At 75.1% G+C, this 114,131-nt stretch carries 99 protein-coding genes and 1 pseudogene (2 of these 100 only partly in view); 47 read left to right on the forward strand and 53 right to left on the reverse strand.

Annotated elements, in window-relative coordinates:
* Positions 1-568, reverse strand: the beginning of a protein-coding gene (locus tag OG553_RS31635) for a DEAD/DEAH box helicase (protein WP_405982263.1). The gene continues 941 nt to the left of window position 1, outside the view; the window shows 568 of its 1,509 coding nt (coding positions 1-568); the start codon lies at positions 566-568; its stop codon lies beyond the left edge, outside the window.
* A 163-nt stretch (positions 569-731) separates the two neighbouring features.
* Positions 732-1,229 (reverse strand): MarR family winged helix-turn-helix transcriptional regulator, encoded by a 498-nt coding sequence (locus tag OG553_RS31640; RefSeq protein WP_405982264.1) that lies wholly within the window; start codon positions 1,227-1,229, stop codon positions 732-734.
* Positions 1,230-1,319: 90 nt separating this feature from the next.
* Between OG553_RS31640 and OG553_RS31645 the strand changes: the two genes are divergently transcribed.
* Both OG553_RS31645 and OG553_RS31650 read left to right on the forward strand, forming a co-directional pair.
* Complete coding sequence (locus OG553_RS31645; RefSeq protein ID WP_405982265.1) at positions 1,320-1,697, forward strand: HGxxPAAW family protein; 378 nt, start codon at positions 1,320-1,322, stop codon at positions 1,695-1,697.
* A 123-nt stretch (positions 1,698-1,820) separates the two neighbouring features.
* Entirely contained in the window at positions 1,821-2,024 is a 204-nt protein-coding gene (locus tag OG553_RS31650; protein WP_405982266.1) for a cold-shock protein, read from the forward strand.
* Between the two features lie 85 nt (positions 2,025-2,109).
* On the opposite strand, the gene OG553_RS31655 is transcribed toward OG553_RS31650, so the two are convergent.
* From OG553_RS31655 to OG553_RS31665, 3 genes are all read right to left on the reverse strand, one after another.
* Entirely contained in the window at positions 2,110-2,322 is a 213-nt protein-coding gene (locus OG553_RS31655) for a ferredoxin (RefSeq protein WP_405982267.1), read from the reverse strand.
* Between the two features lie 5 nt (positions 2,323-2,327).
* Entirely contained in the window at positions 2,328-3,515 is a 1,188-nt protein-coding gene (locus OG553_RS31660) for a cytochrome P450 (protein WP_405982268.1), read from the reverse strand.
* A 135-nt stretch (positions 3,516-3,650) separates the two neighbouring features.
* Positions 3,651-3,995, reverse strand: a complete 345-nt coding sequence (locus tag OG553_RS31665) for a thioredoxin family protein (protein ID WP_405982269.1) — start codon at positions 3,993-3,995, stop codon at positions 3,651-3,653.
* A gap of 100 nt (positions 3,996-4,095) precedes the next feature.
* Here OG553_RS31665 and OG553_RS31670 point away from each other — a divergent pair, with 100 nt between their 5' ends.
* The 4 genes from OG553_RS31670 (at position 4,096) to OG553_RS31685 (ending at position 8,106) form a co-directional block, all read left to right on the forward strand.
* Complete coding sequence (locus OG553_RS31670; RefSeq protein ID WP_405982270.1) at positions 4,096-4,365, forward strand: hypothetical protein; 270 nt, start codon at positions 4,096-4,098, stop codon at positions 4,363-4,365.
* Positions 4,366-4,668: 303 nt separating this feature from the next.
* Complete coding sequence (locus tag OG553_RS31675) at positions 4,669-5,028, forward strand: YciI family protein (protein ID WP_405982271.1); 360 nt, start codon at positions 4,669-4,671, stop codon at positions 5,026-5,028.
* A gap of 76 nt (positions 5,029-5,104) precedes the next feature.
* Positions 5,105-6,352: an RNA polymerase sigma factor gene (locus OG553_RS31680; RefSeq protein ID WP_405983196.1), complete on the forward strand. Its 1,248-nt coding sequence runs from the start codon at positions 5,105-5,107 to the stop codon at positions 6,350-6,352.
* Positions 6,353-6,381: 29 nt separating this feature from the next.
* Complete coding sequence (locus OG553_RS31685; protein ID WP_405982272.1) at positions 6,382-8,106, forward strand: serine/threonine-protein kinase; 1,725 nt, start codon at positions 6,382-6,384, stop codon at positions 8,104-8,106.
* 12 nt (positions 8,107-8,118) lie between these two features.
* On the opposite strand, the gene OG553_RS31690 is transcribed toward OG553_RS31685, so the two are convergent.
* From OG553_RS31690 to OG553_RS31705, 4 genes are all read right to left on the reverse strand, one after another.
* A complete protein-coding gene (locus OG553_RS31690; protein ID WP_405982273.1) occupies positions 8,119-9,588 on the reverse strand; it encodes a condensation domain-containing protein in 1,470 nt (489 codons plus the stop codon).
* Positions 9,589-9,698: 110 nt separating this feature from the next.
* Complete coding sequence (locus tag OG553_RS31695) at positions 9,699-10,694, reverse strand: ABC transporter ATP-binding protein (RefSeq protein WP_405982274.1); 996 nt, start codon at positions 10,692-10,694, stop codon at positions 9,699-9,701.
* Complete coding sequence (locus OG553_RS31700) at positions 10,691-13,447, reverse strand: hypothetical protein (protein WP_405982275.1); 2,757 nt, start codon at positions 13,445-13,447, stop codon at positions 10,691-10,693. Before OG553_RS31700 ends, OG553_RS31695 begins: the two co-directional genes overlap by 4 nt.
* Positions 13,444-16,680, reverse strand: coding sequence for an FtsX-like permease family protein (locus tag OG553_RS31705; RefSeq protein WP_405982276.1), 3,237 nt, complete (start codon positions 16,678-16,680; stop codon positions 13,444-13,446). Before OG553_RS31705 ends, OG553_RS31700 begins: the two co-directional genes overlap by 4 nt.
* Before the next feature lie 226 nt (positions 16,681-16,906).
* Here OG553_RS31705 and OG553_RS31710 point away from each other — a divergent pair, with 226 nt between their 5' ends.
* Positions 16,907-17,590 (forward strand): ABC transporter ATP-binding protein, encoded by a 684-nt coding sequence (locus OG553_RS31710; RefSeq protein WP_405983197.1) that lies wholly within the window; start codon positions 16,907-16,909, stop codon positions 17,588-17,590.
* On the opposite strand, the gene OG553_RS31715 is transcribed toward OG553_RS31710, so the two are convergent.
* Complete coding sequence (locus OG553_RS31715) at positions 17,484-17,897, reverse strand: STAS domain-containing protein (protein ID WP_405982277.1); 414 nt, start codon at positions 17,895-17,897, stop codon at positions 17,484-17,486. The two genes, OG553_RS31710 and OG553_RS31715, sit on opposite strands and share 107 nt — an antisense overlap.
* 113 nt (positions 17,898-18,010) lie before the next feature.
* Between OG553_RS31715 and OG553_RS31720 the strand changes: the two genes are divergently transcribed.
* Complete coding sequence (locus OG553_RS31720; RefSeq protein WP_405982278.1) at positions 18,011-19,291, forward strand: hypothetical protein; 1,281 nt, start codon at positions 18,011-18,013, stop codon at positions 19,289-19,291.
* Between the two features lie 225 nt (positions 19,292-19,516).
* Here OG553_RS31720 and OG553_RS31725 read toward each other — a convergent pair whose 3' ends face one another.
* The 4 genes from OG553_RS31725 to OG553_RS31740 all read right to left on the reverse strand — a co-directional run bounded on the left by OG553_RS31725 (position 19,517) and on the right by OG553_RS31740 (position 23,143).
* Positions 19,517-20,155 carry an HAD family hydrolase gene (locus OG553_RS31725; protein WP_405982279.1) on the reverse strand — a complete coding sequence of 213 codons (639 nt, stop codon included), beginning with the start codon at positions 20,153-20,155 and terminating at the stop codon, positions 19,517-19,519.
* Entirely contained in the window at positions 20,152-21,207 is a 1,056-nt protein-coding gene (locus tag OG553_RS31730) for a hypothetical protein (RefSeq protein WP_405982280.1), read from the reverse strand. Before OG553_RS31730 ends, OG553_RS31725 begins: the two co-directional genes overlap by 4 nt.
* A 44-nt stretch (positions 21,208-21,251) precedes the next feature.
* Positions 21,252-22,274, reverse strand: coding sequence for a hypothetical protein (locus tag OG553_RS31735; RefSeq protein ID WP_405982281.1), 1,023 nt, complete (start codon positions 22,272-22,274; stop codon positions 21,252-21,254).
* A 119-nt stretch (positions 22,275-22,393) separates the two neighbouring features.
* Entirely contained in the window at positions 22,394-23,143 is a 750-nt protein-coding gene (locus OG553_RS31740; protein ID WP_405982282.1) for a GntR family transcriptional regulator, read from the reverse strand.
* A 221-nt stretch (positions 23,144-23,364) separates the two neighbouring features.
* Between OG553_RS31740 and OG553_RS31745 the strand changes: the two genes are divergently transcribed.
* The 5 genes from OG553_RS31745 to OG553_RS31765 are packed head-to-tail and all read left to right on the forward strand — an operon-like array spanning position 23,365 to position 28,103.
* Positions 23,365-24,534, forward strand: a complete 1,170-nt coding sequence (locus OG553_RS31745; RefSeq protein WP_405982283.1) for an ABC transporter substrate-binding protein — start codon at positions 23,365-23,367, stop codon at positions 24,532-24,534.
* The gene (locus OG553_RS31750) at positions 24,534-25,439 is read left to right on the forward strand and encodes an ABC transporter permease (protein ID WP_405982284.1); all 906 of its coding nucleotides are present in this window, start codon (positions 24,534-24,536) and stop codon (positions 25,437-25,439) included. Before OG553_RS31745 ends, OG553_RS31750 begins: the two co-directional genes overlap by 1 nt.
* Entirely contained in the window at positions 25,436-26,320 is an 885-nt protein-coding gene (locus tag OG553_RS31755) for an ABC transporter permease (RefSeq protein WP_405983198.1), read from the forward strand. Before OG553_RS31750 ends, OG553_RS31755 begins: the two co-directional genes overlap by 4 nt.
* Before the next feature lie 5 nt (positions 26,321-26,325).
* Positions 26,326-27,441 carry an ABC transporter ATP-binding protein gene (locus OG553_RS31760; RefSeq protein WP_405982285.1) on the forward strand — a complete coding sequence of 372 codons (1,116 nt, stop codon included), beginning with the start codon at positions 26,326-26,328 and terminating at the stop codon, positions 27,439-27,441.
* A complete protein-coding gene (locus tag OG553_RS31765; RefSeq protein WP_405982286.1) occupies positions 27,438-28,103 on the forward strand; it encodes an HAD family hydrolase in 666 nt (221 codons plus the stop codon). The genes OG553_RS31760 and OG553_RS31765 overlap by 4 nt, the downstream gene beginning before the upstream one ends.
* Here the strand turns inward: OG553_RS31765 and OG553_RS31770 are convergent.
* Entirely contained in the window at positions 28,084-28,566 is a 483-nt protein-coding gene (locus OG553_RS31770) for a hypothetical protein (RefSeq protein WP_405982287.1), read from the reverse strand. The two genes, OG553_RS31765 and OG553_RS31770, sit on opposite strands and share 20 nt — an antisense overlap.
* 122 nt (positions 28,567-28,688) lie before the next feature.
* On the opposite strand from OG553_RS31770, the gene OG553_RS31775 reads away from it, so the two are divergent.
* Positions 28,689-29,795 (forward strand): DUF2330 domain-containing protein, encoded by a 1,107-nt coding sequence (locus OG553_RS31775; RefSeq protein ID WP_405982288.1) that lies wholly within the window; start codon positions 28,689-28,691, stop codon positions 29,793-29,795.
* 13 nt (positions 29,796-29,808) lie between these two features.
* Positions 29,809-30,653, forward strand: a pseudogene (locus OG553_RS31780) (alpha/beta fold hydrolase).
* On the opposite strand, the gene OG553_RS31785 reads toward OG553_RS31780, so the two are convergent.
* The 3 genes from OG553_RS31785 to OG553_RS31795 all read right to left on the reverse strand — a co-directional run bounded on the left by OG553_RS31785 (position 30,650) and on the right by OG553_RS31795 (position 33,173).
* Positions 30,650-31,387 carry a hypothetical protein gene (locus tag OG553_RS31785; protein ID WP_405982289.1) on the reverse strand — a complete coding sequence of 246 codons (738 nt, stop codon included), beginning with the start codon at positions 31,385-31,387 and terminating at the stop codon, positions 30,650-30,652. The pseudogene OG553_RS31780 and the gene OG553_RS31785 sit on opposite strands and share 4 nt — an antisense overlap.
* Positions 31,388-31,467: 80 nt before the next feature.
* A complete protein-coding gene (locus tag OG553_RS31790) occupies positions 31,468-32,265 on the reverse strand; it encodes a RimK family alpha-L-glutamate ligase (RefSeq protein ID WP_405982290.1) in 798 nt (265 codons plus the stop codon).
* Positions 32,262-33,173, reverse strand: a complete 912-nt coding sequence (locus OG553_RS31795) for a RimK family alpha-L-glutamate ligase (protein WP_405982291.1) — start codon at positions 33,171-33,173, stop codon at positions 32,262-32,264. The genes OG553_RS31790 and OG553_RS31795 overlap by 4 nt, the downstream gene beginning before the upstream one ends.
* A gap of 229 nt (positions 33,174-33,402) precedes the next feature.
* Here OG553_RS31795 and OG553_RS31800 point away from each other — a divergent pair, with 229 nt between their 5' ends.
* The 7 genes from OG553_RS31800 to OG553_RS31830 all read left to right on the forward strand — a co-directional run bounded on the left by OG553_RS31800 (position 33,403) and on the right by OG553_RS31830 (position 40,120).
* The gene (locus OG553_RS31800) at positions 33,403-34,953 is read left to right on the forward strand and encodes a sensor histidine kinase (protein WP_405982292.1); all 1,551 of its coding nucleotides are present in this window, start codon (positions 33,403-33,405) and stop codon (positions 34,951-34,953) included.
* A complete protein-coding gene (locus OG553_RS31805; RefSeq protein WP_125820074.1) occupies positions 34,950-35,351 on the forward strand; it encodes a roadblock/LC7 domain-containing protein in 402 nt (133 codons plus the stop codon). Before OG553_RS31800 ends, OG553_RS31805 begins: the two co-directional genes overlap by 4 nt.
* A complete protein-coding gene (locus OG553_RS31810; protein ID WP_125817928.1) occupies positions 35,348-35,704 on the forward strand; it encodes a DUF742 domain-containing protein in 357 nt (118 codons plus the stop codon). The genes OG553_RS31805 and OG553_RS31810 overlap by 4 nt, the downstream gene beginning before the upstream one ends.
* On the forward strand, positions 35,685-36,341 hold the full coding sequence (locus OG553_RS31815; protein ID WP_405982293.1) for a GTP-binding protein: 657 nt from the start codon (positions 35,685-35,687) through the stop codon (positions 36,339-36,341). The genes OG553_RS31810 and OG553_RS31815 overlap by 20 nt, the downstream gene beginning before the upstream one ends.
* The gene (locus OG553_RS31820) at positions 36,338-37,567 is read left to right on the forward strand and encodes a cytochrome P450 (RefSeq protein WP_405982294.1); all 1,230 of its coding nucleotides are present in this window, start codon (positions 36,338-36,340) and stop codon (positions 37,565-37,567) included. The genes OG553_RS31815 and OG553_RS31820 overlap by 4 nt, the downstream gene beginning before the upstream one ends.
* A complete protein-coding gene (locus tag OG553_RS31825; protein WP_405982295.1) occupies positions 37,564-38,802 on the forward strand; it encodes a cytochrome P450 in 1,239 nt (412 codons plus the stop codon). The genes OG553_RS31820 and OG553_RS31825 overlap by 4 nt, the downstream gene beginning before the upstream one ends.
* Before the next feature lie 166 nt (positions 38,803-38,968).
* Positions 38,969-40,120 (forward strand): alpha/beta hydrolase family protein, encoded by a 1,152-nt coding sequence (locus OG553_RS31830; RefSeq protein WP_405982296.1) that lies wholly within the window; start codon positions 38,969-38,971, stop codon positions 40,118-40,120.
* Between the two features lie 45 nt (positions 40,121-40,165).
* Here OG553_RS31830 and OG553_RS31835 read toward each other — a convergent pair whose 3' ends face one another.
* From OG553_RS31835 to OG553_RS31845, 3 genes are all read right to left on the reverse strand, one after another.
* A complete protein-coding gene (locus tag OG553_RS31835; RefSeq protein ID WP_405982297.1) occupies positions 40,166-40,897 on the reverse strand; it encodes an anti-sigma factor family protein in 732 nt (243 codons plus the stop codon).
* Positions 40,894-41,496, reverse strand: coding sequence for a sigma-70 family RNA polymerase sigma factor (locus OG553_RS31840; protein WP_405982298.1), 603 nt, complete (start codon positions 41,494-41,496; stop codon positions 40,894-40,896). Before OG553_RS31840 ends, OG553_RS31835 begins: the two co-directional genes overlap by 4 nt.
* Before the next feature lie 83 nt (positions 41,497-41,579).
* Positions 41,580-42,560, reverse strand: coding sequence for a DUF1996 domain-containing protein (locus OG553_RS31845; RefSeq protein ID WP_405982299.1), 981 nt, complete (start codon positions 42,558-42,560; stop codon positions 41,580-41,582).
* A gap of 365 nt (positions 42,561-42,925) precedes the next feature.
* Between OG553_RS31845 and OG553_RS31850 the strand changes: the two genes are divergently transcribed.
* The 3 genes from OG553_RS31850 (at position 42,926) to OG553_RS31860 (ending at position 48,836) form a co-directional block, all read left to right on the forward strand.
* Positions 42,926-43,660, forward strand: a complete 735-nt coding sequence (locus OG553_RS31850; protein WP_405982300.1) for a DUF1838 family protein — start codon at positions 42,926-42,928, stop codon at positions 43,658-43,660.
* Positions 43,661-44,068: 408 nt separating this feature from the next.
* Positions 44,069-45,844, forward strand: a complete 1,776-nt coding sequence (locus OG553_RS31855) for a S8 family peptidase (RefSeq protein WP_405983199.1) — start codon at positions 44,069-44,071, stop codon at positions 45,842-45,844.
* 238 nt (positions 45,845-46,082) lie between these two features.
* A complete protein-coding gene (locus OG553_RS31860; RefSeq protein ID WP_405982301.1) occupies positions 46,083-48,836 on the forward strand; it encodes an AAA family ATPase in 2,754 nt (917 codons plus the stop codon).
* Positions 48,837-48,878: 42 nt separating this feature from the next.
* Here the strand turns inward: OG553_RS31860 and OG553_RS31865 are convergent, their stop codons facing one another.
* From OG553_RS31865 to OG553_RS31910, 10 genes are all read right to left on the reverse strand, one after another.
* Positions 48,879-49,799 carry a glycoside hydrolase family 19 protein gene (locus OG553_RS31865; RefSeq protein WP_405982302.1) on the reverse strand — a complete coding sequence of 307 codons (921 nt, stop codon included), beginning with the start codon at positions 49,797-49,799 and terminating at the stop codon, positions 48,879-48,881.
* Positions 49,800-50,027: 228 nt separating this feature from the next.
* A complete protein-coding gene (locus OG553_RS31870; protein WP_405982303.1) occupies positions 50,028-50,438 on the reverse strand; it encodes a rodlin in 411 nt (136 codons plus the stop codon).
* A gap of 71 nt (positions 50,439-50,509) precedes the next feature.
* Complete coding sequence (locus tag OG553_RS31875) at positions 50,510-50,818, reverse strand: hypothetical protein (protein WP_405982304.1); 309 nt, start codon at positions 50,816-50,818, stop codon at positions 50,510-50,512.
* Positions 50,815-51,576: an HNH endonuclease family protein gene (locus OG553_RS31880; RefSeq protein ID WP_405982305.1), complete on the reverse strand. Its 762-nt coding sequence runs from the start codon at positions 51,574-51,576 to the stop codon at positions 50,815-50,817. The genes OG553_RS31875 and OG553_RS31880 overlap by 4 nt, the downstream gene beginning before the upstream one ends.
* Before the next feature lie 152 nt (positions 51,577-51,728).
* Positions 51,729-53,639, reverse strand: a complete 1,911-nt coding sequence (locus OG553_RS31885) for a hypothetical protein (RefSeq protein ID WP_405982306.1) — start codon at positions 53,637-53,639, stop codon at positions 51,729-51,731.
* Positions 53,636-57,625 (reverse strand): DUF5682 family protein, encoded by a 3,990-nt coding sequence (locus OG553_RS31890; protein ID WP_405982307.1) that lies wholly within the window; start codon positions 57,623-57,625, stop codon positions 53,636-53,638. Before OG553_RS31890 ends, OG553_RS31885 begins: the two co-directional genes overlap by 4 nt.
* Positions 57,622-58,776 (reverse strand): AAA family ATPase, encoded by a 1,155-nt coding sequence (locus OG553_RS31895; RefSeq protein ID WP_405982308.1) that lies wholly within the window; start codon positions 58,774-58,776, stop codon positions 57,622-57,624. The genes OG553_RS31890 and OG553_RS31895 overlap by 4 nt, the downstream gene beginning before the upstream one ends.
* Before the next feature lie 113 nt (positions 58,777-58,889).
* Positions 58,890-63,851, reverse strand: coding sequence for a DNA-binding protein (locus OG553_RS31900; RefSeq protein WP_405982309.1), 4,962 nt, complete (start codon positions 63,849-63,851; stop codon positions 58,890-58,892).
* Positions 63,848-64,708, reverse strand: coding sequence for a DUF4132 domain-containing protein (locus tag OG553_RS31905; RefSeq protein WP_405982310.1), 861 nt, complete (start codon positions 64,706-64,708; stop codon positions 63,848-63,850). Before OG553_RS31905 ends, OG553_RS31900 begins: the two co-directional genes overlap by 4 nt.
* A gap of 204 nt (positions 64,709-64,912) precedes the next feature.
* Complete coding sequence (locus OG553_RS31910; RefSeq protein WP_405982311.1) at positions 64,913-66,415, reverse strand: MFS transporter; 1,503 nt, start codon at positions 66,413-66,415, stop codon at positions 64,913-64,915.
* A 137-nt stretch (positions 66,416-66,552) separates the two neighbouring features.
* Between OG553_RS31910 and OG553_RS31915 the strand changes: the two genes are divergently transcribed.
* A complete protein-coding gene (locus OG553_RS31915) occupies positions 66,553-66,999 on the forward strand; it encodes a MarR family winged helix-turn-helix transcriptional regulator (RefSeq protein WP_405982312.1) in 447 nt (148 codons plus the stop codon).
* A gap of 56 nt (positions 67,000-67,055) precedes the next feature.
* Here the strand turns inward: OG553_RS31915 and OG553_RS31920 are convergent, their stop codons facing one another.
* Complete coding sequence (locus OG553_RS31920) at positions 67,056-67,559, reverse strand: MarR family winged helix-turn-helix transcriptional regulator (protein ID WP_405982313.1); 504 nt, start codon at positions 67,557-67,559, stop codon at positions 67,056-67,058.
* A gap of 120 nt (positions 67,560-67,679) precedes the next feature.
* Between OG553_RS31920 and OG553_RS31925 the strand changes: the two genes are divergently transcribed.
* Positions 67,680-68,090: an organic hydroperoxide resistance protein gene (locus OG553_RS31925; protein ID WP_405982314.1), complete on the forward strand. Its 411-nt coding sequence runs from the start codon at positions 67,680-67,682 to the stop codon at positions 68,088-68,090.
* A 25-nt stretch (positions 68,091-68,115) separates the two neighbouring features.
* Here the strand turns inward: OG553_RS31925 and OG553_RS31930 are convergent, their stop codons facing one another.
* Positions 68,116-68,535 carry an LPXTG cell wall anchor domain-containing protein gene (locus tag OG553_RS31930; RefSeq protein ID WP_405982315.1) on the reverse strand — a complete coding sequence of 140 codons (420 nt, stop codon included), beginning with the start codon at positions 68,533-68,535 and terminating at the stop codon, positions 68,116-68,118.
* 177 nt (positions 68,536-68,712) lie between these two features.
* Between OG553_RS31930 and OG553_RS31935 the strand changes: the two genes are divergently transcribed.
* From OG553_RS31935 to OG553_RS31945, 3 genes are read left to right on the forward strand one after another with little or no spacing between them, the layout of a single operon-like run.
* The gene (locus tag OG553_RS31935; protein ID WP_405982316.1) at positions 68,713-69,978 is read left to right on the forward strand and encodes a histidine kinase; all 1,266 of its coding nucleotides are present in this window, start codon (positions 68,713-68,715) and stop codon (positions 69,976-69,978) included.
* The gene (locus OG553_RS31940; protein ID WP_405982317.1) at positions 69,966-70,619 is read left to right on the forward strand and encodes a response regulator; all 654 of its coding nucleotides are present in this window, start codon (positions 69,966-69,968) and stop codon (positions 70,617-70,619) included. The genes OG553_RS31935 and OG553_RS31940 overlap by 13 nt, the downstream gene beginning before the upstream one ends.
* Positions 70,616-71,431 (forward strand): hypothetical protein, encoded by an 816-nt coding sequence (locus OG553_RS31945; protein ID WP_405982318.1) that lies wholly within the window; start codon positions 70,616-70,618, stop codon positions 71,429-71,431. Before OG553_RS31940 ends, OG553_RS31945 begins: the two co-directional genes overlap by 4 nt.
* Before the next feature lies 1 nt (position 71,432).
* On the opposite strand, the gene OG553_RS31950 is transcribed toward OG553_RS31945, so the two are convergent.
* The 10 genes from OG553_RS31950 to OG553_RS31995 form a co-directional block, all read right to left on the reverse strand.
* On the reverse strand, positions 71,433-71,942 hold the full coding sequence (locus OG553_RS31950; RefSeq protein WP_405982319.1) for a DUF664 domain-containing protein: 510 nt from the start codon (positions 71,940-71,942) through the stop codon (positions 71,433-71,435).
* A gap of 97 nt (positions 71,943-72,039) precedes the next feature.
* Complete coding sequence (locus OG553_RS31955; RefSeq protein ID WP_405982320.1) at positions 72,040-72,663, reverse strand: hypothetical protein; 624 nt, start codon at positions 72,661-72,663, stop codon at positions 72,040-72,042.
* Between the two features lie 121 nt (positions 72,664-72,784).
* Positions 72,785-74,863, reverse strand: coding sequence for an RICIN domain-containing protein (locus OG553_RS31960; protein WP_405982321.1), 2,079 nt, complete (start codon positions 74,861-74,863; stop codon positions 72,785-72,787).
* A 382-nt stretch (positions 74,864-75,245) separates the two neighbouring features.
* Positions 75,246-75,578: a TcmI family type II polyketide cyclase gene (locus tag OG553_RS31965; protein WP_405982322.1), complete on the reverse strand. Its 333-nt coding sequence runs from the start codon at positions 75,576-75,578 to the stop codon at positions 75,246-75,248.
* A gap of 65 nt (positions 75,579-75,643) precedes the next feature.
* Entirely contained in the window at positions 75,644-76,117 is a 474-nt protein-coding gene (locus OG553_RS31970; protein WP_405982323.1) for an SRPBCC family protein, read from the reverse strand.
* Position 76,118: 1 nt separating this feature from the next.
* Complete coding sequence (locus OG553_RS31975) at positions 76,119-76,373, reverse strand: acyl carrier protein (protein WP_405982324.1); 255 nt, start codon at positions 76,371-76,373, stop codon at positions 76,119-76,121.
* 74 nt (positions 76,374-76,447) lie between these two features.
* Complete coding sequence (locus OG553_RS31980; RefSeq protein WP_405982325.1) at positions 76,448-77,704, reverse strand: beta-ketoacyl synthase N-terminal-like domain-containing protein; 1,257 nt, start codon at positions 77,702-77,704, stop codon at positions 76,448-76,450.
* On the reverse strand, positions 77,701-78,972 hold the full coding sequence (locus OG553_RS31985) for a beta-ketoacyl-[acyl-carrier-protein] synthase family protein (RefSeq protein WP_405982326.1): 1,272 nt from the start codon (positions 78,970-78,972) through the stop codon (positions 77,701-77,703). Before OG553_RS31985 ends, OG553_RS31980 begins: the two co-directional genes overlap by 4 nt.
* A complete protein-coding gene (locus OG553_RS31990) occupies positions 78,969-79,415 on the reverse strand; it encodes a cupin domain-containing protein (protein ID WP_007262350.1) in 447 nt (148 codons plus the stop codon). The genes OG553_RS31985 and OG553_RS31990 overlap by 4 nt, the downstream gene beginning before the upstream one ends.
* A gap of 109 nt (positions 79,416-79,524) precedes the next feature.
* Positions 79,525-80,622 (reverse strand): SchA/CurD-like domain-containing protein, encoded by a 1,098-nt coding sequence (locus OG553_RS31995; RefSeq protein WP_405982327.1) that lies wholly within the window; start codon positions 80,620-80,622, stop codon positions 79,525-79,527.
* Between the two features lie 291 nt (positions 80,623-80,913).
* Between OG553_RS31995 and OG553_RS32000 the strand changes: the two genes are divergently transcribed.
* Positions 80,914-82,548, forward strand: coding sequence for an FAD-dependent oxidoreductase (locus tag OG553_RS32000; protein ID WP_405982328.1), 1,635 nt, complete (start codon positions 80,914-80,916; stop codon positions 82,546-82,548).
* Positions 82,549-82,560: 12 nt separating this feature from the next.
* On the opposite strand, the gene OG553_RS32005 is transcribed toward OG553_RS32000, so the two are convergent.
* A complete protein-coding gene (locus OG553_RS32005) occupies positions 82,561-82,770 on the reverse strand; it encodes an acyl-CoA carboxylase subunit epsilon (protein WP_405982329.1) in 210 nt (69 codons plus the stop codon).
* A 146-nt stretch (positions 82,771-82,916) separates the two neighbouring features.
* Positions 82,917-84,740, reverse strand: a complete 1,824-nt coding sequence (locus OG553_RS32010; protein WP_405982330.1) for a galactose oxidase-like domain-containing protein — start codon at positions 84,738-84,740, stop codon at positions 82,917-82,919.
* A gap of 457 nt (positions 84,741-85,197) precedes the next feature.
* Here OG553_RS32010 and OG553_RS32015 point away from each other — a divergent pair, with 457 nt between their 5' ends.
* The 7 genes from OG553_RS32015 to OG553_RS32045 all read left to right on the forward strand — a co-directional run bounded on the left by OG553_RS32015 (position 85,198) and on the right by OG553_RS32045 (position 93,432).
* On the forward strand, positions 85,198-85,674 hold the full coding sequence (locus OG553_RS32015; RefSeq protein WP_405982331.1) for a hypothetical protein: 477 nt from the start codon (positions 85,198-85,200) through the stop codon (positions 85,672-85,674).
* 138 nt (positions 85,675-85,812) lie between these two features.
* Positions 85,813-88,074, forward strand: coding sequence for a HelD family protein (locus OG553_RS32020; RefSeq protein ID WP_405982332.1), 2,262 nt, complete (start codon positions 85,813-85,815; stop codon positions 88,072-88,074).
* Positions 88,075-88,160: 86 nt separating this feature from the next.
* Positions 88,161-89,354, forward strand: a complete 1,194-nt coding sequence (locus tag OG553_RS32025; RefSeq protein ID WP_405982333.1) for a cytochrome P450 — start codon at positions 88,161-88,163, stop codon at positions 89,352-89,354.
* Positions 89,355-89,430: 76 nt separating this feature from the next.
* A complete protein-coding gene (locus OG553_RS32030) occupies positions 89,431-90,696 on the forward strand; it encodes a VWA domain-containing protein (protein ID WP_405982334.1) in 1,266 nt (421 codons plus the stop codon).
* Complete coding sequence (locus tag OG553_RS32035) at positions 90,696-91,496, forward strand: hypothetical protein (protein ID WP_405982335.1); 801 nt, start codon at positions 90,696-90,698, stop codon at positions 91,494-91,496. Before OG553_RS32030 ends, OG553_RS32035 begins: the two co-directional genes overlap by 1 nt.
* A gap of 293 nt (positions 91,497-91,789) precedes the next feature.
* Complete coding sequence (locus tag OG553_RS32040; RefSeq protein ID WP_362462243.1) at positions 91,790-92,707, forward strand: MurR/RpiR family transcriptional regulator; 918 nt, start codon at positions 91,790-91,792, stop codon at positions 92,705-92,707.
* Between the two features lie 335 nt (positions 92,708-93,042).
* Positions 93,043-93,432, forward strand: coding sequence for a hypothetical protein (locus OG553_RS32045; RefSeq protein WP_362462246.1), 390 nt, complete (start codon positions 93,043-93,045; stop codon positions 93,430-93,432).
* Positions 93,433-93,451: 19 nt separating this feature from the next.
* On the opposite strand, the gene OG553_RS32050 is transcribed toward OG553_RS32045, so the two are convergent.
* Positions 93,452-95,038, reverse strand: coding sequence for a phospholipase (locus OG553_RS32050; protein WP_405982336.1), 1,587 nt, complete (start codon positions 95,036-95,038; stop codon positions 93,452-93,454).
* A gap of 312 nt (positions 95,039-95,350) precedes the next feature.
* Here OG553_RS32050 and OG553_RS32055 point away from each other — a divergent pair, with 312 nt between their 5' ends.
* Complete coding sequence (locus tag OG553_RS32055; RefSeq protein WP_405982337.1) at positions 95,351-96,076, forward strand: hypothetical protein; 726 nt, start codon at positions 95,351-95,353, stop codon at positions 96,074-96,076.
* Between the two features lie 24 nt (positions 96,077-96,100).
* On the opposite strand, the gene OG553_RS32060 is transcribed toward OG553_RS32055, so the two are convergent.
* The 4 genes from OG553_RS32060 to OG553_RS32075 form a co-directional block, all read right to left on the reverse strand.
* Complete coding sequence (locus OG553_RS32060) at positions 96,101-97,210, reverse strand: aryl-sulfate sulfotransferase (RefSeq protein ID WP_405982338.1); 1,110 nt, start codon at positions 97,208-97,210, stop codon at positions 96,101-96,103.
* A 28-nt stretch (positions 97,211-97,238) separates the two neighbouring features.
* Positions 97,239-98,240: an ABC transporter substrate-binding protein gene (locus OG553_RS32065; protein WP_405982339.1), complete on the reverse strand. Its 1,002-nt coding sequence runs from the start codon at positions 98,238-98,240 to the stop codon at positions 97,239-97,241.
* Between the two features lie 236 nt (positions 98,241-98,476).
* On the reverse strand, positions 98,477-99,193 hold the full coding sequence (locus OG553_RS32070) for an ABC transporter ATP-binding protein (RefSeq protein WP_405982340.1): 717 nt from the start codon (positions 99,191-99,193) through the stop codon (positions 98,477-98,479).
* Entirely contained in the window at positions 99,190-99,969 is a 780-nt protein-coding gene (locus OG553_RS32075) for an ABC transporter permease (protein WP_405982341.1), read from the reverse strand. Before OG553_RS32075 ends, OG553_RS32070 begins: the two co-directional genes overlap by 4 nt.
* Positions 99,970-100,122: 153 nt before the next feature.
* Between OG553_RS32075 and OG553_RS32080 the strand changes: the two genes are divergently transcribed.
* The 3 genes from OG553_RS32080 to OG553_RS32090 all read left to right on the forward strand — a co-directional run bounded on the left by OG553_RS32080 (position 100,123) and on the right by OG553_RS32090 (position 102,351).
* Entirely contained in the window at positions 100,123-100,698 is a 576-nt protein-coding gene (locus OG553_RS32080; protein ID WP_405982342.1) for a helix-turn-helix domain-containing protein, read from the forward strand.
* A gap of 213 nt (positions 100,699-100,911) precedes the next feature.
* Complete coding sequence (locus OG553_RS32085; RefSeq protein WP_405982343.1) at positions 100,912-102,015, forward strand: alpha/beta fold hydrolase; 1,104 nt, start codon at positions 100,912-100,914, stop codon at positions 102,013-102,015.
* Positions 102,016-102,060: 45 nt separating this feature from the next.
* Positions 102,061-102,351 (forward strand): alpha/beta hydrolase, encoded by a 291-nt coding sequence (locus tag OG553_RS32090; protein ID WP_405982344.1) that lies wholly within the window; start codon positions 102,061-102,063, stop codon positions 102,349-102,351.
* A 37-nt stretch (positions 102,352-102,388) separates the two neighbouring features.
* On the opposite strand, the gene OG553_RS32095 is transcribed toward OG553_RS32090, so the two are convergent.
* Positions 102,389-102,898, reverse strand: coding sequence for a GNAT family N-acetyltransferase (locus OG553_RS32095; RefSeq protein ID WP_405982345.1), 510 nt, complete (start codon positions 102,896-102,898; stop codon positions 102,389-102,391).
* 29 nt (positions 102,899-102,927) lie between these two features.
* Entirely contained in the window at positions 102,928-106,083 is a 3,156-nt protein-coding gene (locus OG553_RS32100; RefSeq protein WP_405982346.1) for a D-alanyl-D-alanine carboxypeptidase, read from the reverse strand.
* A gap of 215 nt (positions 106,084-106,298) precedes the next feature.
* Here OG553_RS32100 and OG553_RS32105 point away from each other — a divergent pair, with 215 nt between their 5' ends.
* From OG553_RS32105 to OG553_RS32125, 5 genes are all read left to right on the forward strand, one after another.
* Positions 106,299-106,721, forward strand: a complete 423-nt coding sequence (locus OG553_RS32105) for a GntR family transcriptional regulator (RefSeq protein ID WP_362462279.1) — start codon at positions 106,299-106,301, stop codon at positions 106,719-106,721.
* On the forward strand, positions 106,718-107,629 hold the full coding sequence (locus OG553_RS32110; RefSeq protein WP_405982347.1) for an ABC transporter ATP-binding protein: 912 nt from the start codon (positions 106,718-106,720) through the stop codon (positions 107,627-107,629). Before OG553_RS32105 ends, OG553_RS32110 begins: the two co-directional genes overlap by 4 nt.
* Positions 107,626-108,579 (forward strand): transporter, encoded by a 954-nt coding sequence (locus OG553_RS32115; protein WP_405982348.1) that lies wholly within the window; start codon positions 107,626-107,628, stop codon positions 108,577-108,579. The genes OG553_RS32110 and OG553_RS32115 overlap by 4 nt, the downstream gene beginning before the upstream one ends.
* A gap of 89 nt (positions 108,580-108,668) precedes the next feature.
* Positions 108,669-109,445, forward strand: a complete 777-nt coding sequence (locus OG553_RS32120; RefSeq protein ID WP_405982349.1) for a class I SAM-dependent methyltransferase — start codon at positions 108,669-108,671, stop codon at positions 109,443-109,445.
* 187 nt (positions 109,446-109,632) lie between these two features.
* Positions 109,633-112,869, forward strand: coding sequence for a TIM-barrel domain-containing protein (locus OG553_RS32125; protein WP_405982350.1), 3,237 nt, complete (start codon positions 109,633-109,635; stop codon positions 112,867-112,869).
* Between the two features lie 231 nt (positions 112,870-113,100).
* Here OG553_RS32125 and OG553_RS32130 read toward each other — a convergent pair whose 3' ends face one another.
* Positions 113,101-114,131, reverse strand: partial view of an MFS transporter gene (locus OG553_RS32130; protein WP_405982351.1) — the 3' portion only. Its footprint extends 310 nt past the window's final position; only the last 1,031 of its 1,341 coding nucleotides appear in the window; its start codon lies off the right edge, out of view; the stop codon is at positions 113,101-113,103.

The following is a 114,131-nucleotide window of genomic DNA, read 5'->3' on the forward strand; positions in this document are numbered from 1 at the left end:
TCAGGCGGCCGGGCGTGGCGACGACGACCTCCGCGCCGGTGCGCAGGGCGCTGGTCTGGCGGCCGATGGAGAGCCCGCCGACGACGGTGGCCATGCGCAGCTTCAGGGCCTGCGCGTAGGGGGTCAGCGCCTCGCTCACCTGCTGCGCCAGTTCGCGCGTGGGTACGAGGACCAGGGCGAGCGGCCGCTTGGGGTCGGCCTTCTGCCCGGCCGTGCGGGCCAGCAGGGCCAGGCCGAAGGCGAGGGTCTTGCCGGAACCGGTACGGCCGCGGCCGAGGATGTCCCGTCCCGCGAGGGAGTTGGGCAGGGTGGCCGCCTGGATCGGGAAGGGCTCCCGCACCTCCTGCTCGGCCAGGGTCCTCACCAGCTCGGCGGGCAGCCCGAGTTCGTCGAACGAGGCCACCGGGGGCAGTGCCGGGGTGCTGGTCCGCGGCATGGCGAACTCACCCTGCGGACCGAGGGTCCGGGGGGCCTTGCCGGCTCCCTTGGCGCCCTTGGCCCCCGGCTTGGAGCCTGCCTTCGCCCCGGCCTTGATCCCGAAACGCCCGTGAGCCGACGGGTTCTTCATGCAGAACCTTCCATGAGGAGAGTGAGGCGGGCGGGGCCGTGGCCGGCGGAACGGCGACGAGCCGGGGTCCGCACCCTTCGGTACGGTCCCCGGCTCGTCGTACGCGTCCGCACCGGGCGCCAGCGCCCCGCGCCTCAAGTTTCCCGGCCATTTTACCAGCCGGTCACCGGCCGGGCCTGGGGTCGAGTTCCCCGGAGCGCACCTGGGCGAGGTGGGCCCGCATCTCGACCGCCGCCCGGCCGAACCAGTCGGCGATCACGGCGATCTCGTCGGGGGTGTACTCGGCGAAAACCCTGCCGAGCCGGTCGTAGAAGGGCTGGTAGGTGGCGATGACCCGGGCGGCGGCCTCGGGGTCGGCGACCACCCGCACCCGTCGGCGGTCGGCCGGATCGGGCTGCCGGCGGGCGTACCCGGCCTTCTCCAGCCGGTTGAGCACACCGGTCACGGCGCCGGTGGTGAGGTTCACCAGCCCGGCGAGGTCGCCGGCGGAGAGGGGGTTGTCGCAGGCGGCCAGGATGTGGGCGAGGCAGGTCAGGTCGGTGACGTTGATCCCCAGGAGCTGGGCCACCTCCTGCTGGCCGACGAGGCCGAGCGCCACGTACTGGTCCATGCGTGCGATCGCCTCCGCGGCCGTCGCCGCTGGGCGGTGCTTGCCGTGCACCCACACTCTCCTTAGTATCTAAGTTACTTAGCTCGTGAGATAAATGATCCTGCTCCGAGCGTACTGCCGCCTGCCCATCGAGGGGGAATCATGAGTGCCCACGGAGACGTCGACCTCGGCCACACCGTGGCCGGCTGGACCGGAACCGCCCTGGCCCTGCTGGGCTGCACCGGAGCGGGGGCCGCCCTGTGCGCGGCCTGGACACCGGGCATCTGGCTGGGCCTCGGCCTGGTCGTGGCGGCGGGACTCGTCACCTGGCTGCTCCACCTCGCCGGCTGGGGCAAGCCGAGCGGGCCCCGCCCGCGCGGGCAGTGGGACTGGCGCGTCCGGGACACCGCGGCCCGGACGGGACACGCCGACTGCCTGGGCTGCCGGGCGAGCGGCCCGCGCCGCGCGGCGGCGTCCGCGGCCCGCCCGGCCGTCGCCGCCCGTACCACCGACCCGCTGCCCGCCGTCGACGCCTCCTAGGCCCGGGCCCTCTTCCACCCCGGTTGGCCGCGTCCGGCGTGTGGCGGGCGGGACGGGTGGGCAGTATCGAGACGGCCGCGCGCGCGTGCGGCCCGAGCGGAACGTTGAGAAGGATCGGCAGCAATGGCAACTGGCACCGTGAAGTGGTTCAACTCGGAGAAGGGGTTCGGCTTCATCGCGCAGGACAACGGCGGCCCCGACGTGTTCGTGCACTTCTCCGCCATCCAGGGGACCGGCTTCAAGTCCCTGGAGGAGAACGACCAGGTCTCCTACGACGTCACCCAGGGGCCCAAGGGTCCGCAGGCGGAGAACGTGGTCCGTCAGTAGCGCCGGCCGCCCCGCGGTGCCCGTCGCCGGGAGCCCCCGCCGGACGCCGGTGGGGGCTCCCGCACGACCGGGCCGGGGAACCCGCTCAGTCGGCCGGGCCCTCGCCGGCCTCCCGTACGGTGATCGCCGAGACCGGACAGGCGCGCGCCGCCTCCCGGACCAGCGGGCTGCCGTGGCCGTCCTCGCGGCCCGCGAGCACCTCGCTGAAGCCGTCGTCGTCCTGGGTGAAGATCCGCGGCGCGGTCAGCACGCACTGGCCGGCGCCGATGCAGACGTCCCGGTCCACGGAGATCCGCACGCCGCTCACCACGTCACGGGCAGTTCGAGCATGCCCTGGATGGTGTCGCCGGGCTTGAACGGGATCCGGTCCGGGTCGGCCGCCAGGCGCAGGCCCGGCAGCCGCTCGAACAGGGTCCCGAGGGCGATCTCCATCTCGGCGCGCGCCAGGTTCTGGCCCAGGCACTGGTGGATGCCGAAACCGAACGCCAGGTGGTGGCGGGTCGGCCGGTGCCAGTCGAGCGCGTCCGGCTCGGCGAAGACCGACCCGTCGCGGTTGATGACCGAGGTGGAGAAGACCACCCCGTCGTCAGGCCGGATGGTCACCCCGCCGACCTCGATCTCCCGGGTGGCCACCCGCAGCATCCCGTCCGCGATGGACAGGTACCGCATCAGCTCCTCCACCGCCTCCGGCATCAGGGCGGGATCGGACCGCAGCTCGGCCAGCTGCTCCGGGTGCCGCAGCAGGGTGAAGGTGCCCAGCGAGATCATGTTCGCCGTCGTCTCGTGCCCCGCGATCAGCAGGATCCCGGCCAGCGACACCAGTTCCTCGACGTCGGTCTCGCCCGCCTCCAGCCGGGTCGACACCAGCTCGTCCAGCAGCCCGTCACCCGGCTCGGCGCGCTTGCGCCGGATCAGGTCCTCCAGATAGGCGTCCAGCCGATCCCGCGCCTCCTCCACGTCGGCGACCGAGGGGCCGCGCAGCAGCCGCCGCGACTGCTCCTCGAAGAAGTCGTGGTCCTCGTACGGGACCCCGAGCAGGGCGCAGATCACCATGGACGGCACCGGCAGCGCGAAGTCGCCCACCAGCTCGGCCCCCGGCCCGCGGGCCTCCATCGCGTCGATCAGCCGGTCCACGGTCTCCTGGATCCGGGGGCGCAGGGCGGCCGTCCGCTTGACCGAGAAGCTCGGGATCAGCATCCGCCGCTGCGTGTTGTGCTCGGGGTCGTCCACCCCCAGCAGGGCCGTGCGCCGGTTCTGCAGCCCCTTGAACCGGGCGGTGGGGGCGGGGAAGGCCTCGTTGGTGCGGTCGGTCGACAGCCGCCCGTCGGAGAGCAGCGCCCGCGCCTCGGCGTGGCCGGTCACCACCCATACGGAGCGGCCGTCGAAGAGGGTGACCCGGGAGAGCGGCCGGCCCTCCCGGAGTGGCTGGTAGGCGGCCGGCGGGTGGTAGGGGCAGGTTCGGTCCTGCGGGAAGGCAACGGCATCGGACATGGAAAGCAACACCTCGCAAGCGATGGTTCCGTCTCGCCGGACTCCATTACATGCCTGAGGCACCTATCTCACCTATGCCACTTTCGGCCAGCCTGCCCGGGTTCACCCACCGGGCCGCACGGGGTCGTCCCCCGCCTACAGGTGCGCGTCCAGGAAGGCGCGCAGCTCGGCCCGCCCCAGCGGCCCCGCGTGCGTCGCCACGGCCTCGCCGGACCGCAGCAGCACCACCGTCGGGGCACCCGTCACCCCGTAGCGCCGCACCGGCCCGGGACAGCGGGTGATGTCGGCGCGCACCGCGGTGAACCGCGCGCCGTACCCGGGGTCCCGGGCCAGCTCCGCCACGAGCAGGTCCAGCTCCCGGCAGGCGTCGAGGGCCTTGGGCCAGGTGCCGGTGAAGTAGGCCAGGACCGGCCCCGGCGCCATCCCGGCGATGAAGTCGAATTCCTGGTCCTCCAGCGGCCGGTGTACCCGACTGGCCATGGGTGGTGCTCCTCGGTTCGCGTACGACGTGGCCGCCAGCCTATGCGGTGCCCGGTGGACCGCCGGGCCCGTTGTCAGTGCCGGCTGTGAAGCTGGGCGCATGGACGACAGGATGCCGCGCCGCCGTGTCTACGGCGCCGACCACGAAGACCCCGACCCGGGCCCGCGCCCCGGCCACGCGTACGGCGAGCTCGTGGGCGGCCCCCTCGACGGCCTCCTCCTGGACGTCACCGGATGGAGCACCGACCGGCTGGCCGAAGAGGCGCGCCTGCCGACCGAGATAGGACGCTACGGGGCGGGCGGCCGCGCCCACTACCGCCGCAGGACCTCGGACCCCGGCCGCTGGGACTGGGCGGGGGACAGCCGCTAGGGGGTGTCCTTCGGACCGGGCCGGATCAGCCGCCGTCGGCCGGCACGGTCCGAGGGACACGGCCCGGGCCGCCGCACTGGGGCGGACGGCCGGCGAGCCCCCGGACCGCCGACGTGTGACCGGGGGCTCTGCCCCTCTCTTCGGCCGAGGGGGCCGGACCGGATGCACCCGGGAGGTGCCCGGTGGCCGGCTCCTCGGAATCTCCGAAGAATTTTCCGCAGAGCTGTCGATCCGGGCGTCTCCCGTTCGACGCACAGGTGAGAGGCAGGGGAAAGGCCCCGCCCTCACGACCGAGGAGTCACCATGCCGCGCTTCCTGACGCTCATCCGCATCGACGAGCAGAACCTGACCCCCGAAACCCCCTTCCCGGCCGACTTCGAGGAGCGCATGGGCGCCCTGATGGAGGAGATCACCAAGGCGGGGGTGATGCTCGACACCGCCGGACTGCTCCCCACCTCCGAAGGCACCCGCGTCACCTGGTCGGGCGGGAAGACCAGCTTCACCGACGGCCCCTTCACCGAGACCAAGGAGGTCGTCGGCGGATACGCCTTCCTCCAGTGCAAGGACAAGGCCGAGGCGCTGGAATGGACCCGGCGGTTCCTGGAGACCCACCCGGCGGAGTGGACCGTCGGCGCCGAGGTCCGCCAGGTCCAGGAGATGTGACCCGGCCGCGGCCCGCGCCACCCGCCGCGTTTGCCCCGCCCCGTCACGGCTGCTCTGATGGGTGGCCGTGACGGCAGTGAGCGCGGCCCGGGCGGTCGAAGCGGTGTTCAGGATCGAGTCCCCGCGGATCATCGCCGGCGTCACCCGCATCGTGCGGGACGTCGGGATCGCCGAGGAGATCGCCCAGGACGCCCTCGTCGCCGCCCTGGAACAGTGGCCGCGGGACGGGATCCCCGACCGGCCCGGTGCCTGGCTCATGGCCACCGCCAAGCACCGGGCCGTCGACCTCGTCCGCCGCGAGGAGACCTACGCGCGCAAGCTCGCCGAGGTCGGCCGCACCCTGGAGGACGTACCGCCGCCGCCCGAACCCGCCGAACCCGACGACATCGACGACGACCTGCTGCGCCTGGTGTTCACCGCCTGCCACCCCGTGCTGGGCACCGACGCGCGCATCGCGCTCACCCTGCGCCTGGTGGCCGGGCTCACCACCCAGGAGATCGCCCGCGCCTTCCTCACCTCCGAACCCACCGTCGCCCAGCGCCTGGTCCGGGCCAAGCGGACCCTCGCCAAGGCCCGGGTGCCCTTCGAGGTCCCCCGCGGGGCCGACCGCGAACAGCGGCTGGCCTCCGTACTGGAGGTCATCTACCTCGTCTTCAACGAGGGCTACTCGGCCACCGCCGGCGACGACCTGCTGCGCCCCGCCCTCTGCGAGGACGGGCTGCGCCTGGCCCGCGTACTGGCCGCGCTGATGCCGGGCGAGCCCGAGGCCCACGGACTCGCCGCGCTGCTGGAGTTCCAGGCCTCCCGCACGGCCACCCGTACCGGCCCCGACGGCGAGCCCGTACTCCTCGCCGACCAGAACCGGGCCAGGTGGAACCGGCTGCTCATCCGGCGCGGGGTGGCCGCCCTGCACCGGGCCGGCAGCGGCCCCTACGCCCTCCAGGCCGCCATCGCCGGCTGCCACGCGGCCGCCGTGCGCTACGAGGACACCGACTGGCGGACCATCGCCGCCCTCTACGGCCGGCTCGCCGAGCTGCTGCCCTCCCCGGTGGTCGAGCTGAACCGGGCGGTGGCGGTCTCCATGGCCGACGGCCCCGCGGCGGCCCTGCCGCTCGTCGACGCCCTCGCCCGGGAGCCCGCCCTGGGCTCCTACCACCTGCTGCCGAGCGTACGCGGCGACCTGCTGGAGCGGCTCGGGCGCCGCCCCGAGGCCCGCGCCGAGTTCGAGAGGGCGGCCGCCCTCACCCGCAACACCCGCGAACGGGACCTGCTGCTGGCCCGCGCCGCCGCCCTCGGCAAGAAGGGGCCTGCCCAAGGTGATTGACGGCACGTCATACCGCTTAGGCTGACGCGGTGATCAACGGCAATGACGACATACTCACCCCGCTCGGCCCCCTCGACCCGCGGGAGACGGCCGGCTACCGGCTGCTGGCCCGGATCGGCGAGGGGGGCATGGGAACCGTGTACCTCTCGCACACGCGCGGCGGTCAGCCCGTGGCCTTCAAGGTGATCCGCCGCGAGTACGGACAGGACCCGGACTTCCGGCGCCGCTTCGACCAGGAGGTCCGCGCGGCCCGCCGGGTACAGGGCTACCACCTGGTGCCGGTCGTCGACCACGACACGACCGGGCCGCTCCCCTGGATCGCCTCGGAGTTCGTGCCCGGGCTCTCGCTCGCCGACGCGCTCACCGAGCACGGGCCGCTCCCCCCGGCCGCCGTCCACCAGCTGGTCGGCTGCACCGCCCGGGCCCTGGGCGCCATCCACGCGGCGGAGGTCGTCCACCGCGACCTCAAGCCCGCCAACATCCTGCTCGGCTCGACCGGTCCGTACGTCATCGACTTCGGCATCGCGCGGGCGGCCGACACCACCCAGCTGACCCGCAGCGGCGGCGTGGTCGGCACCCCGCAGTACATGTCGCCCGAACAGGCCCTGGGCGAGCCCGTCAACGCGGCCGCCGACGTGTTCTCACTCGGCCTGATCGCGGCCGTCGCGGCGACCGGGCGACACCCCTACGGCGAGGGCGGCGCCACCACCCTCGCCGTGCGGATCGCCAACACCGAGCGGGCGGCGCCCGATCTGAGCGGCTACCCGGAGCCACTGCGGAGCCTGCTGGAACGCACCCTGACCGCCGACCCGGCGCAGCGCATCACCACCGCCGAACTGACGGAGCTGTGCGAGCGGGCCGCGGGCCGGCCGCTGCGCGCGTTCGACGGCTGGCTGCCGGCACCGCTCATGGACCGGATCGCCCGCCGGGAGGCGGCCGCCGCACACCCCCCGGAGCCCGTTCGGATCCCGGGCGCCACCCCCACGGAACCCGACGCCGGCGCGTACCGGTCCGCGCAGCCCACGGTGACGGCCCCGCCGAGGCCCTCCACGCCGCCTCCCGGCCCCGCCCACCCGCCGCGGCCCACCGCACCGCCCCCGGCGCCGCCCGCACGGTCCGTCCGTCCCGCGCTGCTGGTCGGCGGGGGAGTCCTCGCCGTGGCCCTCACCGCGCTCGTGACCTGGGCGTTCGTACGCCCCGACGGCGGTACGGCCGCCACCGGCGGCTCCCCGTCGGGCGGCGGGCGGACGGGCGCAGCCGCCCCGGCCTCCCCTCAGGCAACGGCCACCGCCACGGCCACCGCCACGTCGAAGCAGCCCGCGTACACCCTCCTCTTCGAGGACAAGCCCTTCACCCTGCGCGGACCCGCCTCCAGCACGGGCACGCACGTCGACCTGGACGCACCGAAGCTGTTCCCCGGCGGCAAGATCGGCCAGGTCGCCGGCATGGAACTCACCTACCAGGCCTGGGGAGACGCGGACCTGCGCTTCCTCACACCCATGGGCAGGAGCAGCGGCACCACTCCCGAGGCGTGCAAGGCCGGGGTCGACACCGACACCTTGCCGGTCTCGCTCCCCGAGAAGGAGCTGAAGACGGGCGGGACGCTCGCCAAGGGCACGGTCCTGTGCACCGTCACCAGCGAACGCAACCTGGCGATGCTGCGGATCACCGACGTCCAGCCCCACTCGGGAGGCGGCCTCTCCCCGGGCATGCCCGACTACGTCACCACGCTGACCCTCTGGAAGATCACCTGACGAGGGCGGTCATCAGGACCTCCTGACGCGCGCCACCGCCGGCTCGGGCCGGCGGGGCGCCGTGAGCGCCACGGGCCTGCGGAACCCGCCGGTGCGCGCCACGCTCTGCACGGTCAGCCGCAGCGCCTCCTGGAAGTCGCCCATCGTGCGGCGCGCGGCCGGGGTGTCCACGTACAGCGAGTTCATGTGCAGCCCGTCCGAGTCCCGCTGGAACCACGAACAGGTCCCGTTCGCCCGCGCCGACCACACGTGCGTGGCGGGCCGCCACTCGTCGTGCCGGTCGGCGCCCCGGCAGCGGCGCATGTCGATGTACGAGAAGAAGTTCACCGGATACGGCCAGGAGCGGCCGGCGAACTCCTCGGGCGCCAGCAGCTGCCAGGCCCGCACGAACGGCACGTCGAGGTGGCGCATCATCTCCGTGAACCCCGCCCGGACCTCACCCATGACCTGGGCGAAGTCCTTGCCCGGCGAGGCGTCGAACTCGATCGGCAGGGTGTTGACGAACCAGCCCACCGAGTTGTTCCAGTCCTCGCGGCCGCGCTCGCTGACGGGCATGAACCCCCGGTACACCCCGGGCCCGCCCGCCTCCCGCAGACACACGCCCACCGAGCCGAGCACCCCCATGAACGGCTTCCCGCCGGCCTGCCCGCACACCTTCTCGAAGACCTCGGTCTCGGCGGCGTCCAGCAGCGTGGAGGCCTCGTTGACGATCGGGTACATCCGGTCCGGCTCCACGCCCAGGTCCAGCGGGAAACGGGGGAAGAACTCCCCGCCGCGCTCCCTGAACGACTTCCAGTAGCCGAGGCGTTCGTCGTCCGCCCCGATCGACAGGTAGCGGCGGCGCTGCGCGTCCGCGAAGTCCAGGTAGCTGGGCGCGGGAGGCAGCACGGGCTCCTCCCCGCGCCGCAGCGCCTCGTAGCAGGTCAGCACGTCGTGGACGACGACCGGCATCGACATGCCGTCGCAGACGATGTGGTCGAAGGCGAGGTACACCGTCGCGGAGTCCGGGCGCACCACGGCGCCCATCGTGAACAGCGGCCACGACAGGGTGTCGATGCTGCGGGTGAACCGCTCCGCGAGGAACTCGCGCTGCCGCTCCACGTCGTCGAACTCGGCGACGTGGCGGGCCTCCAGGGAGAGGACCCCGGGCGCGAGCGGCTCGCAGGACAGCTCCCCGGCCAGCCGGCGGAACTCGCAGCGCAGCACCTCGTGCCGGCGTACGAACTCCAGCAGCGCCGCGGCCAGGGCGCCTTCGTCGAGGACCCCGTCGATCTCGAAGGTGACGGCCACGTAGGACGCCATGGGGTCGTCGTCCGCGCGGCTCTCCTCGGCGACGGTGAAGTGCTTGTCCTGGTTGAAGGACGCCTTCTTGCCCTCCTCGTCACCCCGGTCCGGTGCCTGCGGGCCGGTGGCGGCCCGCAACCGCCACTCGACCAGGCGCCCCGGCTCCATGTGGTGCATCTGCAGAGGAAACTGCCGCATTACGTCATCCCTTCGCCCCCCGGTTCAGCCCCGAGCCCCTAACGACACCCGGGCCGCGGAAGTGACGCCCGAACCCCCGGCGCCGGTCGGGACGGTGAACGCGGCCGGGGCTAGGAGGCCTCCCCGGGCGTGGCGTCGGTGGCGTCGGCGGTGTCGTCGGCGTCGTCGCGGCGGACCTCGATGCGGTCCGGGGCCAGGTCGACCGCGACGCGGTGCTCCATGCCCAGCGCCTCCAGGAACTTCTGCGGCAACTGCACCCGGCCGGTGCGGTCCAGCATCACGTACTCGCGCTCGCTGACCGACTCCGTGCCGTGCTCGTCGGTCACCGTGCGGCGCAGCACCTCGCTGCTGGTGCGGCCGTCGCGGATCGCCACCGTACGGCGGACCTCGCCCGCCACCATCGGGTCGTGGGTCACGATGACCACGGTGGCGCCCAGCTCCCGGTTCACGGTGCGGAAGGCCTCGAAGACGGCCGCAGCGGTCTCGGAGTCCAGCTCGCCGGTCGGTTCGTCGGCGAGCAGCACCGCCGGATCGTTGGCCATGGCCACGGCGATGGCCACCCGCTGCTGCTGCCCGCCGGACAGCTCGGCGGGGCGGCGGCCGCCGAGGTCGCCGATCTCCAGCGCCTCCAGCAGCTCCGCGACCCGGGCCGAGCGACGGGCCCGGGCGCCGCGTCCGCCGCCCTTCAACTGCATCGGCAGTGCGACGTTCTGAGTGGCCGTCAGGAACGGCAGCAGGTTGCGCGCGGTCTGCTGCCAGACGAAGCCGACCGTCTCGCGCCGGTACCGCAGCCGGTCCCGCGACGACATCTCCAGCAGGTCGTAGCCGCCGACGGTGGCCGTGCCGGCCGTGGGCACGTCCAGCCCCGCGAGGATGTTCAGCAGGGTGGACTTGCCGCTGCCGGAGGCCCCGACCAGCGCCACCAGGTCGCCCTGCGCCACCGTCAGCTCCAGCCCCTGCAGGGCCTGCACCTCGACGCCGTCGCTGGTGAAGATGCGCACCAGGCGGTCGCAGACGATCGCCGTGCCGGCGGCGTGCCGGCGCGGTGCGGCGGCCTCCAGGGCCTGGCGCCGCAGTTCCTCGTACGTGGGCGCTTCGGTGTTCAACGTCGGTCTCCCGCTCTCAACTCGGTGGTGATCTGACGCCGGCCGTTCACCGCCGCCTCCGCGAGCACGGCCGCGGCCACCAGCCCGGCCAGGCCCAGGGCCTGCCCGAGCACCTGCCGCAGGCCCAGCCCCAGCCCGGCCGGGACGGTGGTGCCGACCAGCGTCGACAGGTCGACCGAAGGGCCCAGCAGGGCGATCGCGGCGACCGCCGTCAGGGCGCCGCCCACCGGAGCCGCCACCACCTGCGGCAGCGACTCCGTGAGGATCAGCACCACGCCCTGCCGGGGCCGCAGGCCCATGGTCCGCAGCCTGGCCAGCAGCGCGGCCCGCTCCGGGGCCGCCCGGACCAGGGTCAGCAGCACCGACAGCAGCGCGAAGCCGGCCGCCGCGGCCAGCGAGGTCCAGAACAGCCGCCCGGCCGCGTGCTGGAGGGGGTCGCCGGCGAGCTTCGCGGAGACTCCGGCACTGGTGTGCACGAAGGTCCGCTCGGCGACGGAGGCCGACGCGTGGGCGCGGACCAGCCCCCGCAGCCGGTCCTCGTCGACCGGGCCCAGGGCGAACCAGTGGTTGGGGTGCGCCGCCTGGGGCACCCGGGCGGTGACGGCCCAGGCCGGCACCACCACGACCGCCGCCTCCACGGACGGTTCGGCCGGGGTCCCCTCGACCAGGCCGACCGGCCGCGCCCGCAGCTCGACGCCGCCGACGACGCGCAGCCGGAACTCGCCCCCGGCGTCCTTCCCGGAGAGGTTCTTGCTGATCAGCACCGGTACGGCGGCGTCGGCGGCGCCCCGGGCGAGCAGGGCCGGATCGAACCGGCCCCGGTCGGCGGCCCCGGACAGCTCGGCGTAGGCGGCCGGATCGGCGGCCACCGCCCGGACGTGGGTGCCGGTCGGGTCGTCCGCCGTCAGGAGGGCGTCCCGGTCGGTCCACACCCCCAGGGAGCGGCGTACGCCCGGCAGTTCGCCCGCCGCCCGCAGGAACTCCGGCGACAGCGCCTCCCCGAGCGGGGTCGACACGTGGGCGTCGCCCCCGACCTCGCCCCGCGCCGCCTGCAGCCGGGCCCCGTCCACGGAGGCCAGTACGGCCGAACCGAACCCGCCCGTGGTCACCGCCAGCAGCAGTGCGATCAGGGGCAGTACGGAGGGACGCGCGCCCCCCGCGTTCCCCCGGGCGGCGCGCGCCAGCCCGAGGAAGCCGGTGAGGCCGCGCCCGCGTCCCGCCGCGCGGGCCGCCAGCCGGGCCAGCGGGGGCTGGATCCGGGCCAGCAGCAGCCCCCCGGACAGCGCGATCAGCAGCGGGGCCGCGACCAGCAGCGGGTCCAGCCCGGTGCCCGCCGGGGCCACACCGCGCCGGCGGACCTCGGCGACGGCGGCCGCGGTGGCGGCGAGGACCAGCAGCTCCGCCACCAGCCTGCGCCGGGGCCGGGCCGCGCGCCGGCCGGACAGCAGCACGAAGGCCCGTACCGGGAAGGCCAGCAGGGCCACGAGGGCGACGGCACCGCCCGCGAGCAGGGACGGCGCCGGCCGGGGGGCCGGCAGCAGCAGGACGCCCAGGGCGGCCGCGAGCACGGCGGCGGGCAGTACGGTGACGGCCCCCTCGCCCAGCACCCGGCGCAGGATGCCCGCGCGGGAGCCGCCCCGGGCCAGCAGCAGCGCCAGCTCGGGCTCCCGTCGGTCACCGGTGAGCCCGGCCGCCAGGCAGAACACCACGAGGGCGACGCCCGCCACCCCGGCGGGCCCGATGGCGGCGAGCGGCGCGGCGGCCTGCCGGCGGGCCTCGGCGGTGGCGAACAGCTTCGGCAGCTCGGAGGTGATCCGGATGTCGGCGCGACCGGTCTCGGTGAGCAGCCGGTTGGCCGTCGGGCCGGCCACGTACGAGGAGATCTGCTCGGTGACCCCGGGCAGCCGGTCGGTGCGCAGGGCGCCGATGTCCACCGGCAGCCGCCAGAAGTCCGTGGCGCGCGTCCCCCAGCCCGCCAGCCGCTCGATCCCCTCGGGGCCGACCAGGGCGGCCGCGTCCCACCAGGACTTCTCGTGCTTCGAGTCCCACTTGAGGCAGGCCTGCAGGAGGCAGCTGGTGGAGCTGTCGCTCCAGTAGGCGTCGGCGGGGTCGAACGGGGCGAACAGGCCGACGACCTCGATGTCCATCGGCTCGGCCAGGTCCGAGGCCCCCTTCAGGACCGAGCCCACCTTGGCGCCGATGGTGTCGGCGGTGTCCTTGGCCAGGACGACCGGGACGGTTCCCCCGCCGGCGCCGCCGGACGGCCAGCGGCCCTCGACCAGCCGGCTGTGGGAGGCGACCTGGGGCAGGTGCAGCAGCCCCAGATTGGGTGCGATGTCCGACGGGCGGACGAGCCCGGGCCCGTGCAGGGGGCGCTGGTTCTTCGCCCGGACGCCGTACACGGGACCGGAGTCGGCCAGCCGGTAGCCCGGTCCGACGGCGGCCCGAAGGGCGGCCAGCGCATGATCCAGGGAGCCAGGGAGGTCCCTGCCCGGCGCACCCCTCCCGGTCTCGGCGGTCGCGACCAGGCTGGTCGGGGCCGGGCCCTGCTCGGCCAGGTAGGCGCGCAGCGCCCGGTCGGCGTCCCGGTCGAGGACGCGCGGCAGCGCGGTGGCCAGCAGGACGGAGACGAAGACCAGCACGGCCGACAGGAGCGTGGCCAGGGGAGCGGCGCGCAGGCGCGTCCGCACCCAGCCGGCCCCGCCGCGGCCCCTGGGCGCGGTGGTACGGGGGTCGGTGGTCGGGCCGGTCATATCTCCTCCACGTGGCGCAGACGGGCGGCGGCGCCCCGGGACGTGCGGTCGCCGCGGCCGCCGAGCACCGCCGCCAGCAGCGGTACGGCGGCGATGGCGGCGGCCAGCAGCAGGGTCCGTACGCCCGGCAGGTCCACGAGGACCTCCGGCACCGGGCGCTGCGCGGCCGGGGTGAGGACCATCAGCGGCACCGTCAGGTGCACGATGGCCGCGCCCACCGCGAGGCCGACCGCGGTGCCGAGCGCGACCAGGACCAGGCCCTCGGCGGCCGCGGCCCGGGCCAGGCCCCGCCGGGGCGCTCCGAGCGCCCGCAGGATCGCGGACTCCCGGGCCCGCTGGCGCGCGGCCGCCGCGGAGGACGCGGCGAAGCCGATGGCGGCCAGGACCGCGCTGGACAGGGCGAGGGCGGCCAGCGCGATGCGGGGGCCGGCGCTCAGCGGGTCGTCCAGCAGCCCGGCGGCCACCTCCTCGCGCAGCAGCATCCGGTGGGACCCGGCGCCCGCGCGCAGTTCGGCGGCGGCCCGGGCGGGCGCGGGGTCCGCGGCGGAGGCCGCGGGCAGCCACCACTCGTCGGCGGGCGGCAGGGGCTGCCCGTCCATGCCCGCGAGCAGCCGCCCCGTGGTGGCGAGGTCCACGGCCACCGCGCGTTCGCCGGACGCGGGCAGCGCCGCGACGGCGGCGGTGATCCGCACCGGCACGGTGGCGGAGCCGAGCGGCACCGGGACCCGGTCGCCGACCTCGGCGCCGACGGCGGTCAGATAGGCGCGGGTGGCGATGCCCGGGACCTCGGCGGCGGCCGGGGCGGTGGTGAGGCCGAGGGCGTAACTCCCCACCGGGGCGCCCGCGTACCGCAGCCGCATCAGCGCCCCGTCGGCCGGCAGCAGCCGGGCGGCCGGGACGTTGCCGTCGAGGACGGGGGCCACCAGGTTCCAGGCGGGCCCGTCGGTCTGCACGGGGACGGCCGGGCCGTCCGGCGTCTGCGCGGCCGACACCTTGCGCAGCGCCACCTCCGCGTCGACCGCGGGCTTCCCTTCCTGCCGGTACCAGCCGGTGTCGGACCCGTACGACAGGGCGAGCCCGGTGACGGACAGGGGTTCGGCGGCCGCTCCGAGCGGGGCCCCGGCGAGCTTCGCGAGGTCCACGGAGAAGGTGTGCTCGCCGTTCTCCGGCAGCGTCTCGACCGGCGCCCGGTAGGTCAGCCCGAAGCGGTCGCGCAGCAGTACGCCCAGCCGGGCGCTGCCGCTCGCGCCGAAGGCCCGTACCGACACGTCGAGGTCGATCCGCTGCGGCCGGCCCGGCAGCACGATGCCCGCGCTGCCGGGGGCGTCGACGGCGAGCGGGGCGAACAGCTCCGCCATGGGCCGCCCGTCGCGCAGGTCGGCCCGCAGCGGCACCCGCCGGGCGACGGCGGCGGCGTCCAGCGCGACCAGCTCCCCGCCGGCCCCGGCCGGCAGCCCGTGGGACGCGCGCACCACCGGGATCACCCGGTCGCCGCCCGGCAGGGACGCGTACCGCCCGGCCCGGCCCGCGGCGGCGACCTGGCTGCCGGTGACGCGCAGGCCCCCGGCGGTGGCGAACTCCGCCTGGTCGCGCTGCGAGGCGGACCAGGCGGAGTGGTGGCCGAGGGCGAGGACCCCGCTGGCCACCGACAGCACCAGCAGCAGGACCGGGCCGGTGGCCCGCCCCGGGCGCCGGGCGAGCTGCCAGCCCACCAGCGCCGGGCCGAGGCCGCGGCCCCGGGCGGCGATCCGGCCCCCGAGCCGCGCAGCGAACGGCAGCAGCCGCAGGACGAGCAGGGTGCCCGCGCACAGCGCAAGGGTGGGCGCGGCCACCAGCACCGGGTCGACGCCGAGTTCGTCCCCGGTGCCGGGTCCGGCGCCGCTGTAGCGGTCCAGCTGGCGGTAGGCGAGGACGGCCAGCGCCACCACCGCGAGGTCCAGTCCGGAACGCGCCGCCCCCGACACCACGGCCGCCCGGCGCCCGGCCCGCCGCAGTACGGAGGCCGCGGCCCCGCGCAGCACGGAGGGCAGGGAGACCAGCAGGACGCAGGCGAGGGCGCAGCCCGCCGCGGCCGGCCACAGCAGCCACGCCCCGCCGGTCTCGACCGGGGCCTCGGCGAGCGGACCGTAGCGGCCCGCCAGGCGCAGCAGCGGGGGCGTGAGCAGTGGGGCCAGGACCGCCGAGGGCAGGGCGAGCAGCAGGGCCTCGGCCGCCGACAGTGCCCCGAGCCGGCGGCGGGAGGCGCCGCGCGAGGTGAGCAGGACCCGCTCGGGCTCCTGGCGCTCCGTCAGCAGGTGGGCGACCAGCAGCAGGGCGGCCCCGGCCAGGACGGCCAGCTGGAGAGCGCCCACCAGCAGGGTGGAGCGGGCCACCCGCTGTCCCGTCGTCAGCGCCGCGGCGTGGTCCTTGAGTCCGGTGGTGACCGTGAGCCCGGCGGGGCCCTTGGTGTCGCTCTCCGGTGCCAGGGGGCGCAGCCGGTCCAGGTCGGCGGCGCGGGCGGCGCGGAAGTCGGGGGTCAGCAGCGTGGCGCGGCTGTTCTGGACCAGGGCGCCGCCGGTGAAGGCCGAGTCGTGGACGAGCAGGGGCCCGTAGCTGGTGAAGGAGCCGACCTGTACCTCGCGGCCGCCGAGCGGATCGAGGCGCCAGTACGGCGAGTCCGGCTCGGCCGCCCGGTAGGCGCCGGTGACGAGCACCTCCAGCGGGGCCCCGCCGTAACGGTCCTCCAGCCGCACCTCGGCCGGCAGTCCCTGCGGGCTCAGCCCGAGCCGGTTCAGCACGGCTTCGGGCGCGGCCACCGGGACCCGCCCGGGGCGGTCCCCGACGGCCTCGGGCCACCGGCCCGCGAGGAGTCGTACGCGGCCGGGGTCGAGGGCGGCGAGCAGGGTGAGGTCCGGTTCCCGGCCGGGGGTGCGGGGGCCCGGCAGACCGTACGAGCGGCTGCGGGCCACGTTCTCGACGCCGACGGGCACGCTCCCGAACAGGTCCGCCGCGTAGCCCCGTACGGCCGCGTCGTCGGCGGCCCGGGCGGTCAGGGCGTGCTCGCCGGTGAGGACGACGGCGGTGCTCGCCCGGCCGGCGGGGCCGGTCAGCGCCTGGCGCAGGCCGGCTTCCCCGACGCCCCGGGTGAAGGCGAGCAGGGCGGTCAGCGTGGTCGTGGTGATGAGCGCGGTGAGCAACACGGCGGCGGCGAGCGGCAGTCGCCCGCGCAGCCGGCGCACGACGAAGCCGATCATGTGCCTGTTCCTTCCCCCGAACCGGACCTGGGGCACCGGATAGCGGACGATGTTGTCAGATCCGGTCCGGGAGAGGAAGGGACTTGCGTGATTGATGTGACAGATGAGCAAATTCGGTCGCGAAGGTAGCGAACAGCACCCGGCCGAGGGGGAGCCCACCATGACGCAGCAACCGGACCGACAGCCCGCGGCGGAGGGAATCGGCACCGCCGACGCCCCGCCGCCCATGATGGCGGTGCGCGACCTGCGCAGGAGCTTCGGCACCGGCGCGAACGCCGTACACGCCCTGCGCGGGGTCACGTTCGAGGCGCGGCGCGGCGAACTCACCGCGCTCAAGGGCCGGTCGGGCTCCGGCAAGACCACCCTGCTCAACCTGGTCGGCGGCCTCGACACCCCCAGCGGCGGCACCGTCGAACTCGACGGCACCGACCTCTCCACCCTCGACGAGAGCGGCCTGCTCGCGCTGCGCCGCGACCGGATCGGCTTCGTCTTCCAGTCGTTCGGGCTGATCCCGGTCCTCACCGCCGCCGAGAACGTCGGCGTACCGATGCGCATGCGCAAGGTCCCGGCACAGCAGCGCGAGGAACGCGTACGCACCCTGCTGGCCCTTGTCGGCCTCGCCGAGCACGCCGAACAGCGCCCCGGGGAGCTCTCCGGCGGTCAGCAGCAGCGCGTCGCCCTGGCCCGCGCGCTCGCCAACGAACCCGCCCTGATCATCGCCGACGAGCCCACCGGCCAGCTCGACTCCGAGACGGGCCGCTCCATCATGCGGCTGCTGCGCGCCGTCGTGCGCAGCGAGGGCGTCACGGCCCTGGTCGCCACCCACGATCCGCAGCTGATGGAACTCGCCGACCGGGTGGTCGAGTTGCGCGACGGCCGGGTCGTCGAGCCGGCCGGGACGGACCGCTGACGGGCGGCAGCGGAGCCCGTACCCGCTCCCAGAGCTCCAGCAGCAGCCGCACCGGCCGCGACGCGGCGGCCAGCTCCCAGCCGCGGCCGCCGCGCGACCACCGCTCCAGGGCGTCGAGCAGGGCCGAATCGCAGAACTCGACCTCCGCCGCGTCGATGACGAGGCGGCGGGCGCCGAGGGCGGCGGCCCGGTCGAGGAGGACGTGCAGCGGGGCGCAGCTGTAGTGGTCGAACTCCCCGGCCAGGCTGACGGAGAGGACGCCGTCGCGGACCGTGGAGCGGATGCGGGGGAGCGGCGGGCCGTTCACGCCCCTCCAACGGGCCGCGCCCGGGACGGGAACCGGCGGCCCGGCGCCATTCACCCGCGTGGCCGTGGGGCGCGGGCGCCCCGGGCGGCCGGCCATGGCGGACAGTGGGGCGCGTGGATGCCGATGCGGAACTGGATCTGGACGAGATCGTCGACGCGCTGTACCTGCCGCACCCGGCCGGGTTCACGGCGGCGCGGGACGAGGCCGCGGCCCGGGTGAAGGAGGCCGGGGACCCGGCGGCGGCCAGGCGGATCGCGGCCCTGCGGCGGCCGACGCTCGCGGCCTGGGCGTCCAACACGCTGGTCCGGGCGAAGCCCGACGAGACCGAGCAGTTCCTCCAGCTCGGGCAGACCCTGCGGGCGGCGCACCGCTCCCTGGACGGGGAACGGCTGCGGGACCTCTCGCACCAGCAGCACGTGGTGATCGGTGCGCTCGCGCGGGAGGCCGCGCGGCTGGCCGAGGAGGCGGGGACCCCCGTCTCCGAGGCGGTGGTGCGGGAGCTGGAGGGGATCCTGCACGCCGTCCTCGCCGACCCGGACGCGGCCCGGGAGTGGGCCTCGGGCCGGCTCGTACGGGCCCCCGCGCCGGTGTCGGAGTTCCCGGCGGTCGACCCGGACGTGGCACTCCCCGCCCCGACCACCGCGTCCCGTCCCGAACCGGAACCCGGCCCCGAACCGGAACCCGGGCCTGGATCTGGCCCCGGACCCGGCCCCGGGCCCGGCCCCGGAGCGGGACCCGGGCCTGGACCCGGAGCGGGACTCGGGCCTGGACCCGGAGCGGGGCCCGGATCCGGAGCGGGACTCGGAGCGGGACCCGGAGCGGGACTCGGGCCTGGAAGCGGAGCGGGGCCCCGAGCTGGAGCGGGCCCCGGACCCGGACCCGGATCCGGATCCGGAGCGGGACCCGGCCCCGGAGCGGGGCCCGGCCCCGGAGCTGGAGCCGGAGCCGGAGCGGGCCCCGGACCCGGACCCGGAGCGGGACCCGGACCTGGAGCCGGATCCGAACCGGAATCCGGTCCGGAGCCAGGGACGGGCGCCGGGCCGGAGCCGGGCCGTGCGGGGTCGGCGGCGCGCGGGCCCGCCGCCGACCCCGCACGCGCCGCCCGGCTGGCCGCCGCCCGGGCCGCTGCCGAGGACGCGGCGTGGGCCGTCTCCGCCCGCGAGGAGGAGCTGCGGGTGGCGGAGGAGGCCCGGCAGCACGCCGTGGCCCGCGCGGCCGACGCCGACGCCGCCGTCGAGCGCCTGCTGGGCGAGGCCGAACAGGCCCGGGCCGCGCGGGACCTGGCGTACGCGGCGGTGTCCGAGGCGGAAGCCCGCCACCGCGAGGCCGACCGCGCCGCCCGCACGGCCCGCCTCGCGGCCGCCTCGGCCCAGCGCCGCCTGCGCCGGCTGTAGGCCGTCCCTTCCGGATCTTGCTCCCCCGGCTACCGCTGGGAGGTGCCCCCAGGCCCGCGCCGCCCGGCACCGCACCTCGCCGCGTTGGCGGAGCACCCGATTACGTCCAGTACAAGGGCGCCCCGCCAACGCGCCGATGCACGGCACCCGGGGACCCCTCCCAGCAGTAGCCGGGGGAGACGCGGGCTCGACCGGCAAGATCCGAAAGAGACGGCCTGGGCCCCGTCAGGCGGGGCGGCCGGGGAGGGAGCCCGAAGCGAAGGCGAGGACGTCGTCCACGGCTTCGCGCAAGGTGCCGAAGTGGCGGTGCACACCGTCCACCGGCTCGGCGGTGTTGACGCCCCACACCGTCATCCCGGCATCCAGCCCGGCCCGCACCCCGGACGGCGCGTCCTCGATGACGAGGCAGTCCTCCGGGCGGGCGCCGAGCAGCGCGGCCGCCCTCAGGTAGGGCACCGGCGACGGCTTGCCCTCCTCCACGGAGGCCGCGTCCACCACGACCTCCGGGACCGGCAGGCCCGTCCGCGCGAAACGGCCGCGCACCCGGTGCTCGTAGTTCGAGGTCACCAGCGCCCAGGTCCCGGGCCGCAGGGCGCCGAGCAGTTCCGGGCCGCCGTCGAAGGCCCCGTAGCTGCCGGTGCGGACGTCCTCGTCCTCCAGCTCGTGCAGTGCGGCGAGGCACTCCCGGGGGTCCCGGTCCGGAGCGACCTCCGCGAAGGTCTCCAGCGGCCGGGTGCGCAGCGCCACCCGGTGGACCTCGTCGGGGTCCAGGCCGTGGCGCCGCGCCCACGTCCGCCAGACCCGGCGCTGGTTGTCCAGGGCGTCGATCAGCGTGCCGTCGACGTCGAACAGGACGTACCTCACTGCATCACCTCCAGGTGGGCGTGGTCCGGCGAGGCCGGGCAGACGTACAGCTGCTGCTTGTGGCTGCCGCCGATCTGGATCGCGGTCGGCATCCACATGTGGTCGTGGCGCGCGTCGGCGGGGGCCTGGGCCTCCTGGTCCTCGTACGGGATCCAGCTGCGGTTGTCGTCGCTCCACTCGAACGTGTCGACGGTCAGCAGCGGATCCATTCCGGTGCCGCAGTCGGGACAGGTCCGGGCGACGGGGTCGGTGTAGCCCCACTTGGGGTAGCCGCCGGCCTTCCAGCCGGGGGCTGCGCACAGGTTGCTCGAGTAGTAGGAGTCCGGGTGGAGGGCGTAGGAGGGGTCCGCGGCGGATCCGGCCGCCTCCCACCTGCTCCAGTCCTTCAGCTGCTCCAGCAGCTCCTCGTCCAGCTCCCCCGGGTCGGGGTACTCGGTGACCTGCTCCGGCGCGAGCACGCACGGCACGGGCACGTACTCCTCGGACTCCACCCCGGCGGGGGCCGGGGGCGCGGCGAGGACGTCGGTGACGGCGGCCGCGGACCGCCAGACCAGAACGGTCCTGGGCATGTGGAAGTCGTCGTCCGGGTGGTGGAAGGGGCACCACAGCACCTGGAGCAGATCGGTCCCCGACCGCGCGTGCCGGCGCAGCACGGGGACGTCACGCACGTACAGCTGGGACAGGGGCACCAGGGGGAGCGGGCCTTCGGGCCATTCGGCGTCCCAGTCGATCCGTTCCAGGACGGCCTTCTCCTCCGGCGTGTGCTCCGGGACGACGGGTATGCCCGCCAGGTGCATCGCGGTCCGCGCCTGCAGGGCCCGGTCCACCCGCAGAGCCTCCAGCGAGAGGCCCCCGTCCGGATGAGGAGCGGGGCAGTGGGGCCACGGCTCGTCGGCGGGCCACAGCAGCGGCCCGCCGACCGAGCTGTCCCGCGCCGTGGGCTCTCCGGCGCGGGGGTGCAGCCGGGTCGCCGGGCGTGCCAGCGCGGCCAGGCCGGGCACGACGGAGGTGATGTCGACCGGCCGGGGCGGGGTGGTACGGATGATCTTCATGGGGTGATGCTGCCAGCCACCCCCGACAACGGGCACCCCCGTGGCTACGGCACCTGCTGTCCCGTAGGCCCGGGCGGCGCCGTGGCCTGGGCCGGGACGCCGCCGCGCGGGGCCGCGCGGCCCGCGACCGGCATCAGCTGGCCGGTCGCCGCGAGGGCGAGGCGGGAGAACAGGGTGCCCGAGAAGCCGAACAGGAGGGCGATCGCCAGCGCGATCGGCCGGCCGGGCGCGCCCCAGGAGTTGTCCAGGAACACCTGGCCCAGCAGGTTCAGCTCGGGGTCGGCGAGCATCCGCACCAGCAGCAGCCCGCCGGGCGCGGCCAGCGCTCCGCCGACCGGCGCCAGTACGAGGACGCCCCAGGAGGCGGGCCGCTGCGCGCGCATCACACCGATCAGCGGTGACAGGAACCCGCCCAGCCCGCCGAGGAGCAGCGACAGGCGGTGGTCCAGCACGAGCCCCATCAGCAGCACCGCGCCGAGGCCGGTCAGGGCCAGCCACAGGGCGATCCGCTGGAGCTCGTACTCGCGCTCGAACGCTTCGTCCTCCTGCCGGGCCAGCTGCTCGGTGACGGCGAACAGCAGGGCCCGTTCGGCGGCCGGGTCGCCGGAGGCCGCGGCGAGTTCCGCGGCCAGTGAGCGGTGCGCCGGCTCGTGGTCCGAGGCGAGCCGCAGCCGCAGGGCGTGGACGCGCAGGGAGATCTCCTCGGCGCCCTCCAGCCGCAGCAGCTGGCCCTCGGCCTCGTGCAGCACCCGCCAGGCGGGGGCGAGCTTGGACAGCGGGATGGCCACCACCCAGCGCCGGGGGAGCAGGCGCCAGACCACCTGCCCGTTCAGCTCCAGCCGGTCCAGCCGGCCGGTGACCGCCTGGAGCGCGGCCGACCCCTGGGCCGGCCCGGCCGCGCACACGTCGATCCGGGCGCGGCAGTCGTGGACGCGCGCCTGGAGCATCCGGTAGCGGGGAGCGGCGATCAGGCCCCGGCTGGTGATGTACACCACCACCAGGTAGCAGCCGCAGACCAGCCAGAGCGCCCAGCGCCCCTCCCGGACGAGGCACTCCGCCAACGCCATCCCCCTCCCGCCACCCGGCAGTTGCCGGCGGCCATCGGCCATCGGCCCGGGGCCATCCTGCTACGCGCGGCCGCCGCCTGTCAGAGGTTCCGGTCCGGCGGGCGCGCGGAGGAGCAGGCTCAGCGGTCGGTGCCCGGGTGGCGTTCCAACGGGGTTGCTACCGCCGAGTTGCTCACACTGAAGGTGACGCTCCCGGCCCGGTAGCGGTCGTCGGACCACTCGATCGGGCGGCCCGTGCGGGTGGCCGAGACGTGTCGTTGGCGCAGCAGGGGGCTCCCGCGGCGGATCTCCAGCAGGCGGGCGTCCTCGCTGCCCGCGGGGAGGGCGTCGATGAGGTGCTCGCCGTAGTGGGCGGTGATCCCGGAGTCCGCCGCCAGGCTGTCCATCACCGAACGGCAGTCGGCCGGGAGGGCCTCGACCGCCGCCGCGACCCAGTCGGCGTAGGCGGTGCGCTCCACCATCGTGGGCTCCCCGTCCAGCAGTCGCAGCCGCAGTACGGCCAGGACCTCCGTGCCCGGCGCCACTGCGAGCCGCTCGGCCTCCTCCGCCGTCGCCGGCCGCCGCGTCCGGGACAGGAACCGGCCGCGGGCCTCGTGCCCGACCCCCTCGGCCCACTGCGCGAAGCTGTTCAGCTCGCCGAAGCTGTGCCGGCGCTCGTGGCGCAGGACGATGCGCCGGGCCCCCTGGCTGGAGCCGATCAGCCCCTCGGCGGCGAGGGTGGCGACGGCCTGGCGGACCGTGCCGCGCGAGACGGACCAGCGGGCCGCGAGGTCGCTCTCGGAGGGCAGCCTGGCGCCCACCGGGTACTCGCCGGAAAGGATCGCGGCCCGCAAGGCCTCCGCGATCTCCAGATATCGGACCGTTCCCATGCCGTTCGCCCCCTGATCGCGCGTTCCCCTGATCGACTCATGATCATTCCAGCAGGCTCTGTCACGACTTCTTCCGGCCATTCTCGTGTCTTCGTCGAGCCGTGCTCCGCGGTCCAGCCGCCGTTCACCGCCCGTACAGGCGGCCCGGGCGAACTGGAGCCAACTTGTTCAGACAAGTGATGCCTGGCAAGTGAAACCCCCCTTAGTCTCCGGGAGAGACCGTGTTCAGTTCCTCCGCCCGTCGCGGTGCGGCCGTTCTGCTCGGCGCCGCCGTCCTCACCACGCTCAGCGCGTGCGGCGCCGCTCCTGACCAGCCCGCCGCGGGCACCGCGGCCGACGGCAAGGCCAAGGCCCAGCCGGCCACCGCCGCCTCGGTCGCCGACCTCGGCGGCATGGAGGCCCTCGTCGCCGCCGCCGAGAAGGAGGGCAAGCTCAACGTCATCGCGCTGCCCCCGGACTGGGCGAACTACGGCGAGATGGTCAAGGCCTTCCAGGCCAAGTACCCGAAGGTCAAGATCTCCAGCGAGAACCCGGACGCCTCCAGCTCCGACGAGATAGCCGCCGTCAAGACCCGCAAGGGCCAGGACCGCGCCCCCGACGTCCTCGACCTCGGCATCGCCTTCGCCCGCAGCGGAGCCGCCGAGAACCTCTTCGCCCCCTACAAGGTCACCGCCTGGGACAAGATCCCCGCCTCCCAGAAGGACGCCGACGGCCGCTGGTACAACGACTACGGCGGCTACGTCTCCATCGGCTGCGACGCCGCGAAGATCCCCAACTGCCCGCAGACCTTCGCCGACCTCCTCAAGCCCGAGTACAAGGGCAAGGTCGCCCTCAACGGCAACCCGACCAAGTCCGGCTCCGCCTTCGGCGGCGTCTACGCGGCCGCCCTCGCCAACAAGGGCTCCTTCGCCGACATCCAGCCCGGCATCGACTTCTTCGGACAGCTGCGCAGGAGCGGCAACTTCATCCCCGTCGAGTCCACCCCGGCCACCGTCGAGAAGGGCGAGACGCCCATCTCCATCGACTGGGACTACCTCAACGCCGGCTACGCCGAGCAGTTCAAGGGCAAGGGCGTCGACTGGAAGACCGTCGTCCCCACCGACGGCGTCTACGCCCAGTACTACTCGCAGGCCATCAACAAGGACGCCCCCCACCCGGCGGCCGCCCGCCTGTGGATGGAGTTCCTCTACAGCACCGAGGGCCAGAACATCTGGCTCAAGGGGCACGCCCGCCCGGTCCTGCTCCCCGGCATGACCCAGGACGGCACCGCCGACAAGGACGCCGTGACCAAGCTCCCGCAGGTCCAGGGCACCCCCTCCTTCCCGGCCTCCGCCGAACTCGACAAGGCCAAGGCCACCCTCGCCGAGAAGTGGGACAAGGCCCTCAGCTGATGTCCGCCCCCACCACCCCCCTCACGACGGGGACCGCCGGCGGCACCACCCCCCGCCGCCGGCGGCGCGGCCCGCGCACCTGGCTCGCCGCCCTCCCCCTCCTCGCCTTCACCGGCCTCTGCTTCGGCATCCCCCTCGGCGCCATCGCCTTCGGCGCGGTCACCCGCACCGACCCCGCCACCGGCGCCACCCGGGTCACCGGCGAGCACCTCGCACGCTCCCTCCAGGGCCCCTACCTCGGCTCCCTCACCGGAAGCGTCCAGCTCTCCGCCCTCACCGCCCTCCTCGGCGCGGTGCTAGGCGTGCTGGTCGCCCACGCGCTGGCCACCTCCCGTTCCACGGCCCTGCGCTCCGCGGCGCTGACCGCCTCCGGCGTCCTGGCCAACTTCGGCGGAGTGCCGCTCGCCTTCGCCTTCATCGCCACCGCCGGGATCTCCGGGGTCGTCACGCAGCTCGCCGACCTCACCGGCCTCGGCTGGGACCTGTACTCCTTCACCGGCCTCACCGTGGTCTACCTGTACTTCCTCATCCCCCTGATGGTGATCGTGACCGTCCCCGCACTGGACGGACTGCGCCCCCAGTGGCGCGAGGCCGCCCGCAACAACGGGGCGAGCACCTGGCAGTTCTGGCGCCACGTCGGCCTGCCCGTCCTCGCACCCTCCCTGCTCGGCGGGTTCGTCCTGCTCTTCGGCACCGCCTTCGCCGCCCACGCCACCGCGGCCGCCCTCGTCGGCGGCTCCGTGCCCCTGGTGACGCTGAAGATCGCCGACGCCCTCTCCGGCAACGTGCTCACCGGCCAGGAGAACGTGGCGCTCGCCCTCGGACTCGACATGATCCTGATCGCCGGCCTGGTCATGGCGGTCTACCTGCCCCTCCAGCGACGGAGCGCCCGATGGCTGCGATGACCGAGACCGCCCCGCGGACGTACGCGGCCCAGGGCGCGGGTGCCCGCCGGCGCCCCCGGCCGCGCGTGTGGCGCGGAGCCGTGCTCGCCCTCGCCGGCGCGTACTTCCTGCTCCCGCTCGTCGCCTCCTTCGTCTTCACCGTCCACGTCCCCGGCCAGGGCGTCACCTTCGAGGCGTACACCCGGCTGCTCGGCGCCGAGGGCTTCACCGAGAGCCTGCTGCTCTCCCTCGGCCTCGCCGCCGCCACCATCGCCCTGTGCCTGCTCCTCGCCGTGCCCGCGCTGATCGCCGTACGGATCGGCTCGCCGAGGCTGCGGCCCGTCGTCGAGGTGATGTGCACGCTGCCCCTGGTGGTGCCGCCCATCGCCCTGGTCACCGGCATCACCACCGTGCTGCGCTGGGGGCCCGAGCACCTGTCGCGGACCCCGCTGTACCAGACCTTCCTGGCCGTGCAGAACGAGAAGTTCCCCGTCGTACTGGTCCTCGCCTACACCGTGCTGGCGCTGCCCTTCGTACACCGCTCCCTCGACGCGGGCCTGCGCGCCGTCGACGTCCCCACCCTGGTCGAGGCCGCCCGCAGCTGCGGCGCGAGCTGGCCCCACGTGGTCCTGCGGGTGCTGCTGCCCAACCTGCGGGCCTCGCTCGCCGGAGCCTCCTTCCTCACCCTCGCGCTGGTCCTCGGCGAGTTCACCATCGCCTCGCTGCTCGGCTTCAGGCCCTTCGCCGTGTGGATCGTGTCCATCTCCGGGGCCCAGGCCCGGATGTCGGTGGCCGTCTCCATCCTCAGCCTCCTCATCACCTGGCTGCTGCTGCTCGCCCTCTCGCGGGCCGGAACCACCCCGTCCACCACGGCCCCCGCCCCCTCCCGCAAGGAGCCCTGACCCACATGTCCACCACCCTTCCCGCGGCCGGGAAGCCGGCCGGAACCGAAGCCGCCGGAGCCACGGCCGGCGGGGGCGCCCGCGTCGAATTCCGCGGACTGCGCCGGGCCTTCGGCAGCACCGTCGCCCTCGACGGACTCGACCTCACCGTCGAACCCGGCGAACTCCTCGCCCTGCTCGGCCCCTCGGGCTGCGGCAAGACCACCGCCCTGCGCGTGCTCGCCGGCTTCGAACAGCCCGACTCCGGCGAGGTCCTCGTCGACGGGGAGGACATCACCCGGGTCCCGGCCAACCGCCGCGACGCCGGAATGGTCTTCCAGTCGTACAGCCTCTTCCCCAACCTCAACGCCCGCGAGAACGTCGCCTTCGGCCTGCGCGTCCGCAAGGTCCCCGCGGCCCGCCGCCGCGAACGCGCCGCCGAACTCCTCGACCTCGTCGGCCTCCCCGAGCACGGCGACCGCTACCCCCACCAGATGTCCGGCGGCCAGCAGCAGCGCGTCGCCCTCGCCCGCGCCCTCGCGCTGCGCCCGCGCGTGCTGCTGCTCGACGAACCGCTCTCCGCCCTGGACGCCAAGGTACGGGCCAACCTGCGCGAGGAGATCCGCAGGCTCCAGCTCTCCCTCGGGATCACCACCGTGTTCGTCACCCACGACCAGGAGGAGGCCCTGTCCATGGCCGACCGGGTCGCCGTGCTCAACGCCGGGAAGCTGGAGCAGTGCGCCGCCCCCGCCGAGCTGTACGAACGGCCCGCGACGCCCTTCGTCGCCGATTTCGTCGGCACCATGAACCGGATCCCCGGCCGGCTCACCGGCGCCGGCGAGGTCGAGGCGGCCGGCGTCCGCCTGCCCGTCGACGGCCCCGCCCCCGCCGCGGGCACCTCCGGGGTGCGGGTGCTGGTCCGCCCCGAGAACCTCGACGTCGCCGCCGACCCCGAGGGCGCGGACACCGTGGTGTCGGCCTCCTTCTTCGGCGCCGTCACCCGCCTGCACCTGGACCTCGCCGACGGCACCCGGGTCAAGGCCGACCTGCCGTCCCGGGAGGCCGCGGAGCTGGCGCCCGGCGCACGGGCCCGCGTACGCCCGGCCCGGCGGCCCGTGCTCGTCGAGGCGGGCACCCCGTGAGGGCACCGGCCGCCGTCCTCTTCGACATGGACGGGACCCTCGTCGACACCGAGGTGCTGTGGTGGCGGACCACCGAGGAGACCGCCGCCCGGCTCGGCCACGCGCTCGGACCGGCCGACGCCCCCGAGGTCGTCGGCCGGGCCGTCGCGGACACCGCCGCGCACCTGGTACGGGTCACCGGAGCCGGCGCCGAAGCGTCCGACGCCGTGGCCGCCGAACTCACCGAGGGGTTCTTCCGCCGGGTCGCCGCCGGGGCCCCCGTACGCCCCGGCGCGCGGCGGCTGCTGGCCGCGCTGGAGGCCGAGGGCGTGCCCTTCGCCCTGGTCAGCGCCTCCCCCCGGGTGGTGGTCGACCAGGTCGTGACGGGCGCGCTGGCCGAGGTCCCCTTCGCCTTCACCCTCTCGGCCGACGACACCGCCCGCACCAAGCCGCACCCCGACCCCTACGCGGCGGCCGCGGCGCGCCTGGGACTGGAGCCGGGGGAGTGCGTGGCGGTGGAGGACTCCCCGGACGGTGCCGCCTCGGCCGAGGCGGCGGGCTGCCCGGTCCTGGTCGTGCCCTCGCTGCTCGGGGTGCCGGCCTCGCCGGCCCGGACCTTCGCGGCCTCCCTGGAGGAGGTCACCACGGGCCTGCTGGGCGGCCTCACGCGCACAGCGCGATGAGGTCGACGATCCCCTCCGCGTAGGCCGCCGACACCGAACCGGGCCGGCCCGCCAGACCGCCGCTCAGCAGCGGCAGGCCGGCCCGGACGTGGGCGGCGCACTGGCCGTAGAGCCCCGCCTCGTACGGAGTCCCGTCGTCCTCGGAGTTCAGCAGCGCGAGCAGCGTCCACAGCAGGGCCTCGCGGGTCGCCAGCCGGGGCGGGCCCGCCGTCCAGACGGCCATCAGCACCGCGCAGGCCGCCGGGGCCGGGGGCCACAGCCGCGACCGGGCGAACACGTGCCCCTCCAGCGCGTGGTAGGCCGACGGATGACCCTCGGCCGCGTCCCACAGGATGCCCTCCAGGTGCCCGGCCGAGCGGCCGCAGCCGCAGACGACGGACTCCCAGTCGTACCGCGCGATGGTCTCCAGCACGGCCGCGGGCACCAGCGGGCTGGTGCGCGGCGGCTGTTCCTTCCCTCTCATGGGGCCCAAGTATGGGAGCGGGGCCCGGCCCCGGTCGAGGAGGCCGTCCGCAGGCCGGACGGCCCGGCCGCGACCGCGGGCGGAACCGGGCGCCGGGCGGCCACGTCTGAGACCCCGTGTGGATGAAGAGAAGGATCCTGGCACTGCTGTTCGCCCTGCTCGCGACCCAGATCGGGTCCCTGATCAGCCCCGCCTACGCGTGCGGCTGCGGGGCGATGATCCCCGAGGAGGCCTACCGGATCGGGGTCGACCGCGAGAGCTCCGTCGTGCGCTGGGACGGGCGCACGGAGGAGATCGTGATGCGGTTCACCGTGGGCGGCGACGCCCGCCGCGCCGCCTGGATCATGCCGGTCCCGGGCCGGGCCACCGTGGAGCTCGGCAACCCCGCGCTCTTCCCGGAACTGACCGACCTGACCCGGCCCGAGCGCAGGACCCGTACGTACTTCTGGCCGCGCGAGCGCGACTGGCCCTTCTCCTCCTGGTCGGACGACCGAGCGGTCGGCGCCGCGCCCGGCGCGGGCGAACCGGTGGGCGTGGTCGGCCACGAGCGGCTCGGCGACTTCGACGTGGCCCGGCTGACGGCCACCGACCCCGAAGCGCTGCGCACCTGGCTGGAGGCCAACGGCTTCAAGCTGCCCGACCGGCTCGCCACCGAGCTGAAGCCGTACGTGGACCAGAAGTGGGAGTACGTCGCCGTCCGCCTCGTCCCCCGGGACCGGGACCGGAGCCTGCGCGGCGAACTCGACCCGCTGCGCATCCGTTTCGACAGCGCCCGCCTCGTCTACCCGATGCGGCTGTCACGGCTGGCCCGGACCCCGCAGTCCCTCGGCCTCTACATCCTCGCCGACCACCGGATGGAGCCCGGCTCCGCGATCGGCGGTGCCGCACCCGAGGTGACCTTCGCCGGGACCGTCACACCGGAGGGCGCCCTGGGCGAGCTGACCGGCGGCAAGCCGGTGTTCCTGACCGCGATCGACCAGCGGTTCCCGGACCCGTCCCGCATCGACGGGGACCACGAACTGCGCGCCACCGCCGAGGACGCCCCCTACCGGCGGGCCGTCTACCACGACGAGATCCTCACGGCGGGCGGCATCCCGGTCTGGCTGGCGACGGTGGGCGGAGCACTGGCGGCCGGGGCGGGCGGCGCCGTGTTCCTGGCGGCGCGCGGGCGCCGGACGGCCGACTCGCGAGGCCGGGAGAATCCGCTTGACCTGCCCGAACGCGGCTGACGGGGTCCGGCCCGTGATCACTTTCTCCGCATACGACGGAACCCGCCTCGCCTGCCACGACAGGGGGGGGAGGGGACCCCGCTGGTCTGCCTGCCCGGGGGCCCCATGCAGGACTCCGCCTACCTCGCGGGCCTCGACGGCCTCTTCCCGCACCGCCGCCTGATCCGCCTCGACCTGCGCGGCACCGGAGGATCCGCCGTCCCCGCGGACCCGGCGGGCTACCGCTGCGACCGGCTCGTCGGCGACGTCGAGGCCCTGCGCGAACACCTCGGCCTGGAGACGGTCGACCTGCTGGCGCACTCGGCCGGAGCGAACCTCGCCGCCCTGTACGCGGCCCGCCACCCCGGGCACGTCGGCCGGCTGCTGCTGGTCACGCCCAGCGTCTTCGCCGTCGGCGTCCCGGTCGCCGGAGACGACCGCCTGGACGCCGCCCGGCTGCGTGCCGGCGAGCCCTGGTTCGCCGAGGCGTACACGGCCCTGGAGGAACTCGTCGCGGGCCGCGGCACGGCCGCCACCACGGGGGCCGTCGCCCCGTTCTGGTACGGCCGCTGGGACGGGGCGGCCCGCGCCCACCGGGCCGCGGAGGCCGGGCAGAGGAACCAGGAGGCCGCGGCCGCGTACGGGGCCGAGGGCGCCTTCGACCCGGACGCCACCCGCAGGGCCCTCGCCGGTCTGGCGGCGCCGGTGCTGCTGCTGGCCGGCGAGGCCGACGTGGCGGCCCCGCCGCGTGCGATGGCCGAGTACGCCGCCCTCTTCCCGGACGCGGCGCTCACCGTCCAGGCGGGCGCGGGCCACTTCCCGTGGCTCGACGACCCGGAGGCCTTCACCGGCGCGGTCGAGGGGTTCCTCGCTGCCTAGGGGGTTTCGGACGGTTCCCAGGACGAGGTCAGCCCGTCCAGCCAGGAGGGCGGCAGCTCGGCGGCGTCCCACTCCTCGCGGAGCGCCGACGGCGACGCGGCGAGCCGTTCCAGTACGGCGAGGCTGGTGGGGGAGTGCAGCAGGGAGTAGCGGCCGTGGAGGGCGATGGCGCTGCCCGGGCCGTACTGCTCGTACAGCCGGGTCAGGTGGGGGCGGTGGGCGGCGGCGAACTGCGCGAGGCGGCCCGCGTAACCGGCCCGCTGCCGGGGGCCCATCGTTCCGAGGACGGCTGTGAGCACCTGCTCGGAGACCTCCGGGTCGAGGTCGGAGACGGTGCTGAAGGACAGGTAGAGGGGGGTCACCGCCACCCTCGCCCGCTCCACCTCCATCCGGCGTACGGGCGGCCGGTCCCCGGGGGAGTCCTCCGCCGGACCGGCGGCGACGGCCCGGCCCAGGGCCCGTTCGGCGATCCCGCCGAGTTCGTCGGCGAGGGCGCGGGCGCCGTCGAGCCAGCCCGACTCGTAGGGTTCGCCCTTGCCGGCGGGTGCGGTCCGCGAGGCGTCCTCGGTCTCCCGGTGGGCGGCGGCGAGGACCCCGGCCTCGACGAGCCCGATCAGCTCCTCGGCGGAGCCGGCGGGAACCCCCGCCCGGCCGAGGAGCTGGACGATCGTCGTCCTCGCGTTGTGGAGGCTGGCCGGGTCCAGCCGCTGCGGGTCTTCGTCGGCGGGGTGCATGGAATCCTCGTCGTCATGGGTCGCGCCGATGCGAGTCTACGCACACCGTCCCCCGGACCGGCGGCCCTGTGCCCCGACGGCTATACCGGTCGTCCGGCGCGGCTCAGGGCCAGGGCCGCGAGGGCTTCCGGGGCGCCGGCCTGGCCGCGGATGCCGGGGAAGGCGTTGACGTCGACGATCAGCGGCCCGCCGTCCTGCGTGGCGATGACGTCCACGCCGTACACGTCCAGGGCGAAGGCGGCCCCCACGGCCAGGGCCAGTTCGGCCCAGCCGTCGGGCAGCGGCCCGAGCGGACGGGCCGGCTCCTTCTGCCCGGCGGCGAGTTCGGAACGGCGCAGGCCGGCGAAGACCCGGTCGCCGATCACCCACAGTTTGTGGTCCCAGCCGTCGTTGGGGGCGAACGGCTGGACCACGACCGGCTCCCGTTCCCAGCCCGCGGCGGCCAGCGCGCGCAGCTCCTGCGGGCCGTCCAAGCGGGCGACCAGGTCGTGCTTGCGGCTGAGCCTGCTCTTGACCACCACCGGCCGGCCGGGCCGCACCTGCGCCCCCAGCCCGGCGAGCGAGTCGTAGGTCCGGGTCGCGGCGAAGGGGAGCCCGGCCCGCAGCGCGAGCTCGGCCATGCCGGCGCGGTCCTGGCAGCGCTCGGTGGCCGCCGCCGAGTTCACCACGGTCGCCCCGCGCCGTTCCAGCTCCCGGGCGAGGGCCAGGGCCGAGGGGGTCCGCGCCTTCAACAGGTACACGTCGGCCGGTTCCGCGGCCGCCGCGGCGGCGCCGGCCGCCGGGTCCAGCACCCGTACCTCGTGCCCGGGCGCGAGCAGCGCGGCGGTGGCCGCCAGCAGCGGGTGCCCGGCGTCCGGGGTGATCAGGCCGACCTTCACGCGCCGTCCCCCGCCCCGGCCGCCGCCTGCGCGGGAACGGCCAGCGGCCGGGCGTACGGGCGCGCGGGCGGCAGGGGCGCGGCGGCCGGGCCCCCGCCACCCGAGCGGGCCAGGTCCAGTACGGCGCGCGCGACCCGCGCGGCCGCGTCCGGCACCTGGCGGAAGCTCGGGAAGTCGTTCACGTCGACCACGACGGGCCCGTCGGGACCCAGCAGGACGTCGACCCCGTACAGGTCCAGCCCGTACACCTCGCCCACCCGGGCGGCGATCCGCGCCACCTCGGCGGGCAGCCGCACCCGGCGTTCGCGGACGGGGGAGTCCGGGTGCAGGGGGGAGCGGCGCTCGGTGGCGTACAGCTCCCCGCCCACGCAGTACACCTTGAGGTCGGTGCCGGAGTTCGGGACGTAGGGCTGCGCGATGAGCATGCCCTCGCCGGAGAGTTCGGGCAGCAGCGCGGCGAGCCGGTCGGGCGAGGGCACCAGGTGCACGCCCCGCCCGGAGCTGCCGTCGGCGGGCTTGACCACGAGCGGGTACGCGCTGTCCGGCAGGCCCGCCAGGAGTTCGGGCCGGGCGAGGGCGTAGGTGGGCGGCAGCGGCAGCCCCCGGGCGCTGCCCAGGGCGGCGGCCAGCGCCTTGTCCCGCACCCCGCGGATGGACCGGGCGTCGTTGACGGTGGTCGTGCCCGCGGCGGCCGCGGCTTCCAGCAGGGTGAGCCCGGGACCGCCGGACACCGTCTTGAGCACCCAGGCGTCGTGCGCGCCGGCCCGGACCAGGCCGTCCATGCGCAGCAGCGAGCCGCCCGGGCGGACCACGTCCACCTGGTGGCCCCAGGCGGTCAGTTGCCGGACGACTTCGTTGGGCATGCCGTCGTGGCGGTAGTGCTCCTCCACCAGGAAGCAGAGCCTCATGGACCTTCCCCGTTTTCCCCGGACGTCCGCCGATTCCGTCCGGCGAGTTGTGACGTCACAGGATGCCATGGCATAGCCCCGAAACCGCTCCAGAAGGAGCCTAAGTGGGCACTACTCAACGTAATGTTTATCAAGACCTTTCCAAAACGATCAACAATCCTCTTATAGTTGTGCCCCGTTGCCACAGGAACCTTCTCTTCCATTTACGCCCGGTTTGAGGCCTTGATTGATGACGGCGTCGCCCTCCCCCCTCCGCCCCTCCGCGCTCGCCCTGCTGGTCACCGCAGCGGCCGCGGGTGCTCTGTCCACGGCGGCGGTGGCCGCGGCCCCGTCGGCCGTCCAAACCCCCCTCGCCTGGTTCTCCTTCTCCGGCTCACTGCTGCTCGCGGTCTCCGCCGCCGCCGTCACCTGGTGGGCCCGCACCGCCCGGGAACTGCGCGGCCGCCTCTCCCACCTGGCCGGCGAACTCTCCGCCCGTGACGCCTACATCGCCCGGCTGACGGCCGACGGCGCCCGCGACGCGGCGGCCCGCACCGCCGACCACACCCGGCTCACCACGGACCACGCCGCAGAGGTACAGCACCTGACGACGGCCCACGCCGCCGAACTCCACCACCTCGTCACCTCGCACACCGCCGAACTGGACCGGCTCACCGCCGCCCAGCAGGCCACCCGCGAGCGCCTGGGCGAGGAGCTGCGCCGCGCCCAGTCGGGCCGGGCCGCCGCCATGGCCGCCGCCGCCAACGCGGCCGGCCGGATGCAGGCCCTCGCCACCGGAATGCTGGCCGACCTGCGGGAGATGGAGCACAAGCACGCCGACGAGGAGGTCCTCGGCGACCTCCTCCACCTCGACCACCGCACCGCCCAGGCCGGCCGCCTCGCCGACTCCATCGCCGTCCTCACCGGAGCCCGCTCCGGCCGCCGCTGGGCCAAGCCCATCGTCATGGAGTCCATCCTGCGCGGCGCCATGGGCCGCATCGGCGGCTACCAGCGCGTCCGTCTCCACTCCACCAGCGAGGCCGCCGTCGCCGGGCACGCCGCCGAGGGCGTCATGCACGCCCTCGCCGAACTCCTCGACAACGCCGCCAACTTCTCGCCGCCCACCGCAGAGGTCCACGTCTACGTGGAAGAGGTGCCGGCCGGGATCGTCATCACCGTCGAGGACAGCGGCCTCGTCATGAGCGAGGTCCAGCTGCGCCGCGCCGAACAGGCCGTCACCGCCGAGTCCCTGGACCTCGCCGGGCTCTCCGGCACCCGCCTCGGACTCGCCGTCGTCGGCCGGCTCGCCCGCAAGCACGCCCTGACCGTCTCCTTCCGCCCCTCCGCGCGCGGCGGCACCGGCGCGCTGATGATGATCCCGGAAGAGCTGATCAGCCACGCCCCGGCCGAACCCGTCCCCGCCCCGGCCCTCCTGACGGTCCCCGAGCCCGCCCCGGCCCCCGCCTCCCCGGCCGTACCGGCACGGCGGACCGAGGCCGAGCCCGTCCACGACACCCCCGTAGACTCCGGGGAGTCCGAGACCACCGGCCGGAACCCGGTGCTCGGCGAGAGCGGACTGCCCCAGCGGCGGCGCGGCCGGACCCTGGCAGCCGCCCAGTCCCAGCACGGGCCCGCGGCCGACGCCGCGGGCGCGGCGGCCCGTACCCAGGCCGCCCCCGGCGGCGCGTCCCGGTCCGCCGCCCGCTTCGGCAGCTTCCGCCAAGCCGTACGCGGCAACACGGCCCCGGAGCCGCAGCAGCCCACGAACCCCCCGCACCCGGAAGGCAACGACACCCCATGACCGGCCCCACCACCGACGAGACGCTCAGCTGGCTCCTGGAAGGACTCCTGGAGCGCACCCCCGGCGCCCGGCACGCCCTCGTGCTCTCCCGCGACGGCCTCAAGCTGTGCCGCACCCCCGAGCTGTCCGTCGACCAGGCCGACCAGCTCGCCGCGATCTCCGCCGGCATCCAGAGCCTGTCCCACGGGGCGTCCATCGAGTTCGGCGACGGCACCGGCGGGGTCCGCTCCGCCATGGCCGAGTTCTACGGCGGGATCCTCTTCATCGTCGAGGCCGGCGAGGGCGCGCACCTCGCGCTCGTCGCCGCCGAGGACGCCGACGCGGGCCTCGTCGGCCACAACATGTCCGAGCTGGTCGAGCAGCTGAGCGAGCATCTGATCGCCAGGCCCCGGGGTTGAGCCGCGTCAGGCCGGGCCGGGACGACTCCCCGGACCGGCTGTACACCCTCACCGGCGGCCGCAGCAGCTCCGGGAGCGACGCCTTCGACCTGGTGACCCTGATCGTCGCCGAGTGCGACCCGGTCCCCGGCATCCAGTCCGAGCACGCGGCGATCCTGCGGATGTGCCGCTACCCGACCGCTGTCGTGGAGGTCGCGGCCGAACTGGGCCTGCCCGTCTCGATCGTACGGATCCTCCTGGCCGACCTCCTCGCAGCCGGGCGCATCAGCGCCCGGCACCCGCGCGTGACGACGTACCGCCTTCCCGACCCCGACATCCTGGAGCAGGTGCTCGTTGGACTCCGCAACCTCTGACCCGGGCGAGCCCCGGCAGAACCTCAGCAGCACCGCCGACAACGGCCTCAAGATCGTGATCGTGGGCGGCTTCGGCGTCGGCAAGACCACCATGGTCCGCTCGGTCAGCGAGATCCGCCCGCTGAACACCGAGGAGACGATGACCAAGGCGGGCGAGGCCGTCGACGACACCGACGGCATCGGTGCCAAGACCGCCACCACCGTCGCCTTCGACTTCGGCCGGATCACCCTCGACGCCCACAACGTGCTCTACCTGTTCGGCGCCCCCGGCCAGGAGCGGTTCTGGTTCCTGTGGGACCGGCTCTTCTCCGGCACCCTGGGCGCGGTCGTCCTCGTCGACACCCGCCGCCTCGCGGATTCCTGGTACGCCATCGACCGCCTCGAACACCACGGCACGCCCTTCGTCGTCGCCTGCAACGACTTCGGCGGGCCCGCCCACACCCCCGAGCAGGTCCGCACCGCCCTCGACCTCCCCGCCGAGGTGCCCCTGCTGTTCTGCGACGCCCGCTCGCGCGCGTCCAGCAAGCAGGTGCTCATCTCGCTCGTCGAGCACCTCCAGAACCTCCAGCAACTCCACGGCCACCGGCCCGGCCGGCCGGCCGCCGTCCCCCACCCCATCCCGGAGCCCACCCCGTGACCACCCCCGAGCCGCAGCCCGTCTACCTCGGCGGCCCCCGCTTCCAGAGCGACCCCGCCGCGCTGTACCGGGAGATGCGCCGCGACCACGGCCCCGTCGCCCCGGTCGTCCTCGACGGGGACGTGCCGGCCTGGCTGGTCCTCGGCTACCGCGAACTCCACCAGGTCACCAGCGACCCCCAGCTCTTCTCCCGCGACTCCGACCTGTGGAACCAGTGGGACCGCATCCCGGCCGACTGGCCGCTGCTCCCGATGATCGGCCGCAAGCAGCCGTCCATCCTCTACACCGTCGGCGAACGCCACCGCGAGCGCGCCGCCGTCATCTCCGACGCGCTGGAATCCGTCGACCCCTTCGAACTCAAGGGCCACGCCGAACGCTTCGCCGACGAACTCATCGACGGGCTCTGCGGCAAGGGCAGCTGCGACATCGTCGGCGAGTACGCCATGCTCCTGCCCCTGCGCGTCCTCGCCCGCATCTACGGGTTCTCCGACGAGCAGGGCCCCGGCCTCGTCACCGCCATGAACGACATGATCAACGGGCGGGAGGGGGCCCTCGACGGCCAGCGTCACCTCGGCGAGTCCATGTACGCGCTCCTCGCCGCCAAGGCCGCCGAGCCCGGACCCGACGTCGCCTCCCGCATGCTGGCCAACACCGCCGGGTTCACCGTCGACGAGATCGCCCAGGACCTGATGGTGATGATGGCCGCCGGCCACCAGCCCACCGCCGACTGGATCGGCAACTCGCTGCGCCTGATGCTCACCGACGACCGCTTCGCCGCCTCCCTGGCGGGCGGCCGGCACAGCGTCGGCGAGGCCATGAACGAAGTGCTCTGGGAGGACACCCCGACCCAGAACGTCGCCGGCCGCTGGACCACCCGGGACACCAACCTCGGCGGCCGGCGCATCGGCAGCGGCGACCTGGTCCTGCTGGGCCTGGCCGCCGCCAACGGGGACCCGCACGTACGCACCGACGCGGGCGCCCTCACCGGCGGGAACAACGCCTTCTTCTCCTTCGGCCACGGGGAGCACCGCTGCCCCTTCCCGGCCCAGGAGGTCGCCGAGGCCATCGCCCGGACCGGCATCGAGGTCCTCCTCGACCGGCTCCCCGACGTGGACCTCGCCGGGCCGGCCGCCGAGCTCACCCGGCGGCCCTCGCCCTGGCTGCGCGGCCTCACCGCCCTCCCCGTGACCTACACACCGACCCCCGCGCTTGGAGCCACCCCGTGACCTGCCCGATCGACCACACCGGCCCCGCCCCCCTCACCCTCGACCCCTTCGTCGCCGACCTCGACGCCGAGGGCGCCGCACTGCGCGCCGCGGGCCCGCTGGCCCGCGTCGTCCTCCCCGGCGGCGTCGCCGTGTACGCCGTCACGCACCACGCCGAGGCCCGCAAGCTCCTCACCGACCCCCGGGTCGTCAAGGACATCAACGTGTGGGGCGCCTGGCAGCGCGGCGAGATCCCGCTCGACTGGCCCCTCATAGGCCTCGCCAACCCCGGCCGCTCCATGCTCACCGTCGACGGCGACGAGCACCGACGCCTGCGCACCCTCGTCGCCCAGGCCCTCACCGCCCGCCGGGTGGAGAAGCTGCGCGCCGGCATCGAAGCCCTCACCACGCGCTCGCTCGACGCGCTGGCCGCCCTCCCCGAGGGCGGGACGGTCGACCTGAAGGCGCACTTCGCCTACCCGCTGCCGATGAACGTCATCAGCGAGCTGATGGGCGTCGACCCCGCCGAACACCCGCGCCTGAAGGCCCTCTTCGAGAAGTTCTTCTCCACCCAGACCCTCCCGGAGGAGGTCCCCCAGATGATGGCGGACCTCGGCGCGCTCTTCTCCCGGATCGTGGAGTCCAAGCGGACCGCCCCCGGCGACGACCTCACCAGCGCGCTGATCGCCGCCTCCGAGGACGGCGACCACCTCAGCACCGAGGAGATCACCAACACCCTCCAGCTGATGGTCGCCGCCGGACACGAGACCACCATCAGCCTGATCGTGAACGCCGTCGTCGCCCTGGAGACCCACCCCGAGCAGCGCGCCCTGGTCCTCAAGGGGGAGGTGCCCTGGGAGAACGTCATCGAGGAGACCCTGCGCTGGTCCACCCCCACCTCGCACGTCCTGATCCGCTTCGCCACCGAGGACATCGAGGTCGGGGACCGGATCCTGCCGGCGGGCGAGGGCCTGATCGTCTCCTTCGGCGCGCTCGGCCGCGACGAGGCCCAGCACGGCGACACCGCGGGGGAGTTCGACGTCACCCGCACCCCCAACCGGCACATCGCCTTCGGCCACGGCCCCCACGTCTGCCCCGGCGCGGCGCTCTCCCGCCTGGAGGCCCTCGTCGCCCTGCCGGCCCTGTACGCCCGCTTCCCCGCCCTCACCCTGGCCGTCCCCCGCGAGGAACTCCGCAACAAGCCGGTCCTCACCCAGAACGACCTGCACGACCTCCCGGTGCGGCTGCACGGCTAGGGGGCGAGCAGCTCTTCGTGGCACTCAGGGGCCCGGGAATCCGACATGTTCCCGGGCCCCGTCACGTGCGTACGACTTGAGGATGCCGCAGCTGCGACCGGAGGGTGACGGGGGATCAGCCTGCGAGGCGACGAGGGGCGTCGGGTGCGCGCCTAGCGTGGGGCGCATGACGATCAGACGCCGCACCGCCGTTGCCGCCGCCTTGCTCGCCCTGCTGCTCCCCGTCCCGGCCGCGGCGGCCTCCACCGCCTCCGCCGCCCCTGTGAGGGCTGCCGAACTGCCCGCCCCCACAGGGCGGTTCGCGGTCGGGCAGGAGGACCTGCACCTCGTCGACCGCGGCAGGACCGACCCCTGGGCGGGCAGCGGCCCCCGCGAGCTGATGGTCACCATGCGCTATCCCGCGCAGCACGGCACCGGCCGCGCCCCCGCGCCCTACCTGAGCACCGAGGAGGCCCGGCTGATCCTCGCCGACAAGCACCTCGACCAGCTGATCGACCCCGCCGCCTTCGCCGCCACCCGGTCCCACGCCAGGGCCGGCGCCCGGCCCGTCCAGGGCCGCTACCCGCTGATCGTGCTGTCGCCCGGCTTCACCGTGCCCCGCGCCACCATCAGCTCGCTCGCCGAGGACCTGGCCTCCCGCGGCTACGTGGTGGCCGCCGTGGACCACGCGTACGAGAGCGCCGCCACCGCCTTCCCCGGCGGCCGGATCCTGACCTGCCTGGCCTGCGACCGGTCACAGGGCCCGGAGGGCCACGCGGCCGTCGCAAGGGTCCGGGCCGAGGACGTCTCCTTCCTGCTGGACCGGCTCACCGCCCGCCACCCGGCCTGGCGCCACGCGGGGCTCATCGACCCGCGGCGCATCGCCATGGGGGGTCACTCCATGGGCGGCTCCGCCGCCCTGGCGGCCTTGACCGCCGACCAGCGGATCCGTGCGGGCTTCGACATGGACGGGGGCCTGCCCGAGCCCCTTCCGGCCGGCGGGACCGGCGGCCGCCCCTTCATGCTGTTCGGCTCCGCCGCCAGCGTGCCCGGGAGCCCGGAGAACGGCGACTGGTCGGGGGCGTGGCCCCACCTCGACGGCTGGAAGCGCTGGGTCACCGTCGACGGCAGCGACCACTTCGGCCCCACCGACTTCCCCGCCATCCGCGACCAGCTCGGCCTGCCCCACCCCGGGGCGCCGCTGTCCGGCTCCCGCGCCGTCGAACTGACCCGGACCTACGCGGCGGCCTTCTTCGACCAGCACCTCAAGGGGCAGCCCAGGCCGGTCCTGGACGGCCCCCGCCCCGAGGCCCCCGAGGTCCGCTTCCACAACCCCTGAGCGGCCGGTACGGGGACCCGCGCGGGTCCCCGTACCGCACGGTGGCTACACCGGGACGGACACGAACGTCCGGCCCGACTCGTTCACCACCAGGACCTCCTTGACGTCCGACGGGTCCACGGCCGCGGAGCCGTCCAGGGCCGCGCCCTTGCCCTCGCCGTGCTCCGCCGTGCCCACCACCCAGCCGCCGGCCGTGGACCGCGTACCGTCCCGGGAGACCACCACCAGACGGCACCGCTCGCCCGCCGGAACCCCGGTCACCGCCGCGTGCAGCCGCACCCACTTGGCGGCGGGCGTCAGCTGTACGGTCATCCGCGCGCCCGTACCCGGGTCCGTCGCGGAGGCCACCCGCGTCCCCGCGGGCGGCGGCGAGGGCGCCGAGGACGCCGTCGGCGGGGGCGGCGGGGGCAGCGCCCCGACGTCCCCGGCGTCCGCGCCCATCCGGGCCCCGGCCCAGAACACGGCCGCCAGCGAGGCCGCGGCCGCCAGGCCCACCACACCGGCCCGCCACCGCGCGGCCGCCGCCCGCTCCCCGCGCACCTGCCGCAGGGTCCGCTGGAGCATCAGGTCCCCGCCCTGCGGGGGCCCGTCCAGGAAGGCCTCCTCGGGCACCTCCCCGAGCACCCTCTCCATCTCGCGCAACGCCGCCACCTCCTCCCGGCACCGCACGCAGTCGCCGAGGTGCTCCTCGACGCGCCGTACGTCCTCCTCGTCCAGTACGCCGAGCACGTACGGGCCGAGCAGTTCCGATTCCTCCTCGTGCCGCTGACGGTTCACGCCACCACCTCCCGCAGTCCGCCGGGCTGCTGGGGCGGCCGGCCGGTTCCTTTCCTCCTCGCGCCGTCACCGGCGCCGTCCCCGAACACCTCGCGCAGGGCCTTCAGCGCGTAGTGCGAACGCGATTTGACCGTGCCCGCCGGGATGCCGAGCCGGTCGGCCGCCTCGGCGACGCTGTGCTGGCGGTAGTACAACTCCGTCAGCACGTCCCGGTGTTCCGGCGACAGCCGGTCCAGGGCGCCGAGCACCGTCATGGTGTCCACCACCGAGTCCGCGTGGTCCCCCTCGACGGGGGGAGCCGCCGCCGAGCCGGAGACCTCCGGCGGCCGGGCGGCCTTGGCCCGGTACCGGTCCGTGATGATGTTGCGGGTCACGGTGAGCAGCCAGCCGCGCACCGAGCCCTTCCCGTTGACCAGGACCTCGGAATGCCGCCAGGCCCGGATCAGCGTCTCCTGGACGACGTCCTCGGCGGCGGCCCGGTCCCCGGTCAGCCGGGTGGCGTAGGCGAGCAGGGCGTTGCCGTGCTCCTCGTACACCGCCCTGATCAGCGCCTCGTCGGTCGAGCCCCGCCGATTGCGGGGCCGCAGTGGTCCAGGCATACAGGTTCTCCGTCCGCCTCGTGTCGCGTCGTGCGGTCGGAACACGCCCGCGAGGGCCCGACGGTTCATGTGACCCGCGTCACTCACGTCCGGCAGGTGCGGCCCTCGTTGAGGCAGGCGACCAGTTCGTCCATCCGCCCGTCGGTCATCACGTCCACGAACATCGCGTGGTCCGTCTTCGGGCTGTGCCGCTGCTCCGGGAAGGAGTCGAGGGCGATCGGCACCCCCGGTGCCACCGCGTAGGCCAGCGAGAGCCGCAGCTCGGGGACCGCGAACGTGCCCTGGGGGCACACCCCTTGGCCGGAGGGGAACGCGAGGTGGGAGCGGTGGTCGGGGGCGGCCGCGTCCAGCCCGTTCCAGCAGGAGGGGAAGACGAGCGTACGGGTCACCAGCTGGCCGGCCGGGCAGCGCGGGTAGCCGGTCGTGGACCGGCCGGGGGTGCCCGAGCAGCCCCAGCGGGCCCGGACGGCGGCGTCCGTCGGTGCCGTGTACGCCACGGCGTCCCCCGTCATCGCGCGCAGGAAGCGGGGCATCGGCACCACCTTGCCGACCGGGTTCCCCCGGAACTCCACCCGCACCGAGGCCTCGGGCAGGATCTCCCCGGTGTTCCCGTGCCCCGCCGCGCCCTCGTGGGCGCGGCCGCCCGGCCGGTCGGTGCGCCGCAGGACCGGCCAGTAGTACGTGGAACGGTCGCCGCCGGCGCAGCTCGTGGCGGCGGCGGACAGCGAGGCGTCGGTGGACAGGGCGTCGGTGGACAGATTGCCCACGTACGCGTGGGTGTGGTGGGCGCCCGCCCGCAGGCCCGGCGAGACCACGAGGTTGTCCTCGTTCCAGTGGCCCTCCTCGTTGCGCCCGCAGTCCACCGTCACGGTGCCCGTGGAGGCGTCCGGTCCGGGCGGCGGCGGGGCGGGGTCGGGCGGGACGGAGGCGAGGTCCACGCGGCCGCCGACGGTGCCGGTGTGGCGCGGGCCGGCCGCCCGGGAGGCGCCCAGCACGGCGGCGGCCAGCCCGGCGCCCAGCACCAGGCAGACGAGCAGCGCCAGCAGGCGGTTTCCGTTCCCCATGACGGTCACGGTCGCCGCTGCCGCGCCGGACCGTCAACCGGGCGTCCGTACCAGGGCGCTGCCGCGCGTTCGGAGGTGTCGCGGGGGCCCCTGCTCAGCGGCTCACGGTCCCGGGCGTCGGGCCCCGGCCCGGCTCCGGGGTTCCCGCACCGGCCCCGGTACCCTCACCCGCACCGGCCCCGGTCCGGACCCGGATTCCGGCCCCGGTCCCGGGTCCACCGGTTTCGGTGTCCGCCGCGGTCCCGGGCCCGGTACCGCAGTCCGCTCCGCGCGGTGTCCCGGCCCCGGCGTTCCGGCCCGGCGCCGGCCCAGGTTGGCCCGGACGGTGCTTGTCCGCCAGTGATCCCGCCCCCGAGAGTTCTCGTATGACGCCGGAAGAGCTCCTGCACGCCTTCGCCCGCACCCGCGCCTCCCTCGACGGCGGTGACACGGTCTTCTGGTGGACCGGCGACGTCCACTCCTGGGCCCCCGGCGAGCCCTACCGCCGGCTCTTCGGCTTCGAAGGGCTCAACGCGGCCCGGCTGGAGGCCGACGAGGAGGCCGGCGGCTACCGGATGCTCTCCCGCGAGGCCGCCTTCTACCTCGACCCCGCCACTCGGGAGATCCTGGAGACCTGGCAGGGAAAGCCCGTGGTGCACGTCTGGAACGATCCGGCCAACCAGCGGTGGCGGCCCTTCCCCGTCCCGCGCACCGATCTGGGCGACCAGGTCTGCTTCAGCCTGGAGATCCCCCTCGCCTACCCTTCCCCGCTGCCGGTCGCCGACTACCCGCTGAACTCCGCCGACGACACCTACCGGGCCCTGGAGCTCTTCCAGTTCTTCACCTCCGCCGCCGCCCTGGCCGGTGACGCCCCGAGCGTCCCCGCCACCATGTCGTGGACCCGGATGTCCCCCTGGCTCCCCTGGATGGAACAGGGGCAGCGCCCCGGCGGCCTCACCTTCCACTGCCGCGGCGTGAAGCTCGCCTCCTACGACGAGGTGCCCGAGCGCACCCGCGCGTACATCGCCGCGCACCACCCGGAGTTCGCCCGCGCCCCCGAGAAGTGGGCCGAGCCCAACGAGTCCAGCTGGACGTACTTCCGCAGGCTCAACCCGCGCTGACCCCCCGGATCCCCCCGACCTCCGCCGACCCCCGGTAACCCTGGGCGGGGGAGGGGCCCCACAGGGTCCGGACAAGGGTTTTCCCCGTATCGGGTTCACTCCCGCGTTGCCTACTGTCTGCCCACCGGCGATCTTCCGCGCCCCGGGCGGCCCCGCACCAACCCCACATGGTGTGAAACGACCGCGGACGCGGCGACCGCCGGGTACGCCGTCGCCCTGCCCCGCCGTTGCGGCCGGGCGACGTGGCGCGGCGGTGCCGGGGCGGGTTCGACCAGCCCGTCCGGGCCCCGCCACCGCCTGTTCCACCTCCCACACTGCACCGACCGGCCGCTCCGGCCTGCCCGGATCCGGCCCGTAAAGGGGAACAACGTGCACGCACCCAGACGTCGGCTCATATCCGTCGTGGCCATGTCCGTCACCCTGCTCGCCGGCGCCGCCACCTCCGCGGTGGCCGTGACCCCCGCGAGCGACCCGGCCGCCTCCACCCTCCCGGCCGCCGCGGCCCCGGCCGCCCCCGCCGCCGCCCCGGTCGAGAACCTGATCGTCGGCTACAAGTCCTCGGCCTCCGAGGCCAGCTCCAACGACGCGGCCGCGACCGACGCCGCCGCCAAGGGCCAGAAGGCCGGCAAGAAGGCCAAGTTCGACCGCCGTCTCGGCACCGGAGCCGCGCTCGTCAACCTCGGCGGTGCGACCGCCCCGGCCGACGCCGCGAAGGTCATGGACCAGTTCCGCGCCGACCCGGACGTCGCCTACGTCGAGCCGGACTCCCGCGCCTACGCCATGGCCACCCCGGACGACACCGAGTACGCCAAGCAGTGGGACCTGTTCGAGCCCACCGCCGGCATGAACGTGCCCGCCGCCTGGGACAAGACCACCGGTTCCGGCGTCACCGTCGCCGTCATCGACACCGGCTACGTGGCCCACTCCGACGTGGCCCCCAACATCGTCGCCGGCTACGACTTCATCAGCAGCTCCACCGCCGCCCGCGACGGCAACGGCCGCGACAACAACCCGGCCGACCAGGGCGACTGGAGCGCGGCCGGCGAGTGCGGCACCGGTTCCAAGGCCAGCGACTCCTCCTGGCACGGCACCCACGTCGCGGGCACCATCGCCGCCGCGACCAACAACGGCAAGGGCGTCGCGGGCATCGCGTACAACGCCAAGATCCAGCCCGTCCGCGTGCTCGGCAAGTGCGGCGGCGCCACCTCGGACATCGTCGACGCCATCACCTGGGCCTCCGGCGGCACCGTCGCGGGCGTCCCGGCGAACGCCACCCCCGCCAAGGTCATCAACATGAGCCTCGGCGGCTCCGGCGCCTGCACCGCGAGCTACCAGAACGCGATCAACGCGGCCGTCGGCCGCGGCACCACCGTCGTGGTCGCCGCCGGCAACAGCAACGCGGACGCGGCCGGCTTCTCGCCCGCCAGCTGCAACAACGTGATCAACGTCGCCGCCAGCAACCGCACCGGTGACCGCTCCTTCTACTCCAACTACGGCGCGATCATCGACGTCGCCGCCCCGGGCGGTGAGACCCGCCGCGCCACCGACACGCCCGGCACCGTCACCACCCCCGAGAACGGCATCCTCTCCACGCTGAACGCGGGCACCACCACCCCCGGCGCCGAGATCTACAAGCCGTACCAGGGCACCAGCATGGCCGCCCCGCACGTCGCGGGCCTCGCCGCCCTCCTCGTCGCGGCCAAGCCCTCGCTGACCCCGGCGCAGATCGAGTCGGCCATCAAGGCCAACGCCCGCCCGCTGGCCGGCACCTGCACCGGCGGCTGCGGCACCGGCCTCGCCGACGCCACCGCGACCGTCAACGCCGTGACCTCGACCCAGCCCACCCCGGCCTTCGAGAACACCGCGGACGTCGCCATCGGCGACAACACCACGGTCGAGAGCCCGATCACCGTCACCGGTGTCACCGGCAACGCCCCGGCGAACCTCCAGGTCGGCGTGAACATCGCGCACACCTACATCGGTGACCTGAAGGTCGACCTGGTCGCCCCCGACGGCACCGTCTACACCCTGCACAACCGGGCCGGCGGCAGCACGGACAACATCAACCAGACCTACACCGTCAACGCCTCCTCCGAGGTCGCGAACGGCACCTGGAAGCTCCGTGTGAACGACAACGCGGGCGGCGACACCGGCAAGATCGACTCCTGGAGCCTCGGCTTCTGACCCCGGTCCCGCACCGGTCCCGGCGGAGCCCCCCAACTCCGTTCTGACGGACCGATGGTACGGACCAATCCAGTGCGCGGGTCTGCCGGTACCTCCCGTACCGGCAGACCCGCCGCGCATTCCTGCCGCCTGACTGAATTCTGCGTCACAATCCGGGTCCGTCGGGGGGCTGACCTCGTATTGTCGCGTCTCACAGGAAGGGCACAGGAGCAGGGGCGCGAAAGGCTGGTGGCTGTGCGTGGCGGCGACGGGGAACGCTGACACCAACGTCGGACACGGTGCACTCATCGAGGCGGTCGACCGCGCGCTGACCACGCACGGCCGCGCCGTCCTCACGGGCTGCGCCGGGTCGGGAAAGACCGAGGTGGCACGGGCCGTCGCGGCCGCCGCCGCCCGGCGGCGCGAAACCGTCCTGCGCCTCGCCCCCGAAGCCTGCGACCGGGAGATACCCGAGGCCGCCGCCGCGGCCCTCCTCGCCTCCGTCCCCCGCACCACCCTCGACCGCCTCGCCGGACCCCAGCGCACCGCCGTCGCCCTGCTCCGCCGCGAGGCCGACGCCCCCCGCGCCGGCCGCGACCACGTAGCCCTGCGCCTGGCCGTCGTCGAAGTGCTCCGCAGCCTCGCCGCCCCCGGCCCCGTCCTGCTCGTCCTCGACAACGCCCAGTGGCTCGACCCCGAGAGCACCGACCTGCTCCGCTTCGTCCTGCGCCTGACCCCGCCGCACGTCCGCGTCCTCGCCGCCGAATGCGTCCAGGCCGACCCCGTCGCCGAATCCCTCTGCGGCCCCGGCACCCCCGTCGTCCACGTCCCCCCGCTCGGCGCCGACGAGGTCGCCGAACTCCTGCTCCGCCACGGACTGCCCGCCCGCCTCGCCGGCCGCATCCACCAGGCCAGCGGCGGCAACCCCCGCCTCGCCCTCGCCCTCGGCCACTCCCTCGCCGAAGCCGCCGGCCAGGGCGGCTGCGCCCACCACGCCGACACCCTGCCCGTCACCGGCCAGGCCCGCGAGGTCGCCCGCCGCCTCCTCGCCGCGGCCCCCGGCCGGACCCGCCCGACCCTGCTGCTCGCCGCGCTCGCCGCCCGCCCCACCACCGCCCTGCTCCGCCGGGCCGGACGCCCCGACGCCGAGGCGGAACTCGCGCAGGCCGAACGGGCCGCACTGGTCACCGTCACCGAGGACGGCACCGTCGCCTTCACCGCCGGCGCCCTGCCGGCCGCCCTGGCCGCCGACGCCGGCTGGCCCGAACGGGCCGCCGGGCACGCCGCGCTCGCCGCCGCCGTGGACGACCCGGTCCAGGCCGTGCGCCACCGCGCGCTCGCCGTCGACACCCCCGACGCGGACCTCGCCGCCGAGATCACCCGGGCCGCCGACGCCTGCCGCCGCCGGGGGCAGCGGGCCCTCGCCGCCGAGCTCGGGCTGCTCGCCGCCGAACGCACCCCCGCCGCCCTCCCGCGGCAGGAGCTCGCCCGCCTCGTCGGCGCCGCCGAGGACGCCGGCTGGGCCGGCCGCGCCGACCTCGCCCGCCGCGCCACCCGCGCCGTCCTCGCCCGCGACGCCTCGCCCGCCCAGCGGGTACGGGCCCGGCTCGCGGTGATCGACGCCGCCGGGCAGGCCCTGGCCGACCTCGACGAGACCATCGCCCACGCCGTCGCCGACGCCGCCGGGGACCCCTCCCTGCAGGCCGCCGTCCAGCTGCGGATCGCCTGGAAGCACAACATCGGCGACGGCGACCCCGTCCGCGCCCGCGACGCCGCCGCCGAGGCCGGAGCACTCGCGAAGGCCGGGGGGGACCAGGTCGCCGAAGCCATGGCCCTGACCGTCCGGGCCCGGATGGGACGCATCCTCGGAGACCCCGACGCCGAGGACATCCTGGCCGAGGCCCTCGCCCTGCCCGCCCCCGAGGTCCCCCTCGGCATGCGCAACGCCCCCCAGTTCCTCGCCGTCCGCCACGCCCTCTTCGACGACCGGCTCACCGACGCCCGCCGCCAGCTCCTCGTCCTGCTCCCCGCCGTGCAGCGCACCGGCTCCGCCGAGGACGTCTTCGAGGTGCTGCGCAGCATGACGGAGGCCGAACTGCGGCGCGGCCGCTGCGTCCGCGGCACCGCACACGCCCGCCGCGCCCTGGAGCTCACCATCGAGGCGGGCCTCTCACCCGGCCCGGCCTGGTACGTGGCCGCCACCGCCGAGGCCGCCGGCGGGAGCTTCGCCCGCGCCGCCGCGTACGCCCGCCGCGGCATCCGGGCCTCCGAGGAGGAGGGCGACCAGGTCTTCCTGTCCCGGGGGCTGTACGCGCTCGGCACCGTGGAACTCGCCACCGGCGAGGCCGCGAAGGCGGTCGCCACCCTCAGCCGGGTCGCCGCCCTGGAGGAGGCCCAGCAGGTGGTGGACCCCTCCGTACTGCGCTGGCACGGGGAGCTCGCCGAGGCGCTGGTCGCCGCCGACGCGCCCGGGGAGGCCGCCGGGCTGCTGGACCGGGTCGCCCCGGTCGCCCGCTCCCTCGGCCGCACCACCGTGCTCGCGGCCCTGGACCGGGCCCGCGGGCTGTGCCTGTCCGCGCGGGGCGAGCCGGAGGCGGCCGTCGCCCTGCTCGAGGCCACCGCCGAGCGGTTCGGCGCCTTCGGACTCCCCCTCGAACACGGCCGCACCCTGCTCGCGCTGGCCCGCGTGGAACGCCGGCGCCGCCGACGCGCCCCCGCCCGGGCCGCCCTGCGGGCCGCCGCCGAGCTGTTCGAGGCCGCCGGGGCCGGGCCCTGGCTGGACCTGGCCCGGGAGAACGCCCCCGAGAGCTGCGGGCCGCACCCCGGGGTGGCGGCCCTGACCGAGGCGGAGGCCCGGCTCGCCCTCCTGGTCGCCGGGGGAGCGAGCAACCAGGAGGCGGCGGCGAAGCTCTTCCTGAGCGTCAAGACGGTGGAGGCCCGGCTCACCCGGATCTACCAGAAGCTCGACGTCCGCTCCCGTGCCCAGCTGGCCACGGCGCTGCGCGGCCAGTGAGCCGGGAGTGAGCCGGGACGGCGGGCCGGGGCCCGCGCGCCGTCAGCAGCTCAGGTTGTTGCCCGGGGTGACCCCCAGCAGCTGGGTGAAGCTCTGGTACTTGCTCACCCGGCTCTGGACCTGCGCCGGGTTCCCGCCGTTGCACTCCAGGGCCCCGTTGATGGAGCGGATGGTCTCGCCGAAGCCCGCGCCGTTGACCATGGCCGCGTGCGCGGTCATCGTGCCGGGGCCGTTCTGGGTGTTCCAGTACCAGAGCGCCGTCTTCATCGCGACGGCCGGGTCCTGCTCCACCAGGTAGGGGTTGGCGAGCAGGTTGATGCCGAGGGCGTCGCCCGCCGCCTTGTAGTTGAAGTTCCAGCTGAGCTGGATGGGCCCGCGGCCGTAGTACGCGGCCTGGCCGGCGGGACAGCCGTAGGGCTGGGAGGCGTCGCAGTAGTGCGGGTAGTTGGCGGTGTTCTGCTCCACTATGTACACCAGGCCGCCCGTCTCGTGCGAGACGTTCGCGAGGAAGGCGGCCGCCTCGCGCCGCTTGACGGTGTCGTCGCCGGTGTTGGCGAAGCCGGGGTACGCGGAGAGCGCCGCGACCAGGCCGTTGTAGGTGTAGAACGGGTTCCGGTTCGGGAACATCTGGTTGAACTGGGCCTCGCTGACGACGAAGCCGGACGGGTTGCCGGTGCCGGGGTCGGGGTCCTGGCCCCCGCCGCCGCAGGCGCCCTGGTCCGACCAGACGCCCCACTGGCCGGTGGTGCCGGGCGTCTCGCCCTGGGTCCACCACTTCGCCTGCCAGTTGTGGCCGCCGTGCGAGGCGCTCGCGCCGCCCGTGTAGACGGCGGAGGAGCTCCAGGCCCCGGCGCAGGCGGGGGCCGCGGCGGCGGGCGAGGCGGGCAGGGCGACGGCGAGGCCCAGGGTGGCGGCGACGGCCGCGGTGAGGGAGAGGGTGCGGCGGCGAAGCGTGCGTATCACGTAACTGCTCCTGAGGTGGGGGGAATTGTCGCGGGGAGGTGGGGGGCGACAACTACCGCCACTGAACCGATAGTGGTCTGGACCTGTCAAGGTCTAGACCAAATCCTTTGCCCTCGGAGCCGGGTCGGGCAGGATCGTGCCGGGACGGGCCGGATCGTGCCGGGACGGGCCCGGACGTGCCGGAGCGGCGTGGCGGTCCGACCGCCACGCCGCTCCGGGGCCGCTGGGTCAGCTGCCGGCCGAGAGGTTGCCGGACAGGACCGGGATGTTCTCGGCGATGTGCGAGAGGGTCTCGTCACCCTTGGCCTGGGTGGAGTTCTCGGTGCACTGCTGGTTCTGCGGGTTGGAGGCGATCGGGATGTCCTGGACGCCGATGTTGATCAGGGCCAGCACGGACTGGACGTTGACCTTGGCCGGCAGGCCGACGCAGAGCTTGTTCAGGGAGCCCTGGACCGCCGAGAGCTGCGGGCTCATCTTGCCCGAGGTCTCCTGGTTTCCGTAGATCTGGTCGGCGTTGTTGCCGTTGACCGTGTTGATCCCGTTGTCATTGCCGATCGCCATCGCCGGGGATGCCGTGAGGGCGCCCGCACCCAGGACGGAGGCGGTGACGGCGGCGGTGGCCATGAACTTCTTGAGCATCGTGAGGATCCTTCTGTCGCATGTGCTGTCCCCGGCGGGACGACCTGACCAACTGCCTCCCGGCCCAGGAGTTATCGCCGGTCACCCGACCGGCCCAACGGGTCCGCCGGGCCCGGGGGTGGAGCGCAGGCCCCGCCACCGGCGCGGACCGCGCGCAGCGCGGCCTCGTGCAGGGCCCGGGGATCGCCGTGGGCCACGGGGCTGCCGGTGAGCGTGTACCACTCGTCCGCGTCCGTGTACTGGATGTCGAAGCGGACCTTCCCGTCCGCCCCGCCGGTGGTGCGCAGCGTGAGCGGGCCCGTGATGACGCCGACCTCGTCGGTCATGGCGCCGCCGGGACCCGCGAGGACCTCGTCCTGCCACTGCCGGGGAGCGGTCATGAGGCGCAGGTGTCGATCATGGTGGTGAGCATGGCCCTCTCGGCCTCGGTGACGGTCAGGCCGTAGTGGGACTTCACGGTGGTCCAGGCCCGCCCGTACTGGCACCAGCTCGACCGGTCCGGCGGCTGCCACAGGTCGGGGCTCTGGTCGCCCTTGGAGCGGTTGGACGCGGCCGAGACGGCCAGCAGCTGCGGCCGCGTCAGGTCGTTGGCGAAGGCCTTGCGCTTCGCGGCGTCCCAGCGGGCCGCGCCGGACCGCCAGGCCTCGGCCAGCGGCACCATGTGGTCGATGTCCAGCTTCGAGGCCTCGTTGACCGAGACCCCGTCGTACAGGCTCTTCCAGCTGCCCGAGACGGCGCGGCACTCGGAGTCCTGTGCGACGTTCGCCCCGTCACGCCCCAGTACGGTCTCGCGGGTGTCGCACTTGTTGCCCTGCTCGGCCCAGTGGGTGAACTTGTCCCGGCTGTACCCGGCCATCGTGCCGGGCTTGCCGGTGGTGAGGGCGGCCAGTTGGGTCCGGGCGGAGGCCGCGTCCACCATCCCCGGCAGCACGTCCCCGGAGGCGGGCTTGGCGTCGCCCGCGGGAGGGGGCGCCGACGGGGAGGACGCGGGGGCCGGCGCCGAAGCGGAGGGGCTGGCACCGCCAGGTTTCCCCGCCGGTTTGCCGTCCCCGGAGTTCCCCGGGCCCCCGCACCCGCTCACACCGAGCAGCAGCGCCACGGCCACCACCCCGCCGCGTACACCTGTGTGACGATTCATGACCCCACCCCGGACGAGACGCTTCGCGAACTGACCCGGGAAGACTACCCATAACCGGACATCCAACCACGCACCACCCCCGCCGTCGGGAACGGATCGGGAACAATCGGACGATGGCGCCCGCCAGTTGCCGACCCGTTCCCCGCGCCGGATCAGTCCCAGGAGGCGGCCACCAGGGATCGGTGGGCGGCCTCCAGGTGGGCGGACGCCGCGAGCCAGGCCCAGGCGTAGCCCTCCGACGAGGGCTCGGTGAGCCGGCCGAAGGCGTCGCGGGGGCGGCGCCCGGCCTCCGCGACGAGCGTGCCCGCCAGGTCGGCCGCCGTCCCGAACCCGGCCCGGCGCAGCGGCCCGTACGCGGAGAGGGGCTCCGGTCCCCGGCCGGTCTCCGCCACCGCCCGGCGGCCGCCGGCCACACCCGTCTCCAGCAGCCGCCGCACCCGCCACAGCGGTGAGTCGGCCACCGGGTCCGGACCCGGCCCGCCGGCGGCCACCACCCCTGCGGCAGCCCCGCCGTCCGGGAAGTGACTGCCCTGGAGCCGGTCGTAGCCCAGGTCGGCCCGGTCGCGCCACTCCGGCGGCAGCCGCAGCGTGTGCTCCGCCCCGGGCACCGGCCCCACAGCGAGCGGGCTCAGGGTGGCGGCCCGGTCGGGGTCCGGGCGGCCGAGGACGCGCATCGCCAGCCCCGGATGCCCGGCCAGGCGGCGCAGGTTGGCGGTGTGCGCCAGCTCCGGGTGCGGATGCGCCGGGCGCAGCCGCAGCAGCGGCGCGTCCGCGCGGAGCTCCCGCACCAGCAGGTGCTCGCCGGCCGCGCCGACCACCTGGACGTCGCAGCCCAGCAGGCCCGGTTCGGCGTCCCGCGCCAGGAGTTCCCGTACGGCTTCGGCCGCCGGGCGGGCGAACAGCGCGGCCAGCGGCTCCTCGTCCCAGGCCGCGCCCGGCGCCGGCACCGCCCGGACCCCGCGCCCGGCACCGAGCCGCCCGTCCGCGGAGACCGTCGCCCCGGTGATGCGCAGACCCCCGCGCGCCAGCCCCGCGTGGTCGAGGGCGGCCCCGCCCAGGGCCACGGAGGCGGCCCCCGCGCCCCGGGCGCGGGCGAGCCCGCCCGGGCGGACGTCCGACAGCGTGTAGCGGACGCCGTCCGCGCCCAGCAGGTGGGTGACCACACCGCCGTAGCCCGTCGCCGTGAGCACGGGCTCCCGGCACAGGCCGTGGACGCGGATGCCGCCCCCGGCGGCGTAGGCGCGCCGGCCGCCGCCCGTCAGCCCGGGACCGCCCGTCCCGGACGCCAGCAGCGCGGCGGTGCGCAGCAGTTCCGCGAAGGCGGCGGCCAGGTCGGTGAGCCGCTGGCCGGCCCGGCGCTCCCGCGCCGCCCGCAGTCCCCGTACCACGCGCAGGGCGGCGGCCTCCGCGCGCGGCAGCCCCGCGAGCCGTGCGGTGTGCGCGGCGCGCAGCAGTTCGGCCTGCGCCACCGCGCCCCCGGCGACGACACCGGCGGCCAGCGCCTCGGCCGCCACGGCCCACAGCGCGGCCCCGGCCCGCACCTGGGCCGGCGTCGGCGGTGCGTCGGCCTCCCGGCCCGCGTCCCCGGAGCCCGAGCCGGCCCCGGCCCCGGCACCGGCTCCGGCGTCCGGCCCGGAACCCGGCGCCGTGGCCGGCCCCGGCGTCGCCCGTGCGGGCGCGTCCCCCTCGGGCCGCGCGTCCGACGCGGCTCCGGCCCCGTCCCGTTCACCGGGGCCTTCCCCGGCCGAGGGCCCGTCCGGGTCCTCGGGCGACGGCTCGGCCAGCGGCGCGGCCCCCAGTACGGCCGCCCGGTGCAGGCAGCGCGGCGCCAGCAGGCAGCCGCAGACGGCCTGTCCGGGTTCCGTGACCGCCCCCGACGGCCCCGGACGCAGGGTGACCACCGCGTCCTCGCCGAAGCGGAAGGCGACGGCCCCGTCCGCGCCGACACCTTCCGGGCAGCCCTCGATCGCGGCGTCCAGCTTCTTGCGCAGCCGGGCGCTCAGGTTCTCCACCGCGTCCGCGACCACCTCGGCGGTGACGGGCGGCAACAGCGGGCTGGTCATCGGGGCTCCCCACGGAGTCGGTCGCCCACCCAGCGGGCGAGGGCGAGAGGGCTGAGCGCGGCCACCGGCATCCCGGCGGCGACGAGTTGCCGCGCCACCGGCACCGAGTAGCGGGGCGCGCCCGAGTCGTCGAGCGCGGCGCAGCCCAGCAGATGGGCACCGGACGCGGCCAGCGCCCGCACCTCGGCGAGCAGACCCCCGACGGGGCCGCCCTCCTCGAAGTCGCTGACCACGACGACCAGCGTGCGGCTCGGCACGGTGATCAGGCTGCGGGCGTGCGCGAGGCCCGCGGCGATGTGCGTACCGCCGCCGACCCGGACCTCCAGCAGCAGCGAGAGGGGGTCGTCGACCCGGCCGCTGAGGTCCACCACCTGGGTGGAGAAGGCCAGGAAGTGCGTGGACAGGGTCGGCACCCCGCCCAGCACCGCCGCCGTCAGCGCCGACCAGACCACGGACGCCTCCATCGAGCCGGAGACGTCCACCACCAGGATCAGCCGCCAGTCCGCCTCCTTCGACGTCCGCGTGCTGAACACCGGACGCTCCGGGACCACCACAACCCGGCCGTCGTCGAGGCGCCGGGTGTGCGCCAGGTTGGCCCGCAGGGTGCGGGCCAGGTCGAGCGGACCGCCCGGCCGGCGGGTCGGGCGCGGGGTCGCCACGCCCGAGAGGGCCGGGCGCAGCCGGGTGGCGAGCTCCTTCGCCAGTTCGTCGACGAGCCTGCGCACCAGCGGCCGCAGCCGGGCCAGGTGGGCCTCGGACATGCCGCCGGCCAGCGACAGCACCGAGGTCAGCAGCTCCACGGAGGGGCGCACCGCCGCCGGGTCGAGCTGGGCCAGCACGTCGGTGCGGCCCGCCCCGGCAGCGTCGGCGAGGACCTCCTCGCGCACGTCGGCGCCGAACAGGGACTCCAGTTCCGCCGACCACTCGCGGGCCGTCGGGAAGGAGGCCTCGTCCCCGCCGCCGGAGCCGGGCCGCTCCACGTCCGAGGAGCCCTCGCCGCGCCCGGCGCCGTACAGCTCGTCCAGTGCGCGGGCGTAGGGCCGCGCGCCGGCCGGGAGCCGGTCGCGCTGACGGCCCAGCAGCAGCCGCCACCGGTCGGCGGGCGCCAGCCGCCGTTCCTGCGCGGGCCGGGCGGGGAGCGCGGGCGCCGCCGCGTCGGCGGGAACGCGGACGGGCGCGCCGACCGGGACGCCCGCCGTGTCCGGCGGACCACCGGGCAGCGGCAGTTCCTTCAGCGCGGCCAGACCGGCCGCGTCGGCGGCCGCCCACAGGGCGAGCAGTGCGGGCGGCGCGTCCAGCGCGAGGTCGACGCGGTCGCCGATCCGCTCGGTGACCACGTCCAGCAGCCGCTCCCGGGCGGCCGGGGCCAGCACGTCGAACCCGGCGCGCAGCGCGGGCAGCCGCTCCAGGAACGCCCCGTCGGCCAGCGAGTCCACCCGGTCCAGCAGCGGGGTGAGGGCGGCCGGGGAGGCGCCCAGCAGCGGCCCGGCGGCGGTGAGCAGCCCGGCGAGGCGGCGGGCCAGCGCGCGCCGCCCGTCCGGGGTGGCCGCCCCGTCCACCCAGGCGGCGGCACGGGAACCCAGCGCGTGCGCCGGGTCCAGGTCGAGCAGCACCCGTACGGCCAGGGCCGCACCCCGCATCAGGGGGCCCGCGCCGGATGCGAGTTCGGCCAGGGCGGCGTCCATCCGCAGCCCCAGCCGGCGGGCGGCGGCCCGGTCGGCGAGGGCCACCAGGGCGCCCGCGTCGGCGGGGTCGTCACTGCCGGCGAGGCCGGGCAGGGACCGCAGCGCCGCGTCGAGGAGCTCGCCGGCCAGCTCCCCGGCGACGGCCCGCGCCGCGTCCCCCGCGCCGGGCAGGTGGCCGCGGCGCAGCCCCTCCAGCAGGTCCACGGCCTCCAGGAGCTCCGCCACGGTGGCCGTGTCCGGCAGTACGGCCGCCATCTCCTCCATGCGTACGCCGACCAGTTCGGGCAGGTCGCAGCGCGCGGCGGCGTCGAGCCCGGCCAGTACCTGACCCGCCGTCGGGCCGCCTTCGGCCGCCTGGCGGCGCGCGACGTCGCGCAGCGTCCCCGCGGCCGCCTGGGCGGCGCTCACGCCGCGGACCCCCGCCAGGTCGAGGCGGGCCGGGACGGACGGGTTCCAGGACAGCCGCCACTTGCTCCCCAGGGCGGTGCCGTCACCGGTGGCGGCCGTCCCCAGGGGCTCCCCGTAGGAGGCCCCGCAGACCAGCAGCCGCCGCAGCAGCACCTCGCGGCGCCCGTCGAGTTCGGAGCGCAGCGGGTCGAGGCGGACCTCGCGCGGCTCCGGGTCGGCGGGACACGGCAGCCGCAGCGCGGCCAGCTCCGCCTCCACGGAGGGGCCGAGCCCGGAACGCGGGGCGTGCGGGGTGGTCCGGCCGCGGCCCGTGCCGACGAACACGGCCTCCAGGGCGCGGGCCAGCGCCCGGCCCCGGCCCAGGGGTTCGCCCTGCCCGAGCACCGTGGTGACTGCCTCCAGCAGCTCACCCCGGCCGGGGGCGGGCAGCCCCCGCAGCACCGCCAGGTCGCAGGCCAGCCGCAGCGTCTCGGCGGCCTCCCCGGTGCCCGCCGTGTGCCCGGCGCGGCGCAGCTCCCGGCACAGCCGGGTGAGGGCGGCCGCGGCCGCCTCCCGCAGCCGTTCCGGGTCCCCGCCCGCCTCGAAGACGGCCTGCTGCCACAACGGGTCCCGGATCCCGGCGGGATACCCGGAGCGGGAGTCGAGCAGATCATGCGAGTACGCCACGAACGAGGTGACGACCCCCCCGACCTCCACCCCCGCTGCGGCCCCGACACCGCCCGCAGGCGCGGCTGCGACCCCAGCCTCCTCTTCGGCCCCGGCCCCGGCCACGGTCCGGGCCTCGGCCGAGGCACCGGCCCCGGCCTCCGTCCCCGACCCGGCGGCCTCCGCCTCGGCCCCAGCCTCCGCCTCGGCACCGGCTGCGGTCCGGGCCTCGGCCGAGGCACCGGTCTCCGTCCCCGACCCGGCGGCGGCATTGGCCTCGGCCCCGGCTGCGGTCCGGGCCTCGGGCGTGGCCTCGGCTCCGGCCTTCGCCTCGGCCCTGGCCGCGAGTCCGGCTGTGGCGCCGACGCCGGCGCCGGCTGCGGCACCGGCCTCCGCCCCGGCACCGGCTGCGGTTCGGGTATCGGTCCCGGTCTCCGCCTCGGCACCGGCCGTGAGTCCGGCCCCGGCCCCGGTCCCGGTCCCGGTCCCGGCCTCCGTCCCCGACACGGCGGTGGCACCGGCCGCGGGGCCGGCCACGGCTCCGGCCCCGCCACTGGTGTCCGGTCCCGCGTGAGCCACAAGGGCGGGGGAGTGGAACGCGCCGGTCACGGCGGCCACTCGGCGTCCGGCGAAGCGTGCGAGCACGTCCCGCATGTGGGCCTCCCGCGCCAGGTCCACCGCCGCCACCGCGCCCGCGTCGGCCCGCAGCGCCCAGCCGACGCCGAGCGCGGCGCGGCGTACGGCCTCGGGGGAGCAGCCCGGGGCCAGGACCTCCACGGCCCGGTCCCACAGGTCCTCGCCCTCGCGCCCGGTCCCCGACGCGGCGAGCGCCCCGGCGTAGGACCCGGCCCCCGACGGGCCGGCGGCGGCAGGCGCGGCCTGCGGCGTCCAGCCCCGGTCGGACAGCGGCAGGTCGCAGCAGACGACCTCCACGCCCCGCCCGCGCGCCCAGCGGATCGCCGCCAGCTCGGGGGAGAAGTCCGCGAACGGATAGAAGGCGAGGCGCCCTTCGGCCCCCAGGCCCGCCAGGGCGACCGGCGCGACGGTCTCCGGGTCGGCCAGGTGGGGCAGCCACGGCCGGAACTCGGCCGGCAGCTCCACGCAGACGACCTCGGGGTCCGCCGCGTCCAGCAGCGCGGGGACCACGGCGGCCAGCGCGGGACTGTGGTGGCGCACCCCCAGCAGGTACGGCTCGCGGCAGGCGGCCAGTTCCTCCACCGCCGCCCGCGGTTCGGCGGTGAGCGTCAACGCAGGCTCCCGCGCAGGTCCCACAGCCGGCGCCACATCGCGGAGCCGTCCTCGGCCCGGCGGCGGACCGGGCCGTCCCAGTAGCCCAGCAGCCGCCCGTGGTCGGCCGGGTCGTCCTTGCGCACCACGCCCAGCAGGTGCCCCGGCAGCAGGTCCAGCACGTCACCGCCCGGCAGGTACGCGGCGGATACCCCCAGGGAGGCCGCCACCTGGACCGCCTCGGCGGTGGACATGACCGTGCCGGGCCGCTCCACGTCCCAGCCCTCGGCGCTGCGCCCCGAGCGCAGGTCCCGGAAGACGGTGACGAGCGCGTCGAGGACCGAGTCGTCGACCCCGAAGGCGGCGCCGGCCCGCTCGACGGCGGCGACGGCCTGCCGGCGGATCAGCTCGGCCTCGGCGTCCGGGTCGGCGATCGGGCCGACCGTCTCGAAGTTGAAGCGCCGCTTGAGGGCCGCGGACATCTCCGAGACGCCCCGGTCGCGCAGGTTGGCGGTGGCGATGACCGTGAAGCCGGGCGCCGCCGCGACCACCGCGTCCTCGGTGGCGGTCAGTTCGGGCACGCTGACCCGCCGGTCGGACAGGATCGACACGAGCGCGTCCTGCACCTCCGGCAGGCAGCGGGTGATCTCCTCGACCCGCGCCACCCGGCCCGTCCGCATCGCGCGGAGCACGGGGGAGTCGACCAGGGCCTGCGGGGTGGGGCCCTGGGCGAGCAGCAGCGCGTAGTTCCAGCCGTAGCGGAAGGCGTCCTCGGTGGTGCCGGCCGTGCCCTGCACGGTGAGCTCGCTGGTGCCGCAGACGGCGGCCGACAGCAGCTCGGACAGCATCGACTTGGCGGTGCCCGGCTCACCGGTGAGCAGCAGCCCGCGCTCCCCGGCCAGGGTCACCACGCAGCGCTCCACCAGGGCGCGTTCGCCGACGAACTTGGGGGCGATCACCAGCTTCGACGGGAGTCCGGCACGACGCCCCGGCAGTGCCAGCTCCTCGCCCGCGCTGCCGCACACGAAGGTCACCACCGCGCGCGGGGTGAGCGCCCAGCCGGGCGGACGGGGGCCGGTGTCCTGGGCGGCGAGGAAGGCGAGTTCGGCGGCGTACCGCTCCTCGGCGGGCATCGCCTGCCGGGCGGGGGCGGACTGTTCGGTGACGGTCATCGGGTATCGGGTCCTCTGCTTGTCATGGGTTCGGCCATACGGAAGGAACGGAAGGAAGGGCCGGTGGGGGGTGGGGGGGCGCGGCGGCACCGCCGCGCCCCCCACCGGGCGGCTCAGCGCCGGCGGGCGCCGGCGCGCTTCACCTTCAGCTCCTCGAAGCGCGGTACGTCGCCGCCGCGGACCCGCGCCCAGGCCCGGCCGTACAGCTCCGCGGCCGGCTCGGCGGGCACCAGCACGCCCAGCGCCGGGTGGCCGCCCGCCGCCAGGGCGTACATGGGCAGCTTCCACGTCTCGACGGGCAGCAACGGCGCACCGGGCTCGGACCAGCCGCCGGGCAGGAACAGGGAGCGCCCGGCCCGGGAGCGGCTGGCCTCCACCACCAGGTCGGTGGCGGCCAGTTCGGCGCGGGCGGCCTTCAGCCGGGCCGGCTTCCAGCCCGTCCAGCGGGCCGTGTTGCGGTCGGTGGGGTCGGGCATCGCCAGCAGCGCCAGGTACAGCGCGGCCGCGTCGGCGCCCAGCCCGTACGCCCCGGAGACCTCCGCCACCAGCTCCGGCACGCTGCGCGACGGGTCCTGGGGCCACCAGGCCCCCTCCTTGTCGGGGCCGCCCGCGACGGGCTCCCCCGGGTCGGCGAGCAGCGCGGCGAACGCCGGGTCCTGGACCAGGCGCAGCGCCGTCTCGGCCCCGGACGGCTGCTGTTCGGTGCCGCGCAGCAGCGGCAGGTACGGGTCGGAGCCGGTCGAGTCCAGCAGCGCGGGGCGCACCGCGGGACGGGGCTGCGAGTCGTGCGTGGCCAGCACCACCGCGCCGTACCGCTCGTAGCCCTCGCCGCTCTCGGTGGGGGTGCCGGCCGCCTTGCGGAAGTCGGGCAGCCGGACGTAGTGCCCGACGGTCAGCAGCAGTTCGGGCGAGGCCAGGCGCTGGCGCAGCGCGGTGAGCGCGGGCGGCAGGCAGGCCCGTACCGGGTGTCCGGCGGGCAGCCGGTGCGCGAGCCAGGCCGTCAGGGCGGCGGCGCCGGTCAGCACTCCCGCGTCGAAGGGCTGGGCCACCGGTTCGGCGGGCTCCACGTGGTCGCCCTTGACCGTCCACGCGACGTCCGAGGACAGCACCTCGGACGCCGCCGTGTCGAGCAGCGCGGGCAGCGCCCGGTGCGGGGCCCAGCCGCCGCGCACCTCCTTGACGGCCTCGGCGAGCAGCCACTCGGGCACGGGCGTACGGCGGCCCACGCGCTCGTTCCACACCCCTGCGGCGGCGGCCGCGTCCGGGCCGTCCGTCCACAGCCGCGCCGGGTCGGCGGGCAGCAGGGCCGCGACCAGGGCGCGCCGGACCTCCACGGCGAGCTCCTTGAGGTCGTCGCGGGCGTTGACGGCGTCGCCGGCCTTCAGCCGGAGCGTGTCGCGCAGCCCGGCGGGCAGGAAGGAGCGCTCGTACGTGTCCAGGTACGGCAGTCCCGCGAGGACCATCCGGGCCACGGCGGACGAGACCCCGGTGAGCCGCGCGAACTCCTCGGCGGCCTCCGGGAACCAGGGCGCCGGGCCGCGCTCGGCCGCCTCCTTCAGGAAGGCGGCGGCCCAGTCCGCGCCGCGTCCGCGGTCGCCGGCGGTTTCGGCCGTTCCGGACAGGGTGTAGGGGGCGGGCACGGCGAAGGCGCCCGCCGGGTCGTGCAGCAGCGCGTCGAACTCACGGGCCTTCGGAAAGTCCCTGGTCTGCTCGTTGAGGGCGAGCAGGGCGCCGCCGCCGAGCGGGAGCACGGCGCGGTGGCGGCCGCCCCGGCCGCGCTCGCGGCCGTCGGCCCCCAGCAGGTGGGCGGTGTCGATCCGCACCCGGACGCGCCGCCACCGCTCGGCCGACGCGGCGGCCGAGGCCAGGCCCAGGGCGTCCACCTCGGCGAGCAGCCGCAGCAGTGCCGCCCGCTCCTCCTCGGTGGTCTCCCCGGTGACGACCGCGCGGTAGGCGACCGCGGCGGGGGCGTCCAGGAACAGTCCGGCCCAGGGGAAGGAGGAGTGGGCGATCTTCGGGGTATCCACGTGCAGCAGGCCCGGCACCGCCTCGGCCGCGGTGAAGGCGACGCCCGCCGCCAGGGAGCGCAGGAGGCGGTACGTCCCGTCGGAGTCCCCGCCGAAGTGGCGGTGGTACGGGGTGCCGGTCAGCCCGTGCAGCGCGCGGTCGAGGAGCTGGTCGGCCGGGCCCTTCCGGACCGGATCCTTCGGCCGCTCGGGGGCCGGCTTGAGCGCCTGCGCCACCTTCTCCAGGGCCTTGCGCTGGGTCAGTGCGGAGCGGAGGGTGTCGACCACTCCGCCGATCAGCGCGGGCGCGGTGACGGCGGGCAGGGCCGCGGCGACCAGCGCCGGGAGGTCCGTGCGCTTCTCCGCCTGTGCGGCGGCGGCCAGCAGGGCCCCGGCGGCCCGCCCGTCCATGGCGCGCAGCACGGCCGAGCCCTCGGGGTCGCGGGGCCGCAGGCAGTACCAGTAGGCGAGCTTGGGGAGTTCGGTGTGGCCGGTCCAGTAGAGGCCGCCGTTGTGGTCGGAGGTGACCCGGCAGGTGACGGCGCCCTCGGGGTCGGTGAGGGCCAGGGTCCGCCAGTCCTGGGAGACGGCGCGCGGCCGGTCGTCGCCGGGGAAGGCGACGGCCGCGCGCGGCAGGGGGCCGCCCTCGCGCACGGTGACGGCGCGTCCGGTGTTGTCGGAGCCGTGCCAGCCCTCACCGCGCCGGTACACGACCCGCCAGCCGAGCAGTCCGTCCACGGGCGCGCCCAGCACGGAGCCCTCGACGGCGGGGGTGGGCCGCAGCCAGTTCTGGCCGACGTGGTCGTTCAGCACGCTGCCGGCCGGGTGGCCGTCCAGGGCATCGGCGAGGAAGCGCGGCAGGGAGCGCCGCCCGACCGCGCCCGTGGCCGGGTCGTACTCGGCCCAGCCCCAGTCGCCCGGGCGTCCGCCCTGGTCCCACACCCAGTACGAGGTCCCGTCGGTGATGACCGCCTGCTCGGCGGGCAGTCTGCTGTCGCCCTTGTGCAGCGGGGCGGAGCCGCCGGTGGTGCGGCCCCCGCCGGGCAGTGCCAGGGTGACGTGTTCGGACCGCACCGACCAGCAGTTGGCGGCGGAGTCCAGGGTGAGGACGTCGTCGGGGGCGCTCAGCCAGTAGCCCTGGACCGGGCCGTCGTAGGAGGCCCAGAAGACGAGCAGGTCGCCGTCGGTGTAGTGGAAGCCGTGGTTGTGGCGGTCGCCCGGCGGGACCCGCAGGTCGTGGCTGAGCACCGTGGAGTCGGCGTCGATCACGCGGACCTGCGTGGAGTTGGCGACGATGACGTACGGCCAGGCGTCCATCACGGTCAGCCGGGTGCGGCCGCGGCCGGGGGACAGCTCGGTGACGGCGGCCTCCCAGGCCGGCCAGACCAGTTCCTCGAACAGGCCGCCCCGCAGGGTGCGGGCCAGGACCTCGCCGAGGTCGGCGGAGGCGGCCCGGGACACCTCCTCGGGGGCGAGGGCCAGGGCCTCGGACGGCAGCCAGGTGAGCCGGCGCAGTGCCTCCGGCAGCTCCGGCAGCGCCGCGGCCGTGGACTCGCCGGCCACCCGGCGGACCCACTCGGCCACCAGCGGGGCGCTGCCGGGGGTCCCGGCGAGGAGCCGCACGGTCCCCCGGTCGCCCGACATGTGGGTGTTGAAGCGGTCCAGGGTGCGGAAGAAGGCCGGACGCATCCGCTCGTCCGCGCACAGCGCCCGCAGGTCGCGCCGTTCGGCGGAGCGGGCCCAGCCGTCCAGGCCCAGCACCTCGTTCGACCCGGGGGCGGCGACGGTCAGGCCGTACGAGAGCAGCAGGTCGAGCAGGTCCACGTCCTGGAGGCCCAGGCGCAGGCCCTCCTCCCGCCCCGGCAGGGCGAGTTCGGCCCGTAGCACGCCGGCGCAGCGGTCGATCAGCGGGAGCAGCCCGGGCAGCGGCGGCGGGGTGCCCCAGCCGGTGTGCCGGGCGGTGTGGAAGCGCTCCAGCCAGCCCGCGGTGCCGTCGGCCGGGCGCTCCTCGGCCGGCCGGCCGGGGTCCGCCAGCCCGGCGGTGGCGCCGGACTCCTCCAGCACCTCCAGCCACAGGCCGGCCAGTTCCCCGGCGTTTCCGCCGCCGGAGGGGGTGATGCCGAGCAGGGTCCCGCGTACGGCGGGCACGCGCTTGGCCAGGGCGACGAGCGCCGTGCGGTGGGCCTTCCACCAGCCGGCCGCGGCGCGCAGGGTGGCGGGCAGCGGCAGCAGTTCGGCGAGGTACTCCTGCTCGGGCACGCTGCCGGTCAGCCCGGCGGCGCGAGCCAGTCGGCGCAGCTCGGCGGCGGCCTGCGCGGAGGGCGCGAGCCCGCCCGCGGTGCGGCGTACGCACAGGCGCCGGAAGCGCTCGAAGGCCTCGGTGGGGGAGACCCGCTGGGCCAGCTCCTTGCCGTAGCCGGTGAGCACCTTCACCGGCAGGGCGCCGGCCAGGGCGAACTCCAGGAAGACGGCGTCGAGCCGGTCCTCGTCGACGGCCAGCCCGTAGCGGGCCTCGCTGGTGCGGGCCCGGCCGAACAGCTGGGCCGCGTACGTGGTGTTCTCGACGGCGAGGAAGACGCGCGCGGCCTGCTCGTAGAAGACGGGCAGGAAGTGCGGGACGGACGCGGCGAGCCGGTCGGCCAGCTCGGTGCAGGCGTCGAGGGCGGCCTTGGGCTTGGTCTTGGCCTGGCGGGCCAGCCGGTCCAGTTCGGGGACCACGGCCAGCGCGTGGTGACCGTCCTCGGGGTGGTGCACCAGCACCCACTCCGGGAAGCCGAGCGCCTGGCGCCGGCCGAGGCCGACGACCTGCGGCTCGCCGTCCGGTACGAGGCCCAGGAAGCCGGCGGCCAGGTCCTCGGCGGCACCGAGCTCGGCCGCGGCGAGGCGGACCACGACGCGCCCGTCCCCGAGGGCCGGGTGGCGGTAGGCCCGCGCGGTGAGGGGGACGGCCGAGGCGCCCGCCCCGGCGGTGCCGGCGGGCAGGACGGCGCCCGCCGCCAGCAGTTCGGCGGCTCCGGCCGGGGCGCGCCCGGCCGTGCCCGTGGTGTCGGTGGTGTCGGTGGTGCTCACGCCTGGTCCCCGCCCTCTTCGATCCTGCGCCCGGCGTACAGCGCCGCGGCCATCCGCATGCCCTCGGACCAGGCCACCGGTCCGACCTCGCCGAGGCGTACCGCCCGGCCGTCCTCGTCGTGCCAGTTCAGCGCCCCGGTGGCGGTCTCGTCGTCCCAGTAGGGCTCGCCGATCCACACGGCGGCCTCCACGGCCCGGCCCGAGTCCCGCACCTTGCAGGTGGCGTAGCCGCCGGAGACGCGGTAGCCGAGGTTCGTGGCGCGGGCGGCGAGGCCGAACCGGGTGGGGTACACCCCGCCCGCGTAGTCGCGCACCTCGGTCGCGGCCGGTTCCAGGTCCGCGGGCTTCGCCCAGGTGGGCCGGTGGATCTGCTCGACCCGCTGGGTGATGTCCAGCTCGGCCGCGAACTCCCGTACGTCGTCCAGGTCGGGCAGCAGCACGGGGTGCGGCAGGGTCACCGTGCGCGGGGAGAGGCGTACGGTCTCGCCGTCGAGGTTGACCACCTTCAGCTCGCCGCCGGCGGTGGCGTCGCGCAGGAAGCCCACCTCGTCGGGGTCGCTGTCGGGGACCACCGCGAGGTCGCGCAGCGCGGCCTGCCAGGCCCCGTCGGGCCAGACCCGGGCGAGCAGTTCGGTCGGGACCGGCAGCGAGGACACCATCCAGGTGTCCACCTGGGCCACGCAGGCCGCCTGGTGCCGCTCCAGCCACTCGGCGAGCCGGCGCAGCCGGTCCACCTCGGGGTGGTCGCGCAGTGCCTTCGGCAGCGCCTTCAACTGCCGTCCCCCGGGCCGCCGTACCGCGACCTTCCCCTCCACGAGGGAGATCTCGTACCCCTCGTCCAACGCCAGCCAGCCCATCAGCGCGCGCCCCTCCGCCTGTCCGAAAATGGTCTTGTGCAGCCCGGAACAAGGCGCGGACGCCTGTCGGGCTGCGGTATGCGGGGAGACTAGCGAGCCCCACTGACAACGCGGGCGGGAGGGCTCCGGGCAGGGCCTCCGGGATACGCCACCGCCCCCGGTCCGAGGGGACCGGGGGCGGCGGGGGAGGGGCTTGACGGGAGGTCAGACGGCTTCGGCGGGCTCCGCGGCCTTCGACGGCGCGGGGGCCGCGGCGGCGGACCGGACCACGCGCGGGCCGTGGCCGGAACGCAGTCCCAGCCAGCTGATCAGCGCGACCAGGGCGAAGGCGGCGGCGCCGATCCAGAAGGTGAGGGTGAACCCGGACTCGGCGGGCAGCGGCGGGACGCCCTCGGGCAGGTGCTCGACGGTCTTCGACGCGAGGATCGTGGTGACGATGGCGCTGCCGATCGCGCTGCCCGTGGAGCGGGAGATGGAGTTGATGCCGTTGGCGATGCCGCTCTGGTGGTGCGGGACGCTCGACATGATGACCGCGGGCATGGCGGCGTAGCCGAAGCTGACGGCCGCGCCGACTACGAGGCCCGCGCCGATCACCGAGAAGGTGTGGCCGTGGTCGAGCGCCAGCCAGCCGAAGCCGACGGCGCCGAGCGCGGCGGCCACGGCGAGGGCGAGGCGGGGTCCGCGGTGGCGCACCAGCTGGCCGCCGACGGGGGAGGCGAGCAGCGAGACGATCGCGCCGGGCAGCAGGAACTGGACGGAGGCGCGCAGGATGGAGGCGTCGAAGCCGTAGCCGGTGAGCTTCTCGGGCATCTGGACGAGGTAGGAGACGCCCAGGAAGTTCGCGAACATGCCGAAGCCGACGAGGATGCCGGCCAGGTTGGCCATCAGCACCGGGCGGTGGACGAACATCTTCATGTCGACGAGCGGCTCGGCGACCTTGCGCTCGACCAGGACCCAGACGGCCGTCATCACGGCGGCGCCGGCGAAGCTGCCCAGGGTGCGGGCGGAGGACCAGCCCCACTCGTGGCCCTGGGAGATGGGCAGCAGGAGCAGCAGCAGGGCGATGCCGAGGGTCAGCGCGCCGAGGAAGTCGGTGCGTCCGCCGGTCTTGTGCCGGGTGGCGGGGACCAGGAAGAGGACGGCCAGCAGGGCCACGACGGCGAAGCCGGTCGCCATCCAGAAGGCGTTGCGGTAGTCGGCGCCCTCGCCGGAGGTCAGCAGGCCGGTGGCGACGAGCGCCAGGCCGCTGCCGAACGCGAGCGTGCCGCTGACCAGCGCCATGGCACCCGGCAGCTTCTGCGGCCGGACCTCCTCGCGGAGCACGGACAGCGCGAGCGGGAAGATCGCGGTCGCGGCGCCCTGGAGCACCCGGCCCAGGATCAGCAGGGGCAGGGAGGTCGCCAGCGCGGCCACCACGGAGCCCGCCACCATCACGCCGAGGACGGCCACCAGGGTGGGCTTCTTGCCGTGCTGGTCGCCGAAGCGGCCGAGCAGCGGGGTGAAGACGGCGGCGGAGAGCAGGGTGGCGGTGGTCACCCAGCTCACGTTGGCGGTGGAGGTGCCGAGGTCGTTGCGGATCAGGCCCAGGATCGGTACGGGCAGGGTCTGCATCATCGACACGACCATGGCGGCGAGGCTCAGGGCGAAGACGATGACCGTCTCGTTGCCCTTCCTCGCTTCGGCGGGGGCGGATGCGGCGGAGCTCATGGCGGTGGACCTTCTCAATGCTTCAGAACGCAGATGTTTTATGTCATCAAGTACTTCGGTGAAGGTAGCCAGAGATAGTTAAGGTGGTCAAGTAAAAGGTTGATAATGTCAACGATCCTCGGCTAGGCTCGCGGCCCATGAGCACCACCGCACCGCACCGCCCCACCAAGCTGGAACTGCTGGAACTCCTCGCGGCCATCGGTACCGCCCAGTGGCGCGACTTCGCCGCCGCGGCCGCCCGTCACGGGCTCACCTCCACGCAGGCCAAGGTCCTCGCCCAGCTCGACGGACCCGTGCCGATGCGCGGCCTCGCCGCCCTGTTGGCCTGCGACGCCTCGAACGTCACGGGGATCGTGGACCGGCTCCAGGTGCGCGGGCTGGTGCGGCGCGAGCCCGAGCCGCGCGACCGTCGGGTCAAGAACGTCGTGGCGACCGACGAGGGGCGCGACGTGATGCGCCGGGTGCGCGAGGAGATGCAGGCCACCCACGGGGCGCTGGACGCGCTGGACGAGGCGGAGGGCGCCACCCTCTACGCGCTGCTGGGGCGGCTGCGCCCCGTCATGGAGCGCGACCCCGCCTCCTGATCCCGGCCGCCGGTCCGGCCGGCGCGGCTGCCGACCTGTCGGCCCCGCGCCCGGCTTCAGTCCCGGGGAGCGGCGTCGGCCGATTCGACGGCGGCGTCCAGGGCGGCCGTGAGGCGGCCCAGGCGCTGCTGGAGCTCGCGGATCTCGCCCAGCTCGAACCCGGTCGCCCGGGCGATCCGGCGCGGCACCTCCACGGCCCGCCCGCGCAGGGCCGAGCCCTCCTCGGTGAGCACCGCGTGCACCGACCGCTCGTCCTCGGCGCTGCGCTCGCGCCGGATCAGGCCGGCCGCCTCCAGTCGCTTGAGCAGCGGCGAGAGCGTGCCCGAGTCGAGCCGCAGGTGCTGTCCGAGCTGCTTGACCGGCATCGTGCCGTGCTCCCAGAGCACCAGCATCACCAGGTACTGGGGGTAGGTCAGCCCCAGGTCCTTCAGGACGACCCGGTAGAGCCCCCCGAAGGCGCGGTTCGCGGCGCCCAGCGCGAAGCAGATCTGTCCGTCCAGGCGGAGGAAGTCCTCGTCGCGAAGGGGTTCGCGCAGGATGTCGGCGGGCTGCTCGGTCATGCGTCCCAGTGTACCGGAGCCTCCTTGTGAGCCATTGAGTTGTGCACAACTGAATTGTGTGCTCTATTTGTGGTCGAGGGTCGGCCACCGGCCGCCCCGCCCCTGCGAAAGGACCTCCCGATGGACGCGCTGTACACCGCCGTCGCCACCGCCAACGGCCGCGAGGGCCGCGCCGTCAGCTCCGACGGCCAGATCGACCTGCCCCTCGCCATGCCCCCGGCGCTCGGCGGCAACGGCCAGGGCACCAACCCCGAGCAGCTCTTCGCCGCCGGCTACGCCGCCTGCTTCGCCAGCGCCCTCGGCCTGGTCGGCCGGCAGGCGAAGGTCGACACCGGTGACGTGTCCGTCACCGCGGAGGCCTCCATCGGCCAGGACTCCGGCGGCTTCGGCCTCGCCGTCACCCTGCGCGTCGAGCTCCCGGCCCACCTGGAGGGCGAGACCGGCACCCTGCTGGTCAAGCAGGCCCACGAGGTCTGCCCCTACTCCAAGGCCACCCGGGGCAACATCCCCGTCGAGCTCGTCATCGAGTAGTCGGGCACGCCACCCCGGCCGCCGGTCAGGCGGTGCGCCGCGCGGCCACCACCGCGCAGGCCACCGCCAGCGGCAGCTCCGCCGCGAGCGCCATCAGCACCGCCGCGCCCTGCCCTGCCGTACCGGCCGAGGTGGTGACGTCGAGCCAGGCGTCCGCCACCAGCAGCGCGGCCGTCGCCCCCGCCACCGCCGGGACCCGCGGGTCGCCCTTGCGCAGCAGCACCCCCGTCCCGGTCAGACCGGCGGCCAGCAGCGCGTCGAAGCCCACCCAGGCGGTGGACCAGTTGGACACCTCCGCAGTCTGCGGCAGCGTCCGCGCCAGCACCACCATCCACGGCAGCATCGCCAGCCCGGCCCCGGTCAGCACCGTCGCCAGCCGCGGGGCGCGTCCGCGCACTCCCCCGGAGCGGGGGCGGGCCTGGAACTGCGGGGCGATGACGGCCATGGCTGCGGGTCTCCCTCCGGTCCGGCGGTCCGTCCGCCGGGCACACCACAACCCTGCTGGCCCGCAAGCAGAAGATCAGTAGCCCCACCGTCCCAAGCGGGGGTGGTGCCAGCTACACCCCGGTCCGGACGCCAGGGTGGTGGTGACCCCGTGATCCATCCGATTACCGTTGTGGACATGGCAACTCGCGGCGCGCTGAGGCGTACGTACACCTGGATCGCGTCGCACACCCCCTGGTCGGCGTGGGCCTGGCGCAACACGGCCTTCGCCACGGCCGCCATCCCGCCCGCCCTCCCCCTGCTGCTCGGCGCCGCCGCCCTCTTCGCCCTCCCCGGCCACAGCGCCCTCCCGCTGCTCCTCGTCCTCGCGCTCCGCCCGCTGCTGACGCTCCTCCAGCGCAGCCGCTTCCGGACGCTGCTCGGCCTGGACGTGCCGCCCGTCGTCCACGACCACCGCTGGACGACCGTACGCGGACTCGCCGAGCGGCTGCGCTCCGAGTCGACCTGGCGCCAGTACGGCTACCACCTCCTCGTCAGCCCGCTCGCCGCCGCCGGCGCGGCCGCACTCGTCCTCACCTGGGCCGGCGGCGCCGCCGCCGCCTCCGTCTACGCCTGGTACTGGGTGCTCCCCACCGACGGCGAACTCCCCTCCCCGGGCTGGACGGCCCAGTACGACGCCATCACCGCCCTCGGCGTACTCGCCCTCCTCGCCGCCCCCTGGCTGGCCTCGGCCCTCACCCGGCTCGACGCCACCGCCGCGGCCGCCCTCCTCGGCCCCAACCGGGCCCGCGAACTCCAGCGCCGCGTCGACGACCTCGCCGAGAGCCGGGCCGGCGTGCTCGACGCAGCCGACCTCGAACGCCGCCGCATCGAACGCGACCTGCACGACGGCGCCCAGCAGCGCCTGGTCTCCCTCGCCATGAACCTCGGCATCGCCCGCGCCACCCTCACCGACCTGCCGCCCGAGGCGAAGGCCGTCATCGACGAGGCCCACCGCGAGGCGAAGGAGGCCATCGAGGAACTCGGCAACCTGGTACGGGGCCTGCACCCGGCCGTACTGGAGGACCGAGGCCTGGACGCCGCCCTCTCCGGGATCGCCGCCCGCGCCCCGCTCCCCGTCGAACTCGCCGTGGACCTGGCCGAACGGCCCGGCCCCACCGTCGAGGCCGTCGCCTACTTCGTCGTCTCCGAAGCCCTCGCCAACGTGGCCAAGCACGCCCGCGCGAAACGCTGTTCGGTCCACGTCGGCCGCGTCGCCGGCCGCCGCGGCGACCTGCTGCGCGTCGTCGTCACCGACGACGGCGTCGGCGGCGCCGACCCGGCGGGCGGCACCGGACTGACCGGCCTGCGCAAGCGCGTAGGGTCGGTCGACGGAACGATTCTGATCAACAGCCCCCTCGGGGGCCCGACCACCGTCACTGTGGAGCTGCCGTGCGGGCTGTGATCGCGGAGGACTCCGTCCTGCTGCGCATAGGTCTTGTCAAAGTCCTGGAAATGGCCGGATTCGAGGTGGCCGCCGAGACCGGCGACGCCGAGGGTCTGCTGGCCGCCGTCGAGGAACACCGCCCCGACCTCGCGCTCGTGGACGTCCGGATGCCGCCCGGATTCACCGACGAGGGCGTCCGGGCCGCCCTCATGATCCGCAGCCAGCACCCGGGCACCGCCGTGCTGCTGCTCTCCCAGTACGTGGAGGAGCGCTACGCCGCCGACCTGCTGGCCTCCCAGAGCGGCGCGGGCATCGGCTACCTGCTCAAGCAACGCGTCGCCGACGTCGAGGAGTTCATCGACGCCCTGCGCCGCGTCGCGGCCGGCGGCACCGCCCTCGACCCCCAGGTCGTCGCCCAGCTCCTGCTGCGCCGCGGCGGCCCCGACCCGCTGGAGCGGCTCACCCCGCGCGAACGCGACGTCCTGGCCCTGATGGCCGAGGGCCGCTCCAACGCGGCCATCGCGGCCGGACTCGTCGTGAGCGAGAGCGCGGTCGCCAAGCACATCAACAACATCTTCGCCAAGCTCGACCTGCCCCCGGCCGCCGAGGCCCACCGCCGGGTCCTCGCCGTACTGCGCTTCCTGGACGGCACTCCGTGACCGGTTCCGCCACCGGGGGGCGCGGGCCGCGCCTCGCCTGGTACACCGCCGCCGCGCTCAGCGCCGCCCTGGTGGTGACGGCGGCCGCCTGGCAGGCGGGGACCGGCGCGGGAGTGCGCAGGGGCACGGCCACCGGGGGCAGCGGCGGGCGGGCGGTGACCGCGGTGGAGGTGGTGGCGGGCTCCTCCGACGTGTCCGTCACCCCGCGCGGGGACGCGCAGGTCGGCTACCGGGCCGACCTCACCTGGTCGTTCAGGGAGCCGGAGGTCGAGGAGAGCTGGCTCGGCGACACCCTCAGGCTCACCCCGCACTGCCCGGGCGGCTCCTTCACCGTCACCGCCGGACCCGGCTGCTCCGTACGGCTCGCGGTGACCGTGCCCGCCGGGGTCCCGCTGAAGGTCACCGGCGGGTCGGGCCGGATCAGCGTCAGCGGCCTGGCCGGGGCGGTCGACGCCGAGACGGGCGTCGGCCACCTGGACCTGGCCGACCTGCGGGGACCCCTGCGGGCGCGGGTCGGCGACGGCACCCTGCGGGCCACCGGCCTCACCGTCCCGCAGGCCGACATCCGTGCGGGAGCCGGCCGGGCGGACGCCCGCTTCGCGGCACCGCCGGAGCGGGTCACCGCCCGCGCCGGCGCCGGCCGCCTGGAACTCGTCCTGCCCCCGGACACCCGCTACCGCGTCGACTGCCGGGCGGGCCTGGGGCGCTGCGAGGCGGACGGCGCCCTGAACGACCCCACGTCCGCCCGCGCCCTGGACATCGCCGTCGAGGCGGGCCACGCCACCGCGTCATACCGCCCGGACGGTCCCTGACTCAGCGGCGCTCCAGCAGCCCCCGGACGTAGGCGGCCTGGCCCGCGTGCTGGAGGTCGTCCGTCAGGACGCTGACCAGGCGGACGCCCAGGCTGACCGGCGGGTCCCAGCGCTCGTCGACGATCCGTTCGAGGTCGGTGGCGGCCAGGCCCCGCAGGAAGCGCAGGCTCTGCTCGTGCACCGCGTCGTAGTAGCCCAGCAGCAGTTCGGGGGAGTCGACGCGGACCTCGCCGACCTCGGCGGCGGTGTGCCCGTAGCCGATGCCGTCGACGGGCAGGGGCAGGGCGAAGCGGTCGGCCCAGCCGCCCGACCGCCAGACCTGCTCCAGCCCCGCGACCTCGGCCACGTGGTCGTCCTGCACCCGGGTCAGGTGCCAGACCAGCCAGCCGATCGGGTTCGCGTCCGGGTCGAGCCGGGCGTTCAACTGCTCGGCCGTGAGCCCCTCGACCGCCTCGTGCACCACCTCCCGGACGCGTCCGAAGCCGTCCGCCAGTACCTCCGTGGCCTTCATGTGCAGTCCCCAGCCGTCTCTCTCGTCGTGTGCGCCGTCGAGCCGTTCCGGGGACCACCATGCTCGCCCGCCGCCGGGCCGGGCGGGCGACACTCCGTCAGCGGCGGGAGCGGCGCAGGAAGATCCCGGCGGCCGCGCCGGCCAGCGCGATCCCGGCCACCCCGGCCGTGGTCCACCAGCCGCCCGCCCCGCCCGAACCGCCGGACGGCGCGGGTGCCGGGGAGGTGGGGGCGGCAGGGGAGCCGGGGGTGTTCGGGGCGGCGGGTGCGGGCGAGGCGGGTGCGGGAGCGGTCGGGGTCGAGGGGGCGGACGGCGCCGGGTCGACCGCCGGTACGGCGACGTCCTGTTGCGCGTGCCCGAGCGAGGGGAAGCCCGCGTCGACGGTCACCTTCCACGTGCCGGGCGGCAGCGCCTCGGCCGTGACCCACCCCGCGGCCCGGCCGGCGTCGCGCACCAGCCGCCACGGACCCTCGGTACGGCTGCCGTCGGCGCTGACGGCGTTCACGGTCGCGGCCACGGCCTCCTCGACGGCGTCACCGTCGTTCTCCCAGGTGACGTCGGCGGTGACCCGGCCGTCCCGCTGACCGGTGACGACCACCTTCAGGGTGTCGCCGTGGGCGTGGGCGGGACCCGCGGAGCCCATGGCCAGGACGAGGCACAGCAGGGGGAGGGTGAGTGCGGCGAGGGCCAGGGCGGGGAGGTTCGGGAGGGGTCGGCGCATCGGCACGGTGCTCCAGGTGAGGGGAAGTGCGGGAGGGGAAGCGGGAGGGGAAGCGGGAGGGGAGTACGAGGGGCGGGCGGCCGTAGGGGAGTACGGCCGCCCGCCGGTTCGAGGGGCTGGGTCAGCCGGCCTTGCGGGCCGTCCAGACCTGCGCCGGACGGCCGTCCGCGCGCTGGAGGTCGAGCAGCCAGGTCCCGTAGTAGGGCCGGTTGCTGACCGTCAGGGCGAAGCCGCCGCTCGGGTCGGTGATGGTCACCGCGCCGTCGCGGGAGGTCACCCGCCACTGCTGGGCCGCGGAGTTCCCGCAGGGCTGCTGCGCCACCCACATGCCCGCGGCGGCCGCGCCGCCGGGCTGGAGGCACTTGCCGGAGGCCGCGGACTTGATCCGCACCGTCCCGTTGCCCGCGTCGTCGAAGTACCACTGCTGCTGCGCGTAGCCGTTGCTGCGGTTCGCGACGAGCACGGTGCCGTCGGCGGTGCGCCCGCCCCACAGCTCGGCGGCCATGCCGCTGCTGCCGTTGCCGAGCACGTAGCGGGTGCCCGGGGTGGTGGCGCCGCCGCCCGTGTCGGTCGTGCGGAACGAGGCGGCCTTGCCGGGGCCGCTGTCACGGCCGGAGCCGTCGCGGACCGACACGGCGGCCGTGTAGGCGGTGCCGGGCTTGAGGTTGTAGACCCGCAGGGAGGTGGACTGGACCCAGGTCAGGTGCTTGTCGTTGAGCAGCACCTGGTACCAGGCGGCGCCCTCGGTCTTGGGCCAGCTCAGCACCACCGAGTCGGACTGGATCTGGCCCGCCGTCACCGCCGGTGCGCCCGAGGGCTTCTTGGTGGGGGTCGGGCTGGGCTTGGCGGTCGGCGACGGGTTCGGGCCCGGGTCCGGGTTGGTGCCGCCACCGCCCGCGTTCTTCATCAGGAACTGGTTGTCCGCGATGTTCCAGTGCGTGGCCAGGTAGCTGCCGGCCTTCGGGCTGGTGTGGAAGTAGTCGTCGTGGTTGCAGTCCAGGATGTTCTCGGACGCCTTGTTGGTGCAGACGTTGCGCATCTGCGGGTAGTACGGGGTGTCCGAGTAGCACATCACGTCCCACTCGTCCGTGCAGTGCGCGCCCCGGCTGGTGTTGGGCGCGCTGTTGTTGACCGCGCCCAGGTTGTGGCCGAGTTCGTGCGCGGCGGTGTGTCCGCCCCAGCAGCCCGAGTCGGTGCGCCCGTAGGAGGGGCCGAAGTTGCTCAGGTTGTTCTGGCCGGGCCGCTCGTCGCCGTTGAAGGTGCCGATGCCGCAGTACACCTGGGTGTCCGCGAAGATCATGTACTTGCGGTCGCGACGGTCCAGGCCCTTGCCGGCCAGCGCGTTGTTGGTGGCGCTGAACTCGGAGAGCGCGGAGTCGGGGAGCTCGATGTTGAGCACCGAGGGCGTGCAGTCGGCGGCGGTCACGTAGCGGATGTGCCGGACGCCGCCGGTCTCCTTGGCGCTCGCCGCGTAGATGAGGTCGGCGTCGGCCGCCCACTTGCGGAACGAGGCCACGTACTCGGCGTACCGGTCGCGGCCGGGGCCGTGCACGTAGACGACCTGGACGCGGTTGCCGGTGCTGCCGTCGCCGTCGCACTGGACGGTCTGTCCGGCGGGCCCGGCGGCGACCGCCTGGCTGCCCGAGGCGGGCGAGGCCGGCGGGGCGGGGGCCTTGGCGCTCGCGGCGGTGCGGGCGTCGGCGGCGGGCGCGTCCTGAGGACGCCCGCCGCCCTCGCCGGCGGCCGGGTCGGCGCTGGCCGGGGAGGCGGGGTCGGCCGCGGGGGCCTTGGTGCGGACGACGGGCTCGACGTCCTTCTTGATGTCCACGCCCCCGGGGGGAGCGTCGGGCCCGTGCGTGCACAGGCCCGCCTTCGTGCGGTAGACGCCGACGCAGCGGTCGCCCTTCGGGGCCGTCTCCAGCCCGTCGTAGACCATGCCGCGCGCGCCCTCGTTCGCGGGCGCCTTGGCGAGGGGGGCCGGTTCCGCGTCCCGGGCCGGTGCGGCGGCCGGTTCGGCGGCCGCGGCGGGTGCCTCGGCCAGTGCGGTCGTGCTCGCCTCGGCGTCGCCGCCTATGCGGGAGTAGGCGAGGCCTCCCGCGAGCACCGCCGCCGATGCCATGGCGGCGGTGAGGAGTATCAGCTTCCGGGGTTTGCGCCGGTGGCCGGGCTTGCGGCGCCGGCCGGTGGATCGTGCTGTCATGCGCACCTCAAGTCCGAGTCAGGAGAGTGGGTGCGCCGCAGCTTGCCAGATGAGCAGCTCGGAGAATTCGGACAAACGGGAGAGCGGTTCGAGAAACCTATCCGTTACCTTGTTGCCTGATTTGATGAACTGTCAACTCGCTTATAAAACAAGCGAGTTACGCGCGTTGCGGATCAAAGGTCCAGGCCTTTTCCGGGATCTCGTTATCAAATCGAGATATTAGGCGGAACCTTGTTGACGGGAATTCAGTCAGGTATTCATTCAAAAACTACCTGCCGAATTCCCCCCGTCACGAGCCGTGAAGCGGACGCGGCCGGCGAGTGCGGCCGCGGGTGCCCAGGCCGCCCGGAAGGTGCGGCGCAGGCTTGGGCACCCCTACGGACTACCGGGCGGAGTCCCGCTCCCAGACGTAGAACCGCTGGGCCATCGCGTCCTTCGGGCTCCGCCACGTCTGAGGGTCGTGGGGGCTGACGAAGGCCGAGAGCCGCTCGCTCAGATCGACGAACTCCGGGTGCCGGACCACCTGCGCGATGGCCGGACCCGGGTCCCGGTCCGCCTCGATCAGGTGCATGTACACGTCCCCGAACTGGAAGAGACTGCGGCGGCTGACCCCCACCAGGTGGGGCAGCTCACCCGCGTCCGAGGCGGCGAACAGGCCGGCGATGTCGGGCGCCGAACCGGGCGCCATACGGGCCACGATGAGGGCTTGGTGCATCGGGAGGTGTGCCTTTCGGGTGGGGGGGCGGACGGGACGGGGAGCGGACGGGGCGGCAGCAGCCCTCAGCGGCGGCCGGCCGGGGCCTTGCGGCCGCCCCGGCCCTCGATCTTGTCCCGGATGAGTTCCATCTGGATCCGGGAGTTGAGGTTGATCCGGTCGGTCATCCCCGCGTCGTCGATGGGCGCCTCCGGCTTCATCGCGAAGTCCTGGACCCACCGCATCCGGGTCCCGCCCGGCACCTCGCCGTACTCCCAGTGGATGTCCATGTGCGCGAACGGGCCGGTCTCCACGCGGCGGGCCTTCACCGTCAGGCCCGCGCGGTCCACCGTCCGCTCCGATACCCAGCTCCACACCACGCCGTTCTCGTCCGGGTGCATGGCCAGCCGGAACCGGGTGGTGTTCCCCGCCTTCTCCAGGATCTCGATCGAGGCGTACTCGCTGAACAGCTTCGGCCAGTTGGGCAGGTCGTTCGTCACGTCCCACACGACGTCCACGGGCGCTTTGACGACGATCTCGTTGTCGGTGTGTCCAGGCATCTCAGGCTCCGGTCATCAGGCTGTTGTTGACGAGGTCGAGGAACTCGCGCGGGCTCTTGCAGCGGTCCGCGTCCGTGGGCAGCGCGCGGCCCCGCCGGTTCTCCAGCTCACCGACGATGCCGAGCAGGCCCAGCGAGTCCAGGCCGTAGTCGTCGAACCGGGAGTCCGGGCGGCTCGCCAGTTCCGTGGGGTCGACGGTGATGCCGGCGGTCTTCATGAGGGTCGCCAGCTCTTCCAGGGTCAGTCGGTCGGACATGGTGCCTTCTCTCTTTCCTGCTTCCGGGGGCCGGGCCCTTGGCCGCGCCCGGCCCTGACGAACGGGGGTACCGGTCACTGCGCCGTGGATCCGGGCCCCTTGCGGAGGACGAGGGCCGCGTTCGAACCCATCCGGCCCCGGCTCAGTACGAGCGCGGTCCGCAGGGGGGCGACGCGGGCGCTGCCGGTGACCACGTCCAGGTCGTGGCAGACGTCGAAGACGTTCGGGGTGGGAGGGACGACGCCGTGCTCCAGAGCCATCACGGCGGCGGCCGCGTCGAGGGTGCCGGCCGCGCAGTACGCCCGCCCGGTACCGGTCTTGGGAGCCGTCACCGGCACCTTCGCGCCGTGCGCGCCGAGCGCCTCCCGGATCGCCCTCGCCTCCGCCGCGTCCGCCTCGGGCGTACCCAGGGCGTCGGCGAAGACCACGTCCACCTCCTCGGGAGCCAGCCCCGCCTCCCGCAGCGCGCCGCGGATCGCGTGGGCCAGGCCCTCGCCCGACTCCTCCGGCCGGCCCGGCCCGGTGAAGGTCGCCGCGTGCCCCGCCAGCAGGGCCCGCACCGGCGCCCCCCGCCGCTCGGCCGCCGCGGTGTCCTCGACGGTGAACATGGCGCCGCCCTCCGCCGGGACGAACCCGCAGGCCTTCGCGGTGAACGGCCGGTAGGCGCGCTCCGGGTCCTCGGCGGTGCTGAGCCCCTCGTACCCGAGCTGGCACACCACCGAGTACGGGGCGAGCGGCGCCTCCGTGGCGCCGACCAGCATCGCCCGGCTGCCCTGGCGGATCCCGCGGGCGGCGTGCGCGAAGGCGTCCAGCCCGCCCGCCTCGTCGCTCGCCACCACCCCGCAGGGGCCCTTGAACCCGCGCCGGATGGAGACCTGGCCGGTGCTGGCCGCGTAGAACCAGGCGATCGACTGGTACGGGCCGACGTAGCGGGGGCCCTGCCCCCACAGCCGCTGGAGCTCGCGCTGGCCGAACTCGCCGCCGCCCGAACCGGCCGCCGTGACGACGCCCACCGCGTACGGATCGTCCTCGTAGTCCGCCCGGCCCAGCCGGGCGTGCTCCAGCGCCAGGTCCGCCGCCGCCAGCGCGTAGTGGCTGAACCGGTCGGTCTGCACGAGGAACCGGTCCTCGACCAGCTCCCCGGGCTCGAAGCCCCGCACCTCGCCGGCGACGCGCACCGGAAGGTGCTCGCACCCCTGCCGGGTCACCCGGTCCAGGACGCTCTCGCCCGCCTGCGTCGCCTTCCAGAACGCGGCGGCGCCGATCCCGTTGGGCGCGACGACCCCGATGCCCGTGACGGCCACCGGCGCGCCGGCGGTAGGTCTGTTCACGTGCGTACCTCCTTGGGCTGGGTCATGACCACGGCCGACTGGAAGCCGCCGAAGCCACTGCCGACGGACAGCACGCTGCGCAGGGTGTGGCTGCGGGCGGTGCGCGGCACGTAGTCCAGGTCGCATTCGGGGTCGGGGGTCTCGTAGTTCGCGGTCGGCGGCACCACGTGGTGCTTCATGGCCAGGACGCAGGCCGCGAGTTCGATCGCCCCGATGGCGCCGAGCGAGTGCCCCACCATGGACTTGATGGAGGTCATCGGCGTCTTGTAGGCGTGGTCGCCGAGCACCCGCTTGACCGCCGCCGTCTCGTGGCGGTCGTTCTGCTTGGTGCCGGACCCGTGGGCGTTGACGTAGTCGACGTCCCGCGCGTCGATCCTGGCCTGCGCCAGGGCGGTGGATATCGCACGGGCCATCTCCAGGCCCTCGGTGGTCAGCCCGGTCATGTGGTGCGCGTTGCCGAAGGTGGCGTAGCCGCCGATCTCGCAGTAGATCCGCGCCCCGCGGGCCCGGGCGTGCTCCAGCTCCTCCAGGACCAGCACCGCGCCGCCCTCGCCGAGGACGAACCCGTCCCGGTCGGCGTCGAAGGGGCGGGAGGCGTGCGCCGGGTCCTCGTTGTTCGCCGAGGTCGCCTTGATCGCGTCGAAGCAGGCCACGGTGATGGGGGAGACGGGGGAGTCCGACGCGCCGGCGAAGCACACGTCCATCCGGCCCTCCTGGATGGAGTGCACGGCGTACCCGACGGCGTCGAGCCCGGACGTGCAGCCGGTGGAGACCGTCTGCACGGGGCCGCGCGCCCCGGTCTGCTCCGCCACCGCCGAGGCCAGGGTGGCCGGGGTGAACGCGCGGTGCAGGAAGGGGGAGGAGAGGCGGTGGTCCACGTCCCACCACGCGCCCCGCTGGCTGACCGCGACGTAGTCGTGCTCCAGCCGGGTGGTACCGCCGACCGCGGTGCCGAGGGAGACGCCCGTGCGCCAGGCGCCCTCGCCGTCGAGCTCCAGCCCGGAGTCGGCCACCGCCTCGCGGGCGGCGACCAGGGCGAACTGGATGTAGCGGTCGGCCCGGGCCGCCTCGTCCTCGGTGAAGTCGTGCTCACCGGGGTCGAAGTCGACCTCGGCGGCTATCCGGGAGCGGAACCCGGCCGGGTCGAAGAGCGTGATGCCACGGGTCGCCGTACGCCCGTTGGACAGCAGGTCCCAGAACGCGGCGGTGCCGATGCCGCCCGGGGCGACCACGCCCACCCCGGTCACGGCCACCCGCCGGCGCGTCACGAGACCACCCCGGAGCGCTCCGGCGGACGCTCCGCCCAGGCGGTGGCGTCCGGGTTCGGCGCCTCCTCGGTGTCCACGTGCCCGAGCTTCGGATCCGGGGCGAGGGGGCCGAGGTGGAACACCATCCGGGCCTCGGTCCCGCCGACGTTGCGGAACCGGTGCCGCACGTTCAGCGGGACCAGCAGCCCCTGGTCGACGCGCAGCGGGTGGGTCTCGCCGTCGAGGTCCACCTCCAGCGACCCGGCGACCACGTACACGAACTCCTCGGAGTACGGATGGTAGTGCTCGGCGATCGACTCGCCGGGGGCCATCACCGCCAGACCCATGAAGCCGCTGGTCGAGCCCACCGAGGTCGGGGTGAGCACGGCGCGCAGGTCCCCTCCGCGCCTGCGGTTGGGCTGGGTTTCGCTGAGGTCGACGATGCGCGGCTGATGTCTGGTCATGCTGACTTCCTCCTGGCGGATCGGAGCCTTGGCGTGCGCGTGGGCTGCCGGGTGGTGACGGGGGTGGTGCGGGGACCGGTCCGGGCGGGGCCCGGGCGGCCCGTCCGGATCAGGACTCCACCGGAGCCCGGCGGTCGGTGATCAGGTCCATGGGGTGGGGGGCGGAGGCGTGCCCGGTGCGGGGCGCCCCGGCCAGCAGACGGTCCAGCACCGCCGCCTTGCGGGGACCCTCGATGCCGAAGCCCGCCGCGAAGCGGCCGTCGGCCGGGCCCCGCACGTCGAGGAGGCGCACCACCACGTCGTCGCGCTGGAAGATGCTGCTGCTCACCACCGGGGAGGTGGGGACCTTCGCGGCGGTCTCGTCCTGGCGGGCCAGGAAGCGGGCGACGAGCGGTCCGCAGCCCGGCTTCGCCGGGTAGAACAGCGCGTGCCGCGTCACCTCGTCGGGCCGCGGTCCGTGCGCCGCCACGTGGTGGACGGCCGGCAGGCCCGCGCGCATGAAGAACATCCGCGCCGACTCCGGGTCGGACAGGTCCCGGTCCTGCTCCAGGTACGGGTTGATGGCGTGCTCGACGGCCCGCACCTCGGGCTGCTCCGACACGTGCCGCAGAGCCGCCGTCAGGTCGCCCTGCACCTCCACCGCGCGCACGACCCGGTTGCCGTGCATGAACAGCGAGGTGCGCAGGAGCCGGGTGTGGTCGTCGACCCGCGCGGCGGGCGAGGAGTACGAGGAGAGGATCTCGGCGACCTTCCCCTCGCTGCCCGGCTTCACCGTGAAGGTCAGCGCGTGGCGCACCACGCCCTCGCCCAGCCGGGGCGCGCCCTGGAGCCGGCCCGACGCCCGCTCCGGAGCCTCGTACCGCTTGCCGGTCTCCCGCAGGACGGTGAAGGTCAGCGGCCGCATCGAGCGGGCGCAGGCACCCAGCGGCTTCACCTGGGCCACGTGCTCCTCGCTGTTCACCCAGGCGAGGTACTGCGGGGCGCTCTCCCACTCGCTGGTGATCAGCCACTGGGAGGGGTTCACGAAGGACTGGCAGAGCTGGTCGCCGAGGTGTCCCGGCACCGACGCGATGTCGTGGCGCAGCTGCTCGTAGGCGTCGAAGAACCGCTGCTGGGCACCCTCGTGGAGGTCCATCAGCAGGACGACCCGCAGCATGGAGCCGTCGAACGCGGACTGAGACACCCGTTCGGACAGGGTGGTTGTCATCTGCTCACTCCTTCGTGGGGGCCCGGGACCGGCGCGCGGGCGGTCCGGTGCCCGTCGGCGGCGACCGCCGGTGTCGCGGGCCCGGCGGGCCCCGCGGGCCTGCGCGGTGGGGAACGGCGGACGGTGTGGCCCAAGTGGGTCCGCCGCTGTCGCTCATCGTCATCCGCGCGGGTACGGATCGCGACATCTCCGGATCAAGCGGGTGACAAGACGCGACTCGCCAGGGCAAGAACCCTGATCGGGGGCATAAGGCGTCCACTGCCCCCCTCACGAAACAGGAGTCCGCAGCCGATGGAAGAGCATGCCGATGTCCGCGTACCGGTCCTCGTCGTGGGCGGTTCCCTCGTAGGCCTCTCCACCTCGCTGTTCCTGAGCCGCCACGGCATCAGGCACATGCTGGTCGAGAAGCACGCCGGGACCTCCGTCCACCCGCGCGGACGGGGCATCAACGCCCGGACGATGGAACTGTTCCGGACGGCGGGGGTCGAACCCGCCATCCGAGAGGAGGCCTCCGCGCTGGAGGCCAACCAGGGCATCCTGCAGACGCAGGCCCTCGTCGGCGGCGAGCACAAGTGGCTCATCAAGGCCGTCGACCCGTCCGGTGCGCTGGCCCGCTTCAGCCCCACCGGCTGGTGCCTGTGCAGCCAGAACAACATCGAGCCGGTCCTGGCCGCGCACAGCCGCGCCCAGGGCGCCGACGTGCGCTTCGCCACCGAGCTGATGAACTTCGACCAGGACGCCACGGGAGTGACCGCCCTGGTCAAGGACCGGGAGACCGGCGAGCACATCACCGTCCGAGCCGACTTCCTGATCGCCGCCGACGGCCCGCGCAGCCCCGTCCGGGAGGCGCTCGGCATCCGCCAGACGGGCAACGGCGAGCTCTTCCACAACGTGAGCATCGTCTTCCGGTCGGAGCACCTCGCCGAGGCCCTCGGCGACCTGCGCTTCATCGTCTGCTACCTGATGCGGCCGGGCGCCGACGGGGCACTGCTGCCCGTCGACAACGAGACCCAGTGGGTCTTCCACGCCCCCTGGCACCCGGAGACGGGCGAGACGCTGGAGGACTTCACCGAGGAGCGCTGCGTCACGCAGATCCGCGAGGCCATCGGCCTGCCCGACCTGGACGTGGAGATCGGCGGCAAGGCCCCCTGGCACGCCGCCGAACGGGTCGCCGAGCAGTACTCCGTCGGCCGGGTCTTCGTGGTCGGCGACGCCGCCCACGAGATGTGCCCGACCGGGGCCTTCGGCTCCAACACCGGCATCCAGGACGCCCACAACCTCGCCTGGAAGATCGCGGCCGTGCTGAACGGCTCCGCCGGCCCCCGCCTGCTCGACAGCTACGAGGAGGAACGCCTCCCCGTGGCCCGCGCCACCAGCGAGCGCGCCTCCGCCCGCTCCGCCGAGCACAGCCACCCGGGGTACGTGCCCCCGCCCACCATGGGCGGCGGCCCCGGCAGCGGGGTCCTGACCACGGCCATGGGCTACTGCTACCCGCAGGGCGCCGTCCTCGGCGGCGACCCCGCGCGGCCGGTCATCCCGGAGGAGATGCGCCTCAAGGGCGACGTCGGCACCAGGGCCCCGCACATGTGGCTCACCCAGGGCGGGCGGCGGATCTCGTCGCTGGACCTGTACGAGACCTCGTTCGTGCTGCTCAGCAGCGCGGGCACGCCCTGGCAGGAAGCCGCCCGGCAGGTCGCGCGGGAACTCGGCGCACACCTGGACGCCTACACCGTCGGCTCCGCTCCGGACGCGGACCTGGCCCAGCCGGAGGGCGCGCCGCACTGGGCGCAGCTCCACGAACTGCCCGCCGACGGCGCCGTCCTCGTACGCCCCGACGGGTTCGTCGCCTGGCGCTCCGAGGGCCCGGCCGACGACCCGCGCGGGGCGCTCGCGGACGCCATGACGCGGCTGCTGCGCCGCTCCTGAGGACGGGGCCGTTCAGCGGCAGGCCCAGCACCCCGCCCAGCAGCCGTGGCCCGCGGGCCGCGGGGGCGGGCGGTGGTGCGCGCCCCGGCCCGGCCGGGCCGGGGCCTGCGCGGCCCGGCCCGCGAGACAGGCGACCACCACGGTGATCGCGGCCAGTTCCTCGGGCTCGGCGCTGCCCCGGTGGATCCGGAGCAGACCGGCTATGGAGTCGTCGCTTCCCATCGGTACGGCCTCTCGTAGGGAGACCCCCCTGACCCGGTCCTGCCGGGTGCTGACGACGCTACGAGCCCCCCGGCGGCGTGTCGTGCCGGGGGGCCCGCCGCACACCCATCCGGGCGACACGCCCGGCGGACGCCCTGGTCGGGCCGTCAGCGCCGGCCGAGCTTCACCCACTTGGCCGTACTGGGCACCCCGCGGGCGTCGAGCAGGAACAGCATGTAGTAGCCGGGCGGGGCGTCCGCCGCCGTCGGCGGGGTCCGCAGGCCGACGGTGTCGCCGCGCACCCCGGTGACGGGCAGCTCCAGGTGCCGCTGGCTGGTGTTGACCGCGTGGGTGACGGTGGTGGGCGCCAGCAGCACGGCCCGCTCGACCGCGGCCGCGGTGGAGCTGCGCACCTCGAAGGCGGCGCCGTGGGGGAGTTCGCCCAGGGGGGCGCGGTCCAGGGCCGGCCGGGCGCCGCCCTTGTGCAGGTACGGGGGCTCGTAGATCTCGATGCTGCCGTCCATCGCGTCCCGGATGTCGGGGTCGTTGGCGATCTGCTGGAGCTCGTCACCGGTCACCATCACCCGCCCGTCCGGCATCACCAGGGCGTTGGAGTGGTAGCCCCGGGGCAGCCGCTGGGCCGGGCCGAGCCGCCAGTGCCCGGCGGCGTCGCGCAGCTCGGTCTGCCGGTACTTGAGGTCGGCCTTCGGGTTGAAGGGGCCGTTGCCGTAGTCACGGGTGCTCAGCGCACCGTTGACGGTCAGCAGGGTCGCGTCCGGCAGGATCAGGGTGTCGTCCTGGGTGCGGCCGAAGGCCCGGGGCCGTTCGGTGGTCCACCGGCCGCCCGCGAGCCGGTAGGTGTTGGGGTCGTGCGGGTCCCCGCCCAGCACCAGCACGGAGTCCGGCCCGCGCAGCCCCGCCGGGAGCGGCACGGCGGATCCGTAGCCGCGGAAGTCCGCCGGCCGCCGGGGCAGGTCGCGGCGGGTCTCCTCGACCGGGTCGAAGACCCACTGCTGGTCGGCGTCCCGGCCGAGCCCGTAGACCATGCCGTCGCGCAGCGAGAACAGGTGGGGGTAGTCGTTGCGGAAGGGCGCGTCGGCCTTGAACCGGTCGACGGCGATGTCCAGCGGGATGTCGAACGGCCGCCAGGGCACTGGCAGCCCCTTCGCCGGGAAGCGCTCCACCACCGGGGTGGGGGTGCCCGTACCGCGCTCGGACTGGCCGGACATGACGATCTGGCGCCCGTCGGCGCCGGTGACGGCCGACGGGTACCAGCGGCCCACCGACATGTCCCGGTTGCGGTACCAGTGCTCGGTCCACGGGTCGAAGACGAAGGACAGCTTCGCGCCGCTGCCGCCCTTGCCGCCGGTGTTGCCGCCGAAGACCGCGAGCATCCCGTTGGGCAGGAAGGCGTGTCCGGCGCAGAAGAACGGGGCGGGGCGCGGGACGTACGTTCCGTCGGGCATCAGCACCGTCGGCGGCCGGACCTCCTTGAAGGCCCGGGCGCCGGTGCCCTTGGCGGGGTCCCAGAGGAAGGCGCGGCCGGCGTTGGTCCGGCCGATCCGGTCGGTGGGGCCGGTCTCCTTGGTGGGGTCGGTCTCCACCCGTTCGAAGGAGAACAGCAGGACCTTCCCGGTCGGCAGCTGGGCCAGGTGCACCCCGAAGTCGGGGGAGGGGAAGAACTCCGCGAACCTCCCCGACACGGCCGGGCGGAACCCCTTGTTGGCCAGCGCCTGCGACTCGGCGAGCGCGGCCAGGCTCGCGGTCCGGGTGGCCTGCGGGTACTCGCCCGCGCCCCGGGCCGCGCGGCGGCGTTCGGCGTGCGCCCGCGCGTGCTCCTCGCCGATCAGGGCCGCTTCCCCCGCCGTGACCCCCGCGTCGGTGTCCGCGTGGTCGTGGACCGGCGCGGCCGAGGGGGCCGGCGCCGACAGGAGGACGGCCGCCGCCAGTGCGGCGGCCAGTGCGGCGGACCGGTGTGCTGCTCGGGACATGCGACTCCTCGGTGTGCGACGACCGCCGGGACGGGTGGGGCGGGAAGGGCGGGCCGGAGGGGCGGGAGGGACGCCATGCTAGAAGATCAGGTTCATATCACCTCATATGACGCGAAGGGCCTTCCTCGTACGAGTGCCCGCCATGGCCCCGTACGCCCGAATCGGGACAACCGGCGGCAGTGCGCCCGGCCCCGCGCGGGCGGGCGGCTTCGGCCAGCCGGCGCGGCCGGGGCGTCCGCGCACCGGCCGGCGACCGGGGCCGCGGCCGCCGCGCTCGCAGTGATCGCGCCAGCCGCGTGCGGGTCCGCCCGGCGCGCGGGCCCGTACGAAACGTGCCACCGGCACCCGCGCGTCCTGGATGGGTGGATATGCCGCGTTGTTGGGTGATGTCGCGCTTCAGTTCCCAAAGGTCCCTTCGGCGAACCGGGCGCCCCGTCCGCATACTTGAGGAGCATTCATGCGCATGGTCCGATCCGTCCTCGCGCTCGCCGCCGCGCCGCTGGTGCTGGCCGCCGCCGTCAGCCCGGCCTCCGCGGCGACCCCGGAGCCGGCCCCGAAGCCCGCGAAGTTCTGCGCCCTGGTCGTCGACACGGGCGAGGGCGGCTGTTTCGCGACCAAGGCCGAGGCCGCCTCCCTCGGTGCCGCGGCCGAGTACAAGGACCTCGGCAAGATATGGAGCGACGCCAACTCGGGCGGCAGCGAGTTCACCTTCCGCGGAAGCGTCGGCTGCAACTGGCGCTACCCGGAGTTCAACGCCCTCTCCAAGTGGGGGTGGAACGACACGGTGAGCTCCGCGCAGGGCATCACCTGCCCGATCACCCTGTGGGAGCACAGTGACTTCCGGGGCGCCCACCAGACCTACTACGGGTACAACGCCTACGTCGGCGACGGGATGAACGACAAGGCCTCGTCCGTCAGCTTCGACGTGCGCTGACCGGAACGCCATACAAAAACGCCCCGGGCGAGTTGACGTCCGGGGCGCGCTTCCGCGTATATTCGATGTTTCACGCTCTCCATTGCACGAGGGCGTGGCGAAGCTTTACGGGGACATCGTATCGCGCTGGGAGCGAAATTGTCAAACACCGAATTTCAGAGCGAGCAGGAATTCATCACCGAGCTCTACGCGCGCCTCGAAGACCTGCGTGACCAGGCAGAACGGGCGGTCAAGGGCGCCCTGGGGGAGGCCGGAACCGGCTTCCAGGCGCGGCTGGAAAGGGACGTCCTGGTCGCCGAGCAGTCCGGTCTGCTTTCCGCTCTGAACTCCGCCGAACACGGTCTGTGTTTCGGCCGGCTGGAGTTCTCCGACGGCCGCGACCACCACATCGGCCGAATCGGGATCAGGCAGGACGACGCCGAACACACCCCGCTCGTCCTCGACTGGCGCGCCGAAGCGGCCCGCCCCTTCTACCTGGCCACCGGACACGTCCCGATGGGCCTGCGCCGCCGGCGCCACATCACCACCCGGGGACGCCGGGTCACCGCCCTGCACGACGAGATCCTCGACCTCGCCGACACCGAGCGCACCGGCTACGAGGGCGCCGACGCGGACGCCGTACTGCTCGCCGCCCTCGACGCGGCCCGCACCGGCCGCATGCACGACATCGTCCGGACCATCCAGGCCGACCAGGACCGCATCATCCGCTCCCCGCACCAGGGCGTCCTCGTCGTGGAGGGAGGCCCCGGCACCGGGAAGACCGCCGTGGCCCTGCACCGCGCCGCCTACCTCCTCTACGCCCAGCGCGAGCTGCTCGCCAAGCGGGGCGTGCTGATCGTCGGCCCCAACCCCGCCTTCCTCGGCTACATCGGCGAGGTGCTGCCCGCACTAGGCGAGACCGGGGTGCTCCTCGCCTCCCCCGGGGACCTGTACCCGGGCCTGCGGGCCACCGGCACCGACCGGCCGGGCGCCGCCGCCGTCAAGGGCCGCGCGGCCATGGCCGACGTCCTCGCCCGGGTCGTCGCCGACCGGCAGACGCTCCCCGAGGCCGTACCCGCCGGCAGCGGCGAGGACAGCGCCGTCGTGCCCGAGCCGGCGCTGGAGATCGACCACGACGACCACGGCACCCTGCTGCTCGACCGGACCATGGCCCACGCCGCCCGCGACCGTGCCCGCACCACCGCCCTGCCCCACAACCTGGCCCGCCCCTACTTCGCGTTCGCGGTCATCGACGCCCTCACCGAACAGCTCGCCGACCGGCTCGGCGCCGACCCCTACGGCGGCCCCAACCTGCTCGGCCCCGACGACGTGGCACAGCTCGGCAAGGAGATCGCCACCAGCTCCGAGGTGCACGCCGCCATCGACACCCTCTGGCCCCACCTGACCCCCGAGCAGCTGGTCGCCGACTTCCTCGAGGACCCCACCCACCTCCCCGCCGAGGACGCCGCGCTGATCCGCCGCACCGGCGGCGAGTGGACCCCGGCCGACGTCCCGCTCCTCGACGAGGCCGCCGAACTCCTCGGCGTCGACGACAGCGCCCGCCAGGCCGCCGCCGCCCGCGACCGGCTGGAGCGCGTCGCCTACGCCCAGGGCGTCCTCGACCTCTCCCAGGGCTCGGAGTCCTACGAGTTCGAGGACATGGAGAACGAGTACCTCGCCGCCCACGACATCATCGACGCCGAGCGGATGGCCGAGCGCCACGAGGAGGCCGACCACCGCACCACCGCCGAACGCGCCGCCGCCGACCGCACCTGGGCCTTCGGCCACGTCATCGTCGACGAGGCGCAGGAACTCTCCGAGATGGCCTGGCGGCTGCTGATGCGCCGCTGCCCGACCCGCTCCATGACCCTGGTCGGCGACCCCGCGCAGACCGGCGACGAGGCGGGATGCGGCTCCTGGAAGCAGATCCTCGACCCCTACGTCGGCGACCGCTGGGAACACGTACGGCTCGGCGTCAACTACCGCACGCCCGCCGAGATCATGGAGCTGGCCGCCGGCGTGCTCCGCGCCCACCGCCCCGGCTTCGAACCGCCCCGCTCGGTGCGCTCCACCGGCGTACCCCCCTGGGTGAGGGCGGCCGCCGACCTCCCCGGCGCCGTCGCCGGGGCCGTCCGCGACGGCGCGCCCGCCGAGGGCCGGCTCGCGGTGATCGCCCCGCGCCCCCTGCACCCCGCCCTCGCCGCCGCACTGCCCGGCGTACGGGCGGGGGAGCAGCCGGACCTCACCCGGCCGGTCGTCCTGCTGGACGCCCGCCAGGCCAAGGGCCTGGAGTTCGACACGGTGATCGTGGCCGAGCCCGCGGACCTCGACCCCAGCGACCTCTACGTCGCGCTCACCCGCGCCACCCAGCACCTCGGGGTGCTGCACACCGGCCGCCTCCCCGAAGGGATCACCGGCTGACCGGACGCGACCGGCCGCACCCACCCGCGGGCACGTGGCCGGATTCGCCCCCCTCCAGGGGCCTTTGGCCGTCGTAGGGTGATCGAATGGCCCTCGTCGACATCACCTCCAGCGCCCCCGACTTCGACTCCGACCCGCACTCCTTCTACGCGGCACTGCGCGCCGCCGGGCCGGTCCACCAGGTCAGGGGCGCCAGGCCCGGGGAAGACCCGTACTGGCTCGTCGTCGGGTACGAGGAGGCCCGCCAGGCCCTCACCCACCCGGACCTGCGCAAGGACTGGCGCAACTCGGGGCTCTATCCGGACATCGAGCCCAGCGCCTCGAACTCCAACATGCTGGAGTCCGACCCGCCCCACCACACCCGGCTCCGACGCCTGGTGGCCCGGGAGTTCACCGCCCGCCGGGTGGAGGCCCTGCGCCCCCGCGTCCAGCAGATCACCGACGAACTGCTGGACGCGATGGCCGCCCGGCCCGAGCGCTCCGCCGACCTGATCGAGGCCCTCGCCTTCCCGCTCCCCATGACGGTGATCTGCGAACTCCTCGGAGTCCCCGACCTCGACCGCGAACGCTTCCGCCGCTGGTCCAACGACATCGTCGCGCCCCGCGCGCAGACCACCAACGAAGAGGCGTTCGTCCAGCTCACCCTCTACCTCACGGACCTGGTCGCCGAGAAGGCCAAGTCCCCCGGCGACGACCTGCTCAGCGCCCTGATCCGCACCCGCGACGAGGACGGCGACTCGCTCTCCCCCGACGAGCTGATCGGCATGGCCTTCCTGCTGCTGGTCGCCGGCCACGAGACCACCGTCAACCTCATCTCCAACGGCGTACGCGCCCTGTTCGCGCACCCGGACCAGCTCGCCGCCCTCCGCGCCGACTACGACGGCCTGCTCGGCGGGGCCGTCGAGGAGATGCTCCGCTACGACGGCCCCGTGCAGAACGCCACCTACCGCTACGCCGCCGGGGACGTGGAGCTCGGCGGTGTGGTCATCCCCTCCGGGTCCGTCGTGCTCGCCTCCCTCTCCGGCGCCGGCCGGGACCCCGCGCGCTTCGCCGAACCCGACGTGTTCGACATCCGGCGCGCCCCCGGAGGGCACCTCGCCTTCGGCCACGGCCTGCACTTCTGCCTCGGCGCACCGCTGGCCCGCATGGAGGGCCGCATCGCGGTCCGGGGCCTGCTGGAACGCTTCCCCGCGCTGGAGGCGGACCCCGCCGGCGGCCCCCTGGAGTGGATCCCGGGCAGCCTGATGCACGGCGTGACCCGGCTGCCGGTGCGCTGGTAGCGTCCCCGCGGAAGGACGGATACCGCCTGTCGGTACGCGTTTTGGATTGGTGCCGGATCCTCAATACGATCCGGCGATGATCACAAGAAAACGACTGGCGGCAGGGGCCTGCGGCCTGTTCGTCGCCTTGACCGCGGGACTCCTCCCGTCGACCGCGGCCGCCGCCGACGGACCGGCGAAGGAGCCGCCGAAGGTCGAGCTCGTGCTCGACGTCAGCGGCTCCATGCGCGCGAACGACATCGACGGACAGTCCCGCATGGCCGCCGCCAAGCAGGCCTTCAACGAGGTCCTCGACGCGGTACCCGACGAAGTCCGCCTGGGCATAAGGACCCTGGGCGCCACCTACCCCGGTGACGACAGGGCCCTCGGCTGCAAGGACACCAAGCAGCTCTACCCCGTCGGCACGGTCAACCGCACCGAGGCGAAGACCGCCGTCGCCACCCTCGCGCCGACCGGCTGGACTCCCATCGGACCGGCCCTCCAGGCCGCCGCCCAGGACCTGGAGGGCGGCAACGCCACCCGCCGGATCGTCCTCATCACCGACGGCGAGGACACCTGCGCCCCGCTCGACCCCTGCGAGGTGGCCCGCGAGATCGCCGCCAAGGGCATCCACCTCGTCGTCGACACCCTCGGCCTCGTCCCCGACGCCAAGACCCGCGCCCAGCTCACATGCATCGCGGAGGCCACCGGGGGCACGTACACCTCGGTGACCCACACCGCCGAACTCTCCGGCAGGGTCAGACAGCTCGTCGACCGCGCCGCCGACCCCGTCGCCACCCCCGTGGCCACCGAGGGCGCCAAGCAGTGCGCGAGCGCCCCGCTGCTGAAGGCCGGCCTCTACAGCGACCGCGAGACCTTCGGCGAGCACCGCTGGTACAAGGTCGACGTCCGCCCCGGCCAGGAGCTGCGCGCCTCCGTCAGCATCGGCGCCGACCGGGCCGTCAACAACGACTACGGCGTGCTGCTGCGCGCGACCACCGCCCACGGGCGGGAGATCGTACGCGGCTCCGAGGCCGGCGACGGCCGCACCGACGTGATCTCCACCGGCCTGCGCTACCCGAAGCCCGAACTCGACGGGGACGAAGCCGAGAAGACCGAGACCGTCTGCCTCCAGGTCAGCAACTCCTTCGCCGCCGGCCCGGCCGTCAAGACCACCCCCGGCATGCCCGTCGAGCTGACCATCGACCTCGTCGACGGCCCCGACGGGGGCTCCGACGCCGCCTCCTTCGGCCTCGGCCGGGGCTGGTGGCTGATCGGCCTGCTCGTCCTGACCGGCCTGCTCGCCGGTCTGGTCTGGGGCTGGATCTCGCGCTGGCGCATCTCCGTCTGGAGGACCAACTGATGCGTACCGTACGCACCCTGACCGCCGCCCTGCTGGCAGGAGCCGCGCTCCTGGCCCCGGCGGCCGCCGCCACCGCGGCCCCCACGCCGACCCCCACGCCGAGCGCGGGCGCCGGCACCGGCAAGGACGGCAGGGCCCCGACCGAGGCCGGCACGGGCTTCCGTACCGCGGCGCTCTTCAAGCCCGGCCAGAAGGCCACTGCCTCCGGGTCCACCGGCGACTACCTCTACTGGGCCTTCCCCGCCGACACCGGCCAGCGGGCCACCGTACGGGCCTCGGTGACGCTCCCGCCGGCGGCCGCCCGGCACGGAGCGCAGACCTGGCAGCTCGACGTGTACGACGGCCTGCGCCGCCGCCAGCCCTGCATGTACGGGCACCAGGACGCGGCGGCGGCCAAGGAGGCCGCCACCGTGGAGCTCTCCTGCACCCTGCGCACCGTCCGCTCCGGGGCCGAGGCCTGGTCCAACGACCCGCTCCCGGGCACCTACTACGTCCGCCTGACGGTCGTCGGGGCGCACGAGGAGGACCTCGGTCTGCCCGTGAAGGCGCAGGTCGAGGCCCGGACGAAGGAGACGGGCGGGGCGGCGGCGGTGGACGCGGCCCTGGCCGAGCCGCTGGTCCCGGGCATCGCGGGCGCCTCCGAGCAGCAGCGGGAGGCGCGCGCCCCGGAGGGCGGCTGGTCCTCCGGCTGGTGGTCCGACCGCTGGCTGTGGACGGCCGCGGGCGGGATCCTCGGAGCCCTCGCGGGCATCTACGGCTACTCCCTCACCCGCGGCTCGGGCCGCCCCGCCCGCCCCTAGGGGGCGTCCGCGAAGTCGCGCCTGCCCCGCGGCGCCCGGCACGCACTCTCGCAGCACCGGGCGGAAGACCGAGTACGTCCAGTACGCGGACTTCCGCCCGGCACGCCGAGAGCACGCACCGGACCCCGCGGGGCCCGCCCTCCGGGCGGACGGCGCCACTTCGCGGACACCCCCAGGCGTGATCGTGTGCCGCCGCGCCCTCCGGGTGCGGCGGCACCGGTACCCCGGATGATCATCCGGCCACGGAGCGTGGGCTATGTTGGGGGGAGAGTGACGTGAGAAGGAGGCCGCCGGTGTCATCGGGGCAGCAGGCACGCGCGCAGGCAGCCGCGATCACGCCCGGCGGGACCCCGCCGGGGCAGGAGAAGCCGCCGGCCGACCGGCTCCTCGCGCTCTTCGACGGCCACCGCCTCTCACCCGGTCAGCGGCGGATCGCCCAGTACCTGATCGACCACCTCACCGAGGCGGCCTTCCTCTCCATCACCGAGCTCGCGGAGCGGGTGGGCGTCAGCCAGCCCTCGGTGACCCGGTTCGCCTCCTCCCTCGGCTTCAGCGGCTACCCGGCCCTGCGCGACGTGCTCCAGCCGATCGCCCTGTCGGCCGTCGCGGGCACCCCGGACAGCAAGGAGCAGATCCGGCAGAACGAGCTCCAGGCCGCCGTCGACGCCGAGATCGAGAACCTGGAGAACGTGCGCCGGCTGCTGGCCGACACCAACCAGGTGCTGGAGATCGGCCGCGAGCTGGCCCGGTCCGTGCCCCTGACCGTGCTGGGCCTGCGGATCTCGGTCTCGCTGGCGGAGTACTTCGCCTACGCGGCCCGCCGCATCCACCCCGACGTCCGTCTCGTGACCCGGGGCGGCAGCGTGGCCTACGACGCCCTGCTCCAGTGCCGGGCGGCGGGCGGTAGCTGGGTGCTGGCCTTCGCCATGCCCCGGCACGCCAACGAGACCCTGGCCGCCCTGCGCGCGGCCCGCAGCACCGGGCTGAAGGTCGTCCTGATCACGGACCCCACCGTCGGGCCGCTGGTGGAGGCCGCCGACGTGGTGCTGACCGCCGGCACCGGCTCCCGGCTGGTGTTCGACTCGTACGCGGCCCCCGGCATGCTCTCCGCCGCCCTGCTCCAGGCGATGGCCGACGCCGACCCCGAGCGGACGCAGGCGCGGCTCGAACAGTACGAGCAGGTCGCCGACCAGCACGGTTTCTTCCTGTAAGTACCGATTTCACCCGTCGTACACCCACGCGTGACCGTCAGATATTCAGAACCCCGGCATGCATGAAATTTTTCATACCCTTGATTACTCGACGGTATATATGTTTACTGACGGCGGCGCTCCGGATCCCTCAGACGCCAAAGGCGGACGTTCCCCGCGTCCGCCTCGAACGGCCACCCAGTACGCCGAACCTCCTCACGGCGGGACCGGGTGCCGCGTCAAGGCTTGTGGATCCCCCGGAGGAGCGCCCCTGGCGGCCTCGGTCAACCCCTGGGCCGAGGCCGCCCCCCAGCAGTGTCTCGATCAGAGTTCCACACCCCTCGGAAGTGACGAGAATGCCCCAGACGGCCACCCTCACGCGCAGCCCGGACTGGCCCCTGCAGGTCAAGGCCCCCGGCACGCACGACTGGGAACGCAGCGCCACCCGCTGGCTGCGGGACCTCCTCCCGGCCCGCTACGGGAGCTATCTGACCCTGACCCGTCACCACGCCCTCCTCGCCCGGCACGTACAGCTCCAGCTCCAGCACGAGATGCGCGCGGTCCGCGTCGCCCTGCACACCAGCCGGGCCGAGCTGCCGACGATGGGCGTCGCCGAGTCGGTCATCGAGAACACGATCAGGATGTACGCCATCGAGCTGGAGCAGCTCGGCCGCCTTTCCCGCGGCGCCCGCCTCGTCTCGGAGGCGCTGCTGCTGGCCGCGACCCCGGGTCAGCGCAGGCGCTGACCCGGAGCCGGCCGGACCGTCAGGCCTGGCAGAGGCCGCGGGCGTAGTCGTACGTCGCGGTCGCCTGCGAGTACTTCCACTGCGGGGCCAGCAGGGAGTCCTTCAGCTGGTTCGCGGCGGCCGGGCTCTCGACGACGTAGCCGAAGTCCTGGAGCCAGGACGGGTACAGGTTCTTCGAGCCGATGTAGAAGGCCGAGTCGTCCACCGAGACCAGCTTGTGGTGCTGGGCGTACGGCTTCCCGTCCGCCCACGTCGCCTTGTCCGAGGCGCGGAAGGTCGCCAGCTGGAGGTTCTGGCACATCGCGGCCTTCGACTTGCGCTCGTCGCCCATGAGGACCGTGAGGCGGCCGCGCAGCGCGTCGCTCACCTCGTTCAGCGACTTGATCTGCGAGTAGCCGTCGCTGCCGACCGCGCCGCGGTTGGCAGGGTCGCTGACGACGATGCGGACCTTCACGCCGGCGGCGAGCTTCGCGGCGAGCGTGTCGTAGAGCCGGATGTCGTAGCGGGGCAGCGGCGGGCAGGTCGCGTTCAGGTCCTGCTGGGAGATCTCGATGTGGCTGTTGGCGCCGGCGACGAGCGCGCGCAGGGCGCTCTCCTCCGGGTTGACCGTGTCGTAGTCCCGGTCGGCGTTGGTGTTGTCGTGCACGCCGATGCCGCACTTGGTGTCGGGGGCCGTCGGCAGGACCGGCTTGAACGCCGACGTCGGGTCGCTCTGGCGGATGCCGACGCCGAGGCCGCCGACCGCGATGGCGGGGACGTCACCGCCGCCGGCGGGGGCGGCCGGCCGGGGCAGGGTGGGCATGCAGCCGGCGTTGTTGGAGGAGGCGAACCAGACGCTGCTCCAGCTGGTCTTGTTGCGGCAGGTCCAGTCCCACAGGGTGTCGAGGTAGCGGCCGGCCGAGCCCGCCGCCGGACCGGACAGCGCGAGGTCGACGTCGTTCACCGGGTGGGCGGTGTCGAGGTAGTCGTCCTTCCAGCTGTTGATGCCGCCGGTGATCACCGAACCGCCGTCCACCACCACGAGCTTGGAGTGGTTCCAGGAGAAGGCGGTCTTCGAGGTGGTCATCGAGGCCACGTTGAGGGTGACGTTCGCGGCCGCCGGACCCAGCTTGGCCACCATCTCGTCGCGGTAGGAGGACGGGATCACGTTGGCGTGGTAGATCGGCGCGGCGCCCACCAGGATGCGGACCTGGAGCCGGTTGCCCTTCTGCACGGCCTCCTTGAGGCCGGCCACGATCGCGTCCTGGAAACCGCCGTTGGGGAACGGGGCCAGGGTGGATATGTCCACGCTCTGCCGGGCCCGGGCGATGTCCTGCCGGGTCTTGTCCAGCAGCCGGCGCGAGCCCGGACGGTCGGCGCAGGACGGGTCGCCCCAGCAGCCGGGGGTCTGGAGCAGCCAGTCGGAGCCGCCGGGGGCGGAGGCGCCGAGGCTGTTGCCGGCCGTGCGCTCCCAGACCGAGCCCTCCAGGCCGGGGGAGACCTCGCGCAGGGTCTGCTCGATCGAGTCCAGGTGCGGGGTCGGCGAGTCGGCGAACGCCGGCGCGGCGGGGAGCAGGGCGAAGGAGAGGGTGAGCGAAAGGGCCGTCGTGCGGACGGTGCGTGCCAATGTGGTTCCTTGGTACTGGGGGGTGGCTCCGGCCGGGCGGCATGGTGAATCCGGGCCCCGGCCTTGATCAACTCGCGCAAGTTACCAGCCCGTAAGCCCCTGTTCATCCGGGCACCGTCGTCTTCCGGCCACCCCGCCGGGCGCCCGGCCGGACCCGCCGGACGAGGTCCGGCCATCCGGCCCGGCCGCGTGGCCGAAACCAGCCGCCGGAATCCAGCCGTCCGAATGGCGGGTCCGTCGGCCACGGGATGCCGTTCACCACGGGGTGGCGTCGGCTGCGGGACGCCGTCGGCGGGATGGGAGCATGGCCGGATGCCCGAGACCCCGACCTCCGTGACCGACCGGTGGCCGCCCGCCCCCGAAGGCTCGACCGCCTGGCTGGCGGAACTCTGCCGGGACGACGGCCTGACCGGCTTCAAGCCCCCCGGACTGCCCGACGCGGCCTGGGTCCTCCACTCCATGTACGAGCACGAGCAGGGCCCGGCCGAGGTGCCCGGGGCCGCCGGGGACGGCCTCGGCCGCGCCGAACACCCCGGCCCCGGCTGGCGCCGCCTGCGCTGGTCCGAACTGGCCAGGCGGCTCGGGGACCCGGTCGCCACCCCGGAGCTGCCGCCCTGCTACCGCAGCTTCCCCTCCTTCGAGGTGGAGCGCGGCCGCCCGTCCGGCATCTGCTGGCCCACCGAGGGCAGCCTCGACCGCGAGAGCTGGAACCGGCTGGTCGAGGTCCTCCTCCGGCACAGCCCCCAGGGGGCCGACACCCCCTGCCTCGCCTACTACAACCCGCTGGTCCTCGGGGCCGAGGACTTCGACAACCTGCACGTCCGCGCGGGACGCCTGGGCGAGGCCAAGGCCCTCTACGACTACCCCGAAGCCGATTTCGGCCCGTCCAACCTCTGGGCCGCGGACCGCTCGTGGGTCGTCTGCAGCGACTACGACCTGTGGGCCTCCAAGGTGGCCGGACCCGCACCGCTCGTCGAAGCGCTCCTGGGCGACGGGGAGCTGGAAGCGCTGCGGATGCCCCCGGCGCGCTGGAACTGACCCGGGGCGCCGGGGCCCCGGCCGTCAGAGCCAGGGGATCTCGTCCGCACCGTACCGGTAGGCGCGGAACACCGAGTTCTGGGCGCCGCGCGAGGACTCCAGGCCCGTACCCCGGTCGAACGAGCCGAACTCCGGGACCACGAACTCCCACACCACGTCCCCCTCCGGGGTCACCTCGAAGAGGCGGCCGAAGGAACCCTCCGCGACGAAGGTGTTCCCGTTCGGCAGGCGCTGCGCGCTGGACATGTACGGGCTGAAGAAGTTCTGCGGCGGGTTGTCCTCGTACGACCAGACCTCCGCGCCGCTGACCGGATCCAGCTCCAGCACCCGCGAGTACGGCACCGAGGTGGTGTCCCGGTAGGTCCCGTTGTCGAAGACCAGGATGTTGCCGCCCGGCAGCTCGTGCGGGTGGTGCTGCTGCGCCAGCACGTCCGGGCCGATCCGCCAGCGGACGGAGCCGTCGGCGCGGTCCACGGCCACCGTCGTCGAAGCGCTGCGGAAGCCCACCACGATCCCGCCGTCGGCGAGTTCGTTGACCGTGTTGGCCATCGGCCAGTGCTCACGGGCGAAGTGCGGGTTCAGCGGCACCTCCTCCGGGTCCAGGTGCTCGATGGCCGCCCAGCGCCACAGCACCTCGCCGTCCCAGGTCAGTTCGTACACCACGTCCCCGTAGATCACCCCGCCGGGGGCTTCCGAACCGGGGATCCCGCCCCGGATCCGGGCGGCGTCGGCCGCCGACAGCGGCTCCACGCCGGTGATGAGCAGGTTGCCGTTGCGCAGGATCGAGGCGTCGTGGTGGTGGAAGGGGTGCCGGGCCTCGCGCAGCACCGTGGAGTCCGGGGCCAGCTCCTGGAAGATCCCGCCGTGGTAGACGTCCCAGATCGGGAAGAGGGTCGGGCCGGAGGTGTCCTTCGCCGCGTAGAAGAGGTTGCCGTTCGGGAGGAGCTGCGCCTGGCGGCCCGGCGGGTGCGGGGAGTTCCAGGTGTGGACGGGCTCGCCCTCGATGTCCACGAGGTGGATCGTGCCCTCGCTGGTGATGGGCGTGTAGAGGGTGTAGCCGCCGTGGCTGCGCTCTGGGTCGTGGGCGCGCAGTCCGGTGCCGCGGCGGCGCAGGGTGTTCTGGTCGACGGTCATGGTGGTGCCTGCTTCCTGGTGGAGGGGGTCAGTGGAGGGTGACGGCGGCCGGGTCGGCGGCCGTCAGGGGTGCGGGGCGCAGCCGTTCGCGCAGGGCCAGCCGGTCGGCGGCGCCGGGCAGGTTCTGGGCGGCCTTGGCCCAGGCGGCCTCGTCGGCCAGCTGGGTCAGCAGCTCGGGGGTGAGGCTGGCGCCGTACGCGTAGCGGGGGTGGAAGGCGTCGACGTAGCCGGCCTGGAGCGCGCCCTTGGACTGGGCGACGACGGCGGCCCGCGCGGCGGCGGGGTCGGCCGCGGCGGCCCGCTGCGCGCGCAGCACCGCACGCAGGACCGCGGTGGCCGCGGCGTCGTCGGCGGCGGGGCCCGAGACGAGCAGGGTGCGGGCGGTGTAACCGGAGAAGGGGACCTCGGCGTAGCGGTCGGCCAGGGCGGTGCGGGCGGCGTCGTAGAAGCTGGGGAAGGTGACCCCGGCGTCGACGTCGCCGCGGGAGAGGGCCGCCGCAACCTGGTTCGGGGCCAGGTTGACCACGGTCACGTCGGCCGGGGTCAGCCGCTCCGAGGCGAGCATCCGGCTCAGCGCGTACTCGACGTTGGTGCCCTGCGGCACCCCGACCTTGCGCCCCTTGAGCGCGGCGAAGCCGGTGATGCCGCGGTCGGTGCGGGTCAGCAGGCGCCAGTCGGAGAACCGCGACAGGTCGGCGACGATCCGTACGTCCCGCCCGCCGAGCGCGGCCGTCACGGCGGGCAGGTCGCCCACGACCCCGAACTGCGCCTGCCCGCCGAGCACGGCGTTCAGCGCGTCCCGTCCGGTGGACAGGGTGGTCACGGTGGCGTCGAGACCCTCCTCGGCCCAGAGCCCCCGCGCCTGCGCGAGGTACACCGGCGCACCGCCGAGCTGGTCGCTCCCGGCGACGGTCACGGCCCGCCGGCCGGTTCCTTCCGGGGGCTGACCGCACGAGGCGGCGAGCAGGGACACCAGGGCGGCGAACAGCACGGCGGCGGCCGCGCGGGGTCTGGTTCTGGGACGGGGCACGGGAGTCGGTCCTTTCGGGGACGGGGACGGGGACGGGGACGGGGACGGGGACGGGGACGGGGACGGGGACGGGGACGGGGCAAGGGGAGACGGGGACGGGGGCCGGTGCGGGACCGCCGGGTCGGGCCCGGCCCCCGCCAGGCCGGGGTCGCGTCCCGGCGCGGAGCCGGATACCAGAGCACCGCACGAGGCCGGCCGGCTCGGGCCCGGGGCGCGGGCGGCGCGGCCGGGCGGGGTCAGGCGGTCGTCAGGTGGCGGGCTATCAGGGCGCGGAGGTCCGGGTCCGGGGGGCCCGGGGGGACGGGGTGGTCGGCCAGGACACGGCCCGGGGAGCCGCCCAGCACCACCACCCGCCCGGCCAGGGCGAGGGCTTCGTCGATGTCGTGCGTCACGAACAGCACCGTGCTCCCGCTGCGCCGCCACAGCTCCCGCAGCAGGTCCTGCATCCGGCCCCGGGTCAGTGCGTCCAGCGCACCGAACGGCTCGTCCATCAGCAGGACTTCCGGCTCCGCCGCCAGCGCCCGGGCCAGCGCCACGCGCTGCTGCATCCCGCCCGACAGCTGCGCCGGGTACTTGTCCGCGCCGTCCGCGAGACCGACCTCCGCCAGCGCGGCCAGCGCCCGTTCGCGCCGCTCCCGGCGCGGCAGCCCGAGCCGTTTCAGCGCGAACTCGACGTTGCCCCGGGCCGTGCGCCACGGGAACAGCGCGTAGTGCTGGAAGACCACGCCCCGCTCGGGGCCCGGCCCCGCCACCGGCACGTCCCCGGCCGTCACCCGGCCCGACGACGGGCGGACGAAGCCGGCCACCGTGTTCAGGACCGTGGACTTGCCGCAGCCGCTCGGCCCCAGCAGCGCGGTGAACGACCCCGCCGGGAACACCAGGTCCGTCCGCTCCAGCACCGGCGCGGCGCCGTAGCCCACCGTCAGCCCCTCCAGGCGCACTTCGAGGCTCATGACGCGCTCCAGTGCACGAAGCGGCGCCCGACGGCGGCCAGTACGAGGTCCGCCGCCACGCCCAGCAGCCCGAGCACGAGCAGTCCGGCGAACATCCTGTCCACCCGCAGGAACTGGCCGTCCACCTGGAGCCGGTACGCCAGCCCGCTGTCCGCACCGCCCAGTTCGGCGGCCACCAGTGCCAGCAGCGCCACCGAGGCCCCGTAGCGCAGCGCGGCCAGCAGCGCCGGCGCGGCGGCGGGCAGCAGCACCTCGGTGAACCGCCGGTGCAGCGGCGCCCCCAGCGACCGGGCCGCCCGCAGGTGCGAGACCGGCACCCGCGAGACCCCGTCGTGGACGTACAGCCAGACCGCGAGGAGCACCGCGTACGCGATCAGCAGCCGCTTGGCGCTCTCGCCGATCCCGAACCAGGCCGTGGCCAGCGGTACGAGCGCGATGGCGGGGATCGGGCGGAGGAAGGACACCACCGGGGTGACGGCCGCCGACAGCCCCGGCAGGTAGCCGGTGGCGAACCCGAGCGCGCCGCCCACGACGGCCCCCAGCGCGAAGCCCTGTCCCGCGCGGGCCAGGCTCGCGGCGAGGTCGTCGGCCAGCACCCCGCTGCGGGCGCTGTCCGCCAGTGCCGCCAGGGTGTCGGCCGGCGTGGGCAGCAGCCCCGGGGCCACCGCGCCCGACCAGGCGAGCAGGGACCAGAGCCCGAGCACGGCGGCGGCCGAGCCCAGCGGCGGGCCGAACCGGCCGAGGGCCCGGCCCGTGGGGGAGGGGGTGGGGTGCACGCGAGCACTCCTCATCTGCTGTCCGGCCGTCGCCGGCCTGCCGTTCATAAGTGAGGTCAATAATTGACGACGCTTATGAACGGTGTGTTGCAGCAGTACGAAACCTCCCGGGCCCACCCGGCCGCCGGAAGCCGATGGGGTACGTTCGCCAGCGTGTCCCGCCCCGAACCCACCCCCGAAGCCATCGAGGTCGGCCGCGCGATCCGTGAGTGCCGCACGGCACGCCGGGTCTCCATGGCCGTACTGGCCGGCCGCTCGGGCCTCTCGCAGCCCTTCCTCAGCCAGCTCGAACGCGGACTGGCCACGCCAAGCCTCAGCTCGATCTACCGGATCGCCGAGGCGCTCGACGTGGCCCCCGGGACCTTCCTGCGGCCGCCGGGCCGGCCGGGCGTGGTCAGCCACGAGAGCGACCCGCAGGTGATCCGCGTCAGCGAGGCCGCCGGACAGGTGGCCCGGGTGCTCATCCCGGGCGGGCGCAGCGGGCTGATGGAGGCCTACGAGCACCACTTCGAGCCCGGCCAGGGCGAGCGCGGCTGGTTCGAACATCCCGGGGAGGACTTCCTCTACGTCCTGGAGGGGGAGGTCGTCCTCGAAGTACGCGGCGAGGAACCCCTGTTGCTGACCGCGGGCCAGAGCGCCCACCACCGCGGCGACCTGCCGCACCGCTGCGTACTGCCCGGTGACGGCGCGTCGGCCGCCCGCACCCTGCTCGTCATCGCGAACCCGTAGGGGGAGCGGCCCCTGAGAGGCCCCGGACCCGACCCGGACCCGACCCGGAACCGTCCCTGACGGAGCCGCCACCCGGGCGACGGCGCGCCTAACGTGACGACGGTGCCCCCGGCCGGGTCCGCACGCCCGACACGACCGCTCGCTCCACGAGGAGGATCCATGCCGTTCAGGGGCAGATCCGCACGGCCGCGCCTCACCGCGCGGGGCACGGCCATGGGATCGGCAGCCGCCGTGGCCGCCGTGGCAGTCGTCACCGGCCTCGCCGCCGCTCCCGCGGTCCACGCGTCGCCCTACGCCACCGGGGCCCTGCGGTGGGCCCCGTGTGACGGTCGGGCGGACCCGGGGGCCGAGTGCGCCGCCCTGTCCGTGCCGGTCGACTGGGCCGACCCGGACGGGCCGAGACTCGACCTGGCCGTGGCCCGCCGCAAGGCCGCCGACCCCGGCGCACGCGTCGGCTCGATGGTGTTCGGCCCCGGCGGGCCGGGCGACTCGGGCGTGGAGAGGGTGGTGAGCGGCATCAGCCGGTTCAGCCCCGAGGTCCGCCGCAGGTTCGACGTCGTCAGCTTCGACCCGCGCGGGGTGGGCGGCAGCAATCCGGTGACCTGCTCCGGCGACCTGCTCGCCGAGCGGCCGTCACCCGAGCTGAAGACCCAGGCCGACTTCGACGCCACCCTGGCGTACAACAGGCGGCTGCGCGCCGACTGCCGGGCCCTTACCGGCCCGGTGTTCGACCACCTCGACACCGGGCAGACGGTCCGGGACCTGGACGCCCTCCGTGCCGCACTCGGCGAGCGGGAGCTGACCTTCCACGGCAGCTCGTACGGCACCCTGCTCGGGGCGCAGTACGCCGAGACCTACCCGCGGCGGGTGCGCGCGATGGTGCTGGAGAGCGTCATGGACCACGGCGTCGCGACCGCCCGCGGCTTCCTGCGGGCCGGGGCGGTCGCCGCGGAGGACTCGTTCCGGGAGTTCGTGAAGTGGTGTGACGGTGCCCCGGACTGCGCCCTGCACGGCCGCGACGTCCGTGCCGTCCGGCAGGGGTTGTTGGCCCGGGCCGGGCGCGGCGAGCTGGAGGACCCGGCGCAACCGGGCACTTCGCTGTCGTCGTCCGACCTGGTCAACAAGATCGCGTTCCGCAGGCTCCACAGGGCCGACCACGCGGGTCTGGCCACGGCCATCGCGGGGATGGACGCGAGCGGGCCGCGTCCCGCTTCGCCCGTCCGGGCGGCGCCGCTGCCTGCGGCCACGCCGGTCTTCTGCTCGGACTGGCACCTGCCGGTGCGCGACCACCGCGCGTACGCGTCGCTCGTCGCCTAGACGGACACGGCCGCACCCGACCTGCCCCACCTGCTGCCGATCCACATGGCGGCGGCGTGTCTGGGCGCGGCGGCCGCCAACCCGCAGCACCGCACGGACGTACGGGGCGCCCCGCCGATCCTGGTGGCCGGGACCCTGCACGACCCTGCCACCGGCTACCCGTGGGCGGTCTCGGTGGCCCGGCAACTCGGCGGCAGCGGCGTGCTCCTCACCTACGAGGGCCAAGGACACGGCAGCGTCACCAGGGGTCCGTGCGTGCAAGACGCGGTGGACGGCTACCTCACCGACCTGGTGGTCCCGCGACGGGGCACCCGCTGCCCCGTCGTGCCGTCCTGACCGCGATCCCCGGCCGCGCGGCGGGGAAGCCGGGCGCCTACGCCGCGGCCGGCGCGGCGTAGCAGCGTACGGGGACCACCCGGCCGGGACCCCAGCGCTGCGCGACGGTCGCCAGCAGGCTCCAGCCGAGCCGCTCGTACAGCGCGGCGGCAGCGGTGTCGGAGGCCACCACGTCGAGCACCGGATGCAGTGCGAGCAACCGCGCCTCGCGCACGGCCCGCGCGATCAGCAGGGCGCCGATCCCGCGCCCGCGCGCGCCGGGCGCGACGAAGAGGCGGCTGACGACGGCCGTGTCCCGCGCGGGCAGCCCGGTCCGCCGGCTCCACAGCTCCGGCGCCGAGTCCCCCGGCCCGTTGCGGCACAGGCCGACGTGGCCGGCCAGGCGGCCGTCCCGCTCCGCGACCCAGCTGCCGAGCAGCGCGGGCGGCGACAGCCACTCCCGGGGCCGGTCGGGCCAGTCCACGGGGTAGCCGTCGCCGTGGTGGACCTCGGCGAGCGCGCGCACGCACGCGCCGAGGTCTTCTGCTTCGCGGGGCCGGACGTCCATCCGGTCATGCAAGCACAGCGGGATCGGCCTCAGGACAGGCGGGTGACCCGGGCGCCGAACGAGGGCTCGACGAGGTCGGTCCCCACGGCGACGGGCACGGTCTTCGCGCCGATCCCCTCGCCGACGGTCAGCACGCCGACCTCCGTCCCGGCCTTCGCCCCGTGCGGCAGCGGCTTCGCGCCCGCACCGAGGGAGAGGCGCAGCTGCTGCCCCGGTACGCCGATCACGGTGAGGTCCTTCGTGGCCACGAGCGGGGTCGAGCCGCCGAGCCCGTCGGACACGTGGCCCACCGGCTGCCCCTTGCGGATGACGGTGGCCGGGGCGAGGGCCTTGCGGACCGCTTCGATGATCTTGCGGCTGTTGTTCAGCACCAGCTCCAGGCTCTTCTCGGCGTTGGGGTCCGGCCCGTTCACGCGCTGTTCCATCATCACGCCGAGGATCAGCGGGCTCTCGCCGCCGAACTCCTTGTCCGCGGCCCACATCAGGGTGCCGCCCGCAGGGGTGCTGGACCCCGTCTTGATGCCGACGGCGTCCAGACCGCGGACCGAGAGCAGGGTGTTGTTGTTGCCGATGGCCTGGGTCCGCCCCTTGATCGGGGACGAGGGCAGCTTCACGATCTCGCGGAACGCCTCCTCCCGCATCACCGCCTCCGCGAGCTTGAGCTGGTCGACGGCAGTACTGACCGTTCCGGCGTCCAGGCCGCTCGGGTCCGTGTACGTGGTGTCCCGCATCCCGAGTTCCTTCGCGGCCGCGTTCATCTTCGCGACGAAGGCCGCCTCGTCGTTCCCGCTGTCCCAACGGGCCAGCTGGCGGGCGATGTTGTTGGCGGACGGGATCATCATCATCTTGAGCATGTCCTGCTCGCTGAACTTCTGCCCGAGGGTGAGGTCCTTGATCCGGGACTCGTCCTCGGACTTGCCCTCGGCGACCGCCTTGGCGTCGATCTCGATGCCGGGGCCGGACTCGTCCTTGCGCAGCGGGTGGTTCTTGAGGATCACGTACGCCGTCATCACCTTGCCCACGCTGGCCGTCGGGACCGGCTTCTGCTCGCCGAACGTGCTGACGGCTCCGGAGCCCGGGAAGCGGACTGCCGCCTGCCCCTTGGCCGGCCAGGGGATGGTGGTCGAGCCCTCGATGGTGTGCGAGGTCTGCGTGGTGACGAACTGCGGGGCGGGGAGCGGGCGCAGCATCTGGGCGCCCGCGACGGCGGCGCCGAGCAGCAGCACGATCGGCGTCCACACCTTGGCGCGGCGCGTGAGGGTGCGGCGCGGGGTCTCCGGCGGGGGAGCGGTGTTGGTCAGCTCGGCCAGCAGGTCGAGCGGCGGCCGGGGCGACTCCCGGGTGGGCTCCAGCACGACGGGCGCCGGTCGCTGCGCCGGCTCCGGCTTCTGCCTCGGCTGGGCGGGGTCCTTGAGCGCGACGAACTCGCTGGTCCGCTCGGGGTCGTGCGGTCGCGCTGCCGCGCGCTGGGCCGGCCGGGCGGGTGCGGTGACGCCCTCGGGCGCTCTGCCCTCGGGCACGGGTATTTCGGCGGTCGTGTCACCCTCCGACTCCGCCCACGAGGGGCGGGCGGGTCCGTCGCCCTTCGCCCAGGACGGGCGCGGACGGCCCGTCCCGGCCCGCGCCGGACCGTCAGGGCTCTTCCGAGCCCCGGCCGGCCCGGCGTCAGGCTTCTGCCCGGCCCGGGGAGCGGACTCCGACCCGGCGTCGCCGCCGCCTTCCGCGTCCTCGTCCGACTCCAGCCCGACGGTGGTGGTGCCGTCCGCCGACTCCGCGTCGGCGTCCTTCGGCTTCAGCCCGGAGGGGGAGCCGTCCGCCGACCCGGCGCCGTCCCCGCTCCCCGCACGCGGGCGGGCGTCCGCCTCCCGCTGACCGGGGGCACCGGCTCCGGAGCCCCGGCCGTCCTCGGCGGTCTCCCGCCCGGCGGGGGAGCCGTCTCCCGGCGCGCGCCCGGCCGGGGTCGCGGCGCGAGGGTCGGCGGGGGCAGTCCGCCGGGCAGAGGCGTCGGCCTCGTGGTCGGTGTCGGTCGTCTTCTGCCCGGCCAGGGCGCGGACGGGGTCGTCACCCGGGGCCGCGTCAGCGTTATCCGGCTCGCGCCCGGCGGGGCTTCCTGCCCGGGGGCCGGCGGGGGCAGCCCCCCGGGCGGTGCCGTCGCCCTCGGGCTCGGGGTCGGTCGCCTTGCGCCCGGCCAGGGCGCGGGTGGGGGCGTCGTTGTTCGGGGCCGCGTCAGCGTCTTCCGGCGGGTTCCCGGCCGGGGTTGCGGCGCGAGGGTCGGCGGGGGCAGCCCGCCGGGCGGTGCCGTCGCCCTCGGGCTCGGGGTCGGTCGCCTTGCGCCCGGGCAGGGCGCGGGTGGGGGCGTCGTGGTCCGGGGCCGCCTCAGCGATTTCCGGCGGGTTCCCGGCCGGGGTTGCGGCCCGTGGGTCGGCGGGGGCAGCCCGCCGGGCGGGGTCGGTCGCCTCGTGCCCGGCCAGGGCGCGGGCGGGGGTGTCGTGGTCCGGGGCCGCGTCAGCGTCTTTCGGCTCGCGCCCGGCCGGGGTTGCGGCCCGTGGATCGGCGGGGGCAGCCCGCCGGGCGGTGCCGTCGCCCTCGGGCTCGGGGTCGGTCGCCTTGCGCCCGGCCAGGGCGCGGACGGGGGCGTCGTGGTCCGGGGCCGCCTCAGCGATTTCCGGCGGGTTCCCGGCCGGGGTTGCGCCCCGGGGGTCGGCGGGGGCAGCCCGCCGGGCGGGGTCGGTCGCCTCGTGCCCGGCCAGGGCGCGGGCGGGGGTGTCGTGGTCCGGGGCCGCGTCAGCGTCTTTCGGCTCGCGCCCGGCCGGGGTTGCGGCCCGGGGGTCGGCGGGGGCAGCCCGCCGGGCGGCTCCGTCGCCCTCGGGCTCGGGGTCGGTCGCCTCCCGCCCAGCCAGGGGGCGGGCGGTGGCGTCGGTCCCCGACTCCGCGTCAGCGTCGGCCGGCCCGCGCCCGGTCAGGGCGGCGGCGTCCTTCGGCTTCCGCCCGGCCGGGTCCTCGGCGGGCGTGTCGGTTTCCGACTCCGCGTCAGCGTCGGCCGGCCCGCGCCCGGTCAGGGCAGCGGCGTCCTCCGGTTCCCGCCCGGCCAGGGCACGGGCAGCCGTGACCGACTCGGGGTCGGGGCCCTCCGTTCCCCGCCCCCCGGTCAGGGAACCGTCGCCCGCCACCGTTTCCGCCTTCATGCACGCCCCACCTTGCTGTTCGCACCCGGCTGCGCCGGTTCTCGCCGTCACGTCCGCGAGGCCGTCACCGGCCCGCCGATCACCTAGATGCCCCGTCCGGCCTCCGCGTTCCCGCCCCGACCGGCTGTGACGGTTCGGTCATACTCCGCCGGTTTGACGATCCCTCACCAAGTCTGCACTATTCCACTAACGTGTTAGTGGAATGAGGTGGAGGAATGGAGTTCCGAGTAGACCGGCGCAGCGGCGTCGCCACCTATCTGCAGCTCGTCACGCAGGTCAAACAGGCCCTGCGATTGGGCGTGCTGGAGCCGGGCGACCGGCTGCCGACGGCCCGGGAGGTGGTGGCGGCCACCGCCATCAACCCCAACACCGTCCTCAAGGCGTACCGCGAGCTCGAACGCGAGGGGCTCGTCGAACCGCGCCCCGGCGCGGGCACGTTCGTCCGCCGTTCCCTCTCGCACCCCGGCGCGGCCCCCGATTCGCCGCTGCGCCTGGCCCTGGCCGCCTGGATGGCGCGGGCCCGCGAGGAGGGACTGGACCGCGAGGACATCACGGCGCTGATCGCGGCCGCCGTGGACGAAAGCTTCAACCCCTCCGGGCCCGGGCGGCCCGGACAGTCGAGAGAGGAAACGGCGTGAGCGATCCGACCCACGCGCCGGCACTACGGGCCACCCGGCTCGGGCGGGAGTTCGGCGGCCACCGGGCCCTGCACGCGTGCGACGTCGAGCTGCCCGCGGGCCGCGTCACGGCCCTCGTCGGGCCCAACGGCGCCGGCAAGAGCACCCTGCTCCAGCTCGCGGCCGGCCTGCTGCGCCCGACCGGCGGGGAGATACGCGTCTTCGGCGAGGCCCCCGGCACCCCCGGGGCCCGCCGGCGCACCGCCTTCCTCGCGCAGGAACGGCCGCTGCACGCCGGCTTCACCGTCGCCGACACCCTGCGCATGGGCCGCGTCCTCAACCGCGGCCGCTGGGACCAGGACGCCGCCGAGCAGCTGCTCACCGGCTCCGGCATCCGCCGCGACGCCCGGGTCGGGTCGCTGTCCGGCGGCAACCGGACCCGGGTCGCCCTGGCCCTCGTACTCGGCAAGCGCGCCGACCTGCTGCTCCTGGACGAGCCGCTCGCCGACCTCGACCCGGTCGCCCGGCACGACGTGATGGCCCTGCTGATGACCGAGGCCGCCGAGCACGGCACCGGCATCGTGATGTCCTCCCACGTCCTGGCCGAACTGGAGGACGTCTGCGACCACGTGGTCCTCCTCAAGGACGGTTCCGCCCGGCTCTGCGGCGACGTCCAGGAGCTCCGCGAGGCGCACACCTGGATCACCGGCCGCGCCGACCCGGCGGAGTCCGACGGCCTGCCCCGTTCGATCGACCGCGGCGGCGTCGTGCACTCCGCCGTCGGCGGCCGCCAGGTCACCGCGCTCGTCCGTACGCCCCCACCGGACGACGACGGCCGCTGGATCACCGAGACCCCCTCCCTGGAAACCCTGTTGCTGGCCCACCTGCGAGCCCCCCGCCCCGCCGCCGAGAAGGAGGCCGCCGCATGAAGGGCGTCCTGTGGCTGGCCTGGCGCCAGCAGCGCCTGATGATCCTGTCCACGCTCGCCCTGCTGGCGCTCTGCGCGGCGTACGTGGCCTACCGGCGCTCCGAGATGGCGGAGCTGATCGACGCCACCGGCTGGGTGCCCTGCCCCGGCTGGAACGGGGGCTGCGAGAGCCCCGCCACCTTCCGGATCATGGAGGGCAACTCCGCCGGCATCCGCACGCTCGGCGCCCTCGGCATCGCGGTACCCGCCCTCATCGGCGTGTTCTGGGGCGCCCCGCTCATCGGCCGGGAGCTGGAGACGGGCACGTTCAAGCTGGCCCTCACCCAGGGGGTGGGCCCGCGCCGCTGGTTCGCGGCCCGGTTCGGCCTCGCGGCGCTGGTCGCCGTGCTCGTCGCGGCCGTCGTCGGGGCGCTCGTCGCCTGGTGGTGGCTGCCCATCGCCAACACCCTCGACGGCCCCTACTGGCACGACGCCGCGGTGTACAACGCCACCGGCCCGGCCCCGCTGGCCTGCGCCCTGTTCGGCCTCGCCGCCGGCACCCTCGCCGGCCTGCTGGTGCGCCGGACGCTGCCCGCCATGGGGGCGGCCCTGGCCGCGATCGGCACCGCGATGGTGTTCGTGACGTTCTTCCGCACCTCGTGGATCGCCCCGGAGACCCGGATCACCCCCGGTGACACCCCGAAGCGGCTCGTCGGCAGCGCTTGGTCCACCGGGGAGTTCGGCTACATCACGCCCGACGGACGCGAGTACCCGATCATGAAGTTCTGTCAGACGTCCGGTGACGAGATGCGGGCGTGCATGGCCGAACACGGCTTCACCGGCCGCTACCACAAGGTCTATCCCAGCGGCGACTTCTGGACCTTCCAGTGGATCGACACCGCCCTCTACCTCGGGGCCGCGGCCGTCCTCGTCGGCCTGACCCTCCTCGTCCTGCGCCGCCGCACGGCCTGACCGCCGCGCCCCGCGGACCCCTCGCCCCGCAGACCACCCACCCCGCAGACCACCCACCCCGTTCCGTCCGCACCCCTGGGGGACCCCTCATGGCCACCAAGAAGAACCTCACCGCCAACCGCGCCGGCCTCGGCCACAAGGTCCGCTACGCGCTGGGCAACCCGACCCGCATCGCCCCCTACGTACGCCGTGCCGCCCGCGACCGGTGGCTGCGCCTCAAGCACCCCGACCACGTGGGCTACTACCGGGCCGTCATGGCCTCCGACACCGGCCGCAACCCGGAGGCCGCGGTCGGCAGCCAGACCCACGAGCGCTGGCTGGCCCTCGGCAAGATGCAGTTCGACTACCTCAAGGCGCACGGCCTCACCCCGCGCCACCGCATGCTCGACATCGGGTGCGGAAACCTGCGCGCGGGCTGGCGCTTCATCGAGCACCTGGAGACGGGCCACTACTACGGCATCGACATCTCGCCCGACATCCTCATAGCGGCCAAGGGGACGCTGGCCGGGCGCGGCCTCCAGGACAAGCTCCCGCACCTGACCATCACCCAGGACCTGACCCTGGACTTCCTGCCCGACCGCCACTTCGACGTGGTGCACGCACACAGCGTGTTCTCCCACTCGCCGATCGGGATCATCGACGAGTGCCTAGCGCACGTGGAGCGCGTCCTCGCGCCCGGCGGCTGGTTCGACTTCACCTTCGACCGCACCGAGGGCACCGAACACCAGGTGCTGCGCGAGGACTTCTACTACCGCACCCAGACCCTCGTGGACCTCGCGGCCGGGCACGGGCTGAAGGCCCGCTTCATGGACGACTGGGAGGAGCTCGGCCACGGCCAGTCCAAGATCCGCGTCACCGCGGCCTGACAGCGGTCCGGCCCGGGCGGCGAAGCCGGTGTGACGGCTTCCCGCCCGGGCCTCTTCATGCTCAAATTTGCTTGGTACAGGACGACTTCGAACATGTTCCTTCAAATGGGCCGCCCGAGTCCGCTATCTTGCCGGGTGCATGCCAAGGCGGTGTGTCCGCGATCCGGACCGCACGAGGAGCTGCCCGATGAGTCCGACGAGACTGTCCCTGAGGCGCGACCGGCACGACCCCCCACCCCAGCACCACCGCCCCGGCCGCCCCGGCCGCCACAGGGCCCGCCTCGCGGCCCTGCTCGCCGCCGCGCTCGCGGCCGCCGGCCTCGCCGCGGCGGGCCCCGCCACCGCCCGCGCGGCGGCAGCCGCCCCCGCCGCCACGGCGGGCACGGTCACCGGCCTGAGCCAGTCGGGCGCCACCTTCACCGTGAGCACCTCCAGCGGGGCCAAGGCCCGCGTGGTCGTCGCCCGCGCCGACATCTTCCGCCTCTGGCTCTCCCCCGACGGGGCCTTCACCAACGACCCGGCCGGCTCCGACCTCGCCCCCACCACCGACTTCGGCCCGGTGAACGCGAGTTACAGCGACGCGGGCACCCACTTCCGGATCACCACGGGCGCGCTGTCCATCCGGGTCAACAAATCGCCCCTGCAGTTCTCCGTCTTCCGCGCCGACGACACCACCCCCGTCTGGCAGGAGACCCAGCCCACCAGCTGGGGCGGCGGCAAGACCACCCAGTACCTGGCGCGCGGCGCCGACGAGCAGTTCTACGGCACCGGCCTGCGCCTCGGCGAGTGGGCGCTGCGCGGCAAGACCGTGCCCGTCGCCGTGGACAACAAGTGGCGCGAGAACGACAACGCCAGCCCCGCCCCCTTCTACATGTCCACCAACGACTACGGAGTCATGCGCAACACCTGGGCCCCGGGCTCGTACGCCTTCAACGCCCCCACCGCCCTCACCCACGACGAGACCCGTTTCGACGCCTGGTACTTCACCGGCGACTCCCTCAAATCCGTGCTCGACGCCTACACCGACGTCAGCGGCAAACCCTTCATGGCGCCGATGTGGGGCTTCGAACTCGGCAACGCCGACTGCTTCAACGCCTCCAACCCCGACTACCAGGGCGACCACGGCCGGCCCCGCCACCAGACCACGCCCGACGTGGCCGGCTACGCCGCCGACGCCCGCGCCGCCGACATGCCCTCGGGCTGGTTCCTGCCCAACGACGGCTACGGCTGCGGCTACACCGCGCCCCTGAAGTCCACCGTCGACGCCCTGAAGGCCAAGGGCTTCCAGACCGGCCTGTGGACCTCCACCGGACTCGGTTCCATCGCCGACGAGGTGGGCACCGCGGGCAGCCGGGGAGTCAAGACCGACGTGGCCTGGATCGGCGGCGGCTACAAGACCGCCTTCCAGGGCGTCCAGCAGGCCGTGGACGGCATCGAGAAGAACTCCGACGCCCGCCGCTACGTGTGGACCGTCGACGGCTGGGCCGGCACCCAGCGCAACGCCGTCGTCTGGACCGGCGACACCTACGGCACCTGGGACGACATGCGCTGGCACGTCCCCGCCATCGCCGGCGCGGGCCTGTCCGGCCTCAACTACGCCTCCGGCGACGTCGACGGCATCTTCGGCGGCAGCCCCAAGACGTACGCCCGCGACCTCCAGTGGAAGGCCTTCACCCCCGCCTTCATGACCATGTCCGGATGGGGCGCGGTCAACCCGTCGGCCGGCTACCAGGACAAGCAGCCCTGGCGCTTCGCCGAGCCCTACCTGTCCGTCAACCGCAAGTACCTCCAGCTCAAGATGCGGCTGATGCCCTACCTGTACACGATGAGCCGCACCGCCCACGAGACGGGCGTCCCCAGCACCCGCGCGATGGTCCTGGAGTACCCCGACGACCCGGTCGCCCGGGGGAACCTGACCAGCGGCCAGTTCATGTCCGGGGACTCCTTCCTGGTCGCGCCGGTCGTCTCCGACACCTCCGTCCGCGACGGCATCTACCTGCCCGCCGGGACCTGGACGGACTACTGGACCGGGAAGACGTACGCGGGCCCCGGCTGGCTGAACGGCTACCGCGCCCCCCTCGACACCCTGCCGCTGTTCGTCAAGGGCGGGGCGATCGTGCCGATGTGGCCGCAGATGAACTACTCGGGCGAGAAGCCCGTCGACACCCTCACCTACGACATCCACCCGCGCGGCGCCTCCTCCTTCAGCCTGTACGAGGACGACGGCCGCACCCGCGCGTACGCCTCCGGCGCCTTCGCCCGCCAGCGCGTCGACGTCACCGCCCCGGCGGCGGGATCCGGCACGGTCACCGTCTCCGTCGGCGCCCCCACGGGCTCCTACGCCGGCCAGCGGCCCTCGCGCGGCTACGAGTTCACCCTCCACGTGGCCTCCGCCCCCACGGCCCTGACGGCGGACGGCGCCGCGCTGCCCCGCCTCGCCGACAAGGCCGCCTACGACGCGGCCGCCACCGGATGGTTCTTCGACCCCGCCGACCGGGCGGGCGTGCTGTGGGTCAAGACCGGTACGAAGACGGGCGCGTTCAGCGTCACCGCCACCGGGACCTCCGTCCCGGCCGCCGATCCGGTTCCGGCCACCTCCTCGCCGATCTCCCAGTCGGCGTGGACCCTGGTCTCCGCCGACAGCCAGGAGACCGCGGCGGAGAACGGGGCCGCGGTCAATGCCTTCGACGGCAACCCCGCCACCATGTGGCACACCGCCTGGTCCTCCGGGAAGGCGGCGGCCCTGCCGCACGAGATCCGGATCGACCTCGGCGCCCGCTACAGCGTCGACGGCCTCGGCTACCTGCCGCGCCAGGACGGCGGGGCCAACGGCAGGATCGGCGGCTACGAGGTCTACGTGTCCGACAGCACCGCCGACTGGGGCACCCCCGCCGCCACCGGAGCCTTCGCCGACACCGCGGCGGCCAAGTCCGTCACCCTCGCCCCCCGGACCGGCCGCTACCTGAGGCTGCGGGCCCTGACCGAGGCGGGCGGGCGCGGCCCCTGGAGCAGCGCCGCCGAGCTCACCCTCACCGGCCGCCCGGCGCCGCTCCCGGCCGACGCCACCCTCGTCAACGCGGCCTCCGCGCGCTGCCTGGACCTCCCGCACAGCGATACCACCCCGGGCACCGCACCCACCCTCTACACCTGCCACGGCGGCCCGAACCAGCGCTGGACCCTCCAGGACGACGGCCGCCTCGCCGGCCTGAACGGGGTCTGCCTCGACGCCGCGGACCCGGCGAAGGTCACGGTACGGGCCTGCGCCGCCGGCCCCGCCCAGACCTGGCAGCCCGGCCCGGACGGCAGCCTGCGCAGCGCCGGGCAGTGCCTGACCCCGGCGGGCTCCGGCACCGCCAACGGCACCGGCCTCACCCGGGCCGCCTGCACCGGCGCGGCCGCCCAGCGCTGGACCTTCACCCCCTGACCGCGCGCCCGGCCCGGCCCCCCACGCCGGGCCGGGCACGCCAGTCCCCCCGCCTCTTGGGGGTGTCCGCGAAGTCGCGCCTGCCCCGCGACGCCCGGCACGCACTCCCGCCGCACCGGGCGGAAGAGCGAGTACGTCCAGTACGCGGCCTTCCGCCCGGCAGGCCGAGAGCACGCACCGGACCCCGCGGGGCCCGCCCTCCGGGCGGACGGCGGCACTTCGCGGACCCCCTTAAGCCCGCGCCCCCGCCGGCGCCGCCGCCCGGTCCCGGCCGGGCAGCAGCCAGGCCGCCGCCAGGCCGAGGGCGGCCAGTGCCGCCAGGGCCGCCAGCGGCCGGCCCGCCGCGCCGGCGCCGGTGGCACCGGCCCCGGCGCCCGCCGCCACGGCGATCCCCAGACTCGGGCCCACGTTCATCGCGGTCTGCTTGAGCCCGCCCACCACCCCCGCATAGCCGGCGGGGGCGTCGCCGACCACGGTCCCGGTGGCGGTGACCATCACCGCCGCGAACCCGGCCCCCAGCACCCCGAACGCCGCCCCGCCGCCCCCGCCGAGCCCGGTGATCCCCAGCACCACCAGCGCCGTGCCCGCGAGCGCCGTCCGCCGGGGCCCGTACCGGCGCAGCGCGGCCGCCGCGACCGGCGCCCCGGCCACCATCAGCGCGGTCAGCGGCAGCACCCGGATCCCGGTGTCCAGGGGGCTGAGGCCCCGTACGTCCTGGAGCAGGAACGTGGCCGTGAACAGGGCGCCGAACATCCCGGCCGACACCGCCAGCAGCAGCGCAACCGCCGCCGCCACGGGCCGCGACCGGGCCACGGCCGCCGGTACGAGGGGCAGTTCGGCCCGCCGCTCACCCCGTACGAACAGCACCCCGAGCCCGGCCGCCGCCGCGAACCCGAGCAGCACCGGCGCGGCCGTCCACCCGTACTCCGGTACGCCGGACAGCGCGTGCACCGCCGCCGCCAGGGCGGCCGCGAGCAGCACCGGACCGGCCGGCCCCAGCCGCCCCGGCTCCCGCGGCTGTGGCGCGGGCACCCGTACGGCGAGCGCGAGGGCGGCGATCAGGAGCGCGGCCGGCACGTTGAGCAGGAACACCGCCCGCCAGTCCAGCAGTGCGACCAGCACTCCGCCCAGCAGCGGCCCCGCCGCCGCGGCCGCCCCGATCGCGCCGGTCCGCACCGCCACCGCCCGGCCCAGGCGCTCCGGCGGGTACGCCAGCCGCAGCAGCGCCAGCGTCGCGGGCTGCAACAGCGCCCCGAACAGCC

Source organism: Streptomyces sp. NBC_00158, from assembly GCF_045160885.1.
GTDB lineage: Bacteria > Actinomycetota > Actinomycetes > Streptomycetales > Streptomycetaceae > Streptomyces.

Coding starts and splice junctions, on each gene's coding strand:
- OG553_RS31645 (WP_405982265.1), top strand. CDS start 1,320: ATGAGTGCCCACGGAGACGTCGACCTCGGCCACACCGTGGCCGGCTGG.
- OG553_RS31650 (WP_405982266.1), top strand. CDS start 1,821: ATGGCAACTGGCACCGTGAAGTGGTTCAACTCGGAGAAGGGGTTCGGC.
- OG553_RS31660 (WP_405982268.1), bottom strand. CDS start 3,515: ATGTCCGATGCCGTTGCCTTCCCGCAGGACCGAACCTGCCCCTACCAC.
- OG553_RS31665 (WP_405982269.1), bottom strand. CDS start 3,995: ATGGCCAGTCGGGTACACCGGCCGCTGGAGGACCAGGAATTCGACTTC.
- OG553_RS31670 (WP_405982270.1), top strand. CDS start 4,096: ATGGACGACAGGATGCCGCGCCGCCGTGTCTACGGCGCCGACCACGAA.
- OG553_RS31675 (WP_405982271.1), top strand. CDS start 4,669: ATGCCGCGCTTCCTGACGCTCATCCGCATCGACGAGCAGAACCTGACC.
- OG553_RS31690 (WP_405982273.1), bottom strand. CDS start 9,588: ATGCGGCAGTTTCCTCTGCAGATGCACCACATGGAGCCGGGGCGCCTG.
- OG553_RS31700 (WP_405982275.1), bottom strand. CDS start 13,447: ATGACCGGCCCGACCACCGACCCCCGTACCACCGCGCCCAGGGGCCGC.
- OG553_RS31705 (WP_405982276.1), bottom strand. CDS start 16,680: ATGATCGGCTTCGTCGTGCGCCGGCTGCGCGGGCGACTGCCGCTCGCC.
- OG553_RS31710 (WP_405983197.1), top strand. CDS start 16,907: ATGATGGCGGTGCGCGACCTGCGCAGGAGCTTCGGCACCGGCGCGAAC.
- OG553_RS31730 (WP_405982280.1), bottom strand. CDS start 21,207: ATGAAGATCATCCGTACCACCCCGCCCCGGCCGGTCGACATCACCTCC.
- OG553_RS31735 (WP_405982281.1), bottom strand. CDS start 22,274: ATGGCGTTGGCGGAGTGCCTCGTCCGGGAGGGGCGCTGGGCGCTCTGG.
- OG553_RS31740 (WP_405982282.1), bottom strand. CDS start 23,143: ATGGGAACGGTCCGATATCTGGAGATCGCGGAGGCCTTGCGGGCCGCG.
- OG553_RS31750 (WP_405982284.1), top strand. CDS start 24,534: ATGTCCGCCCCCACCACCCCCCTCACGACGGGGACCGCCGGCGGCACC.
- OG553_RS31755 (WP_405983198.1), top strand. CDS start 25,436: ATGACCGAGACCGCCCCGCGGACGTACGCGGCCCAGGGCGCGGGTGCC.
- OG553_RS31760 (WP_405982285.1), top strand. CDS start 26,326: ATGTCCACCACCCTTCCCGCGGCCGGGAAGCCGGCCGGAACCGAAGCC.
- OG553_RS31770 (WP_405982287.1), bottom strand. CDS start 28,566: ATGAGAGGGAAGGAACAGCCGCCGCGCACCAGCCCGCTGGTGCCCGCG.
- OG553_RS31775 (WP_405982288.1), top strand. CDS start 28,689: ATGAAGAGAAGGATCCTGGCACTGCTGTTCGCCCTGCTCGCGACCCAG.
- OG553_RS31785 (WP_405982289.1), bottom strand. CDS start 31,387: ATGCACCCCGCCGACGAAGACCCGCAGCGGCTGGACCCGGCCAGCCTC.
- OG553_RS31795 (WP_405982291.1), bottom strand. CDS start 33,173: ATGAGGCTCTGCTTCCTGGTGGAGGAGCACTACCGCCACGACGGCATG.
- OG553_RS31800 (WP_405982292.1), top strand. CDS start 33,403: ATGACGGCGTCGCCCTCCCCCCTCCGCCCCTCCGCGCTCGCCCTGCTG.
- OG553_RS31805 (WP_125820074.1), top strand. CDS start 34,950: ATGACCGGCCCCACCACCGACGAGACGCTCAGCTGGCTCCTGGAAGGA.
- OG553_RS31830 (WP_405982296.1), top strand. CDS start 38,969: ATGACGATCAGACGCCGCACCGCCGTTGCCGCCGCCTTGCTCGCCCTG.
- OG553_RS31840 (WP_405982298.1), bottom strand. CDS start 41,496: ATGCCTGGACCACTGCGGCCCCGCAATCGGCGGGGCTCGACCGACGAG.
- OG553_RS31845 (WP_405982299.1), bottom strand. CDS start 42,560: ATGGGGAACGGAAACCGCCTGCTGGCGCTGCTCGTCTGCCTGGTGCTG.
- OG553_RS31850 (WP_405982300.1), top strand. CDS start 42,926: ATGACGCCGGAAGAGCTCCTGCACGCCTTCGCCCGCACCCGCGCCTCC.
- OG553_RS31855 (WP_405983199.1), top strand. CDS start 44,069: ATGTCCGTCACCCTGCTCGCCGGCGCCGCCACCTCCGCGGTGGCCGTG.
- OG553_RS31870 (WP_405982303.1), bottom strand. CDS start 50,438: ATGCTCAAGAAGTTCATGGCCACCGCCGCCGTCACCGCCTCCGTCCTG.
- OG553_RS31875 (WP_405982304.1), bottom strand. CDS start 50,818: ATGACCGCTCCCCGGCAGTGGCAGGACGAGGTCCTCGCGGGTCCCGGC.
- OG553_RS31880 (WP_405982305.1), bottom strand. CDS start 51,576: ATGAATCGTCACACAGGTGTACGCGGCGGGGTGGTGGCCGTGGCGCTG.
- OG553_RS31885 (WP_405982306.1), bottom strand. CDS start 53,639: ATGACCAGCCCGCTGTTGCCGCCCGTCACCGCCGAGGTGGTCGCGGAC.
- OG553_RS31895 (WP_405982308.1), bottom strand. CDS start 58,776: ATGACCGTCACCGAACAGTCCGCCCCCGCCCGGCAGGCGATGCCCGCC.
- OG553_RS31905 (WP_405982310.1), bottom strand. CDS start 64,708: ATGGGCTGGCTGGCGTTGGACGAGGGGTACGAGATCTCCCTCGTGGAG.
- OG553_RS31910 (WP_405982311.1), bottom strand. CDS start 66,415: ATGAGCTCCGCCGCATCCGCCCCCGCCGAAGCGAGGAAGGGCAACGAG.
- OG553_RS31915 (WP_405982312.1), top strand. CDS start 66,553: ATGAGCACCACCGCACCGCACCGCCCCACCAAGCTGGAACTGCTGGAA.
- OG553_RS31920 (WP_405982313.1), bottom strand. CDS start 67,559: ATGACCGAGCAGCCCGCCGACATCCTGCGCGAACCCCTTCGCGACGAG.
- OG553_RS31925 (WP_405982314.1), top strand. CDS start 67,680: ATGGACGCGCTGTACACCGCCGTCGCCACCGCCAACGGCCGCGAGGGC.
- OG553_RS31930 (WP_405982315.1), bottom strand. CDS start 68,535: ATGGCCGTCATCGCCCCGCAGTTCCAGGCCCGCCCCCGCTCCGGGGGA.
- OG553_RS31935 (WP_405982316.1), top strand. CDS start 68,713: ATGGCAACTCGCGGCGCGCTGAGGCGTACGTACACCTGGATCGCGTCG.
- OG553_RS31950 (WP_405982319.1), bottom strand. CDS start 71,942: ATGAAGGCCACGGAGGTACTGGCGGACGGCTTCGGACGCGTCCGGGAG.
- OG553_RS31955 (WP_405982320.1), bottom strand. CDS start 72,663: ATGCGCCGACCCCTCCCGAACCTCCCCGCCCTGGCCCTCGCCGCACTC.
- OG553_RS31960 (WP_405982321.1), bottom strand. CDS start 74,863: ATGACAGCACGATCCACCGGCCGGCGCCGCAAGCCCGGCCACCGGCGC.
- OG553_RS31965 (WP_405982322.1), bottom strand. CDS start 75,578: ATGCACCAAGCCCTCATCGTGGCCCGTATGGCGCCCGGTTCGGCGCCC.
- OG553_RS31970 (WP_405982323.1), bottom strand. CDS start 76,117: ATGCCTGGACACACCGACAACGAGATCGTCGTCAAAGCGCCCGTGGAC.
- OG553_RS31975 (WP_405982324.1), bottom strand. CDS start 76,373: ATGTCCGACCGACTGACCCTGGAAGAGCTGGCGACCCTCATGAAGACC.
- OG553_RS31990 (WP_007262350.1), bottom strand. CDS start 79,415: ATGACCAGACATCAGCCGCGCATCGTCGACCTCAGCGAAACCCAGCCC.
- OG553_RS31995 (WP_405982327.1), bottom strand. CDS start 80,622: ATGACAACCACCCTGTCCGAACGGGTGTCTCAGTCCGCGTTCGACGGC.
- OG553_RS32000 (WP_405982328.1), top strand. CDS start 80,914: ATGGAAGAGCATGCCGATGTCCGCGTACCGGTCCTCGTCGTGGGCGGT.
- OG553_RS32005 (WP_405982329.1), bottom strand. CDS start 82,770: ATGGGAAGCGACGACTCCATAGCCGGTCTGCTCCGGATCCACCGGGGC.
- OG553_RS32010 (WP_405982330.1), bottom strand. CDS start 84,740: ATGTCCCGAGCAGCACACCGGTCCGCCGCACTGGCCGCCGCACTGGCG.
- OG553_RS32015 (WP_405982331.1), top strand. CDS start 85,198: ATGCGCATGGTCCGATCCGTCCTCGCGCTCGCCGCCGCGCCGCTGGTG.
- OG553_RS32025 (WP_405982333.1), top strand. CDS start 88,161: ATGGCCCTCGTCGACATCACCTCCAGCGCCCCCGACTTCGACTCCGAC.
- OG553_RS32030 (WP_405982334.1), top strand. CDS start 89,431: ATGATCACAAGAAAACGACTGGCGGCAGGGGCCTGCGGCCTGTTCGTC.
- OG553_RS32035 (WP_405982335.1), top strand. CDS start 90,696: ATGCGTACCGTACGCACCCTGACCGCCGCCCTGCTGGCAGGAGCCGCG.
- OG553_RS32045 (WP_362462246.1), top strand. CDS start 93,043: ATGCCCCAGACGGCCACCCTCACGCGCAGCCCGGACTGGCCCCTGCAG.
- OG553_RS32055 (WP_405982337.1), top strand. CDS start 95,351: ATGCCCGAGACCCCGACCTCCGTGACCGACCGGTGGCCGCCCGCCCCC.
- OG553_RS32060 (WP_405982338.1), bottom strand. CDS start 97,210: ATGACCGTCGACCAGAACACCCTGCGCCGCCGCGGCACCGGACTGCGC.
- OG553_RS32070 (WP_405982340.1), bottom strand. CDS start 99,193: ATGAGCCTCGAAGTGCGCCTGGAGGGGCTGACGGTGGGCTACGGCGCC.
- OG553_RS32085 (WP_405982343.1), top strand. CDS start 100,912: ATGGGATCGGCAGCCGCCGTGGCCGCCGTGGCAGTCGTCACCGGCCTC.
- OG553_RS32090 (WP_405982344.1), top strand. CDS start 102,061: ATGGCGGCGGCGTGTCTGGGCGCGGCGGCCGCCAACCCGCAGCACCGC.
- OG553_RS32095 (WP_405982345.1), bottom strand. CDS start 102,898: ATGGACGTCCGGCCCCGCGAAGCAGAAGACCTCGGCGCGTGCGTGCGC.
- OG553_RS32100 (WP_405982346.1), bottom strand. CDS start 106,083: ATGAAGGCGGAAACGGTGGCGGGCGACGGTTCCCTGACCGGGGGGCGG.
- OG553_RS32105 (WP_362462279.1), top strand. CDS start 106,299: ATGGAGTTCCGAGTAGACCGGCGCAGCGGCGTCGCCACCTATCTGCAG.
- OG553_RS32115 (WP_405982348.1), top strand. CDS start 107,626: ATGAAGGGCGTCCTGTGGCTGGCCTGGCGCCAGCAGCGCCTGATGATC.
- OG553_RS32120 (WP_405982349.1), top strand. CDS start 108,669: ATGGCCACCAAGAAGAACCTCACCGCCAACCGCGCCGGCCTCGGCCAC.
- OG553_RS32125 (WP_405982350.1), top strand. CDS start 109,633: ATGAGTCCGACGAGACTGTCCCTGAGGCGCGACCGGCACGACCCCCCA.